The organism is Pseudomonas sp. B22129, assembly GCF_044218875.1.
Classification (GTDB): domain Bacteria; phylum Pseudomonadota; class Gammaproteobacteria; order Pseudomonadales; family Pseudomonadaceae; genus Aquipseudomonas.
Map to the genome: position 1 here is coordinate 5,152,875 of NZ_CP162592.1, position 115,343 is coordinate 5,268,217.

The 115,343-nt window shown below is 60.5% G+C and carries 91 protein-coding genes, 1 pseudogene and 2 riboswitches (2 of these 94 cut by a window edge); of the genes and pseudogenes, 49 read left to right on the forward strand and 43 right to left on the reverse strand.

Features of this window, described 5'->3' with window-relative positions:
• Nucleotides 1-1,105, reverse strand: partial view of an ATP-binding protein gene (locus tag AB4P94_RS23635; protein ID WP_395607728.1) — the 5' portion only. Its footprint begins 197 nt before the window's first position; only the first 1,105 of its 1,302 coding nucleotides appear in the window; it begins with the start codon at nt 1,103-1,105; the stop codon falls past the left edge of the window.
• A gap of 3 nt (nt 1,106-1,108) precedes the next feature.
• Nucleotides 1,109-1,810, reverse strand: coding sequence for a response regulator (locus tag AB4P94_RS23640; protein WP_395607729.1), 702 nt, complete (start codon nt 1,808-1,810; stop codon nt 1,109-1,111).
• 320 nt (nt 1,811-2,130) lie between these two features.
• Between AB4P94_RS23640 and AB4P94_RS23645 the strand changes: the two genes are divergently transcribed.
• The 3 genes from AB4P94_RS23645 to AB4P94_RS23655 all read left to right on the forward strand — a co-directional run bounded on the left by AB4P94_RS23645 (nt 2,131) and on the right by AB4P94_RS23655 (nt 7,126).
• The gene (locus AB4P94_RS23645; protein WP_395607730.1) at nt 2,131-3,285 is read left to right on the forward strand and encodes an efflux RND transporter periplasmic adaptor subunit; all 1,155 of its coding nucleotides are present in this window, start codon (nt 2,131-2,133) and stop codon (nt 3,283-3,285) included.
• 6 nt (nt 3,286-3,291) lie between these two features.
• Nucleotides 3,292-6,381 carry a multidrug efflux RND transporter permease subunit gene (locus tag AB4P94_RS23650; RefSeq protein ID WP_395607731.1) on the forward strand — a complete coding sequence of 1,030 codons (3,090 nt, stop codon included), beginning with the start codon at nt 3,292-3,294 and terminating at the stop codon, nt 6,379-6,381.
• Between the two features lie 103 nt (nt 6,382-6,484).
• Nucleotides 6,485-7,126 (forward strand): DUF1345 domain-containing protein, encoded by a 642-nt coding sequence (locus AB4P94_RS23655; RefSeq protein WP_395607732.1) that lies wholly within the window; start codon nt 6,485-6,487, stop codon nt 7,124-7,126.
• 51 nt (nt 7,127-7,177) lie between these two features.
• Here AB4P94_RS23655 and AB4P94_RS23660 read toward each other — a convergent pair whose 3' ends face one another.
• From AB4P94_RS23660 to AB4P94_RS23670, 3 genes are all read right to left on the reverse strand, one after another.
• Nucleotides 7,178-9,379 carry an autotransporter outer membrane beta-barrel domain-containing protein gene (locus AB4P94_RS23660; protein WP_395607733.1) on the reverse strand — a complete coding sequence of 734 codons (2,202 nt, stop codon included), beginning with the start codon at nt 9,377-9,379 and terminating at the stop codon, nt 7,178-7,180.
• A 296-nt stretch (nt 9,380-9,675) separates the two neighbouring features.
• A complete protein-coding gene (locus tag AB4P94_RS23665; RefSeq protein ID WP_395607734.1) occupies nt 9,676-11,709 on the reverse strand; it encodes a hypothetical protein in 2,034 nt (677 codons plus the stop codon).
• Between the two features lie 145 nt (nt 11,710-11,854).
• Nucleotides 11,855-12,703: a hypothetical protein gene (locus tag AB4P94_RS23670; protein ID WP_395607735.1), complete on the reverse strand. Its 849-nt coding sequence runs from the start codon at nt 12,701-12,703 to the stop codon at nt 11,855-11,857.
• A gap of 648 nt (nt 12,704-13,351) precedes the next feature.
• Here AB4P94_RS23670 and AB4P94_RS23675 point away from each other — a divergent pair.
• From AB4P94_RS23675 to AB4P94_RS23695, 5 genes are read left to right on the forward strand one after another with little or no spacing between them, the layout of a single operon-like run.
• On the forward strand, nt 13,352-14,377 hold the full coding sequence (locus AB4P94_RS23675; protein WP_395607736.1) for a LacI family DNA-binding transcriptional regulator: 1,026 nt from the start codon (nt 13,352-13,354) through the stop codon (nt 14,375-14,377).
• A 47-nt stretch (nt 14,378-14,424) separates the two neighbouring features.
• Nucleotides 14,425-15,207 carry a sugar phosphate isomerase/epimerase family protein gene (locus AB4P94_RS23680; RefSeq protein WP_395607737.1) on the forward strand — a complete coding sequence of 261 codons (783 nt, stop codon included), beginning with the start codon at nt 14,425-14,427 and terminating at the stop codon, nt 15,205-15,207.
• On the forward strand, nt 15,200-16,141 hold the full coding sequence (locus tag AB4P94_RS23685; protein WP_395607738.1) for a sugar kinase: 942 nt from the start codon (nt 15,200-15,202) through the stop codon (nt 16,139-16,141). The genes AB4P94_RS23680 and AB4P94_RS23685 overlap by 8 nt, the downstream gene beginning before the upstream one ends.
• Nucleotides 16,142-16,189: 48 nt before the next feature.
• Nucleotides 16,190-17,482, forward strand: coding sequence for an MFS transporter (locus AB4P94_RS23690; protein ID WP_395607739.1), 1,293 nt, complete (start codon nt 16,190-16,192; stop codon nt 17,480-17,482).
• A complete protein-coding gene (locus tag AB4P94_RS23695) occupies nt 17,479-18,456 on the forward strand; it encodes an NAD(P)-dependent oxidoreductase (RefSeq protein ID WP_395607740.1) in 978 nt (325 codons plus the stop codon). The genes AB4P94_RS23690 and AB4P94_RS23695 overlap by 4 nt, the downstream gene beginning before the upstream one ends.
• Nucleotides 18,457-18,589: 133 nt before the next feature.
• Here AB4P94_RS23695 and AB4P94_RS23700 read toward each other — a convergent pair whose 3' ends face one another.
• Nucleotides 18,590-20,215: a methyl-accepting chemotaxis protein gene (locus AB4P94_RS23700; protein WP_395607741.1), complete on the reverse strand. Its 1,626-nt coding sequence runs from the start codon at nt 20,213-20,215 to the stop codon at nt 18,590-18,592.
• A 235-nt stretch (nt 20,216-20,450) separates the two neighbouring features.
• Between AB4P94_RS23700 and AB4P94_RS23705 the strand changes: the two are divergent.
• The 3 genes and pseudogenes from AB4P94_RS23705 (at nt 20,451) to AB4P94_RS23715 (ending at nt 22,907) form a co-directional block, all read left to right on the forward strand.
• Nucleotides 20,451-21,876: pseudogene (locus tag AB4P94_RS23705) on the forward strand (nucleobase:cation symporter-2 family protein).
• A 12-nt stretch (nt 21,877-21,888) separates the two neighbouring features.
• Nucleotides 21,889-22,350 carry an LEA type 2 family protein gene (locus AB4P94_RS23710; RefSeq protein ID WP_395607742.1) on the forward strand — a complete coding sequence of 154 codons (462 nt, stop codon included), beginning with the start codon at nt 21,889-21,891 and terminating at the stop codon, nt 22,348-22,350.
• Between the two features lie 5 nt (nt 22,351-22,355).
• A complete protein-coding gene (locus AB4P94_RS23715) occupies nt 22,356-22,907 on the forward strand; it encodes a GNAT family N-acetyltransferase (protein ID WP_395607743.1) in 552 nt (183 codons plus the stop codon).
• A 109-nt stretch (nt 22,908-23,016) separates the two neighbouring features.
• On the opposite strand, the gene AB4P94_RS23720 is transcribed toward AB4P94_RS23715, so the two are convergent.
• Complete coding sequence (locus tag AB4P94_RS23720; RefSeq protein WP_395607744.1) at nt 23,017-23,943, reverse strand: carbon-nitrogen hydrolase family protein; 927 nt, start codon at nt 23,941-23,943, stop codon at nt 23,017-23,019.
• Between the two features lie 163 nt (nt 23,944-24,106).
• Entirely contained in the window at nt 24,107-24,361 is a 255-nt protein-coding gene (locus AB4P94_RS23725) for a hypothetical protein (RefSeq protein ID WP_016970832.1), read from the reverse strand.
• Nucleotides 24,362-24,513: 152 nt separating this feature from the next.
• Between AB4P94_RS23725 and AB4P94_RS23730 the strand changes: the two genes are divergently transcribed.
• Nucleotides 24,514-24,834, forward strand: coding sequence for a YqjD family protein (locus AB4P94_RS23730; protein ID WP_395607745.1), 321 nt, complete (start codon nt 24,514-24,516; stop codon nt 24,832-24,834).
• A gap of 37 nt (nt 24,835-24,871) precedes the next feature.
• Here AB4P94_RS23730 and AB4P94_RS23735 read toward each other — a convergent pair whose 3' ends face one another.
• Nucleotides 24,872-25,909, reverse strand: coding sequence for an Ldh family oxidoreductase (locus tag AB4P94_RS23735; RefSeq protein ID WP_395607746.1), 1,038 nt, complete (start codon nt 25,907-25,909; stop codon nt 24,872-24,874).
• A 196-nt stretch (nt 25,910-26,105) separates the two neighbouring features.
• Here AB4P94_RS23735 and AB4P94_RS23740 point away from each other — a divergent pair, with 196 nt between their 5' ends.
• Nucleotides 26,106-31,253, forward strand: a complete 5,148-nt coding sequence (locus tag AB4P94_RS23740) for a dermonecrotic toxin domain-containing protein (protein WP_395607747.1) — start codon at nt 26,106-26,108, stop codon at nt 31,251-31,253.
• A gap of 21 nt (nt 31,254-31,274) precedes the next feature.
• On the opposite strand, the gene AB4P94_RS23745 is transcribed toward AB4P94_RS23740, so the two are convergent.
• Nucleotides 31,275-31,544 (reverse strand): PepSY domain-containing protein, encoded by a 270-nt coding sequence (locus tag AB4P94_RS23745; RefSeq protein WP_395607748.1) that lies wholly within the window; start codon nt 31,542-31,544, stop codon nt 31,275-31,277.
• 153 nt (nt 31,545-31,697) lie between these two features.
• Between AB4P94_RS23745 and AB4P94_RS23750 the strand changes: the two genes are divergently transcribed.
• From AB4P94_RS23750 to AB4P94_RS23780, 7 genes are all read left to right on the forward strand, one after another.
• Complete coding sequence (locus tag AB4P94_RS23750; RefSeq protein WP_395607749.1) at nt 31,698-32,693, forward strand: FecR family protein; 996 nt, start codon at nt 31,698-31,700, stop codon at nt 32,691-32,693.
• Nucleotides 32,694-33,022: 329 nt separating this feature from the next.
• On the forward strand, nt 33,023-33,487 hold the full coding sequence (locus AB4P94_RS23755) for a hypothetical protein (RefSeq protein WP_395607750.1): 465 nt from the start codon (nt 33,023-33,025) through the stop codon (nt 33,485-33,487).
• Entirely contained in the window at nt 33,484-34,047 is a 564-nt protein-coding gene (locus AB4P94_RS23760) for an adhesin (protein WP_395607751.1), read from the forward strand. Before AB4P94_RS23755 ends, AB4P94_RS23760 begins: the two co-directional genes overlap by 4 nt.
• 67 nt (nt 34,048-34,114) lie before the next feature.
• Nucleotides 34,115-34,807, forward strand: coding sequence for a heme utilization protein (locus AB4P94_RS23765; protein WP_395607752.1), 693 nt, complete (start codon nt 34,115-34,117; stop codon nt 34,805-34,807).
• Nucleotides 34,808-34,893: 86 nt separating this feature from the next.
• Nucleotides 34,894-35,547, forward strand: coding sequence for a C39 family peptidase (locus tag AB4P94_RS23770; protein ID WP_395611381.1), 654 nt, complete (start codon nt 34,894-34,896; stop codon nt 35,545-35,547).
• 37 nt (nt 35,548-35,584) lie between these two features.
• Nucleotides 35,585-36,334: a hypothetical protein gene (locus AB4P94_RS23775; protein ID WP_395607753.1), complete on the forward strand. Its 750-nt coding sequence runs from the start codon at nt 35,585-35,587 to the stop codon at nt 36,332-36,334.
• 49 nt (nt 36,335-36,383) lie between these two features.
• The gene (locus AB4P94_RS23780) at nt 36,384-37,694 is read left to right on the forward strand and encodes a hypothetical protein (RefSeq protein ID WP_395607754.1); all 1,311 of its coding nucleotides are present in this window, start codon (nt 36,384-36,386) and stop codon (nt 37,692-37,694) included.
• Nucleotides 37,695-37,799: 105 nt separating this feature from the next.
• Here the strand turns inward: AB4P94_RS23780 and AB4P94_RS23785 are convergent, their stop codons facing one another.
• Nucleotides 37,800-39,125: a sigma 54-interacting transcriptional regulator gene (locus AB4P94_RS23785; RefSeq protein WP_395607755.1), complete on the reverse strand. Its 1,326-nt coding sequence runs from the start codon at nt 39,123-39,125 to the stop codon at nt 37,800-37,802.
• A gap of 343 nt (nt 39,126-39,468) precedes the next feature.
• On the opposite strand from AB4P94_RS23785, the gene AB4P94_RS23790 reads away from it, so the two are divergent.
• The gene (locus AB4P94_RS23790) at nt 39,469-39,729 is read left to right on the forward strand and encodes a hypothetical protein (RefSeq protein ID WP_395607756.1); all 261 of its coding nucleotides are present in this window, start codon (nt 39,469-39,471) and stop codon (nt 39,727-39,729) included.
• A gap of 62 nt (nt 39,730-39,791) precedes the next feature.
• Here the strand turns inward: AB4P94_RS23790 and AB4P94_RS23795 are convergent, their stop codons facing one another.
• From AB4P94_RS23795 to gnd, 3 genes are read right to left on the reverse strand one after another with little or no spacing between them, the layout of a single operon-like run.
• On the reverse strand, nt 39,792-40,625 hold the full coding sequence (locus tag AB4P94_RS23795; protein WP_395607757.1) for a Cof-type HAD-IIB family hydrolase: 834 nt from the start codon (nt 40,623-40,625) through the stop codon (nt 39,792-39,794).
• Nucleotides 40,622-42,145: a glucose-6-phosphate dehydrogenase gene (zwf, locus tag AB4P94_RS23800; RefSeq protein WP_395607758.1), complete on the reverse strand. Its 1,524-nt coding sequence runs from the start codon at nt 42,143-42,145 to the stop codon at nt 40,622-40,624. Before zwf ends, AB4P94_RS23795 begins: the two co-directional genes overlap by 4 nt.
• Complete coding sequence (gnd, locus tag AB4P94_RS23805; RefSeq protein ID WP_395607759.1) at nt 42,142-43,125, reverse strand: phosphogluconate dehydrogenase (NAD(+)-dependent, decarboxylating); 984 nt, start codon at nt 43,123-43,125, stop codon at nt 42,142-42,144. Before gnd ends, zwf begins: the two co-directional genes overlap by 4 nt.
• Before the next feature lie 268 nt (nt 43,126-43,393).
• Between gnd and AB4P94_RS23810 the strand changes: the two genes are divergently transcribed.
• From AB4P94_RS23810 to AB4P94_RS23825, 4 genes are all read left to right on the forward strand, one after another.
• Nucleotides 43,394-43,570, forward strand: coding sequence for a DUF6026 family protein (locus AB4P94_RS23810; RefSeq protein ID WP_395607760.1), 177 nt, complete (start codon nt 43,394-43,396; stop codon nt 43,568-43,570).
• Nucleotides 43,571-43,723: 153 nt separating this feature from the next.
• Nucleotides 43,724-45,466 (forward strand): phosphoethanolamine transferase CptA, encoded by a 1,743-nt coding sequence (locus AB4P94_RS23815; RefSeq protein WP_395607761.1) that lies wholly within the window; start codon nt 43,724-43,726, stop codon nt 45,464-45,466.
• Nucleotides 45,467-45,596: 130 nt separating this feature from the next.
• Nucleotides 45,597-47,834: a TonB-dependent siderophore receptor gene (locus AB4P94_RS23820; RefSeq protein WP_395607762.1), complete on the forward strand. Its 2,238-nt coding sequence runs from the start codon at nt 45,597-45,599 to the stop codon at nt 47,832-47,834.
• Between the two features lie 152 nt (nt 47,835-47,986).
• Complete coding sequence (locus tag AB4P94_RS23825; RefSeq protein WP_395607763.1) at nt 47,987-48,208, forward strand: hypothetical protein; 222 nt, start codon at nt 47,987-47,989, stop codon at nt 48,206-48,208.
• Between the two features lie 112 nt (nt 48,209-48,320).
• Here AB4P94_RS23825 and AB4P94_RS23830 read toward each other — a convergent pair whose 3' ends face one another.
• The 4 genes from AB4P94_RS23830 to AB4P94_RS23845 all read right to left on the reverse strand — a co-directional run bounded on the left by AB4P94_RS23830 (nt 48,321) and on the right by AB4P94_RS23845 (nt 51,170).
• Complete coding sequence (locus AB4P94_RS23830; RefSeq protein WP_395607764.1) at nt 48,321-48,812, reverse strand: GNAT family N-acetyltransferase; 492 nt, start codon at nt 48,810-48,812, stop codon at nt 48,321-48,323.
• A gap of 130 nt (nt 48,813-48,942) precedes the next feature.
• Nucleotides 48,943-50,049 (reverse strand): cell division protein ZapE, encoded by a 1,107-nt coding sequence (gene zapE, locus AB4P94_RS23835; protein WP_395607765.1) that lies wholly within the window; start codon nt 50,047-50,049, stop codon nt 48,943-48,945.
• Nucleotides 50,050-50,064: 15 nt separating this feature from the next.
• On the reverse strand, nt 50,065-50,400 hold the full coding sequence (locus AB4P94_RS23840; protein WP_395607766.1) for a nuclear transport factor 2 family protein: 336 nt from the start codon (nt 50,398-50,400) through the stop codon (nt 50,065-50,067).
• Nucleotides 50,401-50,453: 53 nt separating this feature from the next.
• Nucleotides 50,454-51,170, reverse strand: coding sequence for a helix-turn-helix transcriptional regulator (locus tag AB4P94_RS23845; protein WP_395607767.1), 717 nt, complete (start codon nt 51,168-51,170; stop codon nt 50,454-50,456).
• A 158-nt stretch (nt 51,171-51,328) separates the two neighbouring features.
• Between AB4P94_RS23845 and AB4P94_RS23850 the strand changes: the two genes are divergently transcribed.
• Nucleotides 51,329-52,375: an aldo/keto reductase gene (locus AB4P94_RS23850; protein WP_395607768.1), complete on the forward strand. Its 1,047-nt coding sequence runs from the start codon at nt 51,329-51,331 to the stop codon at nt 52,373-52,375.
• A gap of 46 nt (nt 52,376-52,421) precedes the next feature.
• On the opposite strand, the gene pepN is transcribed toward AB4P94_RS23850, so the two are convergent.
• From pepN to AB4P94_RS23880, 6 genes are read right to left on the reverse strand one after another with little or no spacing between them, the layout of a single operon-like run.
• Nucleotides 52,422-55,079, reverse strand: coding sequence for an aminopeptidase N (gene pepN, locus AB4P94_RS23855; RefSeq protein ID WP_395607769.1), 2,658 nt, complete (start codon nt 55,077-55,079; stop codon nt 52,422-52,424).
• A gap of 12 nt (nt 55,080-55,091) precedes the next feature.
• Nucleotides 55,092-55,922 (reverse strand): DUF2797 domain-containing protein, encoded by an 831-nt coding sequence (locus tag AB4P94_RS23860; protein ID WP_395607770.1) that lies wholly within the window; start codon nt 55,920-55,922, stop codon nt 55,092-55,094.
• On the reverse strand, nt 55,919-56,179 hold the full coding sequence (locus tag AB4P94_RS23865; RefSeq protein ID WP_016972751.1) for a YeaC family protein: 261 nt from the start codon (nt 56,177-56,179) through the stop codon (nt 55,919-55,921). The genes AB4P94_RS23860 and AB4P94_RS23865 overlap by 4 nt, the downstream gene beginning before the upstream one ends.
• A 15-nt stretch (nt 56,180-56,194) precedes the next feature.
• On the reverse strand, nt 56,195-57,064 hold the full coding sequence (locus AB4P94_RS23870) for a rhomboid family intramembrane serine protease (protein ID WP_395607771.1): 870 nt from the start codon (nt 57,062-57,064) through the stop codon (nt 56,195-56,197).
• Nucleotides 57,061-58,035 carry a metallophosphoesterase gene (locus tag AB4P94_RS23875; RefSeq protein ID WP_395611382.1) on the reverse strand — a complete coding sequence of 325 codons (975 nt, stop codon included), beginning with the start codon at nt 58,033-58,035 and terminating at the stop codon, nt 57,061-57,063. The genes AB4P94_RS23870 and AB4P94_RS23875 overlap by 4 nt, the downstream gene beginning before the upstream one ends.
• The gene (locus AB4P94_RS23880) at nt 58,032-58,922 is read right to left on the reverse strand and encodes an NAD(+) kinase (RefSeq protein ID WP_003217892.1); all 891 of its coding nucleotides are present in this window, start codon (nt 58,920-58,922) and stop codon (nt 58,032-58,034) included. The genes AB4P94_RS23875 and AB4P94_RS23880 overlap by 4 nt, the downstream gene beginning before the upstream one ends.
• Here AB4P94_RS23880 and AB4P94_RS23885 point away from each other — a divergent pair.
• Nucleotides 58,914-60,014 carry a DUF1853 family protein gene (locus AB4P94_RS23885; RefSeq protein ID WP_395607772.1) on the forward strand — a complete coding sequence of 367 codons (1,101 nt, stop codon included), beginning with the start codon at nt 58,914-58,916 and terminating at the stop codon, nt 60,012-60,014. The genes AB4P94_RS23880 and AB4P94_RS23885 overlap by 9 nt on opposite strands.
• Before the next feature lie 107 nt (nt 60,015-60,121).
• On the opposite strand, the gene AB4P94_RS23890 is transcribed toward AB4P94_RS23885, so the two are convergent.
• The 4 genes from AB4P94_RS23890 to cobW are packed head-to-tail and all read right to left on the reverse strand — an operon-like array spanning nt 60,122 to nt 66,602.
• Complete coding sequence (locus tag AB4P94_RS23890) at nt 60,122-60,724, reverse strand: VWA domain-containing protein (protein WP_395607773.1); 603 nt, start codon at nt 60,722-60,724, stop codon at nt 60,122-60,124.
• Nucleotides 60,725-60,777: 53 nt separating this feature from the next.
• The gene (locus tag AB4P94_RS23895) at nt 60,778-61,776 is read right to left on the reverse strand and encodes an ATP-binding protein (RefSeq protein WP_395607774.1); all 999 of its coding nucleotides are present in this window, start codon (nt 61,774-61,776) and stop codon (nt 60,778-60,780) included.
• Nucleotides 61,776-65,537 (reverse strand): cobaltochelatase subunit CobN, encoded by a 3,762-nt coding sequence (gene cobN, locus AB4P94_RS23900; RefSeq protein ID WP_395607775.1) that lies wholly within the window; start codon nt 65,535-65,537, stop codon nt 61,776-61,778. The genes AB4P94_RS23895 and cobN overlap by 1 nt, the downstream gene beginning before the upstream one ends.
• Nucleotides 65,538-65,540: 3 nt before the next feature.
• Complete coding sequence (gene cobW, locus AB4P94_RS23905; RefSeq protein ID WP_395607776.1) at nt 65,541-66,602, reverse strand: cobalamin biosynthesis protein CobW; 1,062 nt, start codon at nt 66,600-66,602, stop codon at nt 65,541-65,543.
• A gap of 92 nt (nt 66,603-66,694) precedes the next feature.
• A riboswitch (cobalamin riboswitch) is annotated at nt 66,695-66,895 on the reverse strand.
• 107 nt (nt 66,896-67,002) lie between these two features.
• Nucleotides 67,003-67,212, forward strand: a riboswitch (cobalamin riboswitch).
• Between the two features lie 94 nt (nt 67,213-67,306).
• Between cobW and AB4P94_RS23910 the strand changes: the two genes are divergently transcribed.
• The 4 genes from AB4P94_RS23910 (at nt 67,307) to cobM (ending at nt 69,416) form a co-directional block, all read left to right on the forward strand.
• Nucleotides 67,307-67,495, forward strand: coding sequence for a CbtB-domain containing protein (locus tag AB4P94_RS23910; protein ID WP_024075128.1), 189 nt, complete (start codon nt 67,307-67,309; stop codon nt 67,493-67,495).
• Between the two features lie 11 nt (nt 67,496-67,506).
• On the forward strand, nt 67,507-68,211 hold the full coding sequence (locus tag AB4P94_RS23915) for a CbtA family protein (RefSeq protein WP_395607777.1): 705 nt from the start codon (nt 67,507-67,509) through the stop codon (nt 68,209-68,211).
• Nucleotides 68,208-68,600 (forward strand): cobalamin biosynthesis protein, encoded by a 393-nt coding sequence (locus AB4P94_RS23920; protein WP_395607778.1) that lies wholly within the window; start codon nt 68,208-68,210, stop codon nt 68,598-68,600. The genes AB4P94_RS23915 and AB4P94_RS23920 overlap by 4 nt, the downstream gene beginning before the upstream one ends.
• A 69-nt stretch (nt 68,601-68,669) precedes the next feature.
• The gene (gene cobM, locus AB4P94_RS23925) at nt 68,670-69,416 is read left to right on the forward strand and encodes a precorrin-4 C(11)-methyltransferase (RefSeq protein ID WP_395607779.1); all 747 of its coding nucleotides are present in this window, start codon (nt 68,670-68,672) and stop codon (nt 69,414-69,416) included.
• Between the two features lie 212 nt (nt 69,417-69,628).
• Here the strand turns inward: cobM and nfuA are convergent, their stop codons facing one another.
• Nucleotides 69,629-70,213: a Fe-S biogenesis protein NfuA gene (gene nfuA / locus AB4P94_RS23930; RefSeq protein ID WP_017136914.1), complete on the reverse strand. Its 585-nt coding sequence runs from the start codon at nt 70,211-70,213 to the stop codon at nt 69,629-69,631.
• Between the two features lie 180 nt (nt 70,214-70,393).
• Here nfuA and AB4P94_RS23935 point away from each other — a divergent pair, with 180 nt between their 5' ends.
• Nucleotides 70,394-74,497 carry a dermonecrotic toxin domain-containing protein gene (locus AB4P94_RS23935; RefSeq protein WP_395607780.1) on the forward strand — a complete coding sequence of 1,368 codons (4,104 nt, stop codon included), beginning with the start codon at nt 70,394-70,396 and terminating at the stop codon, nt 74,495-74,497.
• A 14-nt stretch (nt 74,498-74,511) separates the two neighbouring features.
• Here the strand turns inward: AB4P94_RS23935 and AB4P94_RS23940 are convergent, their stop codons facing one another.
• Nucleotides 74,512-76,803: a fatty acid cis/trans isomerase gene (locus AB4P94_RS23940; RefSeq protein ID WP_395607781.1), complete on the reverse strand. Its 2,292-nt coding sequence runs from the start codon at nt 76,801-76,803 to the stop codon at nt 74,512-74,514.
• Nucleotides 76,804-76,969: 166 nt separating this feature from the next.
• On the opposite strand from AB4P94_RS23940, the gene metH reads away from it, so the two are divergent.
• Complete coding sequence (metH, locus tag AB4P94_RS23945) at nt 76,970-80,680, forward strand: methionine synthase (RefSeq protein WP_395607782.1); 3,711 nt, start codon at nt 76,970-76,972, stop codon at nt 80,678-80,680.
• A gap of 4 nt (nt 80,681-80,684) precedes the next feature.
• On the opposite strand, the gene AB4P94_RS23950 is transcribed toward metH, so the two are convergent.
• The gene (locus tag AB4P94_RS23950) at nt 80,685-87,632 is read right to left on the reverse strand and encodes an NEL-type E3 ubiquitin ligase domain-containing protein (protein WP_395607783.1); all 6,948 of its coding nucleotides are present in this window, start codon (nt 87,630-87,632) and stop codon (nt 80,685-80,687) included.
• A gap of 306 nt (nt 87,633-87,938) precedes the next feature.
• Here AB4P94_RS23950 and AB4P94_RS23955 point away from each other — a divergent pair, with 306 nt between their 5' ends.
• On the forward strand, nt 87,939-88,157 hold the full coding sequence (locus AB4P94_RS23955) for a DUF2970 domain-containing protein (RefSeq protein ID WP_395607784.1): 219 nt from the start codon (nt 87,939-87,941) through the stop codon (nt 88,155-88,157).
• Here the strand turns inward: AB4P94_RS23955 and AB4P94_RS23960 are convergent.
• Entirely contained in the window at nt 88,154-89,221 is a 1,068-nt protein-coding gene (locus AB4P94_RS23960; protein ID WP_395607785.1) for an ABC transporter substrate-binding protein, read from the reverse strand. The two genes, AB4P94_RS23955 and AB4P94_RS23960, sit on opposite strands and share 4 nt — an antisense overlap.
• A gap of 423 nt (nt 89,222-89,644) precedes the next feature.
• Here AB4P94_RS23960 and AB4P94_RS23965 point away from each other — a divergent pair, with 423 nt between their 5' ends.
• Together AB4P94_RS23965 and AB4P94_RS23970 are read left to right on the forward strand one after the other, a co-directional pair.
• Complete coding sequence (locus tag AB4P94_RS23965; RefSeq protein WP_395607786.1) at nt 89,645-91,303, forward strand: nitrite/sulfite reductase; 1,659 nt, start codon at nt 89,645-89,647, stop codon at nt 91,301-91,303.
• Nucleotides 91,287-91,781 (forward strand): DUF934 domain-containing protein, encoded by a 495-nt coding sequence (locus AB4P94_RS23970; protein ID WP_033902261.1) that lies wholly within the window; start codon nt 91,287-91,289, stop codon nt 91,779-91,781. Before AB4P94_RS23965 ends, AB4P94_RS23970 begins: the two co-directional genes overlap by 17 nt.
• A gap of 38 nt (nt 91,782-91,819) precedes the next feature.
• On the opposite strand, the gene AB4P94_RS23975 is transcribed toward AB4P94_RS23970, so the two are convergent.
• Nucleotides 91,820-92,224, reverse strand: coding sequence for a MerR family transcriptional regulator (locus tag AB4P94_RS23975; RefSeq protein WP_395607787.1), 405 nt, complete (start codon nt 92,222-92,224; stop codon nt 91,820-91,822).
• A gap of 73 nt (nt 92,225-92,297) precedes the next feature.
• Here AB4P94_RS23975 and AB4P94_RS23980 point away from each other — a divergent pair, with 73 nt between their 5' ends.
• On the forward strand, nt 92,298-93,530 hold the full coding sequence (locus AB4P94_RS23980; RefSeq protein ID WP_395607788.1) for an NADH:flavin oxidoreductase/NADH oxidase family protein: 1,233 nt from the start codon (nt 92,298-92,300) through the stop codon (nt 93,528-93,530).
• 77 nt (nt 93,531-93,607) lie between these two features.
• Entirely contained in the window at nt 93,608-95,332 is a 1,725-nt protein-coding gene (poxB, locus tag AB4P94_RS23985; RefSeq protein ID WP_395607789.1) for a ubiquinone-dependent pyruvate dehydrogenase, read from the forward strand.
• 3 nt (nt 95,333-95,335) lie between these two features.
• Here the strand turns inward: poxB and AB4P94_RS23990 are convergent, their stop codons facing one another.
• The gene (locus AB4P94_RS23990) at nt 95,336-96,190 is read right to left on the reverse strand and encodes a LysR family transcriptional regulator (protein ID WP_395607790.1); all 855 of its coding nucleotides are present in this window, start codon (nt 96,188-96,190) and stop codon (nt 95,336-95,338) included.
• A gap of 95 nt (nt 96,191-96,285) precedes the next feature.
• On the opposite strand from AB4P94_RS23990, the gene AB4P94_RS23995 reads away from it, so the two are divergent.
• Nucleotides 96,286-96,915, forward strand: coding sequence for an FMN-dependent NADH-azoreductase (locus AB4P94_RS23995; RefSeq protein ID WP_395607791.1), 630 nt, complete (start codon nt 96,286-96,288; stop codon nt 96,913-96,915).
• A 43-nt stretch (nt 96,916-96,958) separates the two neighbouring features.
• Here the strand turns inward: AB4P94_RS23995 and AB4P94_RS24000 are convergent, their stop codons facing one another.
• Entirely contained in the window at nt 96,959-97,516 is a 558-nt protein-coding gene (locus AB4P94_RS24000) for an NADPH-dependent FMN reductase (protein ID WP_395607792.1), read from the reverse strand.
• A gap of 228 nt (nt 97,517-97,744) precedes the next feature.
• Between AB4P94_RS24000 and AB4P94_RS24005 the strand changes: the two genes are divergently transcribed.
• Nucleotides 97,745-97,981 (forward strand): hypothetical protein, encoded by a 237-nt coding sequence (locus tag AB4P94_RS24005; RefSeq protein WP_017136925.1) that lies wholly within the window; start codon nt 97,745-97,747, stop codon nt 97,979-97,981.
• An 80-nt stretch (nt 97,982-98,061) separates the two neighbouring features.
• On the opposite strand, the gene AB4P94_RS24010 is transcribed toward AB4P94_RS24005, so the two are convergent.
• The 3 genes from AB4P94_RS24010 to gspG all read right to left on the reverse strand — a co-directional run bounded on the left by AB4P94_RS24010 (nt 98,062) and on the right by gspG (nt 99,333).
• Entirely contained in the window at nt 98,062-98,412 is a 351-nt protein-coding gene (locus AB4P94_RS24010; RefSeq protein WP_395607793.1) for a hypothetical protein, read from the reverse strand.
• A gap of 23 nt (nt 98,413-98,435) precedes the next feature.
• Complete coding sequence (locus AB4P94_RS24015; protein ID WP_395607794.1) at nt 98,436-98,780, reverse strand: hypothetical protein; 345 nt, start codon at nt 98,778-98,780, stop codon at nt 98,436-98,438.
• 103 nt (nt 98,781-98,883) lie between these two features.
• Nucleotides 98,884-99,333: a type II secretion system major pseudopilin GspG gene (gene gspG, locus AB4P94_RS24020; RefSeq protein ID WP_395607795.1), complete on the reverse strand. Its 450-nt coding sequence runs from the start codon at nt 99,331-99,333 to the stop codon at nt 98,884-98,886.
• 157 nt (nt 99,334-99,490) lie between these two features.
• Between gspG and AB4P94_RS24025 the strand changes: the two genes are divergently transcribed.
• Entirely contained in the window at nt 99,491-100,384 is an 894-nt protein-coding gene (locus AB4P94_RS24025; protein ID WP_395607796.1) for a LysR substrate-binding domain-containing protein, read from the forward strand.
• Here the strand turns inward: AB4P94_RS24025 and AB4P94_RS24030 are convergent.
• The 3 genes from AB4P94_RS24030 to dnaQ all read right to left on the reverse strand — a co-directional run bounded on the left by AB4P94_RS24030 (nt 100,381) and on the right by dnaQ (nt 104,090).
• A complete protein-coding gene (locus AB4P94_RS24030) occupies nt 100,381-100,962 on the reverse strand; it encodes a GNAT family N-acetyltransferase (RefSeq protein WP_395607797.1) in 582 nt (193 codons plus the stop codon). The two genes, AB4P94_RS24025 and AB4P94_RS24030, sit on opposite strands and share 4 nt — an antisense overlap.
• 8 nt (nt 100,963-100,970) lie before the next feature.
• Nucleotides 100,971-103,226, reverse strand: coding sequence for an Orn/Lys/Arg decarboxylase N-terminal domain-containing protein (locus AB4P94_RS24035; protein WP_395607798.1), 2,256 nt, complete (start codon nt 103,224-103,226; stop codon nt 100,971-100,973).
• Nucleotides 103,227-103,349: 123 nt separating this feature from the next.
• Nucleotides 103,350-104,090 (reverse strand): DNA polymerase III subunit epsilon, encoded by a 741-nt coding sequence (dnaQ, locus tag AB4P94_RS24040; protein WP_165448243.1) that lies wholly within the window; start codon nt 104,088-104,090, stop codon nt 103,350-103,352.
• Nucleotides 104,091-104,289: 199 nt separating this feature from the next.
• On the opposite strand from dnaQ, the gene AB4P94_RS24045 reads away from it, so the two are divergent.
• Nucleotides 104,290-104,598: a DUF2388 domain-containing protein gene (locus tag AB4P94_RS24045; protein WP_395607799.1), complete on the forward strand. Its 309-nt coding sequence runs from the start codon at nt 104,290-104,292 to the stop codon at nt 104,596-104,598.
• 3 nt (nt 104,599-104,601) lie between these two features.
• Here AB4P94_RS24045 and rnhA read toward each other — a convergent pair whose 3' ends face one another.
• Together rnhA and AB4P94_RS24055 are read right to left on the reverse strand one after the other, a co-directional pair.
• Nucleotides 104,602-105,054 carry a ribonuclease HI gene (gene rnhA / locus AB4P94_RS24050; RefSeq protein ID WP_016972779.1) on the reverse strand — a complete coding sequence of 151 codons (453 nt, stop codon included), beginning with the start codon at nt 105,052-105,054 and terminating at the stop codon, nt 104,602-104,604.
• Nucleotides 105,055-105,102: 48 nt separating this feature from the next.
• Nucleotides 105,103-105,861: a methyltransferase domain-containing protein gene (locus AB4P94_RS24055; protein WP_395607800.1), complete on the reverse strand. Its 759-nt coding sequence runs from the start codon at nt 105,859-105,861 to the stop codon at nt 105,103-105,105.
• 65 nt (nt 105,862-105,926) lie between these two features.
• Here AB4P94_RS24055 and gloB point away from each other — a divergent pair, with 65 nt between their 5' ends.
• The 7 genes from gloB to AB4P94_RS24090 all read left to right on the forward strand — a co-directional run.
• Nucleotides 105,927-106,694 (forward strand): hydroxyacylglutathione hydrolase, encoded by a 768-nt coding sequence (gene gloB, locus AB4P94_RS24060; RefSeq protein WP_395607801.1) that lies wholly within the window; start codon nt 105,927-105,929, stop codon nt 106,692-106,694.
• Between the two features lie 98 nt (nt 106,695-106,792).
• Nucleotides 106,793-108,205, forward strand: a complete 1,413-nt coding sequence (locus AB4P94_RS24065) for a transglycosylase SLT domain-containing protein (protein ID WP_395607802.1) — start codon at nt 106,793-106,795, stop codon at nt 108,203-108,205.
• 218 nt (nt 108,206-108,423) lie between these two features.
• A complete protein-coding gene (locus AB4P94_RS24070) occupies nt 108,424-110,253 on the forward strand; it encodes an extracellular solute-binding protein (protein ID WP_395607803.1) in 1,830 nt (609 codons plus the stop codon).
• Nucleotides 110,250-112,088 carry an extracellular solute-binding protein gene (locus AB4P94_RS24075; RefSeq protein ID WP_395607804.1) on the forward strand — a complete coding sequence of 613 codons (1,839 nt, stop codon included), beginning with the start codon at nt 110,250-110,252 and terminating at the stop codon, nt 112,086-112,088. Before AB4P94_RS24070 ends, AB4P94_RS24075 begins: the two co-directional genes overlap by 4 nt.
• Entirely contained in the window at nt 112,089-113,162 is a 1,074-nt protein-coding gene (locus AB4P94_RS24080; protein WP_395607805.1) for a microcin C ABC transporter permease YejB, read from the forward strand.
• Nucleotide 113,163: 1 nt separating this feature from the next.
• A complete protein-coding gene (locus AB4P94_RS24085; protein WP_016972786.1) occupies nt 113,164-114,183 on the forward strand; it encodes an ABC transporter permease in 1,020 nt (339 codons plus the stop codon).
• Nucleotide 114,184: 1 nt separating this feature from the next.
• Nucleotides 114,185-115,343, forward strand: the 5' portion of a protein-coding gene (locus AB4P94_RS24090) for an ABC transporter ATP-binding protein (protein ID WP_395607806.1). It continues 455 nt past the right edge of the window; only the first 1,159 of its 1,614 coding nucleotides appear in the window; it begins with the start codon at nt 114,185-114,187; its stop codon lies off the right edge, out of view.

A 115,343-nucleotide genomic window follows, 5' to 3' on the forward strand; every position in this document is an offset into this window, starting at 1 on the left:
TGCCGATGCCATCGTCGTCCACCCGGATCTCGCAGCCTTCGGCGCACACCTTGACCCCCACCTGAATGCGCTTGTCGCAATAACGCGTGGCGTTGCGCAACAGGTTTTGCAAGGCGCGCGCGGTCAGGCGCGGGTCGAGGCTGAAGCGCTCCACGGCGCAGTCGAGCGCCACATCAATCACGATGTCGGGGTTTTCCAGTTCATCGTCCACACTGCCCAGCACGCTGTCGATGAACTCATCGAGCACCACTTCCACCCGCTCCGGTAATTGCGCCGGGTTTTGCAGGCGGCTGTAGGACAGCAATTCCAGCACCAGTTCATCCAGCTCGCGGATATGCGCCACCAGGCTTTGCAGGCGCTCACGGCCAGCCGGCGGCAGGTCTTCGGACAAGGCCAGCGCCAGGCCGAAATCCAGACGGGTCAGCGGTGTACGCAGTTCGTGGGACACCGCGTTGAGCAGGTCGCGCTGCTGGTTGAGCAGGCTTTCGATATCACCGGCCATGGTGTCGAACACCGATGCCAGGCTGCCGATGTTGGAGCTGGGCGGAATGCGCGTGCGTTCGCTCAAGTTGCCCTTGCCCAGTTGCGCGGCGGTGCTTTTCAAGCGTTCCAGGTCACGCCAGTGCGGGCGCAGCCAGATCAACAGGCACGCGAGCAGCGCTGCCACGATCAGCACGTTGATCGCCCAATACAGCACGTTCATGTCCATCGGGTCGGGCGGCAGTGTCAGCTTGACCACAAACTGCTCGTTGATCGGCGAACTGATTTCCTCCATCCAGCCCCATTCGCCAAGGCGCACCACGGACTTGCCCTGTTCCAGCCGTTGTTCTTCGGCGGGCGTGTAGCTGGCGTCCTGGCGCAGCAGCAGTTGTACCTTCAGCGGTGCAAAGTCGCGGCCCAGCTGCTCGGTGACCTGCGACCAGCGCTCCACTGGCGCGCGCTGGTACTGCTTGACGATCAGCTTTTGCTGGCCGCGCGTTTGCTCGATGTTGTAGTCCATGTAGCGGTGTTCAAAGACCAGAATCACCAGCTTGGGAATCAGGTAAATCGCCGCGCTGTAGGTGACGATGGTGATCAGATAAAGGCGTAGCAGTACACGAAACATGGATCAGCATTCCCACTCGGAACGGCTGAACAGGTAGCCTTTGCCCCACACGGTCTTGATCTTGCGCGCCTCGCCCGCGTGGTCGTCGAACTTGCGGCGCAGCTTGGAGATGGCCACGTCCACCGAACGGTCGGTGCCGTTGAATTCGATGCCGCGCAGGCGTTGCAGGATCTGGTCGCGGCTGAGCACTTCACCGGCATGCCGGGCCAGCACCACCAGCAGGTTGTATTCACCACTGGACAGCTCCACCGCCTGTTCGCGCCAGGTCACGGTGCGTTCGGACAGGTCGATGCACAGGTTGCCCATCACGATCTGGTCGTTGGCCACCTGGGGTTCGGACAGGCTGCTGCGGCGCAGCAAGGTACGCACCCGGGCCAGCAGCACGCGCGGCTCGCAGGGCTTGGTGACATAGTCGTCGGCGCCCATCTCCAGGCCCAGCACCTGGTCGTGGCTGTCGTCGCGGGCGGTGAGCATCAGGATCGGCAGGCCCGCCGAGTCGGCGCGCAACAGGCGGCACACTTGCAGGCCGTCGAGGCCGGGCAGCATCAGGTCAAGGATCACCAGGTCCGGCGGGTTGAGCCGTGCGCGTTCGCGCACATGGTCGCCACGGCTGAGCACGCTGACATGGTAGCCATTGCGTTCCAGGTAGCTGGCAATCAGCTCGGAGAGTGCGGCGTCGTCTTCCACCAGGAGGATGTTGGGCATGGTGTTTCCAGATAATACGGTTTATCGGTTTTACGCAGACCCTTGTGGGAGCGGGCTTTGATGTGGGAGCTGGCTTGCCTGCGATGCAGACACCTCGGTCATCCATTAAGAACGAGTCGATGCTATCGCAGGCAAGCCAGCTCCCACATAAAAGCCCACAGCCACATTTGATCTTTGTTGTTTGCAGGATTGTGCAAGGATATACGCCCTCGGCGGACTATGCGCCGCACCTTACATTTCTTCACAGACGAGCTACACAGCTTCACAGCACCACGGCGCAGGTGTCTTTAGGATGCGCCAGTCAATATTGGGATATGAGCATGTCGAAGAATCTGTTTGCGCCGTTTTGCCTGCTGGCCCTGACGCTGGCCCTGAGCGCGTGCGGCAAGTCGGCCGAGCAAGCGCCGGAAATGCCACTGGCCAAGGTCCGCATCGAGACCCTGCAGGCCAAGCCCCTGTCCATCACCAGCGAACTGAGCGGGCGTATCGCCGCGCCGCGTATTGCCGAAGTGCGTGCGCGGGTGGCCGGCGTGGTGATGCAGCGGGTGTTCAGGGAAGGCCACGACGTCAAACAAGGCGACGTGCTGTTTCGCATCGACCCGGCCCCGTTCAAGGCCGACCTCGACAGCGCCCTGGCCAACCTGAGCAAGGCCGAAGCCAACGCGTTCCAGGCGCGCCTGCAAGAGCAGCGCTATAGCCAACTGGTAGAAGGCAACGCCATCAGCGGCCAGGAATACGACAACGCCCGCGCGAACCTGCGCCAGACCAACGCCGAAGTCGCCGCCAACAAGGCCGCCGTGGAGCGCGCCAGACTGAACCTGGGTTACGCCACCGTGACCGCGCCGATTTCCGGGCGCATTGGCCGCGCGTTGGTCACCGAAGGCGCGCTGGTGGGCCAGAACGAAGCCACGCCGCTGGCAATCATCCAGCAACTGGACCCGATCCACGCCGACCTGACCCAGTCCACCCGTGAACTCAATGACCTGCGCCGTGCCTTCCGTGCCGGCAGCTTGAAGCAGGTCGGCCAGGACCAGGCCAAGGCCACGCTGATCCAGGACGACGGCAGCCTGTACCCGCTGCCGGGCAAGTTGCTGTTCGCCGAAATCAGCGTCGACCCGGGCACCGGGCAAATCATTCTGCGCAGCGAGTTCCCCAACCCGGACCTCGACCTGCTGCCCGGCAGCTTTGTGCGGGTGCGCCTGGAGCAGGCCGTCGACAAACAAGGCCTGAGCGTGCCGCAACGCGCCATCACCCGTGACAGCGCCGGTATTCCAATGGTGTTGCTGCTGGACGCCGAGCAAGTCGTCAGTCAGCAACCGGTCGAGCTGGGTGCGGTGGTCGACGACCGCTGGGTTGTCAGCAGCGGCCTCAAGCCTGGCGACCGCATCGTGGTCGAAGGCCTGCAACACGCGCGCCCCGGTGAAAAAGTCCAGGTGGACGACAGCCCAGCCTCGGGCCAGCCAGTCAAGGAATAACCCGCCATGCCGCAGTTCTTTATTGACCGCCCGATTTTCGCCTGGGTGGTCGCCCTGTTTATTCTGCTGGCCGGCGCACTGGCCATCCCGCAGTTGCCGGTGGCGCAGTACCCCAACGTCGCGCCGCCGAAGGTGGAAATCTACGCGGTGTACCCGGGCGCTTCGGCCCAGACCCTGGATGAAAGCGTGGTCAGCCTGATCGAGCAGGAGCTCAACGGCGCCGACCACTTGTTGTATTTCGAATCCCAGAGCAGTTTGGGTTCGGCCACCATCACCGCCACGTTCCAGCCGGGCACCGACCCGGAAATGGCTCAGGTTGACGTGCAAAACCGCCTCAAAGCGGTCGAGCCGCGCCTGCCGCAGGCGGTGACCCAGCAAGGCTTGCAGGTTGAAAAAGTCTCCGCCGGTTTTCTGTTGCTGGTGACCCTGACGTCCAGCGACGGCAAGCTCGACGACGTGGCGCTCAGCGATTACCTGGCGCGCAACGTGATGAACGAACTCAAACGCCTGGACGGCGTGGGCAAGGCGCAGCTGTATGGCGCCGAGCGCGCCATGCGCATCTGGATCGACCCGCAGAAGCTGATTGGTTTCAACCTCACACCGGCCGACGTGAATGCCGCGATCAGCGCGCAGAACGCCCAGGTGTCGGCAGGCAGCATTGGCGATTTGCCGGGCACCAAGACCCAGGAAATCACCGCCGCGATTCTGGTCAAAGGCCAGCTCTCGACCCCGGCGGAGTTTGCCGACATCGTGCTCAAAGCCAACCCGGACGGTTCTACCGTGCGCGTCGGCGACGTGGCGCGCGTTGAAATTGGCAGCCAGGAATACCAGTTCTCCACGCGCCTGAACGGCAAACCGTCCACCGCCGTCAGCGTGCAGCTGTCGCCCGGCGCCAACGCGCTGAGCACCGCGACGCTGGTGCGGGCGAAGATGGATGAGCTGTCGCGCTACTTCCCGGCCAATGTGGAATACAAGATCCCGTACGACACGTCGCCGTTCGTCAAAGTCTCGATCACCAAGGTGGTGTACACCTTGCTGGAGGCCATGGCGCTGGTGTTTGCGGTGATGTTCCTGTTCCTGCAGAACGTGCGCTATACGCTGATCCCGACGCTAGTGGTGCCGGTGGCGCTGATGGGCACCTTCGCGACCATGTTGCTGCTGGGTTTTTCGATCAACGTGCTGACCATGTTCGGCATGGTGCTGGCCATCGGTATTCTGGTGGACGACGCGATTGTGGTGGTGGAGAACGTCGAGCGCATCATGGCCACCGAGGGCCTGTCGCCCAAAGACGCCACGCGCAAGGCGATGGGCCAGATCACCGGAGCCATCGTCGGTATCACGCTGGTGCTGGTGGCGGTGTTCCTGCCGATGGCGTTCATGCCGGGTTCAGTGGGGGTGATCTACCAGCAGTTCTCGCTGTCGATGGCCACCTCGATCCTGTTCTCGGCCTTCCTCGCCCTGACCTTGACCCCGGCCCTGTGCGCCACGCTGCTCAAGCCGATCGCCAAGGGCGAACACCATGCCAAGGGCGGTTTCTTTGGCTGGTTCAACAAACGCTTTGATCAGTTCACCCACCGCTACGAAGGCTGGGTGGCTTACGCGCTCAAGCGCAGTGGCCGCTACCTGTTGATCTATCTGGTGTTGCTGGTGGGCCTGGGCTGGATGTTCAGCCGCCTGCCCTCCTCGTTCCTGCCGGTGGAAGACCAGGGTTACACCATCACCGACATCCAGCTGCCGCCGGGCGCGAGCAAGAACCGCACGGTGCAGGTGGCCGAGCAGATCGAGGCGCACAACGCCGGTGAACCGGGAGTGGGCGACACCACCATGATCATGGGCTTCAGTTTCTCGGGTTCGGGGCAGAACGCGGCGCTGGCGTTTACCACGCTCAAGGACTGGTCCGAACGCAGCAGCAAGGATTCGGCCTCGGCGATTGCCGACCGGGCGAACGCGGCTTTCAGCGAACTTAAAGACGCGATTGCCTACGCGATCCTGCCGCCACCGGTGGACGGCCTCGGCACCTCCAGCGGTTTCGAATTCCGCTTGCAGGACCGTGGCGGCGTCGGCCATGCGGCCTTGATGGCGGCGCGTACCGAGCTGCTGGCAAACGCCGAGAAGAGCCCGATCCTGGCCAACGTGCGCGAAAGCGCCCTGGCCGAAGCGCCGCAAGTGCAGTTGGAAGTGGACCGCAAGCAAGCCAACGCACTGGGCGTTTCGTTTGCCGACGTCGGCAATGTGCTGTCTTCGGCGATTGGCTCGGCGTACGTCAACGACTTCCCCAACCAGGGCCGCATGCAGCGCGTAGTGGTGCAGGCCGAAGGCGACAGGCGCAGCCAGGTCGCGGATTTGCTGAAGATCAACGTGCGCAACAATGCCGGGAACATGGTGCCGTTGTCGGCGTTCGTCGAAGCCAAGTGGACCCAGGGCCCGGCGCAGTTGACGCGTTACAACGGCTACCCCGCCATCGCCATCAGCGGTGAAGCGGCACCGGGGCACAGCACGGGCGAGGCGATGGAGGAAATCCAGCGCCTGGTCAGCCAGTTGCCGGCAGGCCTGGGCCAGGAATGGACCGGTCTGTCGTTGCAGGAACGTTTGTCCGGCTCCCAGGCGCCGTTGCTGCTGGGCCTGTCGCTGCTGATCGTGTTCCTGTGCCTGGCGGCGTTGTATGAAAGCTGGTCGATCCCGACCTCGGTGCTCTTGGTGGTGCCGCTGGGTGTGCTTGGCGCCGTATTGGCGGTGGCCTTGCGCGGCATGCCCAACGACGTGTTCTTCAAGGTCGGCCTGATCACTATCATCGGTTTGTCGGCGAAGAACGCGATCCTGATCATCGAGTTCGCCAAGGACCTGTATGAGCAAGGTGAAGACCTGATCGACGCCACCCTGAAAGCCGCACGGCTGCGCTTGCGGCCGATCATCATGACCTCGCTGGCGTTCATTCTCGGCGTGGTGCCGCTGGCGATTGCCACCGGCGCCAGCTCGGCGAGCCAGCAAGCGATCGGTACCGGGGTGATTGGCGGCATGATCACCGCCACGCTGGCGGTGGTGTTTGTGCCGGTGTTCTTTGTGGTGGTGATGAAGCTGGTGCGCAAAAAACGCTGAGACCTGAGCTGAGCGGGCTGTTGTGGTGAGCGGGCTTGCCAGAGGAAGCTCATCCGCCACGAATGCGCTATGGTGCTCACAACCTCCCTTGTTGTGAGCACCCATGGCCTTCCTCGCCCGCACCCACCCTCGCCTGTCCGCTGCCGCCGTTCTGGGCCTTGGCGTGGGCATCCTGGCACCGGCAGACACACTCCTGAGCAAAATCCTCATTGGCTGGAATGCCGGGGTCTGGACGTATTTGCTGCTGATGCTGTGGCTGACCAGCCGCTCCCGCGCCGACGACGTTAAACGCATCGCCGAAATCGAAGATGAGAACGCCGGGCTGGTGCTGTTCATGGTGTGTATCGCGGCCATCGCAAGCCTGGCGACCATCACCCTGAACCTGGTGGGCACCAAGGACCTGGACAGCACGGCGCGCCTGCTGCATTACGGCTTCACCGGGTTGACCGTGGTCGGCTCCTGGTTGCTGATCGGGGTGATTTTCAGCGTGCACTACGCCCGCCTGTTTTACACCTGGGACGGCGACGAACCCGCCTTGCGCTTTGCCGAGGAACTGCGAACCCCCAATTACTGGGACTTCTTGTACTTCTCGTTCACCATCGGTGTAGCCGTGCAAACAGCGGATGTGGGCGTTGCCACCCGGGCAATGCGCAAGGTGGTGCTGGGGCAATCGCTGATTGGCTTTTTATTCAACACGGCAATCCTGGGGTTCTCGATCAATATTGCCGCCGGCCTGTTCGGTTAGGCACAAAAAAGGGGAAGCCGAAGCTTCCCCTTGTTCAAGTGCGTGAATACCTTAGAAGGCCCACTGCACACCGACAGTGCCACTGTACGGTGTGTCATACGCCTTGCCTTTGCCATGGCTGAGTTCGGCATGCATGCTGAAGGTTGAGGACAGCGCAACCGCCATACCCACCGTACCTTCGATGCTGGCGCCCGACAGGTTGTTTTTGAACTTCTGGTCGTTGATATAAACGTTGTTGTCCGGGCTGAAATCACGGGCCGCCGCAACACGCACGAACGGTTGGATTTTGGCGCCGCTGTCGAGCTGGATATCGTTACCCAGCGTCACGCCCACCTTGCCGATAGCCGAGAACGCGCGGTCGGTCTTGGCCTTCAGGCCGTTGTCCATGGTGTAGTTGGAGCCGCCAATCACCGCAGTGTCCAGCTTGGCGAACGGTTCGATGTAAGCGCCTTCATCGTTGAGCGCCATTTTGCGGCCCACATCAACCCAACCACTGACCGCGTCCTGCGTGTATTTGCCTTTGGCGCGTTGGCCATCGCTCATATTGACCTGGCTTTGGCCGTTCAAGCGGTTGTACTTGGTACCCACGTCGACATACACACCGCTGTCGTCCTGCCAGATACCATAAACACCGGCGTAGTAACTGTTGACCATCCCGCTGCTGCCACGGCTCAGGCCCAACTTGGAGTTGCTGTAACCACCCAGCACGCCAACCGTCCATTCCTCAGTTACTGCATTGTCGAAACCCAGCGCGAAACCGTTCTGGTTCTGCGAGTAACCGACGCCATTGCTGTTGGCCGCCACGTCAATCTTGTTAGCGTGGCCAAGCATCCAGAAGCCTTGGCTCTTGCCTTCGCCAAAACGCACTTCGCCCTGGCGCGTGCGCAGTATCCGCGATTCACCGATCAACACCGGCGCAGCGGCGTTGGCCAATGCCAGTACTGCCTTGGCGCTGGTACTGGTGCCTTGTTTCTCGGTATCCAGGTACCAGTCAGTGCCTTCCTGCTTGAGACCATACTCGAACGCGCCGACATCGACGGTATCACCCACCAGGCCGAATTTGGCACCGCCACTTTCAGTGTGCACCACCTTGATCGCGTCACCGGTGGCCAACTCCGAGCCACTGGCGCCGATCAGCAGTTGGTGGTTGCCTTCGGCGTTGCCATTGACGTTCAACAGGTCGGTCTCACCGGTGTTGAAGTTGGTGTGCATTTTAAAGGTGCCGCTGCCGGCCAGACTGTTGGTGTTCAGTTGCAGATACTGGTTCGGGGCACCAAAAGCCACCGAGCCGCCGGCCATGCGCAACGCACCGACCTGGCTGTCGCCGATCAGCCGCCACTCGCCGCCGGTGTTGGCATCCAGTTGTTTAACATTGAGCAGTTGGCCGGTCAGCACGGCATTGTTGTTGAGTTGCACCGTGCCCGTACTGCCAGCGTCAATGCTCACGTTACCGACCAAGGTGCTGTTGTCGACATTCATGTTGGCCGTGGAATTGTTGGCGACCTGAAGCAAAACACCATTGCCGCTGAGCAGTTGCGAGCCGTTGAGCACCTGGATGTCGGCATGGGTGGTACTGGCAAGCGGCGGGTTCACCAGAATGGCGGCCCCGGTTCTGCCCTGCACCACTGAGTTATCCAGAATCAAGGAATTGGTACGCGTCAGGTTGGCGTCCGTACGCATGTTTACGCCGTTGACACCACCGATGATCCGGCTGTTGTTTCTCGCCGCCGCATCGGCGTTGAGCAATACCAAGCCCATACCCGTAGCACTGGTGGCCTCGACACGGGCATTGTCCAGCGTCACGGTGCCGTAGCCGCCAGCATTGATGCCACGGGTTGAACCCACCACACTGCTGTCTTTAACCGTGACGGATGAACCATCGGTACCGCTCGAAGTGCGCGAGACCGCCACACCAAAGCCGTTGGCATTGGTCACGGTACTGTTATTGGTGATTAATACACTGCTGGCGCCTGTGGCAAAAATGGCTTGCGCTATAGCCGGGCGAGCCGTCACCCGTGAGCGATCAACCACGACAGTCGATTGCCGGCGGGCACTGATGTCCTGCGCGACACTGTTTGCCTGAAGCGTCAGGCCGGAGTTATCCATTTGAATCTGTTTGGTGGCGGCACCCGTAGCAGTCAGGCTCGCCCCCGCAAATATCGCGTAGTCATCCAGTACGGTCGAGGAGGAGATTGCCGTGTTGGGCACCGTCACCTGAGTGATTGCCTGGGCATTGGGTGAAATCAGAAACAATAACGAGACTGCTTGAGCCGTTAATGCAATGCTCAAAGGTGTTGGTTTGAAATCGAATACTGCCGACATATTAATGAACCTCTAGTGCCTTCACGAAACGATCAGGAAGGGTTCTAAATCTCGTGACCCCCCACCAATCAAGCGGCGCCATCATCAGTTAGCGCACACCACAAATCTGTAGGACTTATCCCAAGTATCGATACGTAAATTCAGCCAACCGTGAAATTTTTAACGGATACATCCGATGAAGCCAAAGAGGGTCCTACCCCTCTTTGGCAACACACTGACACTCTTGTTTATGCAGGTATTTCCGGGCCGTTACAGAAGTACGACCTGCCATTACCCGGCCGGTGACCTCTGACACGAATAGTTTCGTTAAGCGAGCTTACCGTCTGGCCCTGGAACTGCACGCTGGTCGACACTGTTGCAGAACCCGCACTCAGAAAGGCACGAGTGGCGTTGACCGGGTTATACAGTTCCAGCGCCGTACCCAAGTCCACCATAAATCCGAGAGTGCTCGCATTTCCAGGCGGCACCTTCAAATTAACCGTTAAGGCGATGACACTCGGTGCTGTAGTGGTATTGTTCTGGAACCCGGTATACAGCACGGTGAAATCCCCACCTGGCACCAAATAAATGGAGCCAGGAATAAACACCTGCAGTGTGCCGGTATTAACAGGTCTCATGCTATCGCAGTTGGCGATTTTATTTGGCTCCGTCGTATTCTGTACAACCGGCCGGTCCATCCGCATGATCGCAGACTCGACCGTGACCAAGTGGGTAGGTGTAGTCGCCGTGTTAGGGTTGTTTGGGCGGCTGACGGTGTAACTGACCGGCACAGTTGGACCGCCGATTGCCAGGATGTCAGCAAACGGAAGAGGAATGATGACCTCCCCGTTGGCGGGAATGCTCGTCACATCCGTCGAATACAAGCGGCCGCCGTAGTCCACCGTCAATCTGAACGGGAGTTGATTTGCAGGCAATACGGCCGTTGTCCACAGCGGGATTCTAAACCGTCCATCTCTGTTGATGTCATCCACTTCCAGATGGTCGGCAGGCCCGAAGGTATTGCCAGGGCGAACCGCCTCGACCACCACGGGACGCAGGTCTGTGATCAGGTCCGGCCCTACACGGGTGAGGTTCAGATTGAATGGCGTGCTCAGTGGTGGCGTCGGGTAATTGGTGCCCCCGCTATTCACCGTGTAAGTCGCCGTTACCGGAACGTTGCCGGGGCCCCCACCATAGAGTGTCAACATGTTGGCTGAGGTGAACTGAAAGTCAGGAAACCCGGTAGCGCCTACCGGCACGGTCAGCGGTATTGAAGCGTGGATCGAATTCAGGGTGACCGTAATCGAATCTGACGGACGTACAGGGTTTGTGTAAGGGGGCAGCCTCACGCGCAAACCGTTGTTAGTATCCACGTCGGCTTGATGGATCATGCCGTCAGCCTCAGCCAACAAGACCACCAATGGCTGAAAGCCGGTTGGCACTGGCGCCGCCCCGGTATACGGCAGCGGTAACCGGTATGACTGCAGAGAGGGGTTTCCAACCACGTCATACGCGATATAGCTGATGTCATAGTTCCCATTCGTTATAGCCGTGAGTGCGCTCAACGGTACTTGAATTTGGGTTGGCTGGGCGGGGTCGAGCGGCAGTTTTGTCACTCCGCCTGGAAAGACGACAGGGTTGCCGGAAGTCCCGACAAAAACCGAAAAGGAATCGCCAGGGCTGAGCCCGTCCGCTGCGGTATACGCAACATCAAGATTCAATGTCTGATTTGGCAGGGACTGGATATAGGCAAGACTAAGCGGTGGCGTTCCCGCAGGCAGTGTCGGTGCGGGTGGTGGAAGCCCGCTATCGTCAAAGGGGGGTTTCTCGTCAATGAGCACCATCGCCGCGATTGAGCGGTTTTCGGCGCCCGAGTCTGCGACAAACACCTTGCACCTGTACAACCACAAACCATTGGGAAGGTAGGCTTCCGGAATGCGCATCTCAAAAGAAGTGGTAACATTGGAGGCAGGCACTGAATAACTTCTGCCACTGGTTTCGAAGAACAGATCCTCTTCAGCGGCATCCTTGAAAGAGCTAACTGGGCGATATTCGCGCAACTGGAACGTCACAGTATCTGGCTCAGCCGAATTAGTACTGGCATTATCCCAGACAGGAAAACGAAACGTTACTTCTTGACTCTTTGCAGCAGGCCGCGCCAACAACCCGGGATAGCCGGAAACTTCACCGTCAAACTTGCCGGATAGAAGCCGTTCAGGCGTATAATCCGTGGTTTGCTTCGACACGAAACTATCAATAATATCTCTGTTGGTTCTGTCCATTATCTTGCTCCGACTAGTTACACAATAAGAATAACTACCTGCTTCGCTGACCGAACACGCTCACGCCAGCCACGAACTTTTACACGCCTGACAGAAGAACTGCGACGCTCGACCTGGAGCACCAAAAGTTCTTCAAAAATATTAATCACTCACAAATTATTCCGAGCGGTGTGCAATAACACTTACTGGAATAATTCAAATCAACCCGCACACGCCCGGGCAATGAATCGGCAACTTTCACACCCCCTCGCCACACTTCATAAGTGAAGGTGGCCGAGGCAAAATTGCGCAAAGGAAACAACGTTTGATTAAAGGAATCGACATTCACCACTGCGCCAGTTGTTATATTCGCCTGCCCCCAGGTCAACGTTTGTCTGAATACAACGTTCGCGTTAGGCTCCGCCCAGTTATTCTTGTCAAACCCTTGCCAGACACACCTGACTTGATCATTCACGCGTATGTCGCTATGGGCCGCTATTAACCAGCGAACGCCCGTCATTACCGTGGGTGTTGAACTGCAGGTCAGGTAGCCATTTCTTAAACTGTGCTGCACCACAGGTGCCGGCAGCGTAGCCACGGGAGTCGGTATCGTCGCACCCAGACTTACTGTAAACGGCAGGCCGACACTCCATGTCGCCATGAAGTTACCGGTCTCGTCAAAAAGCCTGAAGAAAATGTACGCAGTGCCATCGTTCAGCGTGCGAAAGGCGGCAGCATCCAGCGACACTGTTCTGGGCGTGGTACTGAAATCCACCAACGAACGTCCAGACGCCGGGCCAGGTGGTGTGTTGGGCGAGTTGGAAACAAAGAGCTCGCACTCGTCAAAGGGTGCCTCAATGTTATAGACCGGGAGGTAGAGCTTCACCTGTGGGTTGTCCAACAGGTACTGCGCATTGACCGCAGGTACCGGCGGTACGACAAACCTCAGAACATCCGTTGGCCGCAGCAGCCTGGGGGGGTCGAAATCAAGCAGAAGCGGGATGCTCGGTTGCATGCTGTTCGAACCGCCCTCTGTCTCGACGGTGTACCACACCTGCGCGATGCGCGTTGCACTGCGCAAGTCAGGCAGTTCGATTCTGACCTCGTAGAAAGCCTCAGGCGCTGGCGGGGGGGCCGTTACTGTTCGTGTGGCGAGCAACCTTTGGCCATCGTGGCTAAGCCAAAAAACCCTGAGCGTATGCGCGGGTTCACCTGCCCTCGGTAAATCCCATGCGGGAACCCGAAGCACCAGCGGAGCCAGTAATAAGGGTTGGCGAACCACACCCCTGCCGTCGGTGGTATTGACACCGACAATCGTAAAGGGGGCTAGCGCTGGAATGTCAGCTAAAACGCCGACACCGGCTGCAGCAGGAGTGGTTGGTGTTATGCCAGTCATATTCCGGCCTCAGAATAAGTGTTACCGCGCCGAGCCAGGATGGAACTGCGTCACCGGCTCGCTGTTAGAAAAATTAAACGCCTAAAGCCCCGCGCCGGATACTGTCATTACTAACAGGTCGAGTTGACCATTCGTCGTTTTCTGCGCTATCCAGCCGCCGCCGTTTTCTAAATTTTCCTTGACGCAAACAGGGCAACTGGCATTTCATGAAACCGGTTTCAGCTGCATGCCCAAAACCATTAAATCCAATAAGAAAGGCCCGCCACCGTGACTTCATTTTCCGCCGCCCAGCGCAGCCGCGTGACCATGCTCGATGTGGCCGAGCGCGCCGGCGTGTCCAAGGCCAGCGTGTCGCGCTTTATCGGCGATGACCGCGCCCTGCTCTCCGACGCCATTGCGCTGCGCATCGAGCAGGCCATCAACGATCTCGGCTATCGCCCCAACCAGATGGCCCGCGGCTTGAAGCGTGGCCGTACGCGCCTGATCGGCATGCTGGTGGCCGATATCCGCAACCCCTATTCCATTGCCGTGATGCACGGCGTCGAAACCGCCTGCCGCCAGCACGGCTACAGCCTGGTGGTGTGCAACACCGACCGCGATGACGAGCAGGAGCGCCAGCATCTGGCAGCGCTGCGTGCGTACAACATCGAAGGGCTGATCGTGAATACCCTCGGCCATCACCTTGACGAGCTGCTGGAATTGCAGCGGGAAATGCCGCTGGTGCTGGTGGACCGCAAAATCGAGCCGTTGCACAGCGACCTGGTGGGGCTGGACAACCCCGCTGCCGTGCGCGTTGCCGTGGAGCACCTGCAACAACAGGGCTACCGCGAGGTGCTGATGGTGAGTGAAGCCAACGATGGCACCAGTTCACGCCTGGAACGCCAGCAGAGTTTCAAGGCCGAAATGGCCAGCCGCACGCAAATGACCGGTGCCGTGCTGGAGCTGGGCGACGGGCTGGAAGATAACCTCAAGGTCTTTGTTGCCAAGTCGGGTCCCAAGGCGTTGTTCTGCGCCAATGGCATTGCCGCACTGGCCTGTACGCGAGCCCTGAAAAATCTGGGTTGCAACCTGTTCGAAGACATCGGTCTGATCGCGCTTGACGACCTCGATTGGTACCCCTTGGTCGGCAGCGGCATCACCGCCCTCGCCCAACCCACCGAAGCCATTGGCGCCAGCGCCTTCGACTGCCTGCTCAAACGCTTGCGCGGTGACGACGCGCCGACGCGCACCCTGGATTTCCTGCCGCAACTGATTGTTCGCGGCTCAACCTGTGGGAGCCAGCTCCCACTTTAATGATTCTTTGCGTGAAAAAATGAAACCGGTTTCAGAGGTACACAACAATGCATAAATACCCCGTCTCCATCAGCCTTTCCAGCTACGGCGCCGACCTGGTTCGAAAGCAGGGTCAACTGAGTTTTGTCGAGTTGCTCAGCGCTGCCGGCGCGCAACGCATCGAATGGCGTGAGGAGCTGCTGACCACCGAGCAACCCACCCTCCTGGCGCGTGCCGCCGACAAACATGGCCTTGAGTCGGTGTTCTCCTCGCCACTGGAGCTGTGGGTGGCCGGGCGCGCACAACCCAACGCCGAGTTGGGTGCCACACTGGATCGCGCACGCGCATTCGGTTCACGCTGGCTGAAAGTGTCCCTCGGCTACTTCACCGATACGAATGACCTGCAAAGCCTGCACGCCCTGCTCAGCCGCCACCCGGTCAAATTGCTGGTGGAAAACGACCAGACCCTGCACGGCGGGCGCATCGAGCCGATGCAGCGGTTTTTCAGTGAAGTCGAGCGCCTGGGCCTGCCGGTGAAGATGACGTTCGACATCGGCAACTGGCAGTGGCAAGACCAGTCCGCCCTCACCGCCGCACGCCTGTTGGGGCGCCATGTGGATTACCTGCATTGCAAGGCCGTGGCGCGCCGGGCGGACGGCAAGCTGGTGGCGCTGCCGCCGGGCGCCACCGACCTGCATCTGTGGGAACAACTGCTCAAACATATGACTCAAGGTATTACCCGGGCCGTGGAGTTTCCGTTGCAGGGCGATGACCTGCTCGCGGTCACCGCGCAACAGGTCGCCGCCCTCGCCCTTCTTGGCCAGCCCCGTGTGGAGAATGCCCATGTCTGAGATCGATATTCTGTCGTTTGGTGAAACCATGGCGATGTTTGTCGCCGAGCAGACCGGTGACCTGGCCCAGGTGGCGCAGTTTCACAAGCGTATTGCCGGGGCCGACAGCAATGTCGCCATCGGCTTGTCGCGCCTGGGGTTCAAGGTGGCCTGGCTGAGCCGTGTAGGCAATGACTCACTGGGGCGGTTTGTGGTCGATACGCTGAAACGCGAAGGCCTCGATTGCCGCCATGTAGCGGTCGACCCGCTGCACCCCACCGGCTTTCAGTTCAAATCCCGCGAAGAGGCCGGCGCCGACCCTCAAGTGGAATATTTCCGCAAAGGCTCGGCCGCCAGTCACTTGTCGGTCGCAGCCATCAGCCCCGCACTGTTAGAGGCGCGGCACCTGCATGCCACCGGCATTCCGCCGGCGTTGTCCGAGGCCACCCGTGAACTGTCCATCGAGCTGATGACACACATGCGCAAGGCCGGGCGCAGCATTTCGTTCGACCCCAACCTGCGCCCCGCGCTGTGGGCCAGCGAAGCGCAGATGATCCGCGAAATCAACGCCCTCGCGGCATTGGCCGACTGGGTGTTGCCGGGCCTGGGCGAAGGTCGCCTGCTGACCGGCTTCGATGACCCGGCGGACATTGCCGCGTTTTACCTGGACCAGGGCGCCGAAGCCGTGGCCATCAAGCTCGGCGCAGACGGCGCCTATTACCGCACCCACATGGACCAGGGCTTCATCGCCGCGGTGTCGGTGGAAAAGGTAGTGGACACCGTGGGCGCCGGCGACGGCTTTGCCGTGGGCATGGTCAGCGCCTTGCTGGAAAACCTCAGCTTTCCCGAAGCGGTACAGCGCGGCAACTGGATCGGCAGCCGTGCCGTACAGAGCCGTGGCGACATGGAAGGCCTGCCCACCCGTGCACAGCTGCCCACCCGATCCGTTGCCTGACCCACCCCTACCTGTTGCCACAACTACAACAAGCTCAGGAGCCACCCCATGCAAACGCTGAAACTCGCCACCCGCCGTTGGTGGTACATCATGCCCATCGTGTTTATCACCTACAGCCTGGCCTACCTCGACCGCGCCAACTATGGTTTTGCCGCTGCCTCCGGCATGGCCGAAGACCTGATGATCACCCCCGGCATGTCGTCGCTGCTGGGTGCATTGTTTTTCCTCGGTTACTTTTTCTTCCAGGTGCCGGGGGCGATTTATGCGCAGAAGCGCAGTGTCAAAAAGCTGATTTTTGTCAGCCTGATCCTGTGGGGTGGCCTGGCCACCCTGACCGGCGTGGTGTCCAACGCCTACATGCTGATCGCTATCCGCTTCATGCTCGGCGTGGTCGAAGCCGCGGTGATGCCGGCGATGCTGGTGTACCTGTGCCACTGGTTCACCCGCGCCGAACGCTCGCGGGCCAATACTTTCCTGATCCTCGGCAACCCGGTGACCATGTTGTGGATGTCGGTGGTCTCGGGCTACCTGGTGCAGCACTTCAGCTGGCGCTGGATGTTTATCATCGAAGGCCTGCCGGCGGTGATCTGGGCGTTTATCTGGTGGAAGCTGGCGGATGAAAAACCGGCGAATGCCAAGTGGTTGAGTGACAGCGAAAAGCACGACCTGGAAAGCGCGCTGGCCGCCGAGCAAGTCGGGATCAAGGCGGTGAAGAACTACGCCGAGGCCTTCCGCTCACCCAAGGTGATCATCCTGGCGTTGCAGTTTTTCTGCTGGAGCATCGGTGTGTACGGCTTTGTGCTGTGGCTGCCGTCGATCCTCAAGGCCGGTTTACAGATGGACATGGTCGAAGCCGGCTGGCTCTCGGCCTTGCCGTACCTGGCGGCGGTGATCGGCATGCTGGCGGTGTCGTGGGGCTCGGACAAGCTGCAAAAGCGCAAACGCTTTGTGTGGCCGCCGCTGCTGATTGCCTCCATCGCCTTTTATGCGTCCTACGTGCTGGGCGCCGAACATTTCTGGTGGTCCTACAGCCTGCTGGTGATCGCCGGGGCCTGCATGTACGCGCCTTACGGGCCGTTTTTTGCCATCGTGCCGGAAATTTTGCCGGCCAACGTGGCCGGCGGCGCCATGGCGCTGATCAACAGCATGGGCGCCCTCGGCTCGTTCGGCGGCTCCTGGCTGGTGGGTTACCTCAATAGCAGCACCGGCTCGCCCGGCGCTTCGTACCTGCTGATGAGCGGCGCGCTGCTGCTGTCGGTGGTACTGACGATTTTCCTCAAGCCCGGCGCCAGTGATCGCGTGCGGGTGCCAACCCTGGAGTTGAAGGTAAAAACCTCATGAAGAAGTCTGTCGTACTTTACAAAAAGCTCTCCGCACCCTTGATGGCCCGCTTGCATGAACACGCCGACGTCAGCCTGATCGAAGCGCTGGATGACACCGGCCTGGCCAAACTGCGCGACGCGCTGCCCAGCGCCCACGGCCTGCTGGGCGCCAGCCTGCGCCTGGACGCCACACTGCTCGACCTGGCGCCCAAATTGGAAGCCGTGGCCAGCGTCTCGGTGGGGGTCGACAATTACGACATCGACTACCTGACCGCGCACGGCATTCTGCTCAGCAACACCCCGGACGTGCTCACCGAAACCACCGCCGACACCGGCTTCGCCCTGATCCTGGCCACCGCCCGGCGTGTGGTGGAACTCGCCGACATGGTGCGCGCCGGCCAGTGGAGCAAAAACATCGGCCCGGCGCACTTCGGCACCGACGTGCACGGCAAAACCCTGGGCATCATCGGCATGGGCCGCATCGGCGAAGCCCTGGCCCAGCGCGGGCATTTTGGTTTTGGCATGCCGGTGATCTACCACAGCCACTCGCCCAAGCCAGCGGTTGAAAAACGTTTTGGCGCGCAGTACCGCAGCCTGGAGCAATTGCTCAAGGAAGCCGATTTTATTTGCCTGACACTGCCGCTGACCGCGGAAACCGAGCAGTTGATTGGCGCTGAAGAGTTTGCGCTGATGGGCGCAGAGACGATCTTCATCAACATTTCGCGCGGCAAGGTGGTGGACGAAGCGGCGCTGGTCGAGGCCTTGCAGCAACGCACAATCAAGGCGGCGGGGCTGGATGTGTTTGAGCGCGAGCCGTTGAATCATGACTCGCCGTTATTGCGCCTGAACAATGTGGTGGCCACACCGCACATCGGCTCGGCGACTCACGAAACGCGCGAAGCAATGGCCCGGTGTGCGGTGGATAATCTGTTGCAGGCATTGGCCGGGGAAAAGCCGAAAAACCTGGTCAATTCGTCCGCCTGGAAGCCGTAGCTTCTGACACAACCCAAAACAAATGTGGGAGCGGGCTTGCTCGCGAATGCAGTGGTTCAGTCAAAACATCTGTCAACTGACACACCGCCTTCGCGAGCAAGCCCGCTCCCACATTTTTTAACCGCGTTTCAAATTAAATAACAAACCTGGCCACCATCCCATTCAAATCCACCGCCAGGCGCGACAGCTCATGGCTGGCCGCGCTGGTCTGGTTGGCGCCAGCAGCCGATTGGGTCGCCAGGTCGCGGATGTTCACCAAATTGCGGTCCACCTCACGGGACACCTGGGCCTGCTCTTCCGAGGCGCTGGCGATCACCAGGTTACGCTCGTTGATCAAGCTGATGGACTGGGTGATCTGCTCCAGCGCCACGCCGGCGGCACGTGCCATTTCCAGGGTGTTGTGCGTGCGCTGATTGCTTTGCTGCATCGACTGCACCGCTTCGCCGGTGCCGTTCTGGATGCCGGCCACCATTTTTTCGATTTCCTGGGTCGATTGCGCCGTGCGATGGGCCAGTGCCCGCACTTCATCCGCCACCACCGCAAAGCCACGCCCGGCTTCACCGGCCCGCGCCGCCTCAATCGCCGCGTTGAGCGCCAGCAGGTTGGTCTGCTCGGCAATGGCGCGGATCACATCCAGCACCTTGCCGATGTCGCGACCCTGGGAGGCCAGGCCCTCAATCAGCACGGCGGTGTTCTGTACATCCTGGGTCATGGTCTGGATCGCGCCGACGGTTTCCACCACCCGGTCGCGCCCTTCACGCGCGGCCTGGTTCGACTGGCTGGACGCCTCGGAGGTGGACACTGCATTGCGCGCCACTTCTTCCACCGCCGCTGTCATTTCATTGACCGCCGTGGCGGCCTGATCGATTTCGTTGTTCTGTTGCTGCAGGCCTTTGGAGGCTTCTTCGGTGACTGCGCTCAATTCCTCGGCGGCAGAGGCCAACTGCGTGGCCGAGCCGGCAATGTGCTGGATGGTCTGGCGCAGGTTGGCTTGCATCGCGGCCAGGGCACCGAGCAATCGCGCGGGTTCGTCCTTGCCGTCGTCCTCGATGGTTTTGCTGAGGTTGCCGCCGGCAATGGTTTCGGCCACTTCCACGGCTTTGCGCAGCGGCGCTACGATGCTGCGGGTCAGCAGCCAAGCGAGCAGCACGGTGAGCAAGGCGGCGGCGACGGCGAACACAATCACACCGGTAATCGCGCCCTGATAGCTGGCCCCGGCTTCGCTGTCGGCGTCCTTGGCGTCGGCCGCATTGATCGCGATCAACTTGTTCAGTTGCTCGCCCATCTGGTCGGTGCCGTCCTTGATGCGCGTATTGATCAGGGCACGCATCTCATCGATCTTGTTCTGTTTGGACAAGGCCAGCATCTCGGCCTGCGCCTTGAGGTAATTGTCCAGCGTGCTGACGAAGGTCTTGTACAGCGCTGCTTCCTCCGTGCCGGCAGGCAACGCCGCGTAACCGGTTTGGGCGGTTTTGACTTTTTCAGTCAGCACACCCATGCGGGTTTCAGCTTCTTGCAGGCCTGCCGGCTCGCGGTTGACCAACACGCGAAACGACAGAATGCGCAGGCGCAGAACGTTTTCCGTGATATTGCCCAAGTACGTGACGCTGGGTAGCTGCGTGGCGCTCATGTCCACCGACGACTGGCGGATCTGCGTCATGCGGTTGACCGCAAACACCCCCAGCAACACCACTAACAACGCGATGAACGCGAAACCGAGAAACGCTCGTGGGGCAATATTCAGCTGACGCAGGGACATAGGGGATGCTCTCAGAAATAGTGTTTGCGAGCGTCCCTGCCGCGAAACGATCAGTCGGCGTCAACGCGCCGCTCTGACCTTTGGCCACCACTTTTATGGTTGGAATGTGGGCCTATACGAGGTATCGGCAGCGCCGGAGGTTTTGCGCAGGGCGTCCATAAATATTTTTTTACACTTCTGACGACCGGCAGTTTCTGGCATCCTGCGCCTCCATTTTCTGACCCGGGCCCGCATTGTGTCTGACGCTCAAGCTCCTCGCCCCCGCTATAAATCCGACCTGATCTACGGCCTGGAAGACCGCCCGCACTTCACGGCGGCGATCTTTGCCGCGCTGCAGCATGTGCTGGCGAGTTTTGTCGGCATCATCACGCCCACCCTGATCGTCGGCGGCGTGCTGGGCCTGGAAAGCGAAGTGCCGTATCTGGTGAGCATGGCGCTGTTCGTGTCGGGCCTGGGCACCTTTGTGCAGGCGCGCAAGTTCGGGCCGATCGGCTCCGGCCTGCTGTGCCTGCAGGGCACCAGCTTTTCGTTTATCAGCGTGATTCTCAGCGCCGGGTTCATGGTCAAGGCCCGGGGTGGCGGCACCGATGAAATCCTCTCGACGATCTTTGGCATCTGCTTTTTCGCGGCCTTCATCGAAGTGGTGCTCAGCCAGTTCATCGGCAAATTGCGCAAGCTGATTACCCCGGTGGTCACCGGCACCATCATTACCTTGATGGGTTTGTCGCTGATCAAGGTGGCGGTCACCGACATGGCGGGCGGCTTTGGCGCGAAAGATTTGGGCGCCGCGAGCAATCTGGGCCTGGCGGCGCTGGTGTTGCTGACGATTGTGGTGCTCAACCGCTTCAGTAACCCGTTCCTGCGCCTGGGCTCGATTGTGATCGGCCTGACCCTGGGCTTTGTCGTGGTGGTTCATGGGCCGCGTAGACCTGGCCGCCCTGCCCCAGGTGCCGTTGATCAGCGTGCCGGTGCCGTTCAAATACGGTTTCTCGTTCGACTGGGTGGCGTTTATCCCGGTGGCGGTGATCTTCCTGATTTCGCCCCTGGAAGCGGCCGGTGACCTGACCGCCAACTCGATGATTTCCCAGCAGCCGGTCAAAGGCCCGCTGTACATCAAACGCATCAAATCAGGCTTGCTGGCCGACGGCCTCAACTCGGCCATGGCCGCGACCTTCAACAGTTTGCCGATGGTGACCTTCGCCCAGAACAACGGCGTGATCCAATTGACCGGCGTGGCCAGCCGCTACGTGGCGTACTTCATCGCCGGCCTGCTGGTGCTGCTGGGGCTGTTCCCCATGATCGGCGCGGTGCTGCAACTGATGCCCAAGCCGGTATTGGGCGGCGCCACCCTGATCATGTTCGGCACCGTGGCCGTGGCGGGTATCAAGATTCTGGCCGAAGCCGGGCTGCACCGCCGTAACGTGCTGATCGTGGCCATCTCCTTAGGCATGGGCCTGGGCGTCGCCGCCGTGCCGGAAGTGCTGCGCGAGCTGCCCAAAGCGTTGCACAACATCTTTGAATCGCCGATCACTGTGGGCGCGTTCTGTGCAATCCTGCTGAACATTTTCCTGCCGGAAGAGTTCATAGAGCTGGAAGAAGATGAATTTGATCCAGAGTCCTCTACCCTCAAAGTGATGCAGGACCCGGACGTCACGAAATAGGAGCAACTTTCAATGCGCAAGCTCATGGTTCTATCGCTACTGCTGCTGACCTTGAGCGCCTGCGCGCTGTTCCCCAACCGTGACCCGGTCAACATCAACGTGGTCGGTATCGAACCGCTGCAGAGCCAGGACCTGGAAGTGCGTTTTGCCGTGAAGCTGCGGGTGCAAAACCCCAATGAAACGGCGATCGACTACAGTGGTGTAGCCCTGGACCTGGAGGTCAATGGCCGGCCGCTGGCGTCCGGGGTGAGTGACCAGGCCGGTTCCATCCCGCGTTTTTCCGAGACCGTGCTGACCGTGCCGGTCAGCGTTTCGGCGTTTTCCGTGTTGCGCCAAACCCTCGGCCTGAGCCAGACCCAAAGCCTGAACAACCTGCCCTACACCCTGCGCGGCAAGCTGGCGGGTGGGCTGTTCGGCACGATGCGCTTTGTGGACCGGGGTACGCTGGACCTGCCAAATACGGCGACCTGGTGAACACCATGCAACCGACCTTATTCACTGAACGATTGATTCTGCGCCCGCTGACCCTGGACGACGCCGAGGGAACCCAGCAGCAATTCGCGCACTGGGACGTGGTGCGCTACCTCAACGCCGAGGTGCCCTGGCCCTACCCGGCGGACGGCGCTCGCACTTATCTGGAACAGGTCGCCTTGCCGGCCATGGCGCGCGGCGAGCATTGGCACTGGTCGATCCGCCTCAAAAGCGCACCGGAACAATTGATCGGCAGTATCTGCCTGATGGACGAGCAGGACGATAACCGTAGCTTCTGGCTGGGCCCGCAATGGCAAGGCCAGGGTTTGATGGGCGAAGCCAGCGCGGCGGTGACCGATTACTGGTTTGAGGTGCTCAAGCGTCCTGTGCTGCGTGCGCCCAAGGCGGCGCCCAACCAGGGCTCGCGGCGGATCTCCGAGCGCACGGGGATGCGCTTGATCAGGACGCAAGAAGGTCACTTTGTGGGAGGCGACTTCCCACGGGATATCTGGGAAATTACCCGGGAAGAGTGGTTGGAATCCAAATCTCACAAACCATGAGATCAACTGTGGGAGCTGGCTTGCCTGCGATAGCGGTGTGTCAGTCAAGGATGGCCAAGCTGACACACCGCTATCGCAGGCAAGCCAGCTCCCACAGTTTGATTGTGTTTTAGTCAGTGATGTAGCGCACACCCGGTTTAGCCCGTTCATCCACCGTCAACTCAAACACATCCGGCCGCGCGTAATGCCCCACCACGTCGTAGTCATACCGCGCACGCACCAGTTCGTCGGTATCAATCTGCGCCGTCAGCAACCCGGCTTCACCCAGCAATGGCCCGGCGAGGATGTCGCCCATGGGGCCGATGATCAGGCTGCCACCGGCAATCAAGGGGCGTTCGGCTGGCCAGTTGGCAACCTCCACACCCAACGCCTCGGGAGACGCCTGCACCTGGCACGCGCTGACCACAAAGCAACGGCCTTCGTGAGCCACATGGCGCATGCTGACCTGCCAAATCTCGCGCTCATCCACCGTGGGCGCGCACCATACCTCAACGCCCTTGGCGTACATCGCGGTGCGCAGCAACGGCATCATGTTTTCCCAGCACACCGCGCCGCCGATGCGCCCCACCGCCGTGTCGATCACCGGCAAGGTCGAGCCATCGCCCTTGCCCCAGATCAGCCGTTCGGTGCCGGTGGGCATCAGTTTGCGGTGCTTGGCCACCAGGCCGCCCGCCGGTTCGAAGTACAGCACGGTGCAATACAAGGTGCTGCCACTGCGCTCGATCACGCCCAGCACCAGGCTGGCGCCGGTGCGAGAGGACAACCCGGCCAGCGCCTGCGTTTCGGCACCGGGCACATCAATGGCATTGGCAAAATAGCGCGCAAAGGCTTCACGGCCTTCCGGCAGGCGATAGCCCAACTGCGTGCCGAATGCCTCGCCCTTGGGATAGCCGCCTAACAACGCCTCGGGCATCACCACCAATTGCGCACCACTGCGCAGGATTTGGTCTTCATAAGCCAGAATCTGCGCCAGGGTTTCAGCCTTGCCACCCGGCAGAGAGCCGATTTGCAACGCTGCTACTGTCGAAACCGCCATCACGCTTACTCCTGAAAATGAGGGTGCTCATTCTCCGGCCAGCCACACGCGTGAATAAAGATCGATTCAGTTCTAAATGATATAAGCCAAATGAATATCGCCCAGGTTGGCCTTGAACCTGCTCAAACGCTGCAAAAGGTGCGCGAGGCGATGGTGGCGAGTGTTACTTCGCCGCCGCCATGAGCTTGTTGACTTCGCTGCGCACCATGTTCGAGAACTCCGGCGGCGTCATGCCATCCAGCTCGGCGCGGACCCACTCGGCCCACTTGCCCTTGCGCTTGGCGCGCTCGCCGAACAGTCGCGCCGCCTCGCCCTTGGCCTTGCCCAGGTTGGTTTGCCACAGGTCGTAGAGGCGGGACTTTTCATCTTCCAGCTCGGCGCGTTCGGCGAGGGTCTTGTTGGCGAGATTGAAGCTCATGTTGAATTACCTGCTGCACAAATAGGTGACATCTTACACGCTAGGCCGCTGTTTCCTGATCCGGTTTTTGCCCCCGGCAAAAAAACTGCAACTTTTGGCGCTGCCCGATACTCCATTGTTCACTGTCACATTCACCTGCAAGGAGTCACACAATGGCCCGCAAATCTGCCGCCCAAGCCGTCGAAGAACAAATCAAGGATCAAGCCTTCAGTGAACTGACGGCGTTGATTGAAGAATCGGACAAACTGCTCAAAAGCAGCGCAGCACTGGTAGGCGAGGAAGGCGAAACCCTGCGTGAGCAAGTTGCGATCAAACTCAAGCAAGCGCTGGATTCGGTGTCCAGTGTGCGTGAACGCAGCAAGCCGGTGGTAGACGCCACCGAAACCTATATCGGTGGCCACCCGTGGCAGACCGTGGCGATTTCCGCAGGCTTCGGCCTGGTGGTCGGCCTGCTGCTGGGCCGTCGTAACTGATGCACGGGGGCTGCGCTGCTGGCGCAGCCCTTTCCAACTAGCCGTTGGCCAGTGCCTGAAGCTGCGCCCGATCCTGCGCACCGATCACAATCCCTTCCTGCTCCGACTTCGCCCGCGTGCGATGGCGACGATCCCCCGGCAAACGCCGCAACCCCGCCGCATGCATCTGCCGCACCAGTTCCTGGCTGCGCTCGGCAAAGCTTTGCCCGGCCGTTTTGCTGGGGTCTATCAGGATCAGCAACTGACCTGTCCAGGGCGTACGTGCGCCCGGGTGGTCCGCCCAATTGAACTCAAAGGAAAAGTTTCCGCCCGTCAACGCCGCAGCCAGCAGCTCGACCATCATTGACAGCGCCGACCCCTTGTGCCCGCCGAACGGCAGCAGCGCGCCACCTTCCAGAATGGCTTTGGGATCCTGGGTCGGTTGCCCCAGGCTGTCCACCCCCATGCCCGGCGGCAGGCGTTCGCCCTTGCGCGCGGCGATTTGCACGTCACCGTGGGCGATGGCGCTGGTCGCCAGGTCGAATACGATAGGCGAGCCGTCGGCGCGCGGGGCGGCAAAGGCGATGGGGTTGGTGCCGAACAGCGGCCGGTCGGCGCCATGGGGCACCACACAGGTCATGCTGTTGACCACACTCAGGGCCACCAGCCCCTCTTCAGCAAAGGGTTCGACGTCCGGCCACAAGGCGGCGAAATGATGGGAGTTATGGATTGCCAGCAAGGCAATACCGGCGCTGCGGGCTTTTTCCACCAGCAAGGCGCGCGCCGCCTCCAGGGCCGGTTGGGCAAAGCCGTTGCAGGCGTCGACCCGCACAAAGCCTGAGGCTACATCCGTCACCACCGGCACCGCTTTGCCATTCACCCAGCCGCTGGCCAGGGTGCTGATGTAACCGGGTATGCGGAAAATGCCATGGCTGTGGGCACCGTCGCGCTCGGCGCTGGCGCAATTGCGGGCAAGGATGGCGGCCACCTCGGGCGAGGTGCCATGGCGCACAAACACCTGGTGCAACAACGCCACCAGTTCACTCAAACTCACCGTGACACTGGAATCCTCAACGACCTCTGACGGCATAGACATCTGCAGCTCCGAATTATGATTGGAAGGGGCGACAAGACGGGTGACTCAAGCCTGTGATTAAACAACGCGCCCGGCGCCTGCTGTCAATCGTCGTTTGCGTGCCCGGTGTTTTTTTGCGGCAGCTATCTACCGCCCGAGCACCCTCGCCGCCACCTAACCTGCCACGCCTCACTCCAGCCCAGACAGAGAGCCGTGCATGGCAAGCGTAAATCCACCGTATTTTTTTGATGAGTACCTGCGGCCGATCACCCGCAAACACCCGACCGACCGGGAGCGCGCACTGGGGTTGACCCTCAAGGACGTGAACTGGCTGGGCACGGTTTACACCGCCAGCCATCGTGGCCGCCAAGACCGCGATGCGCCGATGCTCATCGAAACGTTGATCGTGCAAAGGTCAGGCAAGCCTGCGACGCCGCTGGCCGGTGCCTTCATGATGAGTTCAAGCCCGGAGGAAAAAAAAGCCGTGCTGTACACCCCTTACGGGGGCATTGAAGTCTTCGATCATCGCGGCGATTGCCTGGCGGCGCTCACACAACGTTTACAAGACCCCGCGCAGCACATGGATTTAGTGCGTTTTTTACCCCTGGCACAGCGCAATGAGTTCAATCACAAGAGCCCGTTCACCCTGGGCACCGCCACGGTTGAACACGGCGTGTTTGAGGAGCAAGAAAACACCATCAAGGCCCATCATGCCCAGGATGTACAGCACCTGCTGGCGCAACTGCGCACCACCCCTGCCTTGCCCGAGTTGCTGGACGCGGCGCTCGAAAGTCTCGGCGCGGTACTCCCCCACTTCCACAACCTCACGCTCAAGGACACGCGGGTCAACAGCTTCCTGGCGGCGACGGACGGCGACGCACTGCCGCACTGGGTGGCGTCGGCATCCCTGAACGAAACCCTGTTGGAGTACTACGTAAATCAGGCCTGGCCGGCGGACCGCACACGCACTTTCACTCACCCCCGGTATGACAGCCGCGGGCTTTCCGGGACCCGCCTTCAGCAACCTGCCGAACACTGGGAAAACCTCGTGCAGCAAGCTGCGGGGGTTCTGTCCAAATTACTCAAGGCCCTGCTGTTGACCTGGTGGCATGAACCCATCGGCCAGAGCCCATCACGCCCGGAATATTCGCGTATGGACCTGTTCACTCAGGTGATGAGCGACAAGTTTCGCGCTGACCTGTTGTTCAAGCGCCAGAGCGAAAGCGAGATTCTTTCATCAGAAGAAGCTCACAGCTTGCTCGCTGTTTTCCTGCCTGACCAGGCGTCACGCAGCGCGTGGCACCAGGCCTTGCGCATTGAAAAAGTCAACATTCACGCCCCTTATCAACATTATGTGGAGCTGGCCGCCACGTTGCTGATCAGTGACCGGCACGCTTACCTCTACACCCAATCGCGCGGCCTGCAGGTGCTCAAGGACGTTGAAGACCTGAACGACACCTTGTTGAGCATGCTCAAGGCCGCCGGGCACCAGGATGAGCTGTTGAACTTCCTGTCACTGGACGAGCGCAGGCTGTACCTCGCCATGCGCGGCGTTCAGGTCAGCGGGCAGTCGGTTGAAGGCAGTGTGTTCGGGGAGATGGTCAACGCCATTCAGGAAAAACAACTGAGCAACCTGGAGCACGCGCTCACGCTGTTTCGCCGCAGCGAGGGCGCCGTGAACCTCACTGCGCTGCTCGACTGCGCCCTGGACATACGCCACATGCTCGACAGCCGCCTGCTGGATCTGGACGCCGCCGGGCGCTGGAGCCTGCACCCGGTCAGCAGCGGCAATGGCCGCCCCTCTACCGTGCAGGCCGAGCGCGCCAAACTGCAACTGACCGCCCTGCAAGCCGACGAAGACATTCTGGTGGCGCAGCGGGCCGGGCACCCAACCCTGCGTAGCCTGGCCAGGAGCGCCCTGAACAGGGAGATGAAAAGCCGGCACCTGGGCCTGGATGCCCGCGACGTGTACATCAACACCTACCCCACCGAGGCACAGGACCGAGAGGAGCGCCCGCCCGAGTCATCGGTAAACATGCTGGAGCATTTTATCGCGCATTTGGCCAACGCCACCGCAGAGGTCGGCAGTACACCGAGAATTGGATTCTACGGCCCTCGCCATGACGGTGCGGCCCTGAGCTGGAACAGCCTCAACAGCCACCTGTTCAACGCCATTATCACCCAAGTCGCCACTCAATTCGTGGAACACGATGTGCGTACGCTGCCACGCCAGTTCCTCAACCTTCACGGGGAGCGCATGCTGGAAAGCTTGATGCACGGTTTGCGCAGCGAGGCGCAGCTGCGGCGGCTCAACAACACTCTGAGCCCGAATCATCACGCCATTCTGGACACGGTATTGCGCGCCGACAGCATGACCCGCGACAAGCGCCATGGCCTGCAAGGTTTCCTGCCGGATGCCTTTTCATTAACGCTGACCCAAGGCGACGACACCACGCGCCTACCCCTGGCCAACTGTTTCGTGCTGACCGAACGCGGCGGCCTCGACCCCACACTCTCGGGCAATGTGGTGCTGTGGACGCCCCAGCGTGGCCATGAGCCCTTCGCCTCGCTGACCACCTTGAATGCGGCCCTTGAACAGCGCCTCAGGCGATCAGTACGCCGCAATGCCCTGCTGCAAAACCTGCCCGTCAACCTGCGTACACCGCATCAGCGCTACCGCCTTGGGCCGCTGCAGCGTATCGACGGGCACTTTCTGGAAAACCGCCAATACAGCAACCTCGACCATCATCTGGCCGCCATTGATTATTGGCTCACCTTGCCACTGGGACCGACACAACTGCAGGACCACCTGGACGCAGAGATGCAACTACTGGCGCCCTCGAATATCGACAGGGCCAAGACCCTGGCGAACGCCATGATTGAACAGCAGGCGCTACCGGCATGGCTGGGCATGGCGTCAGCCAACGAGCAACTGCTGCACGCCGAACTGCTGGAGCAATACCGCCTGAACGCCTCGGATAACCAGGATTACCTGCATAGCCTGCCAACGTTGCGTGAACAGGTGGCTGGCACGCTGACCCGCCTGCTCAAGGCGCGTTTTCCGAACGATGCGCTGAACCCGGAGAACATCCTGATTCCTGCGCGGGTGGCCCTCAATGGGCATACCCAGAGCCTGACCGACTTCGCCTTGCGCCATTTGCCCCAACTGCTCCCCGACCAACTGACACCCAGCGCCCGCGACGGCACGCCCTTGCCCGCGTCACTGGACGGCAGCGCAGTGGTGCAGCTCGTACGTCAACTGGATATCGGCAACACTTACCGTGGCCTGCTTGAAACCCACCTGAAAGCCGACACCGACGATGCCCGCCAGCGGCGCGAGCTGTTTTGCCGCCAACTGCCCTGGCAACTGCTGCGCTACGCCCACGAAGAGAAACTCGAAGAGCGCCTGAGCGCCTCGGCCTGGGGTTTTATCCAACAGATTTTCGATATGCCGGACGCCGTGGCGCGGGACGCAATCGACGGCGCCACGGCCATGATCCGCCCGCTGGAACTGGTGGCCACCCCCGGCGCAACGCCGGCGAAGGTGCTTGGTGTTTACCTGATAGGCCCGCGTGCCGGAGCGGTGGGGCCACTGATTCTCTATGCCCCTTACGCGCCGCTGCCCGCGTTGAAGGAATACGGGACAGAGGAAAAACTGCTGGAAGACCTCCACACCACAGGCCTCTTGCAGGACTGGATCGTGCGTCAGCTGGAAGACCCTGCCCGCGCGATCTTTCGCAACCGCCTCCAACAGCCGCAACACCAGGAAGCCCCCGAGCACAAGGAAGACGCCGAAAAGGTCGGCCTGGCCTCAAACCCCATCCGCGCAAATGTGCTGCTGCGGATGTTTTATGACAACGCCGAACAGCTTATCAAGATGCTCGCCTGCCAATTCGACCCGGATGGCAAGGGCCTGTGGGAGGGCGTGACCAGCCTTTTGCGCAAAGGTGTCCCCGTGCTCCTGCAGTTTATCGCCGGCAAGCTTAAATACCCGTTGGTGGTGTGGCGCAGCTTCAAGCTGTTCGAAGCCTCCGCCGAGGACCTGCAGGAACAACGGTTCGGCGAAGGCCTGCGCACGTTTATCCAGGGGCTCGCCAGGCTGGCCTCGCTGCGTCAACAACTGGATGATTCGCTCGAACCGGATGACCTGGCCGCGCAATCAACACCGATGCCATCGGCCACCACGGTCACCACACTGGACATCACCGAACCGACGCGCACAAGAATGCGCCACTTCGAGGACGTGGCCGTAGCGCTGGCAGACTTGAGGGAGGACCCGGGCAGCCACGTTTACCAGCAAGCCGTGAGTGGCCGTGGTTATGTGCCGATGGCAGGCAAGGTGTATCGGGTTATACAAAAAGGCGAGCACTGGTGCTTGAGCGCTGCCGATGCCACAGGGCCTTGCGTCAAGCGCGATGCCCGGGGGCAGTGGGTGCTTGATCTGAGCCGACATGACGTGCGCTACGGGCCGGCTCTGTCGCGCTATCGGGCCGATACGCCAATACAACGTGAGGTCAACGCCATGATCAATATTGAAGCGAGCGGGCGGATCAACATTCGTAAGCTGTCGCGTTTTTTTGATGACTGCATCGAGTCTGCGTTGGGGGTCGCCATTTTTTACACCCATAACTGCCAGCGCAACCTCGTGCTGTTCAGGCAGGCGCCCTACCCCCGCGTTGCCAGTATCCTGGCCGACATGTTCGGCATTGCGCGTTTGAGCGGGCAACAACTGGCTAAAATTGACCGGTCGGTTAGCCAGGTACTCAGCGGGTTGCTTGAGCACAGCTTGCTGGACCGCGGGTCGGACCGGTTCGTCTACGGCCACGACCGCCAGACGCTCGTTGAGTCCATGGCGTTTGTGATACCTGTCGAGGTCAGGAGAAAAATCTACCTGGTCGACCGGTTCTTCCACCCGCGCCTGTACCCCGCCAATTTTCCTCTCAGGGTGCCGTTTGACATTGATGAACATGCCCGCGCCGCCACCTTGATTCATGAAATGAGCCACCTTGTGTCAGACACCGAAAACATCGCCTACCTTGACAGCGCGCGCCCGTTTCTCGACCTGTTTGACCCCAACACGCCTCAATATGCAGACCTGTACGAGGTGCAGAACACTACGCTCTCGCACCTGACGCCCCTGCGCGAGTTGTTCACGGTGGAAGATTGGTGGGGAGGCTTTCAAGACCTTAAAGACCCGGCCCGTGCGCGGGTGCTCAGCCTCACCGGTACGCAGACACTCACCGATGCCCGCAACGTGTTCATGGCCGATCCGGATCGGCGGCTTGACGTGATTCTCGCCAACGCCGATTCGGTGGCCTATCTGATCACCTACGTCGGGCGCAGGCTTGATCCGGGGGCTACCTGAGCAGCCCCGCGAAGGTTTCCATCAGTCTTTCTGGTCACGCAGAATGTTGCCGGAAGCGCCGTCGATGCGTGCTTCGTACACCACGCCGTCGGACTTGCGGCCTTTGACTTCCCAGTAACCGTCGTTGTCGGCCTCGGCGGCATACACCTCGACGTAACCGGCCTTGGTCTTGGCGGTTTCAATGGCCTTCTCGATTGGAATCCAGCCGGCGCCCGGCTTGTCGGCCAGGGCTGCGCCGGCGCTGAGCAAGGCGGTGGTTGCACACAGGGCGGCTAAGGTTTTCTTCAGCATGTTTGTACTCCATCCAGTGAATATCGGACTCATGTCCCGAATAATTCAGGCATTTCCAAACGAGAATAAGTTCCAATTGATGTGCAATCGCCATGACGGCTGTTCTCGCCATCGACCTGTGGGGGTTAGAATGTGCGAAATCAGGATGAGTAAATGACCGAAAAGTCTGTTTCAGAAGCCGAATATGACGCCATCACCGACGCCGCTGCGCATTGGTGCATGCGGCTGCACGCGGGCGATTGTACCTCCAAGGAACGGCAAGCCTTTGAACAGTGGCACAATGCGCATCCACTGCATGCATTCGAATACGCGGCCATGCTCGAAATCTGGGACGTGGCTGACCATTTGCCACGCCATGAACCCGCCTCGACTGTAGTGCCTGTCAAACACCGCAGCCGATTGCGCACCTATGCCGTGGCCGCCGCTGTATGCCTGGCAGCCCTTCCGCTGGCCGCGTTCACGGGTTGGGAAGCGGGTTGGCTGCCCAATGCCTACCAACATGTCGAAGCCACCAGCGGCTTGCGCCAGGTCACACTGAGCGACGGCAGCCAGGTGGAACTGAACCTGGGCACGGAACTGGTGTACAGCAACTACAAGGACCAGCGCCGGGTCACGCTGAAAAAGGGCGAGGCGTTTTTCAAGGTCAGCCATGACCGTGAGCACCCTTTCATCGTGTATGCCGGCGACGGCAGCGTCCGCGTAACCGGCACCCAGTTCAACGTCTGGAAGTACGAAGACCAGGTTCGGGTGATGCTGCTCGAAGGCTCGGTGCAGGTGGCCAGCGATAAATTGCACGCCAGTGTACCGCTGAGCCCCGGCATGCAGGCCAGCTACCATCTGGGCGACAGCAGCCCCGAGGTCCAGCCGTTCAACCCGAATGACACCGCGTTGGCGTGGCGAAGCGGCAAGCTGATCCTCGACAACCTGGCGCTGGCCGACGCATTGCCGCTGATCAACCGCTACCTGAACAAACCGGTGATGCTGGCAGACGCCACAACCGGGGCGATTCGTATCGGCGGGATCTACAACATCAATGAGGTCAATAACCTCGTCCCCTCCCTGCCCAAGGTTTTGCCGGTCTACCTGACCCAGAACCAGGACGGCAACCCCGTGCTCAACGCCATCCCGCGTAAAGCGCCGAAAGGCTGACCCTGCGTCCTGCCCCACAGGGCAGGTTCGCGCCCACAGTGTCCATTTTTGAAACACCCCCCTCCCTTGAACCGCCCGCGTGATGCGGATTCATCATTTTGTCATGGGCACTGTTACACCGCTGATACAGCCTGAAGGACTCGACGCGGCGTTGCCGCGCATGCCCGCCCGGGCAGGTGTTGTCTCAACGGTGAAACACAGCGAGTGTCACGTCGCTTGGTTTTATTGGCAAGGCATTGAATAACAACAATAAATAAAAACCGGCACGCGTTCTGCTCTGTCCCTTACAGCGCTGTTTAGGGTCAGCGCGAAGAATAAGGAACATTGCCGTGGACACACACAATCCGGGCTCACTGAGCCTCCTGCTGATCAGCTGTGCATTGAGTGCCAGCGTGAGCATTCCGGTGCTTGCGGCGGGTGATGGTGTGATTGTTCTGGAACGCCAGGTGCACCCTTATGTGATCGGCCGCTCACGCGGCATGGACCCCAACCCCACCACCGTCAATGCCAACCCCTCGACACAGATCAACCGCGCGGTCAGCAACGAGCTCAACGATAACGACATTGCCGGCATCGCCACTGGCGCAAGCATCAATCGCACCCTCATGCCCAACGGCACCCTCAACGGCCTGAACACGCTCGGCAACGCAAACGGCCTGGGCACGGGTGGTGCGGCCAGCCTGGGCGGCGGTGGCAGCGGCGGTGGTATCTCGGGCACGGTCAACGGTGCGGTATCACGCGGCCTCGCCCCGCTGAACAACCTCGGCGGCATGATCGGGGGGGCGATGAAATGAACCGTTCCCTGATCCTTCTGGCGACATTCATTTGCTCAGCCGCGATGGCCGACAGCAACAACAACTCGACCATTGATAACTCCGGCAAGCAATACAACGGCGTAGTCCTGATCAACCAGGGCGCCGGTGACCAGCAACAGCTGAGCAACAACGTCGCCCTCTCAGCGGGCCGCAACGCCCAGTCGAACATCAGCGTCACGCAAAAAATCAGCGGCGCACCTGCCGACCGCTCCCTGAACGCCAACGCGTCGATCCAGGGCAACTCTTTCAGTAACGGCAGCGGCGCACTGAGTGTCAACCAGTCCGCCGGGGCCCAGAACCAGATGATCAATGCCGTGCGTATCAGCGTGAATGCTGGCCCGCAAAGCATCGACGACAGCGTGATGTCGCAACAGAACGTTGCGCTTGCAACAGACTCGGGTTTGAACGCTACCACTGGCAGCCGCCAAGTCACTACCAGTGACCAGGCCTTCACCGGCAGCCGTGGAGTGGTACAGGTCAACCAGAGCGCCGGGGTGGGGAACCGAGTGGCTAACACCCTGAATCTACGACTCAACTGATGGAGCTGAGTCGACTGCTGGAAAGTACCAACACTTAACCAACTAAATAGAAGCAAGGAGATACACCATGAAAACTTCAATGGCTCTTAAACCACTGGCTTTCGCTCTCGCTGCGCTCATGGCTGTTGCTGCTCAGGCCAGTGGCCCTCACACGCCTACTTCGGCGACTGCGGCCGCTGCGGATGGTCAAAGCAACCATGGCAACGTGGTGCTCAATGACAAAACCAAAAACAACGCCTCGGCCAATGAGTCCTACAACCACATCAGCGGCGTGGCCAACGGCAACGTGCTGAGCGGTGACAACAACCAAGGCAAAAACGACGTGGTCGTGCAGTCTGCCGATGCCGATTTCGTGTTTGCCTCGGTGAACTCCGCCCAATCGAACACCGGCAACCTGGTGGTCAACAGCGGCACCAAAAACAACGCTTCGCTCAACGACAGCGGCAACAACGCCTCGGGCATCATCCAGTTGAACGCGGCGGCGGGTAACTCCAACCAAGGCAGCAACAGCACCGTTGTACAGTCCAACAAAGACGGCAGTGGCGGCGCTGCAACCGTCACCGGTGTGCAGGACGTGTCCGGCAACCTGGTCCTCAACCTGAGCAGCGGCCATGGCTGGAGCACCAAACCAGTCGTGAACAACGCCAGCGTGAACAACTCGATGAACTACAGCTCGGGTATCTCGAACTCCAACACTCTGTCGGGCAGCAACAACCAGGGCCAGAACAACGTAGTCGTGCAATCCACCACTCGCTTCTGATCCAGATCGGGCCTTGGAGACAAGGCCCTTTTTATTTCCAGTGTCCAACAGGTCATACGATCATGCGCCTCGTTGCCTTCCTCCTTATGTTCGTACTCACCGGCCAGGCCATGGCCGGGCAAGTGGCTATCGTCATGCCCGGCGGCGGGTTGATGTACAAAAAGGTCGAGAGCATCCGCGAGCGCAAATTCGCCAACCTGGTGGAACAGAAAACCGATTTCAGCTGCGGCGCCGCCGCACTGGCGACGATCTTGCGCCAGGCCTTCTGGATGGACGTGGATGAAGAGCACGTCATCAAGGGCATGCTGGTCAACGCCGACCAGGATCTGGTGCGCACCCAGGGTTTCTCCATGCTCGACATGAAGCGCTACCTGGAAAGCATCAACATGCGCGCCAAAGGCTACCGCATCACCCCTGAAGTGCTGGTGACCGTGAAAGTCCCGGTAGTGGTGCTGCTGGACATTCGCGGCTACAAGCATTTCGTCGTATTGCAGCGCACCGACAAGGACTGGGCGTATATCGGCGACCCCGTGCTGGGCAACAAACGCTATGCCAAGGACGATTTCGTCAAAGGCTGGAACGGCATCGTGTTCGCGGTGATCGGCGAGGGCTACGACAAGACCAACGCCCTGCTCACCCCGCGTGCTCCGCTGACGGCGAAAAACCAGTTGAACGAGTTCAGCCCGGTACGCGACAGCGAATTGATGGACTTCGGTTTTATCCAAAGCGACTTCTTCTAGAAGCGCAATAAGGGGCAGGACGCCCTCGGAGCAAACGATGAACACTCGAAGCTGGCTGACGGCCCTGTGCCTGGCAGCCTCTGTACCGGCTTATGCGTCATCGCCATTCAAGCCGATCGAACTCAAGGATTCGGAAATGGCCGAGCTGCGCGGGCGGTATGTGATGCCGGGGCGCATTGTCAGCTTTGGCCTTGTGATGAGTACCACCTGGACCAACGCCGCCGGCGCAACCGTCACCGGCACGGCCAATATGCAGGTCAGCTCCTCCACTGTCACGCCACAGTTTTATGTGCAGATCACCGGCCACGATGGCAACGGCGTGATCAAACAACCTGACGGCTCCGGCACCGTTGTGGGCGGCTCGGGCCTCGGCTCCGGCCAAGGCGTTGTGCAAAGCGTGCGTGCCGCCGGGGATGGCAACACCGCCACCAATGGCGTCGACATCAATGTGAGCAAAAACGGCCTGGCGCCTGCCAACTATGTGCAATCGGGCCAGGCGTTGATGGCGGGCCAGCCGATTACTGGCGGCACGGCGGCAGGCCAGGTGACGGTCTCGGCGCAAAACGGCGGGTTACAAATGGCGCTTCTGGCCAACAATAACCAAGGCAGTGTCTTGCAGCAGATCGGTGGCGGCGCAGTCAGCCAAGGCACCATTATCAAAGGCGACTTCAACGCGATTTCAAACATGACCCAGCTCAATGTCGTGCTGGGCAACAACGGGCTGAACAACATCACCCAGAGCCTGAACCTGGAACAACTCAAAGGCCTACGCACTTCCGGTTATTGAACTACGCTGAGCCACGACACTTACGCATTAGAAAGGGACGGCTTATTTCATGCATCGATCGTTATCGCTACGTGCCGTGGTTTGTTTGAGTACGCTTCTTCCTGCGTCCATGCTGTATGCCGCGCCAGATGCCGACATCGAAACGCTGAAGCAGGAACTGCTGGAACTCAAACAACGTTATGAAGTGCAGCAAAAAGCACTGGCCGTACTGGAGCAACGTGTACGACAAGTAGAAGATCAACCGGCAACTCCCGCGCCCAAACGCCTGGCCAAGTCACCCGCCGACTTCCAGAAAGGCGGCACCAATGTGGCCTCTCACACTACGGGCGTCGGAACCGCCGCGGCTTCCGGTGGCGCAGCAGGCGGCAGCTCCTATGGGCAAAGCCTCAAGGACGACTCGGCACCGGCGCAAAGCGTGAGTAACCTCTACAACGAGGCCAGTGGCTTTTTCGGCAATGGCAAGTTCAGCTTTGAAACCGGCATCACTTACGCGCGCTATGACGCGCGGCAGTTGTCCCTCAACGGGTTTCTGGCGCTGGACTCGATCTTCCTGGGCAACCTCAACCTGGACCGGATCAAGTCCGATAGCTGGACCCTGGACCTGACCGGCCGATACAACCTCGACAATCGCTGGCAGTTCGACTTGAACGTGCCGGTGGTGTATCGCGAGTCGACCTACCAGTCCGGTGGCGCCGGCGGCGACTCCAACGCCACGTCGGAAGGGTCCGTCACACGAGACCCGACCATCGGCGACGTCAACTTCGGCATTGCCTACAAATTCCTCGACGAAAGCGCCAGCCTGCCGGACGCGGTGGTGTCTGTTCGGGTCAAGGCCCCGACTGGCCAGGAGCCCTACGGCATCAAGCTGATTGAGCAGGCCAATAACAACAACCTCGCCGTGCCGGAAAGCCTGCCGACGGGTAACGGTGTGTGGTCGGTGACGCCGGGTATTTCCCTGGTCAAAACCTTCGACCCGGCTGTGTTGTTTGGCTCGCTGTCGTACACCCACAACTTCGAGGAATCGTTTGGCGATATCAGCCCCAATGTCGGCCAGAAAATTCCGGGCAAGATCAGCCTCGGCGACAGTTTTCAACTCGGCGTGGGGGTAGCTTTTGCGCTCAACGAGAAAATGAGTATGTCGTTCTCGGTGTCCGACCTCGTGCAACGCAAAAGCAAGATCAAACAGAGCGGCCAGGACTGGCAGTCGGTGGTCTCCAGCGACGCCAATGCGGGTTATTTCAACGTGGGTATGACCATTGCTGCGTCGGAGAACCTGACGATCGTGCCGAACCTGTCGATTGGTATGACGGATGATGCGCCGGACTTTACGTTCAGCCTGAAATTCCCGTATTACTTTTGATTGAAGGGGGCTGCTGCGCAGCCCAACGCGGGGCGAGCCCGCTCACCACAAAGGAAAAGCCCCGCAACGATAAGGGTCGTTGCGGGGCTTTTCGGTTTACCCGCCCTAGCGGATCTGGTGTTTGTGCAGCAACCGGTAGAATGTTGGCCGGGAAACCCCGAGCACACGGGCGGCGACGCTTAAATTGTCGCTGTGCCGGTTGAGCACATCACACAGCGCCTGGCGTTCGGCGCGGTGCTTGTAGTCTTCCAGTGTAGCCATCGGTAGTGTAATTGCCTGTTCGCCCTGCAATCCCAGATCAACGGCTTCGATCTGACGTCCTTCGGCGAGCACCAGGCCACGGCGTACGCGGTTGGCCAGTTCGCGCACGTTGCCGGGCCACGGGTGTTGGCCCATGGCGACGAGGGCGTCTTCGCTGAAGCTGCGCGGGCGGCGGCCGGTTTCCTGGCTGTAGAAACGCGAGAAATGGTTGGCCAGCATGGCCACGTCACCATGGCGTTCACGCAAGGGGGCGGTGATCACTTGCAGCACGTTGAGGCGGTAATACAAGTCTTCCCGAAAGGTGCCCTTCTCGACCGCCGCTTCCAGGTCGACGTGAGTGGCCGCCAGCACGCGCACATCCACCGGGATGGGCTGGCTGCCACCGACACGCTCAATCTGTTTTTCCTGCAGGAAACGCAGCAGGTTGGCTTGCAGTTCCATCGGCAAATCACCGATTTCATCCAGGAACAAGGTACCGCCATGGGCCGCCTCAATGCGCCCGACCTTGCGCTGGTGGGCGCCGGTAAACGCGCCTTTCTCATGGCCGAACAACTCGGACTGGATCAAGTGCTCGGGAATCGCACCGCAGTTGATCGCCACAAACGGCTTGGCATGGCGCTGGGATTGACGGTGCAAAGTTTTCGCCACCAGTTCTTTACCGGTGCCGCTGTCACCCCGGATCAATACCGGGGACTCGGTGGGGGCCAGCTTGGCGAGCAACTTGCGCAGTTCGCGGATGGGCCGGCTGTCGCCGAGCAACTCATGGGCGGGCTCATCGACCAGCATCTGGCCTTTACCGCGCAGACGCGCCATGCCGAAGGCACGCCCCAGGGTGACTTGCACGCGGGAGACGTCAAACGGCAAGGTGTGGAAGTCGAAAAACCATTCGCAGACAAAATCGCCAACATTTTGCAGGCGCAACACATCCTGGCTGAGCACGGCGATCCATTCGGTACCGCTACGGCTGATCAACTCCTTGACCGCTTCCGGGCGCTCCAGATGGTCGGGCTGCAGGCGCAATAGCCCCACATCACAGGAACGGTCGCCTACGGCACCCAGGGCACAGCTGTCCACTTCCCACCCGGCAGCACGCAAACCTGGCAACAGCCGATGGCAGTCATCGCAGGGATCAACCACGAGCAAGCGACGCTGGACAGGTGTAACAACCATGACTATTCCTTGGCGCCAAAATTGTTAAATTTATTTAGAAACAACGGTTTGTGAGGCCTGCCGCTAACACTAGCAAGGTATTGACGCGCTCTTTGTATCGTTTCGCTATAAGTGCTGGAAAAAAGCCGTTTATCCTGAATTCAATGCAAACAGCCAATACGCTTGAACAGTTCATTGCGCTTTCAAAACAGCCGCTTACATGACCCCCATCACGGAAAGTTGAAATTTCTTGTCCTGATATGTGACCCGTACCCCGCCATCGTGCATCAGTACAAGTAACCCGCCGCACGGTCAGCCCAACCGCCGGCACTTCACTTGAATGGGCATTGAGAGAGAAGACCCCATGAACGCCCCGCTCCGCATCAACGAAGCTCTTTTGATCGCAGACCGTGCTTTCCAGCCCTTTCAGTGCGTGGCCTGGCACGATGGCCATGGCGCCCTGAGCCTGAGCGTCATCGACCGGACCAATACCCGTATCGGCAGCAAACAGCTGTCGTCGAGCACTTATACCGACCCGGCACAATTGGAAGACTTGTTGTTGCAAGCGCGCGCAGAGCTCGACAAAGATGGGTATCAGTTGCAGTCATGGGTAATGCCGAAGTAAAGCGCTGCCGCAACTTCCGATCATTGCCTGCCTGCAAAAACAATGATCGGAAGTTAAACGTCTTACAGCGCTTGCTTGGAACTAAGAATAAACCGCTCAATGGCCTCGGCAGCGCCATCTTCGAGGTTGCTGCCCGTCACGACGGTTGCTTGACGCTTGACCGCCTCTTCAGCCTGGCCCATGGCAATCGATAACCCGGCCACCTCAAACATCGCCGGGTCGTTGCCACCGTCACCTATCGCCACGGTTTGTTCCAGCGGCACGCCAAGGTGCTCTGCGAGGGTTTTCAAGGCGTCGCCTTTGTTGGCCAGCATCGCGGTCACGTCCAGATAAATCGGCTGTGAACGCGACACATGGGCCAACCCCTCCACCTTGGGTTGCAACTGCGCTTCCAGCGTTACCAGCAACGGCGCATTGTGGCTGGCCGCGACGATCTTGTTGACCCGATCCAGGTACGGCTCAAAACTTTCCACAACCCGCGGCCCGTAGCCCAGGCCCGCCGCTTCAACGGCGACCATCGGCCCCGGCGGATCACGGCGCAGCCACTCTCCCTCGGCAAACACCCAAACTTCCACGTCCGGCTCTACCGAAAACAGCGCCAGCGCTACCAGCGCCGCTTCTGCCGGCAGGTGGTGTGCGAGCAGAACGCTTCCGTCGGGGTTGACGAGCGTCCCACCATTAAAGCCGGCAATCGGCACGTCAACGCCAAACGCCTCGGCCATCTGCATCATGGCCCTCGGCGGTCGCCCGCTGGCCAGGCTGAAGAACACCCCGGCATCACGCAGCGCGCGCACTGCATCAATGGTGCGCTGGCTGGGCGTATGGTCGGGGCGCAGCAGCGTCCCGTCCATGTCACTCAATACAAAACGGATGGGGTGAATCGCTGCGTCACTCATCCGAGGCTATGCCAGGTTCGGCCATCACGGGCCAACAAGGCGTCAGCCGCCGCCGGGCCATCTTCACCAGCCTTGTAGGCCTGGATTCCGTCATCTTCCTTCCACGCATCCAGGAAAGGCTGCACGGCGCGCCAACCGTTTTCAATGTTGTCGGCCCGCTGGAACAAGGTCTGGTCGCCGGTCATGCAGTCGTAAATCAGGGTTTCGTACCCCGTCGACGGCTGCATCTCGAAGAAGTCCTTGTAGTCGAAACCCAACTCGATATTGGCCATCTCCAGGGTTGGCCCAGGCTTTTTGGCCAACAGGTCGAACCACATGCCTTCGTTCGGCTGGATCTGGATTTTCAAGTACGTGGGCTTGAGTTCGTCTACGTCGGTATCACGGAACTGCGCATAGGGCGCGTGCTTGAAGCAAATTACGATTTCAGTATCGCGAATGCTCATGCGTTTGCCGGTACGCAGGTAGAACGGCACACCAACCCAACGCCAGTTGTCGATCATCACCTTGAGGGCGACAAACGTCTCGGTGCTGCTGTCGGGCGCGACGTTGGCTTCTTCGCGGTAGCCGGGAAGCGACTTGCCACCGATCTCACCGGCCGTGTACTGGCCGCGTACCGAGTTGGCCCGCGCATCTTCCAGGGACCAGGGACGGATGGCACCGACCACCTTGGCCTTCTCGCCACGCACCGCGTCGGCACCAAACGCCGCCGGCGGCTCCATGGCGACCATCGCCAGCAACTGGAACAGATGGTTGGGCACCATGTCGCGCAAGGTGCCGGTTTTCTCGAAGAAGTTACCCCGGGTTTCCACGCCGACGGTTTCCGCCGCCGTGATCTGCACGTGGTCGATGTAATGGTTGTTCCAGAAGGCTTCGAACAGCACGTTGGAGAAACGGCTGATCAGAATGTTCTGCACCGTCTCTTTGCCCAGGTAATGGTCGATGCGATAGATCTGCTTCTCGCTCATCACTTTGAGCAGGCACGCGTTTAATGCTTCGGCGGTGGCCAGGTCGGAACCAAAAGGCTTCTCGATGACCACGCGACGGAAACCCTCATCGGTTTCATTGAGCAACCCGGCGCTGCCAAGGCGTTGCACCACGTCACTGAAAAAGCGCGGCGCGGTGGCCAGGTAGAACACCGCATTGCCGGTACCGCTGGCGGCGATCTTCTTGCCGATGTCGGCATAGGTGCTGTCGTCGAGGAAATCGCCCTCGACGTAGCTGATGCCTTTGGCCAGCTTGGCCCACAACTCCGGGTCCAGGGCATCGTCGCCTTTGCCCCGGACCTTGCTCGCCGCTTCGGTGCGGATGAAATCTTCGAGCTTCTTGGCAAAGTCGGCGTCACTGATGGCGTTGTGATCAACGCCGACAATGCGCAGGCCGTCGCCCAGCAGCCCGTCGCGACTGAGGTTGTACAGCGCCGGCATCAGCAGGCGCTTGACCAGGTCGCCATGGGCGCCAAACAGAAACAGTGTGGTGGGCGGAGCGGGTTCGGCCTGGGATTTCTTGCCGTTGGCGGTCATTTTCTGGAAGTCTCCACATGGCCGCCAAAGCCGAAGCGCATGGCAGAGAGCATTTTGTCACCGTAGGTGCTTTGCTGACGCGAACGGAAGCGCGCGAACAGGGACGTTGACAGCACCGGCACCGGCACCGCTTGTTCCATGGCGGCTTCGATAGTCCAGCGGCCTTCACCGCTGTCGGCCACGGAGCCTGAGTAACCGTCGAGTTTCGGGTCGGTGGCCAGGGCGTCGGCGGTGAGGTCCAGCAACCAGGACGACACCACGCTGCCACGGCGCCAGACTTCAGCGATGTCGGCCACATTCAGGTCGAAGCGCTCGTGTTCCGGCAGGTTTTCCGAGTTTTTGGTCTTGAGGATGTCAAACCCTTCGGCGAAGGCCTGCATCATTCCGTATTCGATGCCGTTGTGGATCATCTTCACGAAGTGCCCCGAACCGGCCGGGCCTGCGTGGATGTAGCCTTGCTCGGCGCGAGGGTCGGCCGACGCGGAACGGTCCTTGGTGCGCGGGATGCTGCCCAGGCCAGGGGCCAGGCTCTTGAAGATCGGGTCGAGACGCTGCACGGCTTCGACGTCACCGCCGATCATCATGCAATAGCCACGCTCCAGCCCCCAGACACCGCCGGAAGTGCCGACGTCCACATAGTGCAAGCCTTTTTCCGACAGGGCTTTGGCACGACGGATGTCATCCTTGTACATGGAGTTGCCGCCGTCGATGATCACGTCATCAGCTTCCAGCAGCTCGCTCAGTGTAGTGATGGTGTCTTCGGTAGGTGCGCCTGCCGGCAGCATGACCCAGACGGCGCGAGGCTTTTGCAGCCCGGCGACCAAGGCCTTCAAATCGGCGACGCCCGTGGCGCCCTCTTCGCTGAGGCCTTTGACGAAGGCTTCGTTACGGTCGTATACAACGGTGGTATGCCCATTGAGCATCAGGCGCCGCGCAATGTTACCGCCCATGCGGCCTAGTCCGATAATCCCCAGTTGCATGTGCTGATGCTCCTAACTGCTAAAAAATGTGTGACATAGTTTATAGCGCAATGAGGCTAATGAGGGTTAGTCCAGAGCGGATCCGTGGAGTTTCATGACAAAAAATGGCCATCCTTTCACCATCACCCCCCTAAAAGTCACAGCGACCATCAAAAATAAAAAAGTTCCATTGACTCAAAAAAGAATTCAGAATTGCTTCGACTGTTGCCAAGCGCCCCGATTCAAGCGTTCCGGCAACGCGATTGACCGGCTATTTGCGAGGTAAGCAATGAGCACAGCACAGATGACCCGCCCGCCACAGACCCTCTATGTCACCGTCCGTCGCGATGAGTTGCGTCAGTTGAAAGACGAACGCGACCAACTGCAGCAGGAAGTCCAGCGCCTGCGCTCACACTTGCAAGCACAAATCAATCAGGCATCCGGCACCCAACCCGCCCTTTGCTGAACGTAAGCTGAACGAACCATTCAGAAATAACTCACGAAGTTTTCACATCCTCCTCCCGATACTCCCGCCGAGATAGGGCCGCACGTACGCGGCGGCCCACTGTTGCGCGCATTCCTGCGGGGCGACTGAGTAATTTTCGGGTTGGAGTTCTGGATGGCGATGTTCAAACGCAGCACCAAGTCTGCGAAAGGCTTTGATTGGGCCGGCCTGGGTTGGCTTTTTCTGTTCTTCTGGTATTTCTCGGGTATTACCCAACTCCTGATTCAGCTGACCGGCACCTCCGGTTTCAGCGGCTTTCGCCAAGCCTTCTTCCTGAGTGCGTTGTGGCTGGCGCCGATGTTGCTGTTCCCGCGCCGCACACGCTTGCTCGCCGCCCTTATCGGCGTAGTGTTGTGGGCCTGCTCCATGGCCAGCCTGGGTTATTTCTTCATCTATCAGCAGGAATTTTCCCAAAGCGTCATCTTCATCATGTTCGAGTCGAACATCTCTGAAGCCGGTGAGTACGCCACCCAGTACTTTGCCTGGTGGATCGTGCTGGCGTTTATTGCCCACACCGCCATGGCGGTTTTCCTGTGGACCCGCCTGCGCCCGGTTTACCTGCCGAGAGGCCAGTCCATCCTGGCCGCAACCGCCATTGTTCTGGCAGTGGTCGGCTATCCGCTGGTGAAACAGATTGCGACCAACCCGACGATGGAACTGGCCATTGACGGCTTCGAGTCCCGCGTTGAGCCTGCGGTGCCATGGCAGATGATCGTGGCCTACCGTCGCTACACCGAGCAACTGGAAAACATGCAGGGCATGCTGACCAGCGCCAGCCAGATTCCTCCCCTGAAAAACCTCAAGGACACCATGGCCGGCCAGCCGTCCACCCTGGTGCTGGTGATCGGCGAATCCACCAATCGCCAGCGCATGAGCCTCTATGGCTACCCGCGCAACACCACGCCGGAACTGGACAAGTTGCGCGACCAACTGGCGGTGTTCAATAACGTCATCACCCCGCGCCCCTACACCATTGAAGCGCTGCAACAGGTACTGACCTTCGCCGACGAAGAGAACCCGGACCTGTACCTCAAGACGCCGTCGATTGTCAGCGTGATGAAGCAAGCCGGCTACAAGACCTACTGGATCACCAACCAGCAGACCATGACCAAGCGCAACACCATGCTGACAACCTTTTCCGAACAGGCCGACGAGCAGGTGTACCTGAACAACAACCGCAACCAGAACGCTCGCCAATACGACGGCGACGTACTGGCGCCGTTCGCCAAGGCGCTGGCCGACCCCGCCGAACGCAAATTCATCGTGGTGCATTTGCTCGGTACGCACATGAGCTACCAGTACCGCTACCCGCCGACCTTCGACAAATTCACCGATCGCCAAGGCGTTCCAGCGGGCGTGAGCGACGAGCAGTTGCCCACTTACAACAGCTACGACAACGCCGTGCTGTATAACGACTTCGTGGTGTCCAGCCTGATCAAGGACTACGCCAAGACTGACCCCAACGGTTTCCTGCTGTACCTGTCGGATCACGGCGAAGACGTGTTCGACTCGGCAGGCCACAGCACCCTCGGGCGCAACGAAGGCAAGCCGACGGCGCCGATGTACACCATCCCGTTCATGGCGTACGCCTCGCCAAAGTGGCGCGAAACCCATGACTGGAGCTTTGCCAGCGACCTGCAGCGGCCTTACAGCAGCTCGCAACTGATTCACACCTGGGCCGATCTGGCTGGCTTGAGTTTCGATGAATGGGACCGCACCAAGAGCCTGGTCAGCGACAGCTTCAAGCCGCGCCCCTTGATCATTGGCGACCCTTATATCGCCCAGAAAAAAGGCTTGATCGACTTCAGCCTGATCAAGCCGAAAAAGGCCGACCCTGCCGAAGTGGTGGCCAAGTAGTTTCAATGCTCTGCAACAGAAAGATAACAATCATTCTCGTTTGAGCCTAAAGTTCCGCGCCTCCTTTCGTCTTTGAGCCAACGCCTTTTCTTTCCGAGAAGGCGAAAAAGACGACAAGGAGTCCGTCGCGATGCTCGCGCCCTTTACCCGTTCCATGACCTTTACCCTCGGCCTGTTCAGCGTAGCCTTGAGCCCTGACCTGCTGGCCGAGACCGACCCCGAACACCTTCCCGCCAAAGCCCTTGAGCTGGGGGCTACCAGCATCACCGCCGAAGGCCTGGGCACCACAACCGAGCACACCGGTTCCTACACCACAGGCGCCATGAGCACCGCGACGCGCCTGAACCTGTCGCTCAAGGAAACCCCGCAATCCATCTCGGTGATCACCCGCCAGCAGATGGACGACTTCAACCTCAACACCCTCACCGACGTCCTGCGCCAGACGACCGGTGTGACCGTGCAGCACCTCGACTCGGACCGGGTCGGTTACTCATCGCGTGGTTACTCGATCAATAACTACCAGATTGACGGCATGCTCAGCACTTACGGGCGCATGAAGCCCGATGCCGACACCATCATTTATGACCGCATCGAGGTCGTGCGTGGCGCTACCGGCCTGACCACCGGCGCCGGCGACCCCTCCGCCACCGTCAACATGATCCGCAAGCGCCCCACCGCCCAATGGCAGGCCCAGGCCGGCGCCAGCGGCGCCAGCCATGATAATTACTACAGCTACGTGGATGTGGGCGGCCCCCTGGCATTTGATGGGCGCCTGCGCGGGCGCACGGTGCTGGCTTACCGTGACAGCCAATCCTTTCGCGACAATTACGCGCTGCAGCGGGAAGTAGGCTACGGCATTCTCGAAGGCGACCTGACGGACGATACGCTGGTCACTGTGGGTTTTGACTACCAGAACAAACATGTACAAGGCAGCTCCTGGGGCACCCTGCCCTATTGGAACAGTGATGGCAGCCAAGCCAAGCTGCATCGCTCCGCCAACCTGGCCGCGCACTGGAGCTCCTGGCCGCTCAAAGACAAGACCACCTTTGCCTCCATCGACCACAAGCTGTCTGCCGACTGGCGCCTGAAAGCGGCCTACACCCACCGCCAAAGCGATTCCGACGGCAAGGTGTACTACGGCGGCGCGGGCGCGCCCAACCCGGACGGCAGTGGCATGACGGCCTGGACCAGCCAGATGACCGGCACCTCGAAAATGGACGTGGTGGATTTCAACCTGGCAGGCTCGTACTCGCTGCTGGGGCGCGAGCATGAGCTCATGGTTGGCTATGGCGAATCCGAGCAGCGCGATTCCTCGCCGTTCCAGCGCTATGACGAAACGAGGGACTACGTCACCATCAAGGATTGGCAACACATGGGCGGCATCCCCAAGTTTGCCGACCGCACCACCGGACTTAAGGGCGAACATGCCAGCAAAAAACAGAAGGCGGGCTACCTCGCCACACGCCTGAGCCTGACCGAGCGTTTTCACGCCGTGCTCGGCAGCCGATACGGCAGCTGGGAAATTGAAAGTGTCGAACCCGACTACAACACCAACAACCAGCTGATCAGTTCCGCAAAAAACCGCCAGGCCCACAACGACATGTGGACGCCGTATGCCGGCCTGCTTTACGACATCACCCCTGAATACACCGTATATGCCAGCTACACCGACATCTTCAACCCACAGGATGAACGCAACGCCAGCAAGAAATACCTGGAACCGGTGGTGGGCAGCAACTATGAAGTCGGCCTCAAGGGCAGCCTGCTCAACGAGCGCCTGAATCTGGCGACTGCCTTCTTCTGGAGCACCCAGGACAATGTCGCCGAACTCGACAACTCGGCTGCGCCAGATCCGAAAACCGGCGAGCAGTTCTACAAATCCGGCGGCAAAGGCAACAAAGTGCAAGGCTTTGAGATGGAGGTGTCGGGTGAGGTCATGCAGGATTGGAACCTCACGGCAGGCTACACCTACACCCACTCAGTGAACGGCGACAAGCAGCGGAACAACACCGGCCAGCCGTTGAACCTGCTGAAGGTGTCGACAGCTTACCGCTTGCCAGGGGAATGGCGCCGGTTGACGGTCGGCGGCGCAGTGAATTGGCAGAGCGACTTCCATGACTTTGCCAGGCGGCCGACCGGCGCCAGGGATGCACAGGGCAACCTGATTACCGAGCGCACCCGGATCACACAACAGGCTTACACCGTGGTCAACCTGATGTCGCGCTACCAGTTCGACGAACATGTTTCAGCGTCGATTAACGTCAACAATCTATTTGATAAAAAATATTACGAACGCGTTGGTTTTTATAATGGTGTTTATTGGGGAGACCCGCGCTCTATCACGCTCGCATTGGATTGGAAGCTATAACCCCGCCCCTGCATCGCCTCCAAACTTAACGCATTTGTTAAGTTTGGAGGTTCATCAGTTAAGCTTCGCTTAATCAACCCCTCACATAATCGGCCCCACGAGTCTGATCCGAGAGAACAGACACCGATCACACTTTTATGGGAACACCGACGATGAAACTTTCGACTCTGATGATTGCCGGCCTTATGACACTGACTTCCGCAGCTGCCTTCGCCGAAGGCGGTTCAGAGCGTTCCAAGCAGTTCTACAAGGACTTCACCTTCGTGCAACAACAAACTCACGGCAACAAACAACAGACTGCAATGGCTGACGGCAAGAGCCTCAAGAGCAATACTGTTGAACAAAAAAATGCAGAGCAACAACCCAACAGCTGATTTAATTTTCAGTTAATGTTTAGTTAATCCGCAAGACCCTGTGCCATCCCGCTCCGTTGGCAAAGGCTAACTTGGCGCCATTTAATGGCGCCTTTTTTTTTGCTTTTTTTTATTAAAACGACTTGTTCCAGAACAGCATACGCCCATGCTTTGGATCAAATACCGAATCGTCAAAGCCAAACTTTCTGTACGCCGACTGCGCCACGTCATTGCCTTCGAGCACTTCAAGCGTGATCTTGCAGCAGCCACGCTGACGGGCGATTTCTTCGACCTTCTGCAGCATTTTCTGGCTCAACCCCAGCCCTCGAAACTGATTCATGACCACTACGTCGTGGATGTTGACCAGCGGGCGACAAGCAAAGGTCGAGAACCCTTCGAAACAATTGACCAATCCCGCCGGTTCACCGCCGACGAACGCCAACACACTGAATGCGTGAGGGCGCTTGGCCAGTTCAGCAGGCAGTTGCTGCAACAGGTCCGCCGGCAACGTGTGGCCGCCGCCCATAGGGTCTTCAGCGTAATGATTGAGCACCAGGCGGATGGCCTCGGCGTGCACAGCGTTGGAGTAGCTGGCCTGCAGCACCAGGATGTCAGGGGTGTCCATTGCCTTCCTCAATAACGACCACAAGGGAGTCAGTTCCCTTTGAAGTGGGCGATTGTAAGCGGGGAACACCCGAGAGATGAAGGAGATTAACGACAAATGCCCGTCAGAAAAGACAGAAAGTGCGGGGTTCTCAAGCCCCAAAACGTTGCAGCTGCATCTCTTGCAAACGACTCAACGTGCGGCGGAACGCGAACGCCAGGTAGCCCTCGGTGTAGAGGCTTTGCAACGGCACCCGAGCGTCGATGAACAGCGGTACTTTGCGGTCGTAGCATTCATCCACCAACGCGATGAAGCGCCGTACGCTGTCATCGTGCACCGACAACTCCGGGAGCTCGCGATCACCCGCCAGCACGCGCTCCACGGCATCTTCGGTGCCACGCGCAATCCGCGCCGGACGTTTTTGCGCACTGAGGTCAGGCACATCACCCAGCAGGATCGCTTTGAAGCGATCGCACAGCAGCATGAAATCCATGGCTGCCAAGGGTTGTTCGCACAGGTCGGCGTAGCGGCACCACAGCAGGGTGTCGGTGCAATGCACAGCCTCAATGGAACGGTAGCCGACACTGACCGGCCCGCTGCTCACCGCCTGCCCCTCACTCAACTGCCGGAATACAGCAGCCAGTGCCTCCGGTTGGTTGACCCAATAGCGCTGCACGCCTGCCCCCGGGTGCAAACGGTGATCTTCTTCGCCGTCCACCGCGACCACCTGCATGTTTCGTTCGATAGCCTCGATACCTGGCAGGAAGCGCTCGCGGTTGAAGCCGCCAGCGTACAGCTGGTCGGGCGGCTGATTGGAGGTACAGACCATCACCACACCTTGCTCGAACATCACCTGGAACAAGCGGCCAAGAATGATTGCATCGCCAATGTCGTTGACGAACAACTCGTCGAAACACAACACCCGCACATCTGCGCTCAACTCACGGGCCAGGGCCCGCAACGGGTCCTGGGTGCCCGTGAGCTGAAACGAACGCTGATGCACCCAGCCCATGAAGTGATGAAAGTGCTGGCGCCGCGCGGGCACTTGCAGAGTTTGATAAAACTGGTCCATCAGCCAGGTCTTGCCACGGCCTACCGGGCCCCACAAGTACACACCCTTGATCGGCGCACGCCCCTTGTGCAAAGCCTCGTGGCAAGCTTGCAGGGCGTCAACTGCCCGGCGCTGGGCATCGTCGGGCACGAAGCCCTGCTGGGCGATGGCATGTCTGTAGGCCGCGAGGGGCGAGTCGAAATTCATGCAGAGCAGTATGACTTACAGGGAAATATCCAGCCGTGAAATCTTGCCCTGCTCGTTCAAGCGAAAGGTGTAGCGCAGCTCCAACGGGCTGCCGGGAAAGTTGCCGGAAACAATGTTGCTGACCAGCACCTTACCGGTGCGATGCTGCACGTTCAGCACTTCAACCCGTGGCTGATAGCGCCGACCGGTATCCTCCATCCAGCGTGCGATGGCGGCAGGACCGACCTGATGCTCGCCCTCATCGAACACATTGGCATCGTCGGCAAAGCACTGGGCAACCGCAGAGGTGTCGCGGGCATTGGCAGCCGCGATATAGGCCTGGATGGCCGGGGCCAGTTCTGAAACGGACATGGCACAGCTCCTTGTTTTGATGATTTGTGTTGCCATGCTAAGCCAGGGACGTGTCAGTTTTTGTCAGGAGTGAACGGCCCGCTTTCATTCTGCTCCATCAGCTTGCGCCAGCCTCGCAGCAGGTCACTGCGTCGCCCGGGATAGCGCTCCCCCCTGGCGTCGGCAGCCGCTACCCGGTCGGTACGAAAGGTGCGATAGGCACCGCGCAATTCGCACCAGGCCACAATCACCCGCACCTCATTGAGAAAGCCCAGGGCCAGCGGCCAGATCAGGCGCTGGCTCTGGGTTTGGCTGGCATCCGCATAATCGATATGCAGCTTGGCCTGATGCCGGATGGCATCACGAAACACGTTCAGCGGCACGCGGTTTTCCGGGTAACCAAAACCCGGCGGCCCCGGCAGCAATGTCGGGTTACGCAGCGCTTCCTGAGCTGCGGGGTCGAGGACATCGGCAATCTTGGCCAAGGCATTGGCGGCAGCACGGCTCAGCACGTCGTCACCCCGCTGATCCACATAGCGCAACCCCAGCACGATGGCTTCGGTCTCCTCGGCGTTGAGCATCAAAGGCGGCAAAAACAAACCGCTGCGCAGCACATACCCTACGCCCGCTTCGCCAAAAATCGGTGCACCGAGGGCGGTCAATTCGGCGATATCGCGGTACAGCGTGCGTTCGGACACTTCCAGCTGCGCGGCCAATACGGCCGCAGTCACCGGGCGTTTTTTGCCGCGCAGGGCCTGCAACAAAGTCAGTAGACGAGTGGTTCGCGACACGTTGATCCCGCCGAAAAGGAAAAAGTCCCGCAGCTTAGCAGAGCGCCCTGTCAGAAATTGTCAGCAGAAAAAAAGCGTCTTGACGAAATAAATTACCAAGATCATATTAATTACATGTCACCAAACATTTAAATAATCTGAAGTGTCAGGAGTCTTGCATGCGCAATAAAGTCTTTGGCCGCCGCAGCGGCTTGCAGGTATCGGAACTGGCGCTGGGCACGGGCAATTTCGGCACAGGTTGGGGCCATGGCGCTGCGCGTGATGAGGCCAAACGGATTTTCGATGGCTACCTTGAGGCCGGCGGCAACTTCCTCGACACCGCCAACGGCTATCAATTTGGCCAGGCCGAAGTGCTGCTCGGTGAGTTCATCGCTTCGGAGCGTGACAACCTAGTGGTTGCCACCAAATACACCCTGCGCACCCAGCCCTCGGATGCTGACACGATCAAGATCGGCAACAACCGCAAGAACATGGTGCGTGCCGTCGAAGAAAGCCTCAAGCGTTTGAACACAGACCACATCGACCTGCTCTGGGCCCATATGAGCGACAACGTCACGCCGATGGAAGAGATCCTGCGCGGTTTCGACGACCTGGTGCGCGCCGGCAAGATCCACTACGCAGGCCTTTCCAACTTCCCCGCCTGGCGCATCTCCCGTGCCGACTTGCTGGCCGAAGTGCGCAGCTTCGCACCCATCGTCGGCGTCCAGCTGGAATACAGCCTGGCCGAACGTTCAGCTGACCGTGAACTGCTGCCGATGGCCGAAGCCCTGGGCCTGGCCGCCACCTTGTGGTCGCCATTGGGCGGCGGCTTCCTCACTGGCAAATACCGTGACAGTCAGGGTGACAACCGCGCCAACAAACTCGGTATGTTGATCCACGCTGAAACAAGCACGCGGGAAACCGCGGTGCTCGACGCGCTGCTAGCGGTCGCCGCCGAATTGGGCGTCTCACCCACCCACGTTGCCATCGCCTGGCTGCGCGAAAAAGCCCGGCGCTCGACCACCGCGCTGATCCCCATCCTCGGCTCGCGCACCCGCGAGCAATTGGATGCCACCCTTGGCGCGTTGAATGTGCAACTGTCAGCGGAACAGGTCACTCACCTCGACTCAGCCAGCGCCATACCACTGGGCGTGCCCCATGGCATCATCTCGGAGCGATTCCCTCTCGAACAGGGCGATAACACGCCCCGCCCACCGGTTATTTGAGACGAAAAAAAACGGCCCGCAAGGGCCGTTTTTTTATGCATGACGATCAGGCAAGGCTCTTGCTGACCACCTCAAACACATCACTCGACAGCTCACCGGATGCACGAATGCGCTCCAGTTCGGCCTTCATCAACGCCTGCCGCGCGCCATCATATTTACGCCAGCGGGTCAGCGGCGCCAGTTGACGGGAGGCGATCTGCGGGTTGAAACCATTCAACTGGATCACCAGGTCCGCCAGGAAGCGATAGCCCGAGCCATCCGCCGCATGGAAGTTGATCAGGTTCTGCCCGGCAAACGCGCCGATCAATGCACGCACCTTGTTTGGGTTCTTGATCGTGAACGCCGAGTGCTCCATCAACGCCTTGACCCGTTCCAGCCCGCCCGGCAAGGTGCTGCCGGCCTGCACGCTGAACCACTGGTCCATGACCAGCGGGTTGTCCTTGAAGTTCTCGGCAAACACCGCCAAAGCCTGGGCTTTCTCTGCCTCGAACGGCGAATTTACCAGCACGGCCAGTGCAGTGAGGCGCTCGGTCATGTTGTCGCTGGTGTCGAACTGTTCCAGGGTGGCAGCCAGCACTTCAGGCTTGGCGCTGAGCATCAGGTACGACAGCGCAATGTTCTGCAACGCACGCCGGGCAAAGTGCTCGGCGGCCGCCACATAAGGCGTACGCTTGGACAAATCACGGTTGGCGGTGTAACGCAGCCACAGTGCTTCGTGCAGGTTGTCAGCCAGTTGCTTGCGCGCGAACTCGCGGGCGGCGTGGATGGCATCGACGTCAGCCACTTCGCTGATCTCGGTCAGGTAAGCCTCACCCGGCAGCGACAGCATTTCAGCCACCATCGCCTGATCCAGGCGCTCGTCACTCAACACGCTGCGCAAGGCCGTGATCAAGCGCTGGTCCAGCTTCAGCGGCTGGCCCGCCTGATGTTGGCCAACCAACTCCTGCAACACCTGCACCGCCAGTTGCTGGCCGGCATCCCAACGGTTGAAGCCGTCGCTGTCGTGTTGCATCAGGAACATCAGCTGGTCGCGGTTGTACGGGAAGCTCAGTTTCACCGGCGCCGAGAAACCACGCAGCAACGAAGGCAACGGCTGTTCGTTGACATCGACAAAGGTGAACGTCTGTTCGGCTTCGGTGACCGAAATCACACGGGACGTGCCACCGGCGGTGGCTTCACCGGCCAGGCGCAAGGCGATACCGGCGCCCTTCCCGTCCAGCAAGCCCAACTCCACCGGGATCACGAACGGCAGTTTTTCCACCTTGTCCGGGGTTTGCGGGCAGCTCTGGCGGAAGGTCAGGCTGTAGGTTTTTGCCACGGCGTCGTAGGACTCGCTGACCGCCAAACGTGGCGTCCCGGCCTGGCTGTACCAGCGTTTGAACTGGCTCAGATCGGCACCGTTGGCATCTTCCATGGCCTTGATGAAATCGTCGCACGTCACGGCTTGGCCGTCATGACGCTCAAAGTACAGGTCGCTGCCTTTGCGAAAGCCCTCGGCACCGAGCAAGGTATGGATCATGCCGACCACTTCCGAGCCCTTTTCGTACACGGTCAGGGTGTAGAAGTTGGAGATCTCGATAAAGCTGTCCGGGCGCACCGCGTGGGCCATCGGGCCGGCGTCTTCGGCAAACTGGTGGGTGCGCAGGTAGGCCACGTCCTGGATACGCTTGACCGTGGCCGAGTTCATATCGGCAGAAAAGCCCGAATCACGGAACACGGTGAAGCCTTCTTTGAGCGACAGCTGGAACCAGTCGCGGCAGGTCACGCGGTTGCCCGACCAGTTGTGGAAATACTCGTGCGCCACAATCGCCTCGACCCGCTGGTGCGCGGCGTCGGTGGCGGTTTCGGCGCGCGCCAGCACGGCGCTGGAGTTGAAGATATTCAGCCCCTTGTTTTCCATGGCGCCCATGTTGAAGTCGTTCACGGCCACGATCATGAAGATGTCGAGGTCGTACTCGCGGCCGTAGGTTTCCTCGTCCCAGCGCATGGATTTTTTCAGGCTGGTCATGGCGTGCTGGCACTTGTCGATATTTTCCGGCTCGACATAGATGCGCAGCGCCACTTCACGCTGGGTCATGGTGGTGAACGTGTCTTCGACGCACCACAAATCACCGGCCACCAGCGCAAACAAGTACGCGGGCTTTTTGAACGGATCTTCCCAGGTCGCCCAATGGCGGCCGTCTTCACCGGGGCCGCTGGCGATCGGGTTGCCATTGCTCAGCAGTATCGGGTAGCGGTGCTGCTCGGCGATCACCGTGGTGGTGAAGGTGCTCATCACGTCCGGGCGGTCGAGGTAGTAAGTGATTTTGCGAAAGCCCTCGGCCTCGCACTGGGTACAGAACATGCTGCCGGATTTGTACAGGCCTTCCAGCGCGGTGTTGGTTTCCGGGTGGATCTTCACCGTGGTGTCGAGGGTGAAGGTCTCACTTTTCGGCTGCACCGTAAGGTGGTTTTCGGTCAGCTGATAGTCAGCGGCCGTCAGCTCCTGGTCGGCCAGGTTGACGCTCAGCAGCTCCAGTTGCTGGCCATCCAGCACCAGTGGCGGCAAGCCGGCGCCGCGCTCGGGGTTGCGGCGCATCACCAGCTGCGCGTGGACCAGGCTGTGGTCCTCGAACAACTCGAAGGTCAGGTGCGTCTCTTCGATCAGGTAGTCCGGCGCCTGATAGTCCTTCAGGTAAATCATCTTCGGCTGTTCGGTGCGCATGGCTTCGTCCTTTTACTGATGCACGGCGAGCTGGTAGGCCGTGTATTTACGAATATTGATAACGCCGGTGTCGAAGATCAGGTATTGGCCCTTGATCCCCAGCAGCGTGCCTTCGGCAATCGGGTTCTTGTCCAGGTTGAAGCTGACAATCTTCGTGGGATATTGCTCTACCGGGTAGCGAATTTCGATCGGTTCAATGTCGGTTACCGGTTGGATGGCCTGCAGGCCAAAGCGTTCCTGCAAACCGAGCAAGCCTTCGGCACAGGACGCGAACAGCTCGTCGCGCACTTGCATGAGGTCGACGGCCTCGGCATCGCCCTTGAGCAACGCACGCCAGTTGGTCTTGTCCGCCACCTGGCTGCGAAACAGGTCTTCGACGAAACCCGATTGCTGGCGCGTGGCCACGCGCATGATCGGCAACGCCTGGCTCGCGCCCTGGTCGAGCCAGCGGGTCGGCAGTTGAGTCGCCCGGGTAATCCCGACCTTGATGCCCGACGAGTTGGCCAGGTACACCACGTGGTCGGTCATGCAGAATTTTTCGCCCCAGCCCGGATCACGGCACGTACCGGCGTCGTAATGGCAACGTTCGGGGCTCATGATGCACAGGTCGCACTGGGCCAGTTTGGTCATGCACGGGTAGCAATAACCCTGGCTGAAGCTGGTTTTGGTTTTGCGGCCACAGTGGCTGCAATGGATGGCACCGAGATACTCCAGGCGCACATGCGTGCCGATCAAGGGGTTGACCGGCACTTCAGTATCGCCCAGGCGAAACGCGTATTGAACCGTCGGCTCACCGAGCTGCGCCGACATTTTGTTGACTGCACCGCGACCGATTTCAATCAATGGATCGCATCCGACTTGAACAGGATGTTCGGCACCGGTGCCGATTTCGACGCGCATTCCTGCGGGCCCATGTAGCCGGTGCGCTGGTCTTCCGGCAGGTTCTGGATTTCCCAGGCGATCACCGCTTGCAGCGACAGTTCGCGCTGCTCGGCAGTGAGCTTGCGGCCATCGGACCATTTACCGATTTCCACCGCGAGCTTGAGGCTCTCGTAGATATCCGGGGTGATGTTTTCAATCATTTCAGCAAAAGAGGACATAAGGCTCTTCCTATCTCAAAGTGAGGCTTTGCGGCGGTTGTACAACCCGCCCAGCAAACCCGTCAGGCAACCGATGACCAAGCCGCTCACGTGAGCCGCGTTGGCGATTTCGCCGAAACCGATCATCGAGATCAGCCCCGACATGCAGAGCACCAGCCAGATCAGCATCATCGCCAGCACGCCACGGGGCAGGCGATACGCCGGGTTGGGCGACAATAACTGGAAAATCCAGCAGTGCCCGAGCAGACCGTACAACACGCCGGACAAGCCGCCAAACAGGCTCGGGCCGCCATAAGCGTATTGCGAATAGTTGGAAACCAGGCTGAACAACAGCGTCAGGCCGAGCAGGTTGACGCTGCCCTGGCGCACTTCAATGCGCCGCCCCAGCTCCCAGTACCACATGCCGTTCATGGCCAGGTGCAGGATGCCGAAGTGAATCAACATGGGCGTGACCAGCCGCCACCACTGCCCCGACGCCAGGCTGTCCGCCAGCGGCGTGAACTGGAGGTACTCACCCGCCACGTGGAATGGCAAAAAGGTTAGCCAGGCCATGGTTTGCAGGTTTTCACCGAGCAAGGTCAGCGCGCCGACGATGATGCTCGCCAGCAGCACCAACGCTGTCACCGGGCTGTGGCGCACTTGCTGGGCAAAGCCGGGCCGCGTAACCGGTGCCTGTTCAGGAATATCCAACTGCTGGTCCGGGTCGCCCGCAGGAAAACGCTGGTACAACACCCGCACGTCATCGCTGATGGTTTCAGGCACCCACAAGACTTGCTCGCCGGCTTCTTCACTGACGCGATGGGGCACCTGCATGCGTTGCAACAGTTTGACGAAACCCGCCAGGTCGACGCTCAAAGGCAAGCGTAATACAGCCACGGTAGTCATTTAATAACCTCAGGCCGCTCAACGTCGACCCATACAAATTTACGCGGATCGAGGCGGGTTTCCTGATCCAGGCGGTACGCCACCAGCTTGCCGTACAGCACCGCGCTGTAGTCCAGGCAGGCCAGGTTGTCGCGGATCGGCGCCGGTTTGCCGCTGCGCCAGTAATGGCCGACGAACAGCAATGGCTCGTCGACGCCGTAGCGCAGCAGGGAATTCTTTTGGGTGGATGACAGCGGCGTACGCGCCACCGGCTCCGGCAAGGCGTCGGGCTGGAACACAATATCGCCGTAGGTTTTCGGGTCATCTTCCCAGAATTTGGTGCGGAAGAACGAACGCGTCAGACCGTCACCGCCGGTCAGCGTCAGGCCATCCGGCAGGCGCATGTCGGTGCCACGCAGCAAGCGGTCGAAAGCATTGCAGGCAAAACTGCCCGGCACAGCGGCGGCTTGCAGGAAGTGCGGGTCGATACACCCGTCCGGGAAAGTGGTGCGTAGCGGCTCGATAAAGCCATCGTCCCAGCAGGCATGCACCACACGGAAACGCCCCGCGTCGACAAACAGCGGCATGTCATAGAACCAGCCGAGGAAGTCGTGCCAGTCGGCCGGGTGCTGCTCGAATTGCGTCAGGGTTTCCTGAATCAAGCGCGCATGCCGAGGGTTGTGCTCGCGCACGAACTGCTTGCCACTGCCCGGCGGCGCGGGCGTGGTCCAGCCCAGTGCATTGAACTCATGGTTACCCATGATGCACAGCGCCTGACCCGCCACAACCATGTCATGGACGATATGCAGCGCCTCGCGGATGCGTGGCCCACGGTCGATGATATCGCCCAGGAACACCGCCATGCGCGTCGGATGCCGCCAGGTGCCGCCCCTCTTGTGGTAACCCAACTGTTCGAGCAAGTGCTCAAGGGTATGAGCGCAACCGTGCACGTCACCAATCAGGTCGTAGCTACGCGCGGGATCGAGCATCAGTCGCCTCCACCCCCCAAGCGGCTGCCCCAGCCCAGCTTGGTGCGGCACACTTCATAGTAGTTGTGGTCCAGCGGGTGGATAAGCCGCAGCTTCTGCGCCTTTTTGCTCACGGTGATGGTGTCACCGGGGGCGCAGGTGAAATGGTTCTGCCCGTCGCAGGAGACTTGCGGGTAAATCTGCATGTCTTTGGACACCACGATTTTCAGCTCACTGTTGCCATCGACCACAATCGGCCGGCTGGACAACATATGGGGGTACATCGGCACGATCACAATGGCATCCAGCTTGGGATGCATGATCGGACCACCCGCCGACAGCGCGTAGGCCGTGGAACCGGTCGGCGTGGCGACGATCAGACCGTCGGCCTTCTGGCTGCACACGAACTGGCCGTCGATATACAATTCGAACTCGATCATCCGCGTGGACTTGCCGGGGTGCAGCACCACGTCGTTCAACGCGTCGCCCTGGCCGATGGCTTCGCCGTGGCGGCGCACTTCGGCTTGCAGCAGGAAGCGGTTTTCCACCAGGTAATGGCCGTCGAGCACCTTGGCCACTTCGACTTCCAGTTCATCCGGGCGGATATCCGTCAGAAAACCCAGGCTGCCGCGGTTGATCCCCAGCACCGGCACGTTATGCCGCGCCAGCGCACGGGCTGCACCCAGCAGGCTGCCGTCGCCACCGACCACAATCACCATGTCACACACTTCGCCGAGCATCTTGCGCGACGAGGTCTGCAAGCCATGGCCCGGCAGGATTTCGGCAATGGTGTCTTCGAGGATCACGTGCAAGTGGCGTTCCAGCAGGAATTTTTTCAGCCGGCGGACGGTGTCCAGCACCTGGGTACTGCCCAGGCGACCGATAATGCCGATATTGCGAAATTGCTCCATGGGGCTCCTGCGGGATTTGGGGTGTGGCAAAAAGAACGATTATGGGCGAAAGGCCGCGCCAGGCAAAACCCTTTGTCGTCGCCAAGCCCCGATGACAATGGTTCTCAGGCACCCGCAGGGCACTTAAAAGGCTATGCTCGGACCATGACTGTGTTCCCCGATTTGCATCACCTGCCCCGCCAACTGCGCCACCCCGAGGTGCGCGACCTGGCGTGGGTGATCCTCGCCCCGCCGATGCTCCTGCAAACGCCTTGGCCGCAGCGCCATCCTTTGGCCGGCAGCAATTGGGTGCAGGCGCCGCATCTTCTCGAACATTGGTTACGCACCCTCGATCACGACAGCAGCCCGTTGCAGCAGTGGCTGAGCCTGGCGCGCACCCGCCGCCTGGGCCTGTATTACGAGCGCCTGTGGCAGTTCGCGGTGCAACACGCGCCCGGTGTGGAAATGCTCGCCGCCAACCTGCCGATCCGTCGTGCCGGGCATACCCTGGGTGAATTGGACATGCTGCTGCGTGACCGAGACGGCGTGCACCACCTGGAACTGGCGATCAAACTCTACCTCGGGCCGCAGCACGCAAATGGCCGCGACAGCGCGCAGTGGCTGGGCCCGGGTTGCCATGACCGGCTGGACCGCAAGCTGGCCCATCTGGCCCAGCACCAACTGCCGATTTCGGCACGCCCGGAAAGCCGCGAAGTGCTGGCGGCGCTGGACATCCAGCAATTCGATGCGCATTTGTGGCTGGGCGGGTATTTGCTCTACCCGTGGCCGGGCCAGGCCGAAGCGCCCGACGGCGCCCACCCGCAGCACTTGCGCGGGCGCTGGCTGCATCAGCGCGACTGGCGGGACTTTGTCAGCCTCAGCCCGCCCGGGCGCTGGCAACCCCTGCCCCGGCACGCGTGGCTGGCGCCGGCGCATTACCCGGCCGATGCAGTGTGGAGCGAAGCACAGATGCAGGGTTGGCTGGCGGAGCTGGACCCGATGGCACCGGCGCAACTGTTGGTGCGGCTGGTTCAGGCGGGTGAAGATTGGGAAGAAGCCGAACGGCTGTTTCTGGTGGCGGATCTTTGGCCGAATGTGCCGGGGGCTGGCTGACCGGCTTGTGGTGTCCTTTATGGCCTCTTCGCGAGCAAGCCCGCTCCCACATTGGAATGCATTTTCCTGTGGGAGCGGGCTTGCTCGCGAAGACGGCAGACTAGCCGCTACAACTTATCGATATGCCGATAATCCAGCTGCAACCCAACCGCCAGCGCTTCGGCCCGGCCCAGCCTGATCGGCCCGCGCTCGATATCCACCAGCAACCCCGGGCACTCCAGCGGCCGCAACCCGGCAATATCCTTCAGTCGCCCGTCAGTAATCACCAGCAACCGCTGCTGCTCACTCGGATAACGCTTGCGCCGCACGCCCAGCCAATGCCCTGCCTCGGTCAGCGCTGCCAGCAACGGCGTACCACCGCCCGCCCCCAATTGCGCCAACCAGCCTGCCAGCCCTTTGGCAGCTTTCAGGCCCTGAACCTGCCATTTCGGCGACTGCCCGCTCGCCATCAACAACGCCAGGCGCGCCCGTTGGCGGTACGCGTCATCAAACAGCTGGGCCAGTAACCCCTTGGCGTCAGTCAATGCGCGATGGCGCCGCGTCGAGGCCGATGCGTCGACAATCACCAGCCACAGCTCATGGGCCGTGCGGCTGCGCAGTTGATAACGCAGGTCTGCACGCGTTTTCGGACGGCCAGCCAGCAAGGTACCCGGCCAATTGATCACGCCCTGTTTCGCACTGCGCGCCTTGCCGTTGCGCCCGCCATCCATTCGCCCCGCCTTGGGCCGGGCATCCGCCCCCGCGTCAGGTCGAGGGCGGATGCCTAGGGCTTTTTTGGCCAGGCAGGTACATCCCGGCGGGTGCCTGTGGGCAAGGCGGGTGCAGGCCTGTCGCCCCACTGGCCTTGGGCCGGTGAAGTATCGGAAGACTTGGGCGACTGCCCGTCGTTCGGCGGGCTGCCTGGCGGCGATTGCTGCTGCCGACGGTGACGCAACGCAAATTCAGCCACGGCTTCGATATCGTGCTCAGCAATCGCATGGGCACCGCGCCATGCCGCATGGGCGCGTGCGCCGCGCAGCCAGACCAGGTCTGCGCGCAGGCCATCGACCCCGGCAGCAAAACAACGCTCGGTGATCTGTGCCAACGCCTGGTCATCCAGCTCAATGCTGTCGAGCCGTGCCCGCGCCTGGGTGCAGCGCTCGCGCAAGGCGGCCTGTTGCTCGGTCCATTGCATGCAGAACGCCGCAGGATCACTGTCGAAATCCAGGCGACGACGGATGATCTGGCCGCGTTCGGTCGGCAAGGTTTGGCCACTCAAGGCCACATTGAAGCCGAAACGGTCGAGTAGCTGAGGGCGCAACTCACCCTCCTCCGGGTTCATGGTGCCGATCAAGACAAAGCGCGCGGAGTGCCGATGGGAAATGCCATCGCGCTCGATCAGGTTGGTGCCACTGGCCGCGACGTCCAGCAGCAGGTCGACCAAGTGATCGGGCAACAAATTGACTTCATCGACGTACAGCACGCCCCCGTCCGCCTTGGCCAGTACGCCGGGAGAAAACTGCGCTCGGCCTTCGCCCAGCGCCGCATCCAGATCCAGCGTGCCAACCAGCCGCTCTTCGGTAGCCCCCAAAGGCAAGGTGATAAATTGACCGCTGGCCAGCAGGTCTGCCAGCCCCCGCGCCAACGTGGACTTGGCCATGCCACGCGGGCCTTCGATCAGCACGCCGCCGATCTTCGGGTCGATGGCCGTCAGGCACAGCGCCAGTTTCAAATCGTCGGCGCCGACCACGGCGGACAGCGGGAAATGGGGAATATCAGTCATCAGCCGTCTTCTTCTATATCCAGCAACAGGTTTTCCAACGCGTCCTTATAGGGCCCCGGTTCCTGCCACATGCCGCGCTGCTGGGCTTCGAGCATGCGTTCGGTCATGTCGCGCAAGGCGTCGGGGTTGTGCTGCTGCACGAAAGCCCGGGTGTCGGGGTCCAGCAGGTAGGCGTCGGCGAGCAAGGCGTATTGGTGATCATCAATCAGCGCGGTGGTGGCGTCGAAAGCAAACAGGTTGTCCACGGTCGCCGCCATTTCGAATGCGCCTTTGTAGCCATGACGTTTCACGCCCTCAATCCACTTGGGGTTGGCCGCCCGGGAACGGATTACCCGGTTCAGCTCTTCCTTCAAGGTGCGAATTTTCGGCAAGTCCGGCTGGCTATGGTCGCCATGATAGCTGGCGGCCTTGTCGCCGCTCAGAGTTTCCACGGCGGCGAGCATGCCGCCCTGGAATTGGTAGTAGTCGTTGGAATCGAGCACGTCGTGCTCGCGGTTGTCCTGGTTTTGCAGCACCGCCTGAACCTGGCTCAGGCGCTGGGCGAACTGTTCGCGGGCGGCGGTGCCTTCGTCGCTACCGCCATAGGCATAGCCGCCCCAGTTCAAATAAACCTCGGCCAAGTCTTCGCGGCTCTGCCACAGGCGGCCGTCGATCGCACCCTGCACGCCTGCGCCATAGGCGCCCGGTTTGGCGCCGAAAATACGCCAGCCCGCCTGCTTCGCTGCCGCCTCTGCGTCCAGGCCGGACTTGACCAGAGCCTCACGCTCGCTGCGCACCTTGGCTGCCAGCGGGTTCATATCGTCTGGTTCATCCAGCGCCGCCACGGCCTGCACTGCCGCATCAAACAGGCGGATCAGGTTGGCAAACGCATCGCGGAAGAACCCTGATACACGCAAGGTCACGTCGACACGCGGCCGGTCCAGCAAGCTGATCGGCAGAATCTCGAAGTCATCCACCCGCTGGCTACCCGTGGCCCATACCGGGCGCACGCCCATCAGCGCCATGGCCTGGGCGATGTCGTCACCGCCGGTGCGCATGGTGGCGGTGCCCCACACCGACAGGCCCAGCTGGCGCAGATGGTCGCCGTGGTCTTGCAAATGCCGCTCAAGTATCAGGTTGGCCGACTGGAAACCAATCCGCCACGCCGTGGTGGTGGGCAGGTTGCGCACATCCACCGTAAAAAAATTGCGCCCGGTGGGCAGCACGTCCAGGCGCCCGCGACTCGGTGCGCCGCTCGGCCCGGCCGGCACAAAGCGCCCGTTCAGGGCATCCAGCAGACCGCGCATTTCCGCCGGGCCGCAGGCGTCCAGGCGCGGCGCCACGACGATGCGCAGGCTTTCGATCACCGCCTTCACGTCTTCCCAGCCGGGCTCTTCCAACTGCTCAAGCGGCCCTTCCAGTGCTTGCTCGATCAAACGCGCGGCATACAGTTCAAGGCGCTCGCGGGTATCACCGGCGGTGCGCCACAGTTGCGCATCAATTTTCTGCAAAACCTCGGGGCGGCGCCCGGTCCAGGGTTCGGCGAGGGCGCAGTCCAGTGGGTCAAAGCCCAGTTCGAAGGCCTTGGCGATCACACGCAGCAAACTCGATTGCGGGCCACGCCCATCGCCACGCGGAATGCGCAGCAAGGCCAGCAGCGTATCGATGCGCAAACGGCCCTCGGGCGACTCGCCGAAAATGTGCAGGCCGTCGCGAATCTGCGATTCCTTCAGGTCACACAAATAGGTGTCCAGACGCGGCAGCCAGATCGCGGCGTCGGCCTCGCTGTCCATCTCAAGCTCTTGATCGATGCGGGTTTCGCGCACCAGTTTAAGAATGTCTTTTTGCAGCTCAAGGGCACGTCTTGGGTCGAGCAATTGCGCTTCGTAATATTCGTCCGCCAACAGCTCCAGGTTACGCAGCGGGCCGTAGGTTTCTGCGCGGGTCAGCGGCGGCATCAAATGATCGATGATCACCGCCTGGGTACGGCGCTTGGCCTGCGCGCCCTCGCCCGGGTCATTGACGATAAACGGGTAAATGTTCGGCAGCGGCCCGAGCAGCGCGTCCGGCCAGCAGTTTTGCGACAGACCGACGCCCTTGCCCGGCAGCCATTCCAGGTTGCCATGCTTGCCGACGTGGATCACACCGTGGGCGCCGTAGGTGTGGCGCAGCCAGAAATAGAACGCCAGATAGCCATGGGGCGGCACCAGGTCGGGGTCGTGATACACCGCGCTGGCGTCCACCTGATAACCCCGCGCCGGCTGGATGCCGACAAAGGTCAGGCCCAGGCGCAAGCCGGCGACCATCATGCGGCCATCGCGGTACATCGGGTCGCTCTGCGGTGTGCCCCAACGCGCCAGCACGGCCTGACGGTTGGGTTCGGGCAAGCGATTGAACATCGCCTCGTAGTCGTCCAGGGCCAGGCTTTGGTGGCACGGGCGCTGGTCGAGGCTGTCCAGGTCATTGGTCACGCCACCGAGCAAATCGTGGATCAGCGCAGTACCGCTGGCCGGCAATTCACTCGGCACCGGATAACCTTCGGCCTGCAGGGCACGCAGGATATTCAGCGCCGCCGCCGGCGTATCCAGGCCCACGCCGTTGCCGATACGGCCGTCACGGGTCGGGTAATTGGCGAGGATGAGCGCAATTCGCTTGTCGGCATTCGGCACCCGTGCCAACTCGACCCAACGCCGCGCCAGTTCGGCGACAAAATCCATGCGCTCGGGCGCGGCGCGGTAGCAGACCACGTCTGACTGGCTGCGCTCGCTGCGCCAGGCCAAGTCCTTGAAACTGATCGGGCGGCTGATGATGCGCCCGTCCAGCTCCGGCAGCGCGATATGCATGGCGAGGTCGCGCGGGCCAAGGCCTTGTTCGCTGGCCTGCCAGCCGGGCTCGTTGTCTTGGGCACAAATCGCCTGGATCACCGCAATATTGCGACGAAACGGCCGCAGGTGCGGCGCTTCAGGGCTCGATTGGGCGAAGCCGGTGGTATTCAGAATCACCGCGGCCTGCACGTCATCCAGCCAATCCTCGACCACCGCCAGGCAACCGGGCTCCTTCAAACTGGCCACCGCAATCGGCAGCGGGTTAAGGCCTGCTGCCTGCAAGCGCTGGCAGAACACGTCGATAAAACCCGTATTGGCCGCCTGCAAATGCGACCGGTAGAACAGCACCGCCGCGACAGGAAGCCCCGGGGTCCAGTCCGCCTGCCAATCATTCAGGCGAGCATTGCCGTTGTGCGGGTGATAAATCGCCGTGCGCGGCAGGGTTTGCGGCTCAGCCCAGGCGTAATCGCGGCCTAAAAAACCGCTGGCCAGGCAGCGATAGAACGCCAGGGCATTGCCCATCCCGCCCTGACGCAAGAAATGCCACAGACGGTCGCGCACCTCCACGCCCACGGTGCTCAGGCTGCTGAGTTCCGGGTCCGGGCGATCATCCCCCGGCACCAGAATCAACTGCACGCCGCGTTCCGCCAACTCCACCAAACGCTCGATGCCGTAACGCCAATAACCAATGCCGCCATGCAGCGAAATCAGAATGACCTTGGCGTGGCGCAACACCTCATCGACATACAGGTCGACCGAGGCATGGTTCTGCACCTGCATCGGGTTGGCCAAACGAAAGCTGGGGTAGTCGTCGGGCAACTGCCGGGCGGCTTCGGCCAGCAGTGCCAGGCTGGAATCACCGCTGCACAGGATCACCAACTCGGCAGGGGTTTGGCCAAGGTCGGCAATATTATCGTCCGAGACGAAACCACCGGGCTGAGTCCTGAGCAGGTGCATGGGTTAAACGCTGAGGGCAGCGCGCAGTTGCGCTTCGAGGCCTGCTGCGTCCAGCGCCTGGCCGATCAGCACCAGGCGCGTGATGCGCGCTTCGTCAGCGCCCCAGGCACGGTCGAAGTGCTTGTCGAAACGCGTGCCCACGCCCTGGATCAGCAAGCGCATCGGCTTGTTCGGGATCGCCGCGAAGCCTTTGACCCGCAGGATGCCGTGCTGCACCACCAACTGAGTCAGGGCGTCGAGCAACAGGGCTTCATCCGCTTGCGGCAAGTCGATGGAAATCGAATCAAAAGCATCGTGATCGTGATCATCCTCACCCTCGTGGTGATGATCGTGATGGCTATGGCGGCCGTCGATGTGTTCTTCGGAACCGGCGCCCAGGCCGATCAGCACGTCCAGCGGCAGGCGACCGCTGCTGGCTTCGATGACTTTCACCGCTGGCGGCAGCTCTTCGGCGACTTCCAGGCGCACGCGGGCCAGGTCTTCGGGGCTGATCAGATCGGATTTATTGAGGATGACCAGGTCGGCGCTGGCCAGTTGGTCGGCAAACAGCTCGTGCAGCGGCGATTCATGGTCCAGGTTCGGGTCGAGTTTGCGCTGGGCGTCAACCTGGTCCGGGAATGCGGCAAAGGTGCCGGCAGCCACAGCGGGGCTGTCGACCACGGTGATCACCGCATCGACCGTGCAGGCGCTGCGGATTTCCGGCCACTGAAAGGCTTGTACCAACGGTTTTGGCAGGGCCAGGCCCGAGGTTTCGATCAGGATATGGTCGAGGTCACCGCGACGGGCCACCAGTTCGCGCATCACCGGGAAGAACTCTTCCTGCACGGTGCAGCACAGGCAGCCGTTGGCCAACTCGTACACGCGGCCATTGGCTTCTTCTTCGGTGCAGCCGATGGAGCACTGCTTGAGGATTTCGCCATCAATGCCCAACTCGCCGAACTCGTTGACGATCACCGCAATGCGACGGCCCTGGGCGTTGTCGAGCATATGGCGCAGCAAGGTGGTTTTGCCCGAACCGAGAAAGCCGGTAACGATGGTGACGGGGAGTTTGGCCAGTGTTTTCATCGGATGCCCTTTGGGGCGGGCATACGGGACGACAAGCCCTGCAGCGGTGCGCAGAGGCTGATTTCGTCACCGGATCACCCCGCCCGGTTGAAGTGGAAAATCGGTTGCGAGGCAGGTCTCCTGGCTTGGGGCTTGCAGGTCTTGCGACCGGCGCTGATTGCGCCTTCCCGCCGATTTGGCAGTGGCGTGGCAGTCAGATGAACCCTTTACAGTTGCGGGGGCAGCCGCGGCTTGGACCGCGTTCCCTTCTTAGCTTCGGCCTGGGCCGAAGAACCTCGAGGGCACAAGGCTACGCAGTGCTTGGGGGATGGTCAATGATGGGGTTGGTGTGTATATCCGTTATCTGGGTAACGGATATGTACCCAGATCCGAATTGACTCCCCTCCCACCCCCATGCTCTCCTACACACCTTGTTTCGGGTGCCCTGCAAAGGGTGAAACGGGAAACCGGTGCGTTATAGCGATATGACCAGTCCGGTGCTGCCCCCGCAACGGTAAGCGAGCGAAGTATCACAGCCACTGTGCGAATGCATGGGAAGGCGATGCTTTCAGGACTCTTTCCAAGAGCCCCCTCGCAAGCCCGGAGACCGGCCCGAAAAATCAGATAACAAACCCGCGGTGGGCGGGCGCTGTTCGAACCCTGCGTGCCCGGCTCGCGGGGTTTTCATGCGCCTGCGCCACCCTGAAACCCCGAAGGGACGCGCCATGTCGATCATCAGCAGCACCTCGCACACCGCCAGCAGCACCGCCACCCTGAGCCAACGCCTGACCGCCGCCATCGGTGCGTCGATCCTCGGCGCGTGCCTGGTGTATTTCGCCGGTTTCTCGCACATCGAAGCGGTGCACAACGCCGCCCACGATACCCGCCACAGCGCCGCGTTCCCGTGCCACTGAGACCTGCCGACATGATCAAGCGTATCGCCCAAACCGCAGGGTTCACCGGCCTGTTGGCCGCCCTGCTGCTGACCCTGCTGCAGAGCTTCTGGGTTGCCCCGCTGATTTTGCAGGCGGAAACCTTTGAAAACGCCTCGCCCGCTGTCGAAGTCGCTCATGAACACGCCGAAGGTGCGGCTGCGCACACTCACGATGCCGAAGCCTGGGAGCCGGAAGATGGCTGGCAGCGCGTGCTGTCCACCACCGGCGGTAATTTGGTGGTGGCCGTGGGGTTTGCGCTGATGTTGGCCGGCCTCTACACGCTGCGCGCGCCGACCCGCACCGCTCAGGGCTTGCTGTGGGGCCTGGCCGGTTACGCAACGTTCGTACTCGCGCCAACCCTGGGCCTGCCGCCGGAGTTGCCGGGCACCGCCGCCGCTGACTTGGCGCAACGTCAGATCTGGTGGATCGGCACCGCCGCATCGACTGCAGCCGGCATCGCGCTGCTGGTATTCGGTCGCAACTGGCTGCTGAAAATGTTGGGCGTGGCGATTCTGGTCGTGCCCCATGTGATCGGCGCGCCGCAGCCGGACGTGCATTCGATGCTGGCGCCGGAGGCTCTGGAAGCGCAGTTCAAAATCGCCTCGCAACTGACCAACGTGGCGTTCTGGCTGGCCCTGGGCCTGATCAGCGCCTGGCTGTTTCGCCGTAACCGCGATGGCCAATACTCGGCATGATCTTGGTCGTCGGCCTGGGTTGCCAACAGGGCTGTGACGTTCACACCCTGCTGGCGCTGTTTGACGCCGCCCTCGCCGAGGGCGGCGTCAAATGTAAAGACATCACCGCCCTGGCCAGTATTGATCGCAAAAAGGATGAGCCGGGGCTACTTGCCCTGGCCCAACGGCTGAACCTGCCCTTTGAATGTTTCAGCGCCGAGCAACTCGCTCCCTACGAAGCTCGCCTGAGCCATAAATCCGACGTAGCTTTCGCCCACACCGGCTGCTACGGCATCGCCGAAAGCGCTGCACTGGCCCTGGCCGAACACCTCTGCAACGGCCCTTCCCGCCTGCTGATCACCCGCAAAAAAACCGCCCAGGCCACCTTTGCATTGGCGTGCGCCGGCTAAACCCCGATAATCAGCGCGCTCGATCATGAGCCACTTTCATGCTCGCCCGTTTTTTCGACAGGAATTCCCATGACCGTCTACTTCATCGGCGCCGGCCCCGGCGACCCGGAATTGATCACCGTCAAAGGCCAGCGGCTGATCCGTAGTTGCCCGGTGATCATCTATGCCGGCTCGCTGGTACCGGCAGCGGTATTGGAAGGCCATCAGGCGCAACACGTGGTCAACAGCGCCGAACTGCACTTGGAGCAGATCATCGACCTGATCAAGGCCGCCCACGCCAAGGGCCAGGATGTGGCGCGCGTGCATTCGGGTGACCCGAGCCTGTATGGGGCGATTGGCGAGCAAATCCGCCATCTGCGCGAGCTGGGCATTCCCTTCCAGATCATCCCCGGCGTCACGGCAGTAGCGGCCTGCGCCGCACTGTTGGAAACCGAACTGACCCTGCCGGATATCGCCCAAAGTGTGATCCTGACCCGTTATGCGGATAAAACCAGCATGCCGCCCGGCGAGGATTTCGACAGCCTGGCGCGCCACGGCACCACCATGGCAATTCATTTGGGGGTCAACCATTTGGAGAAGATTGTTACCGAGTTGCTGCCGCACTATGGCGCGGATTGCCCGATTGCCGTGGTGCACCGGGCGACCTGGCCGGATCAGGATTTTGCGACTGGCACGCTGACGGATATCGCAGAAAAGGTGACGGCCAAGGGGTTTCGGCGCACGGCGTTGATCATAGTGGGCCGGGTGTTGGCGGATGACAGCTTCAGTGAGTCTTCGCTGTATCGGGCAGGTCATGCGCACCTCTACCGGCCGTGAATACACACCGGACAAAAATGTGGGAGCGGGCTTGCTCGCGAATACGGTCTTTCAACCAGCACATCCGAGACTGATCCACCGCATTCGCGAGCAAGCCCGCTCCCACATTTAAACCTCTTTGCCAATTAAATATCGCAAGACACTGAATTTATTGAATAAAAAAAACGGCGCTCACGGGGCGCCGTTTTTTTTGTTCGCAGTGAACACCTTACTCAGTAGTAGGCGTTTTCTTTCTGCGTATGGTCAGTCACGTCACGTACGCCCTTGAGCTCCGGGATACGCTCGAGCAAGGTGCGCTCGATACCTTCGCGCAAGGTGACGTCCGCCTGGCCGCAGCCCTGGCAGCCGCCGCCGAACTTCAATACAGCAATACCGTCTTCCACTACGTCGATCAGGCTGACCTGGCCGCCATGGCTGGCCAGACCCGGGTTGATCTCGGTTTGCAGGTAGTAATTGATGCGCTCGTTGACCGGGCTGTCGGCGTTGACGTTCGGCACCTTGGCGTTTGGCGCCTTGATGGTCAACTGGCCGCCCATGCGATCAGTGGCGTAGTCGACCACTGCATCGTCGAGGAAGGCTTCACTGAAGTTATCGATGTACGCGGTGAAGCTTTTCAGCCCCAGGGCGGTGTCTTCAGGCTTTTCTTCGCCGGGCTTGCAATAGGCAATGCACGTCTCGGCGTACTGGGTGCCGGGCTGGGTGATAAAGACGCGGATGCCGATACCCGGGGTGTTCTGCTTGGAGAGCAGGTCAGCCAGGTAATCGTGGGCGGCGTCGGTAATGGTTATGGCAGTCATGGAAACTCCTCACAGGCTTGCCGGCAGTTTACGCCAAAATATTACGCAGGTACAAAGTCCTAGTGTTTTTGTCGGGAAATAGCGCCCCCTGCGGCCGGGTGACGCTTAGCGTTATATACCGCCGTTGTGCCGCAACCACTGGCTAGCATCGCCTCCAAGGCAATTTTCTCAGGAGGCAGCATGCCACACGACGCCACGCATACACCGTCGATCGAGACGCACCAACGGGTTTATCTGGCACAACTGCTTGAGTGCCAGAAGGCTCTTGAGGCGCTTCTCAGCGCACTGCCCGAAGCTGGTAAAACCCTCGTGAGCCTGCTTCACCTGAAGGTCCAGGCGTCTTTTCCTGGTCACCCGCTGCCAATTGCTCTGGATCAAGTACGTTGTGAGGAACATATCGAACTGTCCCACGCATCGGGCTCCACGCAGGTTCATGTAGAGCGCACGCCAGCCAGGACACTCAGCGCGTTGTTCAATGACAAGCCCTGGGGTGGGCCGGACTTTGAGGCGCCCAACCGCCGCTACCGCTACTGTGCGAAAACCACCTACCGCGTTAAAAGCAGCGACACCGAGCGCCCAATGCGCACTGTCCATCACACCACTTACAGCACACGGGCATTTGAAGCCTTCATCGACACACTTATTCGCAAGCCGTACAGCGCGTATCAGCAACAGCTGGATGAATTCTGGCGAGAGCCCGTTGAGCCTGGCAACCCGACCCGCCGCAGCCAACAACTGGCGCACCTGTTACGCAGGGTGCTGCAAAGTGAGGCCGCCCTGCGGGTTGAGGACCAGACGCTTGAGCAGCCCCACAAGACGCTGATCGACCAGATAAGCCGCCACCCCACCCGCCGCTCTCGCGCCCACCTGCCCGCAGAGCAAAGACCTTCGGCCTTGGCGATGTGCCTGGAAGGCCAGGACCAGGCGGCGGATATCCGGTTTGCCGGTGTATTCATCGCCACCGGGAAAACACTGCCCGCAGACATCACCCCCTACAGCGATGTGGGCGCTGTGGCACTGTTCATCCCCGGCGAAGGTATCCACGCGTTTGACTCCTTGCAGGCGCTGGATCAAGCACTGCGCAGCCGTTTCGGCGAAACAACGCCCAGTGACAGCCTGCTGGCGACGGTCCGCTGGCAAGATCAGGCCCGGGCGCACCACTACTTTAAAGCCGCCCCTCGCCTGTGCTACAGGCCCATTCCTGGAAATATCTTCGAGTACTGCGCACTCGCTTTATTGACGCTGCAAAAACATGACATCCGGTACGGCTGGTACCAAATGCCCCTGCATGAAACGGATACAGGACAGGTCAATGCGTTGTTTAACCGGCTGGCGCATATCGGCTCACTGCTGGATGTGCGGGGAATACTGCTGGAACGCGCCAAACGCTATGTATACGCGAGCCTGCCAGCCTGGTACCTCAACGCAAGTGCTGTGCACAAGCAAGCGCTGGATCGCCTTACACACGCCGAATGGACCGCCAACCAGGCCTTGGCAGCGCACGTCCGAGGCGTCAGCATCCCCGCTCTGTCGGTGTTTGCCCACGACGAGCTGGTCAAACAACTTGCCATCGACCATCCAGGCAAACGCGTTGACCCGAACACTATCACCGTCACCCTGACCCGCAGTCTCAACCCGGCCAGCCTTGGCGGGGGAGTCGGAGCCGATCAGGTCCCCAACTTCGAACCTGGGCAAACCCAGCCCCGTCAAACCATCACCCTGTCGCTGACCGAACTGGCATTACGCAACCTGCCCCCTTGGGATTTCAGCCTGTTCAACGTATTTACCGGGGAAGTCACCGCAATGTCCGCCTCCGGCAAGACCGCCGATGGCGATGCTGTCTCCTTCGATCAACCTTACCTGAAGTCGCTTGTACAAAAACTGGATGTCAGCAAAGCCTATGACCAACTGCTGCAAAGCCAGCTGATAGACCAGGGGGCGACCTTGCGGCGTGCATGGGCCGACGCCCATCGTGCCAGCATGGCCTGCGCTGCGCTGGCCGCACGGCTGGACACAGGAAGCCTGCTGGAGGATCGGGAACAACGTGGCTACCAATGGATCGACGCGCTCATTGAAGGCAGCAGCCCCACCAACCGCCGTACAGTGGAAGGGCATGCTGTCGTGGCCAGCTCATTGATGATCGGCAACTCGCCGAACACTCGAAACGGCTTTGAACTCAATGGCGTGGTGATCATCAGTGTGCAAAACCACAAGTCCGTGCCCAATGTCATTTTGTACACCCCCGGCGCGCCCACTGCACAGGCGTTCAAGGAGTTCAGTGACAGGGCCGCAATGCAAGCCTTCCTCAAACAACAATGGGCCACGTCCCCGGCGTGGCAGCACTATGTCATGCAGCAATTGTCGGCCCCCGGGCAGGCCGCACTGACCGAAAGCCCGCTGAGCGGCACCGTCCTGCTTGAGGATCTGGTGCGCAACGCCCGAAGCAGGATCGCCAACCCGTTCGAAACCGTCCATGTCACGGTGATAGACCGCCCTCTGCACGAGGCCTTGTATGAGCAGAAAGTCTTTACCTTAAGGCGCAACGCCGACCATGGCTCCACCAGCAATGCCGAAGTGCAAGAGCAGGCGTTCTGGAACAAGCTCATGTTGGGTGTGGAGTTGGCATTTGAGCTGATAGAACTTTTGCCCTTAATGGTGTTCTTCAGGACCCTGAATAACATCAGGCATGTGTTCCTGCTGCTCAAACAAACGGGTGCCAGCGCATCCAGAGCCAAGGCGCTCTGGTCCATTACCGGCGCAAGGGGGTTGGTGCGCGCCAACCCCACCTTGGGCGCATTCCCGGCCATACAGCCCGCTGTCAACCTCTCGGGCCTGGAGGTGGAGGTCGGCACCCAGGCGATGATGCCTATCGAGGGCAACCTGCTTCAAAGCACGTCCAGCGCCCAGCAGTATGTAGCGATCGGCGGCAAACACTATCTCAGCGATGTCGCCCAGGGGCAGCGCTTCATCTATCCGCCCAGCGTGGGCGGCAAAACCTTGCGCTACCCGCTGACACTGGATTCGACGCTGGGGCACTGGATAGCCGAGCCCATGCCGCGGCTGCGAGGCGGCATGGACCCGATTGAAAAAGGCCCGTACCACACCACCTATCGGGACTACGCATTGCCTCCCGCAGACCACGCCGAGTTGCCCACCACACTCAACCTGCAACCCGTCCGAGCGCTGGTATTGAGCCCATCGATCCTGACGCAAAACCAGGCAACCATGACGAGCATGTTGCACCTCTTCGCCATTCAGACCCGATTACGCCGACACGCCCGATATTTCATGAACCGTTTCACGCGCCCCGACCGGCTGATTGTGCTCCCCCCGCCAGACCTGTCACCCGGTTTACTCTTTAATCAGCTCTACAACCAGAGGCCTGGCGTCATAATCGGCGAGTCTCACCTATCGGGTATCGAGCGCAGAGTCCTGTTCGAAAACATTCCTGTGCTGCGAGAACTGGGTGTCCGGAAGTTTTTCTTCGAGATGTTCATCACCGATATTCATCAGTCGCACCTGGACCTCTTTAATGCCTCAGCCTCGGCTGCACTGCCGAGTATTCTGAGCGAGCGGATCGAGTTGGTGGACACTATTAATTCTGCACCTGGCGTGCATACCTACAGGCAACTGGTGGATGAAATACATGCGAACGGCTTGCAGGTCATGGCACTCGACATCAGTGCCAGTGCTCTGTACGTGCCGGGCGCCCTTGACGCGCCCGGCACCGCATCAGGTTTGCCCGCTCAATTGGACCGGCTCACGATGTTCAATTTTTTCGCCTACAAAAAAATCAATGCCGATGTCCCTTCCCTGCCCCAAGAGCGATGGCTGGCACTGATAGGCAGTGGGCACTGCAACTCACTTCAGGGCATCCCGGGAGTGGCTGAACTGACCGGTGCCATCAGCCTGCGTGTAACCAGCCGCGTCCCTGCCTTGCCCGTGCGTGTCTGGGCGGACCCCGGCGCAATGGTCCCCTCCATACCCCCACTCATGCTGAAAAGTGATCTATTGCTGAGAGTGACTGGCCCGGACGCACAGCGGCCTTTTACTCTTCGCATCCACGCCCCCCACCAGTTCCTGTTCACAAACCCCGCGCCTGAGCGCTTTTTTGTGCACTTCATGGATGAGGACCGTCGGATCATCGATGTTCCGGTCGTGATGGAAGGCACTCAAGTGCATGTAACCCATGACAGGTTCAACAGCCTGAGCAACCGACGCTTTATCAGCCTTTCGGCGCTCGCCGACGCGCTGACCGATGAGCTACACATGATTGAGGTGTGAAGCCACAGACTGCGCTAGAGGTTCTCATAGCGGTTCATGTCCAGCACGCCCTCTTCCACCGGCGTGGTTTCGTGGATGTACTGTGACAAATCATGGAAATACTGCCAGAACAGCGGGTGGCTGCGACGAATCCCCCAGCGGTCGACAATCTTCTCGAAACGCTTGGCGTCCTTGGCATTTTCCATTGCGGTGACGAACTCCGGCACTTCCTGAGCCGGAATATTGAACATGAAGTTCGGATAACTGCTCAGCACGCCCGGATAGATGGTCACCGTGTCCAGGCCAGGCTGATAGCGATAAGCCTCGCCCAGCAAGAACGCCACGTTGCTGTGTGCCCGGTTGCGCAACATGCTGTAAACCACGCGCTTGCCGCTGGTGGTTTCGATGCGCAACATCGTGGCTTCAGGCAACTGGTCAATCACCTTGAGCCCCGCCGCCGGGCGCGACGTCAGGCGGCTCAACGCCTGCTCGGCATCCTGCAACGCCGGGTCAATGCCGTCACGCGAGCAATAGGCGCCGGTGCAGCGGTTGATCGGGTCCGGGCTGGCGTTCAAGTCGCCGTAACGGGTCAGGAGCTGGTTGGCGAAGTCGCGTTTCGGATCTTTTTCGTCCAGGTGCAAACCCGTTGGTTTGTCGTCATCAATCGCTTCGTAGTCCAGCCACAGCTTGAGTTTGCCGCTGTTCTGGTACCAGTCGTCCATAAAACTGTCGCGGCTGTCAGCCGGCATCAGGCGCAGGAAGTTCTGCTCGGCGCCATTACGGATCAGGTCAAAATACAGGCGGGTCTGGGCCTGGTGCGACACGTTGCCGAATACGTCGAAATTCACTGCCAACTGATAATAGGTGCGTTCCAGCAGCGGGTAGTCGAACAGCCACATGGTTTGCGGCACTTCGCCGATCAGGCCCTTGGTCACCGAGGCGCTGTCGAAGTGGCGGAAGATGCTCAGCAACGCGTTGTCATTGCCGGCCCACAGGGTTGACCAGCTGGGTGGCGGTAAATCGGCGTAATTGTCGCGGCGCAGGGCTTCATATTGGTTGCGCTTGTCTCGATACGCCAGCCACAGGCTCAGCACGCTGCCGACATCGTCGTTCTGCCCGGGCATCGCCAGCAATGGCGTGGCCTGGCCACGGTAACGGGCATCGGTGATGTACAGGTCGTGATCGGGGTCCTGGAACAGGGTCCAGAAGTTGTCACGAATCACGTCCGTGGCAATCTGCCCACGGCACACCGGCCCGCGAATAAAGGTGCGCACGAAGTATTCGGCGTTATCCAGCATGAACTGGTAACGCGCCTTGGCCGGGATGGCTTCAAAGGTGGCGAACGGGTTGGCGCGGCTGCCCGGCCCATAGCCCGGCAAGGCGTTGACCTGCCAATTGTCGGCGTAGAACAGCTCCTTGACGCGTGCCATTTTCGCTGCGCTGAACGGATAGGTGATGTGGGTTTTATGCACAATCACCCCCTGCACCGGCCACAGGCGGTAATACACCTGGGTGCCAGGGTCGTCATTCGGGCGACGGGTGGCGATCAGGTCGATCGGCTGACCGCTTGGCGTGCGCGAGCGCACCCACTGGAAGTAATGCCCCGGCTCGCCGTTCTCGAAATAGATGTGGGCCAGGAACAAGTGCTCGAACAACCAGCGCGCCACCAGGCTTTCGCGAGCGCCGGGCCGGTTGAACAGATTTTCCCATTGCTGCACCTGCAACGCCTCTTTCGCGCTGGGCGCCAGGCCTTGCTCGTCGATAGGCGCGCCGGACGCCAGCCAGCGCTGCAGCGTCTGATATTGCTGGTCAGTCAGGCCGGTCACGGCCAGCGGCATGCCTTCCTTGGGATGGCTACCGGCGTAAGCATTGAATTCGCCCGGCATGGCGCACATATTTTCGCGGTTCAGGCCCAGCACGATGTCATCGGGCAACTTGGCATTGGGCTGCAGCGGCGCGTTGTGGCCCAGCTCCAACATGCGCGCCATCAAGGCGGCCTGGCTGCCCTGGGCGTCCAGCACCGAGTAGAAGCCTTTCTGCTGCCAGGCTTGTTTGCCGAAGGCGTCATAGAACAAGCGCGTGGTAGGCGTGGCCTGGCTGCGTTCGCCATCGTAGACCGGCACTTTGCTCGCGCCCCGGGCCGCGCCTTCGGCACTGCCCAGGTTCAGTTGGCAGGCGGAGTCGTAGCAGGCATGGCAGGCCACGCACTTCTCGGTAAAAATCGGCTGGATGTCGCGGGTATAGGAAAGCGCGGGAGCCGGGCTTTGCGCCTGAGTGCTACTGGCAATCAGCAGCAGCACCGCGCTGACGATAAGACGAAATGACATGTACCCGGTCCCGATTCAAGGCGTGCGCTGAAAAATTGCCGGTGATTCTACCGGGCCACGGCCCGTAACAACATGAGCGATATTCATGCAAAATTTGCGCATACTCTAAATCGGCGCAGGTTTGCTATGATTGCCGCCCTCCGAAATGCCTGACCAGAGTAGTCCCATGTCCGATCGTAGCGTTCGTCTGCAAGCCCTTCATCAAGCCCTCAAGGAACGCATCCTGATCCTCGACGGCGGTATGGGCACGATGATCCAGAGCTACAAGCTTGAGGAAAATGACTACCGTGGCAAACGCTTTGCCGACTGGCCGAGCGATGTGAAGGGCAACAACGACCTGCTGGTGATCACTCGCCCTGACGTGATCGGCGGCATCGAAAAAGCCTACCTGGATGCTGGCGCCGACATCCTTGAAACCAACACCTTCAACGCCACGCGCATTTCCATGGCCGACTACGGCATGGAAGAGCTGGCCTATGAACTGAACGTGGAAGGCGCACGCCTGGCGCGCAAAGTCGCCGATGCCAAGACCGCGGAAAACCCGGCCAAGCCGCGTTTCGTCGCCGGCGTCCTCGGCCCGACCAGCCGCACCTGCTCGCTGTCCCCGGACGTGAACAACCCCGGCTACCGCAACGTGACCTTCGATGAGCTGGTGGAAAACTACACCGAAGCCACCAAAGGCCTGATCGAGGGCGGCGCCGACCTGATCCTGATCGAGACCATCTTCGACACCCTCAACGCCAAGGCGGCGATCTTTGCCGTACAGGGCGTGTTCGAAGAGCTGAATATCGAACTGCCGATCATGATCTCCGGCACCATCACCGATGCCTCCGGCCGCACCCTGTCGGGCCAGACCACCGAAGCGTTCTGGAACTCGGTAGCCCACGCCAAACCGATTTCGGTCGGCCTGAACTGCGCCCTGGGTGCCAGCGAGCTGCGCCCGTACCTGGAAGAGTTGTCGAACAAGGCCAACACCCACGTTTCCGCGCACCCTAACGCCGGCCTGCCCAACGAATTCGGCGAGTACGACGAGCTGCCGTCGCAAACCGCCAAGGTTATCGAAGAGTTCGCCCAGAGCGGTTTCCTCAACATCGTCGGCGGCTGCTGCGGCACCACGCCGGGCCACATCGAAGCCATCGCCAAGGCCGTGGCCGGCTATGCGCCGCGCGTGATCCCGGACATTCCGAAGGCCTGCCGCCTGTCGGGCCTGGAGCCGTTCACCATTGATCGCAGCTCGCTGTTCGTCAACGTCGGCGAGCGTACCAACATCACCGGTTCCGCCAAGTTCGCCCGGCTGATCCGTGAAGACAACTACACCGAAGCCCTCGAAGTCGCCCTGCAGCAGGTGGAAGCCGGCGCTCAGGTGATCGACATCAACATGGACGAAGGGATGCTCGATTCGAAGAAGGCCATGGTGACCTTCCTCAATCTGATTGCCGGCGAGCCGGACATCTCCCGCGTGCCGATCATGATCGACTCCTCCAAATGGGAAGTGATCGAAGCCGGCCTCAAGTGCATCCAGGGCAAGGGCATCGTCAACTCGATCAGCATGAAAGAAGGCGTCGAGCAGTTCATCCATCATGCCAAACTGTGCAAACGCTATGGCGCCGCCGTGGTGGTGATGGCGTTCGACGAGGCCGGCCAGGCCGACACCGAAGCGCGCAAGAAAGAAATCTGCAAACGCTCTTACGACATCCTGGTGAACGAAGTCGGCTTCCCGCCGGAAGACATCATCTTCGACCCGAATATCTTTGCGGTCGCCACCGGTATCGAAGAACACAACAACTACGCCGTCGACTTTATCAACGCCTGCGCCTACATCCGTGACGAGCTGCCGTACGCGCTGAGCTCCGGTGGCGTGTCCAACGTGTCGTTCTCGTTCCGTGGCAACAACCCGGTACGCGAGGCGATCCACTCGGTGTTCCTGCTGTATGCAATCCGCAACGGCCTGACCATGGGCATCGTCAACGCCGGCCAGCTGGAGATCTACGACCAGATCCCCGCCGAGCTGCGTGACGCCGTGGAAGATGTGGTGCTCAACCGCACGCCGGAAGGCACCGACGCCCTGCTCGCCATCGCCGACAAGTACAAGGGCGACGGCAGCGTCAAAGAGGCCGAGACCGAGGAATGGCGCGGCTGGCCCGTGAACAAGCGCCTGGAACATGCACTGGTCAAGGGCATCACCACGCACATTGTTGAAGACACCGAGGAATCGCGGTTGTCGTTCGCGCGCCCGATTGAAGTGATTGAAGGCCCGCTGATGTCCGGCATGAACATCGTCGGCGACCTGTTCGGCGCGGGCAAAATGTTCCTGCCCCAGGTGGTGAAATCCGCCCGCGTGATGAAGCAGGCCGTGGCCCACTTGATTCCGTTCATTGAGCTGGAAAAGGGCGACAAGCCGGAGGCCAAGGGCAAGATTCTGATGGCCACCGTAAAGGGCGACGTGCACGACATCGGCAAGAACATTGTCGGCGTGGTACTGGGTTGCAACGGCTATGACATCGTCGACCTGGGCGTGATGGTGCCAGCGGAGAAGATCCTGCAGGTGGCCAAGGAGCAGAAGTGCGACATCATCGGGCTGTCCGGCCTGATCACGCCGTCGCTGGACGAAATGGTGCACGTGGCCCGCGAGATGCAGCGCCAGAACTTCCACCTGCCGCTGATGATCGGTGGCGCCACCACCTCCAAGGCGCACACGGCGGTGAAGATCGAGCCCAAATACAGCAACGATGCGGTGGTGTACGTTACCGACGCCTCGCGCGCGGTGGGCGTGGCGACACAGCTGCTGTCCAAGGAATTGAAAGCCGGTTTTGTCGAGCGTACCCGCGAGGAATACGTGGAAGTGCGCGAGCGCACCGCCAACCGCAGCGCCCGTACCGAGCGCCTGAGCTACCCGGCCGCCATCGCCAAGAAGCCGCAGTTCGACTGGACCACCTACACCCCGGTGGTGCCGACCTTTACCGGCGCCAAAGTGCTGGACAATATCGACCTCAAGGTGCTGGCCGAATACATCGACTGGACGCCGTTCTTTATTTCCTGGGACCTGGCCGGCAAATTCCCACGCATCCTCGACGACGAAGTGGTGGGTGAAGCAGCGCGTGCGCTGTATGCCGACGCTCAGGAAATGCTCGCCAAGCTGATCGACGAAAAACTCATCAGCGCCCGCGCAGTGTTCGGCTTCTGGCCGGCCAACCAGGTCAAGGACGATGACCTGGAAGTTTACGGCGATGACGGCAAGCCCCTGGCAACCCTGCATCACTTGCGCCAGCAGATTATCAAGACCGACGGCAAGCCGAACTTCTCCCTGGCCGACTTCGTGGCGCCCAAAGACAGCGGCGTGACCGACTACGTGGGTGGTTTCATCACCACCGCCGGCATCGGCGCCGAAGAAGTGGCCAAGGCCTATCAGGACGCGGGCGACGACTACAACTCGATCATGGTCAAGGCCCTGGCCGACCGCCTGGCCGAAGCCTGCGCCGAGTGGCTGCACCAGCAGGTGCGTAAAGACTACTGGGGCTATGCCAAGGACGAGCAACTGGACAATGAAGCGCTGATCAAGGAGCAGTACAGCGGCATCCGCCCTGCCCCCGGCTACCCGGCGTGCCCGGATCACACCGAGAAAGGCACCTTGTTCCAGCTGCTCGACCCGCAAGCGCGCGAAATGGAAGCCGGCCGCAGCGGCGTATTCCTCACCGAACACTACGCAATGTTCCCGGCGGCGGCAGTCAGCGGCTGGTATTTCGCCCACCCGCAGGCGCAGTACTTTGCCGTGGGCAAGATCGACAAGGACCAGGTGACGAGCTACACCGCACGTAAAGGCCAGGACCTGAGCGTGACCGAGCGTTGGCTGGCGCCGAACCTGGGCTACGACAACTGATCGGCTAGTTGCCCAGCGCGGCGATTTCCCGCGCTGACAACTGCATCATCAACGTTTGCCGTTCAACTTCGTTGGCCTTTTGCAGGGCGTCCATCTTCTGGAGGTACTCCGAGTTGATATCGGGGTACTCATCCTCCAGCGCCAGGAATTTGGCTTGAAGGGCTTCTTGCTGCCCGGCGAAGTCGTCGGGGTATTTCTCCAGCAAATACTCTTTCCAGTAGGTGCGCGCGATCAGTTGCTCGTTGAATGCCGGTGTCTGTTCCTGCTCAAGGACCTTCTGATAAGCCGCTTCCAAGTCTGCTGGTCTCACGCCTGAAAGGCCTTCAAACAGCATGTTTTTGGGCTGCCTCGGCAGCCCCAGGCGCTCAGCCAGGCCGACCCGATAGGCCAGACGAATTTCCGCAGGGTCAATGTGCGGGTTGATTTGAATACGCTCGCCGGCGATCGCTTCCAATTGGGCCAGGCGGAATAACCCCCGGGACAGTTTCAGCAGTGCCCGGCCTTTGTCAGTGGGGTCAACCTCGCGCAAGGCATTGAACTCATACACCTCGACCTCCAATGCATTGAACAGCAAAATTCGGCCATCGCCGCAGGTCACGCGATGCCTCGAAGCCCGAGCGATGCCCATGAGCCGCTCACGCAGTGCCGTATCGACATACGCGCCTTCCACAACGTCCCAGACCCGTCCGGCAAGACCGGCGCGGTCCTGGATGAAGTCGAGTGTGTGGCGCAGTTGCGCCAGGATGTTGGCAAAATCCCCGGTGCTGTCTGCGCCCATCACCGTATCCCACATCTCGTGTTTCTCGGAGTCTGCCGCGACACCTTCAAACCAGCGGTCTTTCTGGGTTTGCGCGGATTCAAGCTCAGGGTGGACGTCAGCGCCCTCGTCATCAAACACACCCGCGCCGCCTCCCTCCAGCTCGCGGTCAATGTCCCCAGCGGTATAACCCAAGCCTTGTCCGGTTTCGTTGAAGTATTCACGTAGCCGGATGAACTCTTGCGCCATCAACGGGTTATCGGACAAGTCAGTACCCGCCATCAGGGCTGCATGTTGCTGTTCAAGTGCGCCGGGGGGAAGTTCTTCAAACGCGTTACTCCTCAGGTTCAGGTGGTTCAGCACGGGTGCTTCCAAGGCTCCCGTCGGCCAGTCGGATAACAGGTTTTGGCTCAGATCAAGGCTTTGCAAGTGATCAAGACCGGTCATGTCAAACGTCTCCAATCGGTTTTGCCACAAGTCCAGTACTCGCAAACGCGGCAAAGCGCGCAGTACGTGTTGCAACGGCCCGCTCGTCAGCAGCGCGTTATTACCGACGCCCAAATGGGTAAGGTCTGCCAGATGGCTGACGGATTCGGGCAATGCACCCAGCGAGTTGTCATTGAGCAGCAGATGGTTCAACCGGGGAAAAGCGCGTACAAATGCGTCCGGAATACGCGTCAGCCGTGCACCACTGACGTTCAGTGATCCCACATGGCTGAAGGTGGCCTTCAGCTCCGGCAAGTCCCCCAGGTTCAGCCCGCTCAAGTCAACGCTATAGTCAGCCCCAGATTCTGCGGTACGCACATCGCTCAGCGTTTCTCGCCAGCAGGTCAGCAGGCGGTCTGCAGCCCGTCGGCGGTCGGTGGCGTTCGCCCATCCGTCACGGCTGCGGGTTGCAGGGCGATCGATCCAGGTATTGAAGTCCTGGACCATTGTTTCGTATTGCACCTGCCACTGGCGCAATGCGGCTTCAATGTCCAGGGCACTGACCTCTTGTGCAAGCCATGTATTGATTCGCTGGATAGCTTGAGCTGCATCCAGCTGAGGATCAAGCCGTTGCAGGCGCTCGGCGGATGTCAACGGCAGATCAGGCACTGCACCCGGTAAAGGCAGCAGCAGGTCCGGTTGCTGCGCCACCTCCACCGGGAAGAACTCCGGATCACCCCCGGTCCTGCCGGCGGCCAGCAAGCCTCGTTCTATCCCGAACGGATTGACGAACAGGGTCGACAGCGGTGTACCGGGGCCGGTACTGATTGCAAATGCCTGCGCCCTGGCCAGTGCCGGCGGGCTTAAGCGGCAGCCGCGCAAACTGGTGCCTGACAGCAGCACTTCGTGCCCTGTCCATGCAGCATCGGGAATGGTCTGGACAGCGCTGTAACTCAGGTCCAGGAAACCCAGCTGCGGTAAGCTGAGCACACCTTCAGGCCATGCCGTGATGTGGGTCCGCGCCAGGTTCAGTGACCTCAGTTCAGTCAACGAAGTGACCGTCAGGTTGCCGACGCGATTTCGCGACAAGTTCAGCCGCTGCACACTGCTCAAGCGGTTCAATCGCGCCTGGGTCGACGCCGTGATCGTCAGTTCATTGCCGGACAGGTTCAGGTCAGTCAGTTGCGGCAACGCTTCAAGGGCCTGGGGCAGCTCGGTCAAGCGGTTATCATGCAGGTCGAGTTCACGCAGGTGAGGAAACCCGCTCAGGAACTCATTGAGCTGTGTGGCCGTCAGCTTGGCGCCCCCCAGTCTCAGGCAACGGACTTGCTCAAAGACAACTTCATTCAAGGCCGGCAAGTCGCCCGGAGCACCGAACTCCCACAAGCTCAACGTTTCTGCTGCATCGGGCTCTGAGCGACCACGGGACGGCCCTGCCACAGGCTCGCTAGGCGCATACCTGGCCCTTTGCGCATCGCGCCAACAGTCCCGCAACTTGTCCGCCAATCGTGAGCGGTCAGCGCCACTCATTTGTTCGCCATCCACCCGTGGAGCCGGGACACCTTCCCACTGCACCAGAGAGGCATTCAAGTCGTGGTATTGCTGACGCAACGCCTCGATCTTCGCCAGCAACGCCCGGTTCGACAACCCCTCTTGCTTCAGGGCGGCGAAGGCATTGGACGCGAACGTTTGATCACGGGGTACCAAATCTTCAAGTTGCCCCTTGCAGAAGTCCCCCACCATCTTCGACTCATCCACCAGATGAGCCGGATTTTCATGCAGGTACTCAAAAGCCCTCATGAACGCCTGTTGTTCCAACGCCTTCCAGTTCAACTGCAAGCCACGCCACAACCGTTCATGCCCACTGAAGAGCGCATCAGGCAGCGATGCAATTTTTGTCGACGACAGGTCCACTGATTCAAGGCTGTCGAGCGTCAGAAGACCCGTTGGCCATTCACGCAGGTTTCCACTGAGCGTGACCTTACGCAATGCCGTAAAGGTGCTGTAGTCCAGTACCGGAAGGCTCCCGCGCAAGTACAACTCTTGCAACTGAGTCATGCCCTGCAGCGCTTGGGTCAATGCCGGTGAATAGGTCGTGAACCCTTCCTGCAGCTCAAGGCTCAGTTCGGTAATGCGGTTGAGTGCGGGCAATTGGTCGGCCAGGCTCGCCACACCTTCCATGCCGCCGAGAATTTCAAGCTTCTTTAATGCGCTGAAACGCGGCACAAGCGTGCCATCCGCCAGCTGGGAGCTGTATACCTGCACGGCGCTGACATGGGAAAAATCAGCATCCCACGCCGGCAGTTCGTCTGCCCCCAGCAGCGAAAGCCTGTACGCGGGTGTCATCCCGCGATAAAGCCCGCCTCGCCAGCAGGCAATGATCCGATTGGCGATGTCACGTCGACCCTGCCCGAACCGGGCTGCCCAAGGCTGCGATGCAGCACTTTCAACCCAGCCATCAAGTACCGTATTGAGCCCCTCAAACTCCCTGCGGCGGTTTTCCAACAGGTGGAACACTTGCTGATCGCTATCCCCCGCAAGCTGGCGGCTCCTGATAAATTGCAACGCTTGATCGTCAGTGATATTGGGATAGATATCCCGCACTCTCGCGATCAATGGCGCATCGGCGAAGCCCGCGACCTCACCACTGGCGGCATAGCCAATCCGGCCTGGCCCTCGACGCAAGCGTCCTGTACCGCCCCCGCGCTTGAGGATTTGCGACATGGCGTCACGATGGCTGCACGCATAATCAGCCACCTGCTCGCGCAAGGCTTCACTCGGGTTTTCCCCCAGGGAACGCCGCCATGCATCCGGTAGCACTTCCAGCAGCGACTCGAACAGATTCCGGCCATCCGTGGCGGCGCTATTGAGCGCCCTGCCCTCAGTGTCCATGGCCAGAAAACCATCCCCGTTTTTGATCAGGTAATACCGCACCGACGCCTGCTCACTGCCGATGCTGTCTACCAACGGTCCCTCAATACCAAGAGAGCGCACTTCTACCCGAATATCCGTCGACCAGCCGGGCATTTGCTCCAGGCTGTGCAACGCCAGCCGGTCACTGGCCGTGGATGCCAGGTTTTCCAGGTACAAGCCGGCAAGTGCCTGGCTCAAACGGCCCTGATGCAGGGGCACACGAATGGCCTTGGCCAGCGCCAAGGGGATGCGCCCGGTGCTGCGCAACTGGCTCAACTCGTCGGCGCTGGCACTGCTCAGTACCTGCTGCGCGGCCTCTGGCGACAATGACGGGAAAGCGCGCTGCAGAGCCTTCGTATCGGCATCTGGCGCGGCTTGACCGCTCAGCAAGCTGTCGAACAACGACTTTTTTCGGCTTTGTGCGTAATCGGCCAAGCGTTCTCTGAAGAGCTGCATGCGATCCGCGTTCGTCTGGGTGCTTTCAGGGCCCAGCAAACGAGTGGTCTGCGTTTCGTCCAGGCCTGCGAGGATTTTTTCCGGCAACTTCCCGGCGGCGACCTCAGAGCGGGTGATTTTGATCGGCCGTTTTGCAGTGCCCGCGCCATAGCGCTTTGAAGTCGCCCAGGATTCCGGGCTGCTTAGCACTTCAATCTCAACCTCAACCGGCCATCCGGGCATTTCCACGGCCAGCGGAACGACGAATTGACCAGGCTCCTCCATGGGGGTTCCTGCGCGGACTTGCCCGATCACTTCGTCCACCTGCCGGTCAACCTCGAACAGCCGCGCCGCTTGCGCAAACTCCGGGGGCGCAGCTTCATTATCAACGTGCAGTGCACGCAGGGCCTCATCGCTGAACCCGCTGACCTGCGCGATCCGCTCCACTTGTGCGTCGGTGAAGCGCTCCATATGCGGCCCGACGCGTCGTAGCAATGCCAAACGCTGCCATTGCAGCGGTCGTTCCAGGCGATGATGCCAGGCGCCGGAGCCGTTATGCTGCAAAACTGGCTCAAAAGCGTCTCTGTCGTACGGGTGCTTGATCCGCCATTGTTTGAGCGCCGGGTCGAAAGTCGTTTCGTAAGTATCGCCATCCAGCGTGATACAGGTCTTGCCGGCGGTTTCATACTGTCCCAGGGCATTGGGTTTGAGGCCTTTGAGCGAAATATTGCTTTTGTACGTCGCAAGGTCCGGATGCCATAAACGCAGCTTGCCAAAAGGTAATCGCACCCGGGTCATCCCGTTGACGAACGCCGACGGCACTATCGGCGGCGCCTTGCTTGCCGCAGCCCCCAGTACCGCCATGAACGCGACGTTCTGCATGACCGAGGTCAAATGCGCCCAGGCTTCTTCACTGTCGCCGGCGCTCCACGCTTCAACGCCTTGATACACCTCATAGCCCAGTTGTATGGCAGTGACAGCCATCATCACCTCGCCCACGCCGGGCACAAAAAACGCCGCGACATTGAGCACATTCAACCCCCATTCGGCCCAGTGCATGAGCCGATTGACCCAGGCATCGTGATCAACCTGCTCGGTGGGCACCGCCAGCAGCTTTGCGTTGGACTTGACGCGTACCAGGTGCTTTTCATAGAGATGGCCGAACACTTCGGTGTCTATAAATGACTCTTTGGCGTGCAGTTTGACGTCGTCGTTCCAAACGGACTCGTAAATGCCATTGGCAAAAACCTTGGGGTTGTAGTTCGGACCCGGGCGCACAGGGTGCGGGTTCCAACGCAAGACTTTCAACTGGCTTTTGAGCCGTCGCCAAAATGTCGGAGCTTGATCCTGGGGTAAAAGGCCAGCAACAAAACGCTGATAGCTGGGTGAGCGCAGCTTGATCACCCACTGCTTGAAAAACGCCTCGATCGAGCGGTACTCCTTGAGCGGCTCCAACGGGTCGCCCGGGATCCATACGATGATGCGGCTGGAGACGAGCAACGACCCGTATTGCCTGACTCTGGGAGGGACGAAATCAGTGACTACAGCCCGCCTGCGCAAGGTAGAGCTGATAATCACCACGTCGCTCACGTCAGCCCCCAGCAGATTCAATTGGCTGTACGCCAGCGGCCAACCATAAAACGATGGCGTGGGCGAGCCATCAAGGAGCGCGAGCATCGTTGTGCAGGCAGATTCGCTGATTGCCGCGCGTATTCGGGCGATATGGACCTGGACCCGCAACGTATCCTTGTTGGCCTCGATCATCTGCTGGCGCACCTGTGCAGCAGTCGCGGGTGTTTCAAACACCCTGCTCAGGTGCTCCTGGTACTGCTTGCCCACATCCAGCTCGCGGCACAGGCTGGCGAACTCCGCAGGTTTGATCGCCAGCCTGTCGCGCAGGTGGTAGCGCACTTTCGCAAACGGATACTTATCTTGTTTATCGTAAAGGATCTGCTGCAGTGAGCCCGCCGGCGCCAGCCCGCTGGTTTCCTGCAACGCGATCTCATCAAACGGCTCATCGGCCTGGAAGTTGCGCAGCGCCGCTTGCAACAACGATTGCTGAGTCATATGGTTCGGCGCGCGCATATGGTAAATCAGGGTCTTGTTGACGTCGGGAGCCAGGCCGAACTGTTTGCGCAGGGCTTCGAGCAGCAACGGCTCGGCAAACTCGGTAATACCTTTGAAATCTTTCAGCACAGTAGCCAGAGCCTGGCTTGACGCTTGGCGCCGTACACCGCTGTCTATCAAGGCCTGGCGCAGTTGCGGGCTGGCGGCAGCGAACGTGTCGGGAAAGGCCTGCTTGAATTGCTGCACCGGGTCGCGGGCACGTTGCAACGCCGGGATATCCGATACCGCCAGATGTTTGATCCAGCCAGGCAGCTTGGCCTTGATGAATGAAGTATGAAATGAAGGGGTGGGCATGTTGCGGATTCCTGATGCGTCATGAAGAAGCATCAGAAAATCACGTCACAGGCACCTTAAAGCGGTGCACTGTTGTGGCCTTCAGCACGCGCGCTAGCGCACTCAAGCGCCCCAGGCCCTATCATCAAAAATGCCGCTGTGGCGGTTTTTGACTTCCGCAACGGGCATGACGACATGCGGTCCCCTGCGCAAACCCAATAGCGGTTTTCGCAAAAAGATCAGAGAAGGAAAGCGCAGTGACGACAACCTCCAGGCTCGAGAAGGATTGTCTATGCTGTCTTTCACACATCTTGTGTCGAGGGATGTATGGACGATCCGGTCAACAACAAGCCGCCTACCTTCTGGCAGATGCTGCACAGCGTCATGGCTGCTGCTTTTGGCGTGCAGAGCGGCAAAAACCGCGCGCGTGATTTCACCCACGGCAAGCCCAGCCACTTTGTGATCCTGGGCATCCTGTTTACGGTGGTATTTGCCTTGACCCTGTTCGGCATCGTTAAGCTGGTGCTGCTGATGGCCGGCGTTTAGCGCAGCAGCCACTGCAGGCTGAACGGGTAGCGGTAGGATGAAGGCTTGCCCACGGCCGACATCCCACGAAAATCCACGGACGGCAAAGGCCCCAGCAAACGCTGCGCCTGCCGGGCATCAATCAGTTGGAACAGCGCTTCCTGACGGTCACGCCCGCCGTAGGCGCTGATGTCCACGCCCCTGGCATCGTCATTGATCAGCACCATCGCCCAGCCGCCCAGGGTGAAGTGCCCCGCGACCAGAGTGGTGAGCCGTCCCTCCAAACGCGCTTTCAAGGCAGCCGGCGAGCTGTTAGCGGCACTGAACAATACATCTTTGCCCGGCGTGCGCCCGCTGCCTTGCAGGGCCTGCATGGCGCCCAGCGCCATCTCATCATTGGCCGACCACACCAGCGCCGTCTGCGGGTAGCGCTTGAACAGTTGCGTGGCCTGCTCGAAAGCCCGCTGGCGGCTCCATTCGCCGTAGACCAGCTGGCGCAAGCGCACTTGCGGGTGTTCCGCCAGAGCGCGGCGCAGGCCCTGCTCGCGCAGTTGTGAGACGGGGGTATTTTTCGCGCCGGAAAACGCCAGCAAATCGATGGTCACACCCGGCGCAACCGGGCCGTGCTGGCGCAGCAGGTCGGAAAGCATCAGATAACCGGCCTGCTCGTCATCGGCCACCAGGCTGCCGATCCAGTTGGTGTCGCGGTGGGCATCGAGCAGTTGCACCTGGTCGGCCGTCAGGCTGTTGTTCACCATCAGCAGCTTGACCCCACTGCCCCGGGCCATGCGCAGGATCTGCGGCGCCACGTACTCTTCGTTCACCAGCACCAGGTAGTCCGGCCGCTCGTTGCCTTGCAGCACTTGCCGCGCCTGATTCACCGTGTTTTGGCCATCACGCTCGGAATAACGCACACGCAAATCCAGGCCGAGGTCCTTGGCCGCGGCCTGCATGAATTGCGTGTAGCTGACCCAGAAGGTTTCAGTCGACATGCCAGGGTTGAGAAACACCACCGACGTCGCATGGGCCATCGCCCCGTACGCCGATCCCAGCAACCACGCACACGTAATCAGAACCTTCAACATAGTTGTTCAAGCCTTGAACGTTGAGCGCCATGATAATGGCAATGCGACACTCAATGAAGGCTCAATCAACGCTCTTTTACTGGTGGCTGACCCAGAAGACTGCGGTTCCCACCACCAGGATGATCAGGAACAAAATTGCCCAGGCATCAACGGTACTGTCGGGTTTACGGGCTTTTGTAGAATTGCTCATCGCATCGCCTCTTGTCGGTTTTATAGGTGATTGCACTAAGACTCGACGACAGTAAAGACCACACTTGCCCCCATGACAAATGTGGGCATTGCGAGAATCAGTCTCATTAGTCATTTTGGTTATTTACATATACTCAAACATCACTTTTGCGCATAAACGCAAACTGGTATCGTGCGCCGGCTCCGTTGGGAGTGCGCGGCCGTGCGCGCAGATTTGCCGAGAACAGGACCTATATGTACGTATACGACGAATACGATCAGCGCATCATCGAGGACCGCGTCAAGCAGTTCCGTGATCAGACCCGACGCTATCTGGCAGGTGAACTGAGCGAAGAAGAGTTCCGCCCTCTGCGCCTGCAAAATGGCCTTTATGTTCAGCGCTTTGCGCCGATGCTGCGGGTGGCCGTGCCTTATGGCCAACTGACGTCGCGCCAGACGCGCATGATGGCCAAGATTGCCCGTGACTTCGACAAAGGCTACGCCCACATCAGTACCCGCCAGAACGTACAGTTCAACTGGCCGGCGCTGGAGGACGTGCCCGACATCCTGGCTGAATTGGCCACCGTGCAGATGCACGCCATTCAGACCAGCGGTAACTGCCTGCGCAACGTGACCACCGACCAATTTGCCGGCGTTGCCGCCGACGAGTTGATCGACCCACGCCCCTGGTGCGAAATCGTCCGTCAATGGACCACCTTCCACCCTGAGTTCGCCTTCCTGCCCCGCAAGTTCAAGATCGCCATCAATGGCTCGACCTCGGACCGTGCGGCCATTGAAGTGCACGATATCGGCCTGGAGCCGGTGCACAACGCAGCCGGCGAGCTGGGCTTTCGCGTATTGGTCGGTGGCGGCCTTGGCCGTACGCCGGTGGTCGGCGCCTTCATCAACGAATTCCTGCCGTGGCAAGACCTGTTGAGCTACCTCGACGCCATCCTGCGGGTCTACAACCGCTACGGCCGTCGTGACAACAAGTACAAGGCCCGGATCAAGATCCTGGTCAAGGCGCTGACCCCTGAGGTGTTTGCCCAGAAAGTCGACGCTGAAATGGAACACCTGCGCGGCGGCCAGACCACCCTGACCGACGCCGAAGTCCACCGCGTTGCCAAGCATTTTGTCGATCCGGACTACAAGGCCCTGAGAGATCAGACCGCCGAGTTGGCCGAACTCGACCAGCAGCACCCGGGTTTCGCCCGCTGGCGCAGCCGCAACACCCTGGCGCACAAGAAGCCGGGCTATGTGGCCGTGACCCTGTCGCTCAAACCCACCGGTGTTGCACCGGGCGATATCACCGACAAGCAACTGGACGCCGTCGCCGACCTGGCTGACCGCTACAGCTATGGCCAACTGCGCACCTCCCACGAGCAGAACATCATTCTCGCGGACGTGGAGCAGAGCCAACTGTTCACCCTGTGGGGCGAGCTGCGCGAAGGCGGTTTCGCCACGCCGAACATCGGCCTGTTGACCGACATCATCTGCTGCCCGGGCGGCGACTTCTGCTCCCTGGCCAACGCCAAGTCGATCCCGATCGCCGAGTCGATCCAGCGCCGTTTCGACGACCTGGACTACCTGTTCGACATTGGCGAGCTGGACCTGAACATCTCCGGTTGCATGAACGCCTGTGGTCACCACCACGTCGGCCACATCGGCATTCTGGGTGTGGACAAGAAAGGCGAAGAATTCTACCAAGTGTCCCTGGGCGGCAGCGCCAGCCGCGATGCGAGCCTGGGCAAGATCCTGGGCCCGTCCTTCGCCCAGGAAGCCATGCCTGAAGTGATCGGCAAACTGATCGACGTGTACGTCGAGCAGCGCACCGAAGATGAGCGTTTCATCGATACCTATCAGCGCATCGGCATCGACCTGTTCAAGGAGCGCGTCTATGCAGCGAATCATTAAGAACAACGAAGTCCTCGACGAAACCTGGCACCTGCTGCCAAAAGACGCGAGCTTCGATGGCATCTCCAACTGCGACGACCTGATCGTGCCGCTGGCGCTGTGGCGCGAACACGCCCACGCCCTCAAGGCCCGCGACGGCGGCCTGGGTGTGTGGCTGGACGCCGAAGAAGAAGCCGAAGAAATCGGTGACGACGTGGAACACTTCCAGGTCATCGCCCTGAACTTCCCGGCCTTCACCGACGGGCGCAACTACTCCAACGCCCGCCTGCTGCGTGACCGTTACGGTTACAAGGGCGAGCTGCGCGCGATTGGCGATGTGCTGCGCGACCAGTTGTTCTACCTGCGCCGCTGCGGGTTCGATGCCTTCGCCTTGCGCGCCGACAAAGACCCGTACGAAGCCCTGGAAAGCCTCAAGGACTTCTCGGTGACGTACCAGGCTGCAACGGATGAGCCGTTGCCACTGTTCCGTCGTCGCTAAGCGAGAGCGCAAAAAAGCCCCGGCATGCCGGGGCTTTTTTATGGCTGCGGTTTAATCGACGCCAACACCTGCTGCTGCCCCATGGAACACGGCACGCCTTCAGGCTGGGCGCGCACCGCCTCGATCACGCCGAGCAACTGCGCCTTGCTGTGGGCCAGTTGCGCTTGCATCACTTCGATCTGCGCCACCTTGCGTTCCAGCCCTTCAATCAACTCCTCACGCTTGTGCTCGCCCGGGGCCGGCATCAGCGCCTTGAGTTCCTGCAAGGTGAACCCGGCCTGTTGCGCGCTCTGAATCAATTGCAGGGTTTGCAGCGCCTCTTCTGAATAACGCCGGTAGCCATTGGCCTGGCGCCCCACCTGGCTGATCAAGCCTTCGGCCTCATAAAAGCGAATACGCGACGCGGCCAGCCCGCTCTGTTTTGCCAACTCACCGATATTCATCGCCAAACCCTGCTTGACATTAAAGTTAACTTTAAGCTTAGCCTGAGGCCTCCCCCGCTCAGGAGTCAACCCAATGTCACCCTTTGAAGCCTTGCAACTGCCCAATGGCCAAGTCCTCTCCAACCGTATCGCCAAGGCGGCGATGGAGGAGAACATGGCAGACGTGCACCAGGCCCCGTCGCGCGAACTAAAGCAGTTGTACAAGACTTGGGCCGAAGGTGAACCGGGCCTGCTGATTACCGGCAACGTGATGATCGACCGCCGCGCCATGACCGGCCCCGGCGGCGTGGCCCTGGAGGACGAGCAGCACCTGGCCAGCTTCCGTGAATGGGCCGACGTCGCGCGGGCCAAAGGCGTGCACTTCTGGGTGCAGCTCAGCCATCCGGGGCGCCAGACCCCAGGCAATCTGCGCCAGCCTTCCGTGGCACCTTCGGCCGTTGCGCTGGACCTGGGCGGTTTCTCAAAGATGTTCGCGATGCCCAAGGCCATGACCGAGGATGACATTCAGGACGTGATCAAACGCTTCGCCACCAGCGCGCGCCTGGCCGAGAAAGCCGGGTTTACCGGGGTGCAAATCCACGCCGCCCACGGTTACTTGCTCAGCCAGTTCCTGTCGCCCCTGAGCAACAAACGCACCGACCGCTGGGGCGGCTCGCTGGAGAACCGTGCACGCCTGCTGCTGGAGGTGATCGCCGCCATTCGTGCCAGCGTCAGCCCGTCGTTTTGCGTGGCAGTGAAACTCAACTCGGCCGATTTCCAGCGCGGCGGTTTCGACGCTGCCGATGCGCGCGCCGTGGTGCAACTGCTCAACCCGTTGCCCATCGACCTGCTGGAGCTGTCCGGCGGCAGCTACGAAGCACCGGCCATGCAAGGCGAAGCGCGTGATGGCCGCACCCTGGCGCGCGAAGCGTACTTTCTGGAGTTCGCCAGGGAACTGGCCGCCATCGCCACCCTGCCGTTGATGGTCACCGGGGGCATTCGCCGCTTGCCGGTCGTGCAGCAGGTGCTGGACAGTGGCATCGCCATGGCCGGCATCGCCACCGCCCTGACCCTGGAACCGCAACTGATCAGGCACTGGCGCGAAGGCCGCGACCTCAACCCGCAACTCAAGCCGATCAATTGGCAGCGCAAGCCTTTGGCCGCCCTCGCCACCCTGGCCGTGGTGCGCTACCAGATGCGCCGCCTGAGCCGTGGCCATGCGCCCAAGGCCGACGTCAAACCGTGCATGGCGCTGGTGCGTGACCAATGGTTTCTGGCGCGACGCACCCGCCAATACCGCGCCGCCATGACTCAACTTTCACATTAAAGGGTGAGCATTCGCCGTGATCGAACTGTCCTCTACTGATCAGCAGCTTTTAACCTCACTGACGATTGGAGTTCTTCATGGCGAAAATCAACCTGGCCCAGCAGTTGGCGACCACCCTTGAACAGGCGGGCATCAAGCGCATTTGGGGCCTGACCGGCGACAGCCTCAACGGCCTCACCGACGCCCTGCGCACCATGGACAGCATCGAGTGGATGCACGTGCGTCACGAGGAAGTGGCCGCCTTCGCCGCTGGCGCCGAAGCTGCCGCCACCGGTGAGCTGACCGTGTGCGCAGGCAGTTGCGGGCCGGGCAACCTGCACTTGATCAACGGCCTGTTCGACTGCCATCGCAACCACGTGCCGGTGCTGGCGATTGCGGCTCAAATCCCCTCCTCGGAGATCGGCCTGAATTACTTTCAGGAAACCCATCCCCAGGAACTGTTCAAGGAGTGCAGCCACTTTATCGAGCTGGTGACCAACCCCGCGCAAATGCCCCACGTGCTGCACCGCGCCATGCGCTCGGCAATCCTCAACCGTGGCGTGGCCGTGGTGGTAATCCCCGGCGACGTATCACTGCTGGAAGTCGAAGACACGCTCAAGCCCTGGCCTGCACTGCATGCCCCGCGCACATTACCGGCCGAGCAAGACCTGCAACAGCTCACCGAGATTCTGCAAAGCAGCGAGAAAGTCACCCTGCTCTGCGGCAGCGGCTGTGCCGGTGCCCACGACCAGGTGGTGGCGCTGGCCGATGCGCTGGGCGCGCCGGTGGTGCATGCCCTGCGCGGCAAAGAACATGTGGAATGGGACAACCCGTTTGACGTGGGCATGACCGGCCTGATCGGCTTCAGCTCGGGCTACCACGCCATGCTCGACTGTGACACGCTGATCATGCTCGGCACGGACTTCCCCTACCGCCAGTTCTACCCCACCGACGCAAAAATCATTCAGGTGGACCGCAACCCGCAGGCGCTGGGCCGGCGTGCCACACTGGACCTGGGGATTGCCGCTGACGTCAGCGAGACCCTCGCGGCGCTGCTGCCCCGCCTGACGCGCAAAACCGATCGCAGCTTCCTCGAAACCTCATTGAAGCATTACGAGAAGGCCCGCCAAGGCCTGGATGACCTGGCGCAGCCGTCCAAGGCCGACCGCCCGATCCATCCGCAATATGTGGCGCGGCTGCTCAGTGAGTTGGCCGATGACGATGCAATCTTTACCGCTGATGTCGGCTCGCCGACGGTGTGGGCCGCGCGTTATTTGAAAATGAACGGCAAACGCCGGCTGATCGGCTCGTTCAACCACGGCTCGATGGCCAACGCCATGCCCCAGGCCATCGGTGCGCAGGCCGCCTTCCCCGGGCGGCAGGTGATTTCGATGTCCGGCGACGGCGGGTTCGCCATGTTGATGGGGGATTTCATTTCCCTGGCGCAGTTGAAATTGCCGGTAAAAGTCATCGTGTTCGATAACTCGTCACTGGGTTTTGTCGCGATGGAAATGAAAGCCGCCGGCTATCTGGACACCGGCACCGAGCTGAAAAACCCGGACTTCGCGGCCATGTCCAATGCCATGGGCATCCTGGGTATTCGTGTGGAGCAATCCGAAGACCTGGAACCGGCATTGCGCCGTGCCCTGGCCCATGACGGCCCGGTGCTGGTGGACGTGGTCACGGCGACCCAGGAATTGGTCATGCCGCCGACCATCAAGCTGGAACAGGCCAAGGGCTTCAGCCTGTACATGCTCAAAGCGGTGATGAGCGGGCGCGGTGATGAAGTGATCGAGCTCGCGCGCACCAACTGGCTGCGCTGACCGTCAATAACGCCGGGCTGCGCCGTAGCGGACCACCACTTGGGTGATGACTTCGACCATTCGAGGGTCCGCATCCGGCGCGCTGAACAGCCGAAACTCGGCGTCGGGCAATGCGGGTAAACCGTGCTCGGCGCCGAGTACCGTCAGCCCCGGCCCCACCTGGCTACGCGCCATGGGGGCGATGGCAAAACCGGCGGATGCGGCAGCCTGCAGTGCAGCATAACTGCTGCATTGCATCGCAGTACGTTGAGCAATACCCGCCTGGGCCAACCGTGACAGCGCCGCTTCCCGGTAAGGGCAAGGTTCGGGAAACAACGCCAGGGGCAAAGGGGATGGCAGCGTCACCACCGGCTGCGCCGACCAGGCCCACACCAATGGCTCGCGCCACAGCGCCAGGCCTGGCTCGCTGGACTCACACAACGAACCCACCACCACATCCAGTTCGCCCTGCTTCATACGGGTCAACAATGTACCGGGAATGCCAACTTGCACGCTGATGTGCAGGCCGGGGTATTCGGCGGCGGCTTCCTGTAACTCGCGCAACAACCGTGCATCGGCGAACTCTTCCGACACACCTACCCGCAGGTTTCCTTCAAACGCCGAGCGCGTCAGCTCAGCCCAGGCATTGCGGTTCAACGCCAGAATGCCACGCGCGTAAGCCATCAGGCGCTCACCGTCCGGCGTCAGTTGCCGGGAACGCGTGGTGCGCGTCAGCAGCGGCTTGCCGACCTGTTCTTCAAGGCGTCGCAAATGGCCACTGACCGCCGATTGCGTCAGGTGCAGCCGTTCGCCTGCACGGCTGAAACCACCCTCATCCACGACGGCAACGAAGGTCTTGAGTAACAGGGGGTCGAACATATTCCGCAACCTGATCAATTACGCGTTAAAACACGATTTATATTTCACAACTCGCTATGTTGCAATGCCCGGGTCAACTTTCCCCGAGGCTCGCCATGACCACCCTACTGCACATCGAATGCTCGCCACGCAAACAACGCTCCGCATCATTGGAGATCGCCCGTCACTTTATCAGCCGCTATCAGCAAAACGCGCCGGTCACAGAGGTGGTGACGTTGGACCTGTGGTCACTCGACTTGCCCGAATTCGATGGCCCGGTGATGGACGCCAAGTACGCCGGCTTGAGCGGCACGGCACTGACAGAAGAACAGGCGTTTGCGTGGAAGGCATTGAAAGCCCTGGCCGCCCACCTGCATCAGGCTGACGTGCTGGTGTTCTCGGTGCCACTGTGGAATTTCGCGGTGCCCTACAAGCTCAAGCACTTTATCGACGTGGTGTCGCAGAAGGACGTGCTGTTCGAGTTCAGCCCGGAACACGGCTTGCGCGGCCTGCTGCACGATAAAACGGCGATTAATGTGTATGCCCGCGGCATGGACTTTTCGACGCCGGATGCCCAGGCAATGGATTTCCAGAAACCTTACATGGACGCGTGGCTCGGGTTCATCGGGGTAACCGACGTGCATTCGTTGTACGTCGAGAAGACCATCCTGGGGCCCCAAGTCGATCAGGCCTCACGCCAGTACTCCACCGAACAGGCTTTTGCGCTGGCTGATCGCCTCGCCTGAGCGCCCGCAGAAAAAGACCCGGCCTTGCGCCGGGTCTCGATGATCAGCCGTGCTGCTTCGCCACCCACTTGCCGTAGGCATCGATAAACGCTTGCAAGAAAGGCTTGGTCTTCTCCGACAACGCACCCGCCTCGTCAAACACAGCTCCCGCGCCGCCCAGATAGGCTTCCGGTTGCTGCATGCACGGTACGTCGAGGAACACCAGGGACTGGCGCAAATGGTGGTTCGCACCAAAACCGCCGATGGCTCCCGGTGACACGCTGATGATCGCCCCCGGCTTGCCGCTCCACGCGCTTTGCCCATACGGGCGGGAGCCCACGTCGATAGCATTCTTCAACGGGGCAGGCACGGAACGGTTGTATTCCGGCGTCACAAACAACACCGCGTCGGATGAGCTCACGTGTTTGCGGAAAGTGCTGTAGGCTTCCGGCGGCGTACCTTGGTCGATATCCTCGTTGTAGAGCGGCAAATCGCCAATTTCAACAATATTCAACTTGAGGTTGGCAGGGGCCAGTTCAGCCAATGCCAAAGCAACTTTGCGGTTGATCGACGCTTTTCTCAAGCTGCCCACCAGGACGGCAATCGTGTAGACCTTGCTCATTGAGGTTTTCCCGACGTCTGACTAAAGGAGCTTGTAGTTATAGAGTCTTCAAGGCGTGTTCACCAGCAGCTTGTGAAGTTCCCGTCGTGGCTTTCCGCGCTGCCGTTTGCGTAGGAAGCGTCTGAATGCTTCAACGAATAGTATTTTTTTTCCATAGGTAAACTACCCCGCTCGATGACGGTCTACAGAACCGCAAATCGAGTGTTTATCTCCAGAGGTTCTAAACAGATGGCTGCAGTACTTGTCGGACAGTTCCATGCCAGAGACGCGGAAGGACGCGTGTATTCAGTGCATGAGTTCCAGGAATCCAACCCGGCGCAGGACAGCCAGGCTGGCTCGACGCCTACCACCACCTACAAGCTGGCCATTGGCGACCGTGTAGAAAAGTTGGAAGGTGATGAGTTCAAACTGATTCAGTCGGGCACGATCATTGTGCGCGAATCGCAAACGACCCTCGCTTCATAAGATCCCGCCTGACCCGGAACCTACCTGCTCAGTCTTGCCCATTTTTCGGCACTGGCTGGGCTGGGCGGCCCGCATCCTGCTTAACGAAGTTGCACACTTGTAATCTCGGCGTGCGGGCTTTTATTCATTTTCCTGACCTCGACCCATGCCCGCCCACGGTCTCCCTCAACGCTATACAGATAGAGTTCGTAACCCGGGGTATCGCCAGCCGGGCCACCGAAGCCGGGATAGCTGTGCACACGCTTGATCACGCTGACGGAAGAAATGACGCCCACCTGCTCTTCCACGCTCGACTGAGAGCGAATAAACGCCTGAAACTCGACATTGTACGGATCGTGGATTTCGTAGTACTTGGCGACCACACCGGCCACGCACACTGCGATGACTGCGACCAGCCACCACTTCCAGCGTTTTCGTTCAAAAGCACTCACGGGTACCTCCCTGGCACCACCTGTCAAGGTTGACGAATCTGCGTCACTTCAACGGCCTGCTCGCCATCCAGTTGTTTAAGCGTCACCACCAATCGCCCCTTCTCGCCTTCGACGTCATACATCAAACGCTTATAGCCCGGCGCGCCGTACGCGGGATACGCCACCACCTGGCGCACCAGCGTAATACCCAGCACCGTGCCCACCTGCTCGCCGACCTGTTCCTGGGAACGGATAAACGCCTCAAGCGCGAGGTTTTCCGGGGTGTGTTCATCGCTGGCATTGAAGAGATAAGCAGCCGCGCACCCCACGGTCACCAGGACCAGAAGTTGCTTGGCCGTTACCCCGAAGAAGATCGCGGGTAGAGGCATGTGAGACCAGACCTGTTTTTGTTGTAATTGCCGGGTAAACGGCATGGGTCGTTGATGATCAGAACCGCCATTCTAATCAGGTCGGTGGGCAATACCAGAGGTATCAGTGGTCGCCGTAGGTAATATCCTTGTTCTCCCCGACACCCCCGAGGGTGCGGTCTTTGCCGAACGAGAACAGATCAAAGGGGGTTTGCGCCTGGCTGGGCGGATAGTGGTACTGATAGGACACACCCCAAGGGTCGGTCAGCAGTTCGTCTTTGACGTAGGGGCCTTTCCAACGGGTTTCACCTTCCGGCTGCGCGGTCAGCGCATCGAGGCCTTCGTCGTCCCTTGGGTAACGGCCGGTGTCTTGATGGAACTGCTCGACAGCCTTGCCCAATTCGACGACCTGGCTTTTGGCCGTGGCGATTTCCGCGAGCGTCACATCACCAAACAACCGCGGCCCGACGGCCAGCGCCAGCAAGCCGATGATGACCAACGCTACCAGCACGGCCCATCGGGTAAAACCGCGCTGAGTGTGCAAGCTGTCACTGGCTGCTGTTTTGCCGGGCATTGTAGGGTTCCCTCTGAATGCTTTGGTTGATACACGCTTTGTGTGAACCGCCGGTTGCAGTACCGCACAGACTTAACGGTAGACGCCCCGGGCGCAGGCTCGCGCTCTTTTTTACCCAGCCATTGAAACCCCGCCGCGTGCACCCTAGACTCCGGCCATGCGTTTACGTCATATCGAAGTGATTCAGGCCATCTTGCAGACCGGACATCCAGGCTTGGCGGCCGAATGGTTGCAACTTCCCGTGGGCGATGTTGACGCAGCGCTCAAGGAGGCCGAACAGCAATTGGGCTTCATGCTATTTGCCAGCGTGCGCGGGCGTTTGCAAGCGACGCGCGAAACATTGGAGCTGCAAGCTGAAATTGCGCGCGTGTATGAAGCGCTGGAGCCCGTGCAACGGTTGGCCAGCCGTTTGAAACATCACCATGCCCCGCCCTTGCGCGCCTTGTGCACCCCGCCACTGGCCAATCAACTGCTACCGCAAAGCATCGCTGTGCTGCGCCGCCGCTTTCAGGACACTCCGTGCAACCTGTCCAGCCAACCGACCCGGGACATTGTGCGCAGCCTGTTGCTGCATGAGGCCGAAGTGGGCCTGAGCCTGCACGACCCGGAACATCCGCAAATCCAGAGCACCGTGCTGGCCCAGGGCAAGCTGCAATTGCTCGCGCCCCATGGCTGGCTCAAGCCCAAACAGAAATACATCGCGCTGCAGGACCTGGCCGGGCAGTCGATGATCGGCCTGGAAGGCCACGACCCTTTAAGCCGCCTGCTCGACGCCAAACTGCAAGCCCTGCGGCCACTGCCCGTGGTGCAAACGCGCGTGCAGACCTACCAGATGATGCGCAGCATGGTCGAAGCCGGTGAAGGTCTGGCGATTGTCGACCCCTTCACCGCCTTCGGCGCGCGGGAGGCAGGGCTGGATGCGTGCCCGGTGTCGCCGCCGATTCTGGTGAGCCTTTTTGCATTGACCCTCAAGGAAGGCGTGACCACGCCGGCACTGAATGCACTGCTGGACATTGTCACGCAGAAGGCTGAAAGCCTGTTGGCGGGTTAAATCTGTTCAACTTCTTGCTTGAACAGGCGGTACCAGAAAATCGCCACCTCGCGAGTGTTTGGGTCAATGCCGCGATAGCGCAGTTGATCAATCCCGCCCATCACATACCCGCAACGCTCATACAGGCGGCAGGCGCCGAGGTTGTTGTTCTGGGTCTCGAGCATCATGCCCGGCAGGTTCTTCTTGCGGCTCCAGAACTGCGCCACATCCAGTAACGCCTTGGCCACCCCATGCCGCCGCGCGGGCAACGCCACGGCCAGCTCATCGACATGGGCAAAACCGTTCCAGTTGGTGCTGACCACAATGTGCCCTACAGCACGGTCATCCAGGTAGGCCATGAAGATCGCGCTGTCCGGCGCATCACGAAAACTGGCGAACTCTTGCGGGTCGATGCCATAGCATTTGCGGTACGGCATGATGCGCTCCACAGCCCACTGATCGACGCGCTGACCCATCTGCGGCACGCCATAGGCGCCAACCTCAAAGCTGAAATCGTTGCCCCACACGTAGGCGTCAAAGCCCTCGTCGGCAACACGCACACTGAGCCCCGGGTACTTCGGGTTCATTACAGCTTGCATAAACATTCTTAACCCTTGATGCAATCGACGGTGTAACAACGACCACTGCCGTCGTCTTCGTGTTGCAACCCATGAACATCGGCGACAAAACCGGGAAAGCTGCTATCGAACGTCCGGGCAAACGCCAGGTAGTCGATGATCGAACGCGTTGACTCGGTAAAGCGCTCGCCGGGCATGATCAACGGAATGCCCGGCGGATAAGGCACCAGCATCACGGCTGCGATGCGCCCTGGCAAGGCGTCGATGGAAACCGCCTCGACTTCACCTCTGACCAATTGGTCGTAGGCGTCGGCCGGCTTCATCGCGATTTCCGGCAAAACGGTGTACATGCGTTTGAGGTGCTTGGCCGTGGCGTTGCTGCGGTAGCAACTGTGCAACTGATCACACAGGTCGCGCAAGCCCAGGCCTTGATAGCGCACCGGGCCCTGTGCGTAGACCGATGGCAAACAGCTTGCGAGGCTGGCATTGGCGTCGTAATTGCGTTTGAACTCCAGCAACTCGGTAAGCAAGGTACTCCATTTACCTTTGGTGATGCCCATGGAAAACAGCACGAGGAAAGAATAAAGCCCGGTTTTTTCCACCACCAGGCCGCGCTCCCAAAGGAACTTGCTCACCACCGCCGCCGGAATGCCGCGCTCGCTCAAGGCACCACCGGCGTTCAGGCCGGGCATCACCAGCGTGACTTTGATCGGATCGAGCAACACGTAATCTTCGGCCACATCACCAAAGCCGTGCCAGTCATCCTGCGGGTGCAGCAGCCAGTCCGCCGTGGCGACGCGGTCAATGCCGGCCACGGAAGGTGGCTGCCAGATGGAGAACCACCAGTCTTCAGCCGCGATGTGCTGGCGCAGATTGGCCAGGGCGCGGCGGAAACTCAAGGCCTCGTCGAACATCTCTTGCAATAGCGAGCGCCCCGCCGGGCCTTCCATCATTGCCGAGGCCACGTCCAGCGAGGCGATGATGCTGTATTGCGGCGAGGTGGAGATATGCATCATGAACGCTTCATTGAATCGATCACGGTCCAGTTGGCGTGCACCGCCGTCCTGCACATGGATCATCGAGGCCTGGCTGAAGGCGGCCAGCAGTTTGTGAGTGGAGTGCGTGGTGAACACCAACGGGCTGTCCGGGGTGCGCGAAGTGCCCATGCCGTAACGACCGGCGAAGAACTCGTGAAAGGCGGCGTAGGCATACCAGGCTTCGTCGAAGTGCAACACCTCGACACTGTTGCCCAACTGCTGCTTGATCAGCTCAGCGTTGTAGCACAGGCCGTCATAGGTGGAATTGGTGACCACGGCCATCTTCACTTTCGGCGGGCGGCCACGGGTCAGCGGGCTGGCTTCGATCTTGGCACGGATGGCATCGGGGCTGAATTCGCTTAAGGGAATCGGGCCGATGATGCCCAGCTCGTTGCGCTCCGGGCACAAGTACAACGGAATTGCGCCGGTCATGATGATCGAATGCAACACCGATTTGTGGCAATTGCGGTCCACCAGCACCAGATCGTCACGGCCGACCATGGAGTGCCACACGATCTTGTTTGCGGTGGACGTGCCGTTGATTACAAAGAACGTGTGGTCGGCACCGAAGTTGCGCGCCGCACGCGCTTCGGCCTCCGCCAGGGGGCCGGTGTGGTCAAGCAGCGAGCCCAGTTCCGGCACCGAAACAGACAAATCCGAACGCAGGGTGTTTTCCCCAAAGAACTGATGAAACGCCTGCCCCACCGGGCTTTTGCGATAGGCAACTCCACCGCCATGGCCGGGGGTGTGCCAGGAATAGTTGGAGTCGGCCGTGTGCTGCACCAGCGCCTTGAAAAAGGGCGGCAGCAGGCCATCAAGGTAAGTGCGCGCAGCCCGCGCGACTTGCCGGGCCAGAAACGGCACGGTGTCTTCGAACAGATAGAGAATGCCGCGCAGTTGGTTGAGTTCACTCATGGCATCGGCCGGGGCGTTTTCCAGGGTGACCTGCTCGCCCAAGGCAAAGATCGGCAAATGGGGCGCCCTCACCCGCGCCAGGCGGATCAGCTCGACCATGTTTTGCAGCAAGTGGGTATTTTCGCCAGCGCCTTCAGCGGCGATCAGCATGCAGGCGAGGCCGTGATGAGTGGAAGCCACCAGACGTCCTTCGGCGTAGTCCACGGCGGAAAAGATGCTGAAGCCCTCCTGTTCCAACTCTCTGGCGATGCCTCGGACCCGGTCACCGGCAACGGTGTCGGCCTTGATGTCGCGGTGCACGATCAGGATGGGGAACTTCAGGTCTTTGTACATGAGTGCGTTCAGTCCTGAGGGCTATGCACTCAAGGGTAGAAGCTGCGACGGGATGACGCGAATGAAGATTTTGAAAGCAATGCCAATCAACTGTGGGAGCTGGCTTGCCTGCTCCCACATCAATCAGTGCTGGGTCAGCGTGGACCACAGCGCCGGCGCGCCCGCCGACTTGGCAATCGCTTCCAGCCGCGCCGCGTGCTCGGCCATGTCCTGCTCACTGGCGCGAATGATCACGCTCGGCTTGCGATCGGCCGGCAGGCGGCGGATTTCCGAAGGGCGGTTGCCCGAACCTTCAGCCGAGCCACTGCCATCGGAGGCGTTGCCGGCCAGGGACAGGCTGGTCTGCCCGCCCGTCATGGTCAGGTAGACGTCGGCCAGAATCTCGGAGTCGAGCAACGCGCCGTGAAGCTCACGACCGGAGTTGTCGACGCCATAGCGTTTGCACAAGGCATCCAGGCTGTTGCGCTGCCCGGGGTGACGCTCGCGGGCCATCATCAAGGTGTCGAGGATCGAACAGTGCTGCGAAATATCTGCACGGTCCGTCTGCCCCATCAGGGCGAACTCGTTATTGATGAAGCCGACGTCGAACGCCGCGTTATGGATGATCAGTTGCGCGCCATTGATGAACTCAAAGAACTCATCGGCAACTTCGGCAAAGCGCGGTTTGCCCTTGAGGAATTCGTCGGTGATACCGTGGACGCCGATCGCGCCCTCGTCACTGTCGCGGTCCGGTTGCAGGTAGACGTGGAAATGACGCCCGGTCAGGCGGCGCCCCATCAGTTCGACACAGCCGATTTCGATGATCCGGTGGCCATCGGTCACCGGCATGCCGGTGGTTTCGGTATCGAGTACAACAGATCGGATGGCCATCAGGGTTCAGCTCTCAACGGGTGGTGTATTTCAAGGAGCGGGATATTAGCACGTCATGCTCCCGGCAGCCCAAGGCTCGCCCAAGGGCTTGACGCCTCTACAGTTTCTTACACTCTTTAGCAAAGCTGCAGCAGTTTGGCCAAGGCGCGCTTGTTAGCCTGCGAGCCCAACCCGATGCGGACTTTGCAGAACCATGAACCTGTCAAAAACACTGTGCGCGCTGTTGCTGAGCAGCAGCGCTTGCACGGCACACGCCACCAGCTTCGTGATGACCACTGACTTTCTGGTCAGCCTGTCCATGAGTGCAACCAAAGGCACCAGCTCTTCATTCAAGGATGACAAGATCGTTCAGGCGGCCCGGGATGACGCCGAAGCCTATGTCGCCAGTGACGGCCGGATCCATGGCGTGCGCCTGGAGTCGGCGCTGGTGCATATCCGTGAACGCCTGCCTGGCCAAACCTTCACCGACATGCAACTGGCCCAGGCCATCGCTGCACTTTAACGCTCAACTCTGTTTGTAGCCCCGCACATCGTCCACGCCACGGTTGGCCAGTTGGTCAGCGCGTTCGTTGCCAGGGTGGCCGATGTGCCCGCGCACCCATTTCCAGGTGATGTTATGGCGATTGCATTGCTCATCGAGCAATTGCCACAGGTCAGCGTTCTTGACCGGTTCTTTTGCAGCGGTTTTCCAGCCGCGTTTCTTCCAGTTGACCATCCATTCGTTGATGCCCTTCATCACGTACTGCGAGTCAGTCACCAGCAGCACGTCACAGCGGCGCTTGAGTTCTTCCAGGCCGCGAATGGCGCCCATCAGCTCCATGCGGTTGTTGGTGGTGTTGGGTTCGCCGCCCCACAACTCCTTCTCGACGCCCTTGCACACCAGCAAGGCGCCCCAGCCGCCAGGGCCCGGGTTGCCCTTGCAGGCGCCATCGGTAAAGAGTTCTACGGTATCGGTCATCAGTTGCATCCATCAAAAACAGGCAGGGTCTGAAATCAGAAAAGAGGTTTACACATCGCTTTGCTTGCGGTTGACCTTGGCCATCGGCATCGGCACCAGCTTGCCCATGGGCTGGCGTAGTACCTGGCGCACCGGGCGCAGCCCGACCACGATCTTGCGCGCGACCAATAAATAGAAGCCGCCACCCGACAGTTGCCAGGCGCCCGCACGGCGTTCCCAGCCGGCCAGGCGGCCTTGCCACTTGATCGAGGCAAGCGGCGGACGATAGCACCCGAAGCGGCGTTTCTCCAGCGCAAAGCCCAGCAGGTTCAGCCAGTCAGCCACCCGTGAAGGCGAGATGCAACGGGCCTGGCGCAGGGCGTCATGGGCGAACACATGGCGCAGGCCCCAACTGCTCCAGGGGTTGATGCCGATAATCAGCAAATGGCCACCAGGGCGAACACTGCTCGCGGCTTCCCGCAGCAACCCGTGGGGCGACAGACAAAAATCCAGGCCATGCTGCAACACCACCACATCGGCGGCGTGTTCACTCAAGGGCCAGGCCTGCTCTTCACAGACAATCTCCACCCCCGGCAACGGCGCGCCCAACCGCACGTTGCGTTGCACCTGAGGCGCCGACGGCGGCGTCTGCGCCGACGGGCCGTAATGCACCAGGTAGCCGCCAAAGAACCGGCCCAGCTCGTCTTCAAGCATTTGCCGCTCTTCATCCAGCAAAAATTGCCCGATCGGCCCGGACAGCCAATCGCGGGCCGCGCTGATCAGGGCCAGCCACTCGGGATCGGCCTGGGCGAACGCTTTATCAGTCATTGCATTCTCCAACTCGCCTAGACGTTCTAAGATGCACCAATGTGTTCAGCTTGGCGAATCGAAGAATGATACAGATCAGTGCCCTGCCCGCCTTCACCGACAACTACATCTGGTTGTTACAAGACCCGCACACCCGACGCTGCGCCGTGGTCGACCCGGGCGATGCCGCGCCGGTACTCGCCTGGCTCAAGCACAACCCGCAGTGGACCTTGAGCGACATCCTGATCACCCACCATCACCCTGACCATGTCGGCGGTGTCGAGCAACTGAAAAGTGTAACGGGCGCCACGGTATACGGCCCGGCGAACGAGAAGATCCCGGCGCGGGACGTCGCCTTGCAGGATAACGATCGCATCACCGTACTGGGTTGGGACTTCGACGTTTATGCGGTGCCCGGCCACACCTTGGGCCATATCGCTTATTACCACCAGGGTGTGCTGTTCTGTGGCGACACCTTGTTTGCCGCCGGCTGCGGCCGGCTGTTCGAAGGCACACCGGAACAGATGCACGCCTCGCTGGAGCGCCTCGCAGCGTTGCCGGCCAGCACGCTCGTGTACTGCACCCATGAGTACACGCAAAGTAACCTTAAATTTGCCCAGGCAGTGGAGCCGGATAACGCAGACATCGCCGAACGGGTGGCCAGCGTCAATCAATTGCGAGCCTCTGGCGAAATGACGCTGCCCTCCAACCTGGCCCTTGAAAAACGTACTAACCCTTTTCTGCGTACCGCAGAAACATCCGTTAAACAAAAAGCGGACGAACGGAACGGCCGTGACAACCGCTCTGGGGCCGAGGTGTTTGCTAGCTTGAGGGCCTGGAAAGATAAGTTCTAAGCGGATGCAATTTGATACGGATTTTCTGAATGGTTGACCGGAACCAAAGCGCTTTCTAGAATCGCCCGACATTTTTGCCCGGAACTTACTTCCAGCCAATGTCGTCATCTATTCGTAAATCCATTTCTTCAGACGCATTGACCCGCCTGGCTCAAGCTGTGGCGGTGGCTGTGTCCGCGACTCTGGCGGGCTGCCAATCGACAAATTTCGCTGCACAATCCACCGTGCAACCCAAACCGAATCTTGCTGCCAAGATCAAGCAAAAACCTATCTGGCTTTCAGAGAAGCCCAGCCCCGAAGCTCCCCAGGATGTCTGGGAACGCATGCGACGAGGCTTTCAATTGCAGGACGGCCTGGGCGTCAACCCGCGCATCGAGCAACAGCGTTTGTGGTTCGCCAGCAACCCGTCCTTCCTGGAGAATGCCGGCGAACGCGGCAGCCTCTACATTCACTACATCGTCGAACGCCTTGAAGAACGCAACATGCCCCTGGAGCTGGCGCTGCTGCCAGTGATTGAAAGTGCCTATAACCCCATGGCCTATTCGCGCAGCGATGCAGTCGGTTTGTGGCAGTTCATCCCCTCCACCGGGCGCTACTTCAACCTGCGCCAGACCCGCGCCTACGATGGCCGCCGCGACATCACTGCCTCCACCACCGCCGCCCTGGACTATCTGACCCGTCTGCATGACATGTTCAACGGCGACTGGCTGCTGGCCCTGGCGGCCTACAATGCCGGGGAAGGCACGGTCAGCCGGGCCATCGAGCGCAACGAGAAGCTCGGCCTGCCGACCGACTACTGGAACCTGCCCCTGCCCCAGGAAACCAAGGACTACGTGCCCAAGTTCCTCGCACTGTCCCAGGTGGTGCTGGCCCCCGAGGCCTACGGCGTCAACCTGAGCCCGATTGCCAACACACCGTATTTCGAAGTGGTTGAAGTCAAGCAGAGCATGGACCTGTCACGGGTTGCCGCGCTGGCCGAAATCGACGAAGACGAACTGTTCCAGCTCAACCCGGCCCTGAAACAACGCACCACCCTCGACGGCCCGCAACACTTGCTCGTGCCAAGCTCCAAGGCACAACTGCTGACCAGCACCCTTTCGACGATGAAGCCGGAAGAATTGCTGGCCATGCGCCCGAAAAAGCAGGTGTTCGACGAAGTTGAGACCACCCGCGTGGCCGGGCGCACACGCAACTATAAAGTCAGGACCGGCGACAACCTCACGCTCATCGCCAAGGCCAACAAGGTCGATGTGCATGACCTGCAGCGCTGGAACAAACTCAACGGCCAGGCACTCAAGGTCGGCCAGACCCTGGTGATGCAGGACACGCGCAAGCTGGTAGCCAAGGCTGACAGCAAGAAGCCGGTGCAATACAAGGTCAAGAAAGGCGACTCGCTGTACATCGTCGCCAAGCGTTTCAACGTCGAGATGCAACATCTCAAGCGCTGGAACCCGCGCACTGGCCAGGCGCTGAAGCCGGGGCAGATGCTGGTGGTTTCCGGCCCGCGCTAACGTCTGTGGGAGCTGGCTTGCCTGCGATGGCCCCACCTCGGTGCTTCAGATGTACCGAGGCGAGGCCATCGCAGGCAAGCCAGCTCCCACATTTGTTTTGCACATGGCTCAACACTGAGCCAGCCTCAAGCTGGCGTTTTCAACAACCTTTTTCCAACCGGAACAAGCTGTTACTGTACCGATCATAAAGCCCAAGCCGCCTGGATCGGATCTCTGACTTGAAGCGTCCCCTCCTTCTACTAATAAGTCTGGCCTTGAGCTTTGCTGCGAACGCGACGATTACCGAGAGCCACGGTTATACGCAGTTCGGCAGGCTCAAGTACCCGGCCAAATTCACCCAGTACGATTGGGTAAACCCTGCAGCGCCGAAAGGCGGGACCTTGCGGGTCATGGCATTTGGCACTTTCGACACCCTTAACCCTTACACCTTCAAGGGCTCCAGCCCGGTTTCCACGCCCAACTTCCTGCAATACGGCGTCAATGAACTGAACGAGCCGTTGATGGTTGGCACGGGCCAGTACGCGCCCTCCGGCGACGAACCCGCGTCCAGCTATGGGCTGATCGCCCAATCCGTTGAATACAGCGAAGACCGCAGTTGGGTAGTGTTCAACCTGCGCCCCGAAGCCCGTTTCCACGACGGCAAGCCGATCACCGCCTATGACGTGGCGTTTTCCTACCGCACCCTGCTGACTGAAGGCCACCCGCAGTACCGCACCAACCTGCAAGAGGTAGCGCGGGTCGACATCCTCAACCGTCACCGCATCCGCTTCGTGTTCAAGCGCGCCGGCAACCCGTTGCTGATCCTGCGCCTGGGCGAGTTGCCGGTATTGCCCCAGCATTACTGGAAAAACCGCGACTTCAAGGCCACCACCTTCGAGCCGCCATTGGGCAGCGGGCCGTACCGCATTACCAAGGTCACACCCGGCCGCCAACTGGTGTTCGAGCGGGTCAAGGATTACTGGGGCAAAGACCTGCCGGTCAACAAAGGCTTCTACAACTACGACAAGGTCGACGTGGAGTTCTACCGCGACAGCGACGTGGCCTTCGAAGCCTTCAAGGCCGGCGAGTTCGATATCTATATCGAGCACCAAGCGAAGAACTGGGCGACCGGCTACAACTTCCCGGCCGTCAACCGGGGCGACGTGATCAAGGCACAGATCGCCCACCAGATCCCGACCCAAAGCCAGGGCCTGTTCATGAACACGCGGCGGCCGACGTTCAGCCAGACCAAAGTGCGCGAAGCCCTGGGGCTGATGTTCGACTTCGAATGGACCAACCGCACCCTGTTCAGCAGCGCCTATAAGCGCACCCTCAGCTATTACCCCAACAGTGAATTCTCGGCGACCGGCGTGCCAGTGGGCCACGAATGGCTGATGCTCTCGCCCTACCGCGACCAGTTACCCGCCAACCTGTTTACCCAACCCTTCAGCCTGCCGCAGACCGATGGCCGCGGAATTCCCCGCGAGACCCTGCGCCGCGCGCTCGCCCTGCTCGGTGAGGCCGGGTGGAAGCTATCCGGGCAACGTTTGCTGAACAGCGAAGGCCAGCCTTTGCGCTTCGAGATTCTGCTGGTCAACCCGAACCTGGAACGCATCCTGCAGCCGTATGTCGAGAACCTGATCAGCATCGGCATCGACGCACGCCTGCGCACCGTTGACCGCGCGCAATACAAGCAACGCCTGGATCAGTTCGACTACGACATGATCCTGATCACCCTCAACCAGACCTTGAGCCCCGGCCTTGAACAGTGGCAGTACTTCCACTCAAGCCAGGCGGCGATCAAGGGCAGCAAGAACTACGCAGGCATCGCCAACCCGGTGGTCGATCACCTGCTGGAGCAGTTGCTGGCGGCGAAGACCCGCGAAGAACAACTGGCCGCCGGCCGTGCCCTGGACCGCGTACTGCTGTGGCAGCACTACAGTATTCCCAACTGGTACCTCAACTATCATCGCTTGGCGTACCGCAACCGGTTCGCCTTTGTCACCACGCCGCCCTACAGCCTGGGCCTGAGCGCGTGGTGGCTGAAAGCTTCGGAGAAAGCCCAATGATGTCTTTGCGTACTGCCTTGCTGGGCAGCCTGTTGCTGTGCGGCGCGGTAAATGCCGCGCCGCAACATGCGCTGACGCTCTACAACGAGCCCCCCAAGTACCCCGCCGACTTCAAGCATTTCGACTATGTGAACCCGGACGCGCCCAAGGGCGGTACCTTCCGCGAGTCGAGCATGGGCGGCTTTGACAGCCTCAACCCCTACATCAGCAAGGGCGTACCGGCGGACAACCTGCCGCTGATCTACGACACCCTGGCCATGCAAAGCCTGGACGAGCCCATCACTGAATATGGCCTGGTCGCCGGCAAAATCGAAAAGGCCCCGGACAACAGCTGGGTGCGCTTCTATCTGCGCCCGGAGGCACGCTTTCATGATGGCCACCCCATGCGCGCCGAGGACGTGGTGTTCACCTTCCAGGCACTGATCAAGGATGGCTCACCGCTGTATCGCACCTACTACGCCGACGTCGACGAAGTGATCGCCGAAGACCCGCTGCGTGTGCTGTTCAAGTTCAAGCGCACCAATAACCGCGAACTGCCGCTGATCCTTGGTCAACTGCCGGTGCTGCCCAAACACTGGTGGGCAACCCGTGACTTCACCAAAGGCAACCTGGAAATTCCGTTGGGCAGCGGCCCGTACAAGGTTGCCGAAGTCAAACCGGGGCGCATGGTGCGTTACGAACGGGTCAAGGACTACTGGGCCAAGGACCTGCCGATCACCCAGGGCTTCTACAACTTCGATAACCGCATCACTGATTATTACCGCGACAGTACGGTAGCCCTTGAAGCCTTGAAAGCCGGGCAGTTCGATTATTGGCTGGAGTTCAGCGCCAAGAACTGGGCCAACGCCTACAACATTCCGGCCGTCACCCAGGGCCGGTTGATCAAGGAAGAAATCCCCAACGGCAACCCCACCGGTATGCAGGGCTTCGTCTTCAACATCCGCAAGCCGATGTTCCAGGATGTGCGGGTGCGCAAGGCCATCAGCCTGTTGCTGGATTTCGAATGGAGCAACAAACAGCTGTTCAACGGCGCCTACACCCGCAGCCGCAGTTATTTTGAGAACTCTGAAATGGCCGCTACCGGCCTGCCCGGCCCGGATGAACTGGCGATCCTCGAACCGCTGCGCGACAAGATCCCGGCCGAAGTTTTCACCCAAGCCTTCGAACCGGCCAAAACCGATGGCAGCGGCATGATCCGCACTCAGCAACGCGAGGCTTACCAACTGCTGCAAGAAGCGGGCTGGAAGATCGTCGACGACAAAATGGTCGACACCACCGGCAAACCGGTGACCATCGAGTTTCTGCTGGCCCAGACCGAGTTTGAACGGGTGCTGCTGCCCTTCAAGCGTAACCTGGCCGACCTTGGCATCGACCTGGTGATTCGCCGGGTCGACGTGTCCCAATACATCACCCGCGTGCGTTCGCGGGATTTCGACATGGTGGTGGGCAGCTTCCCGCAATCCACCTCGCCGGGTAACGAACAGCGCGAGTTCTGGAAGACCTCCAGCGCCGACAAACCGGGCAGCCGCAATTACATCGGCCTCAAGGACCCGGCCATCGACCAACTGGTGGAAGAACTGATCGACGCCGACTCACGCAAAAGCCTGGTGGCCCACGCCAAGGCGCTGGACCGCGTATTGCAGTTCGGCTATTACGTGATCCCCAACTGGCACATCAAGACGTTCCGCGTCGCGTACTGGGACCACCTGGGCCACCCCAAGGTCCCGCCGCGCTATGACGTCGGCACCGCCACCTGGTGGAGCAAGCCCGATGCCAAACCGGCGGTCACCCCTGACACAAGCACAAGCGCCGATCCGGCGAGCGGAGGCGATTAAATGCTGGCCTATATCTTTCGCCGCCTGTTGCTGATTATCCCCACGCTGTTCGGGATTCTGCTGATCAACTTCATCATCATCCAGGCCGCTCCCGGTGGCCCGGTGGAACAGATGATCGCCAAGCTCGAAGGCTTTGACGGCGCCACCAGCCGCATCGCCGGCGGCGGCGCCGAAGTCTCGGTCGCCGGTTCCAGTTACCGGGGCGCCCAGGGCCTGGACCCGGCGCTGGTCAAGGAAATCGAGAAAATGTACGGTTTCGACAAGTCGGCGCCGGAACGCCTGTGGATCATGATCAAGAACTACGCCCGGCTGGATTTTGGCGACAGCTTCTTCCGCGATGCCAAGGTCATCGACCTGATCAAGGAGAAGATGCCGGTGTCCATCTCCCTCGGGTTGTGGAGCACGCTGATCATGTACCTCGTGTCGATCCCCCTGGGCATCGCCAAGGCCACGCGACACGGCAGCCACTTCGACGTGTGGACCAGCTCGGCGATCATCGTCGGCTATGCGATCCCGGCGTTCCTGTTTGCGATTCTGCTGATCGTGGTGTTTGCCGGTGGCAGCTATCTGGACTGGTTCCCCTTGCGCGGGCTGACGTCCAACAACTTTGAAGAACTGAGCTGGGGCGGCAAGATCCTCGATTACTTCTGGCACCTGGCATTGCCCGTGACCGCGCTGGTAATCGGCAACTTCGCCACCATGACGCTGCTGACCAAAAACAGCTTTCTCGACGAGATCAACAAACAGTACGTGGTCACCGCCAAGGCCAAGGGCCTGACTAACCACCGCGTGCTTTACGGCCATGTGTTCCGCAACGCGATGCTGCTGGTAATCGCCGGCTTCCCTTCGGCCTTTATCGGGATTTTCTTCACCGGTTCCCTGCTGGTGGAAGTGATCTTCTCCCTCGACGGCCTGGGCCTGATGAGCTTTGAAGCGGCAATCAACCGCGACTACCCGGTGGTGTTCGGCACCCTCTTCATCTTCACCCTGCTGGGGCTGGTGGTGAAGTTGATCGGCGACCTCACCTACACCCTGGTCGATCCGCGTATCGACTTCGCCAGCCGGGAGCATTGAGATGAACCTGTCCCCCCTCAATCGCCGCCGGTTCGAGCGCTTCAAGGCCAACAAACGTGGCTGGTGGTCGCTGTGGCTGTTCCTGATTCTGTTCGTGCTGAGCCTCGGCGCCGAGCTGATTGCCAATGACAAACCACTGGCGGTGCACTTCGACGGCGGCTGGTATTTCCCGGCACTCAAGCGTTACCCGGAAACCACGTTCGGCGGCGAATTCCCGCTGGAAGCCAATTACAAGAGCCCGTACATCCAGGAACTGCTCAAGGCCAAGGACGCCTGGACCCTGTGGGCGCCGATCCCGTTCAGCTACCAGAGCATCAACTACGACCTGAAAGTCCCCGCACCGGCACCGCCGTCGAGCGTCAACCTGCTGGGCACCGATGACCAGGGCCGCGATGTGCTGGCGCGGGTTATCTATGGCTTCCGGGTCTCGGTGCTGTTCGCCCTGACACTGACCGTGCTCAGCTCGATCATCGGCGTGATCGCCGGAGCCTTGCAGGGGTTCTATGGCGGCTGGGTGGATCTGGCCGGGCAGCGCTTCCTGGAGATCTGGTCCGGCTTGCCGGTGCTCTACCTGCTGATCATCCTGGCCAGCTTTGTGCAGCCCAACTTCTGGTGGCTGCTGGGAATCATGCTGCTGTTTTCCTGGATGAGCCTGGTGGACGTGGTGCGCGCCGAGTTCCTGCGCGGGCGCAACCTGGAATACGTGCGCGCGGCACGGGCGCTGGGCATGCAGAACGGCGCGATCATGTTCCGCCACATCCTGCCCAACGCAATGGTCTCGACCATGACCTTCATGCCGTTCATTTTGACCGGCGCCATCGGCACCCTGACGGCGCTCGACTTCCTCGGCTTTGGCTTGCCGGCCGGCTCGCCGTCGCTGGGTGAACTGGTGGCCCAGGGCAAATCCAACCTGCAAGCGCCATGGCTGGGCATGAGTGCGTTTGCCGTGCTGGCGATCATGTTGAGTTTGCTGGTGTTTATCGGCGAGTCCGCTCGCGATGCCTTCGACCCGAGGAAATGAGATGAATCAGGACAATCTGATCGAAGTCCGCGACCTCAGTGTCGAGTTTGTCACGGGTGAGCATCACCACCGCGTGGTGAACAACGTCAGCTTCGACATCAAGCGCGGCGAGACCCTGGCCCTGGTCGGCGAAAGCGGCTCGGGCAAGTCGGTGACCGCGCATTCGATCCTGCGTTTGCTGCCCTACCCGTTGGCGCGGCATCCCTGCGGCACCATCAGCTATGCCGGGCAGGACTTGCTGACACTGAAAGAAAAAACCATCCGGCATATTCGCGGCAACCGCATTGCGATGATCTTTCAGGAGCCGATGACCTCGTTGAACCCGCTGCACTCCATCGAGAAGCAGATCAACGAAGTGCTGGGCCTGCACAAAGGGCTGCAAGGCAAGGTAGCCACCCAACGCACGCTGGAATTGCTGGAGCTGGTAGGCATCCCCGAGCCCCACAAACGCCTCAAGGCCCTGCCCCACGAACTGTCCGGCGGCCAACGCCAGCGGGTGATGATCGCCATGGCCCTGGCCAACGAGCCGGAGTTGCTGATCGCCGATGAGCCGACCACCGCCCTCGACGTGACGGTGCAGCTGAAGATCCTCGAACTGCTCAAAGAACTGCAGGCGCGCCTGGGCATGGCGCTGTTGCTGATCAGCCACGACCTGAACCTGGTACGGCGGATCGCCCACCGCGTGTGCGTGATGCAGAAAGGCTGCATCGTCGAGCAGGCGGATTGCGAGACGTTGTTCCAGGCGCCACAGCATCCTTATACCCAGGAACTGTTGGCGGCCGAGCCCAGTGGCGGGCCGGCCACCAATGACGTCGGCCCGCCGTTGCTGGAAGTCGATAACCTGAAGGTCTGGTTCCCGATCAAGAAAGGTTTTTTGCGCAACACCGTGGATTACGTCAAGGCGGTGGACGGCATCAATTTCAGCCTGCCCCAAGGGCAAACCCTGGGCATCGTCGGCGAAAGCGGCTCGGGCAAATCCACCCTGGGCCTGGCGATCTTGCGCTTGATCGGCAGCAAGGGTGGTATCCGCTTCGAAGGCCAGCAGCTGGATACACTCAGCCAGCAACAGGTGCGCCCGTTGCGTCGTGAAATGCAGGTGGTGTTTCAGGACCCCTTCGGCAGCCTGAGCCCGCGCATGTGCGTCAGCGAGATCGTCGGTG

Coding starts and splice junctions, on each gene's coding strand:
- AB4P94_RS23870 (WP_395607771.1), bottom strand. CDS start 57,064: ATGACTACCGTGGCTGTATTACGCTTGCCTTTGAGCGTCGACCTGGCG.
- AB4P94_RS23750 (WP_395607749.1), top strand. CDS start 31,698: ATGACCGAAAAGTCTGTTTCAGAAGCCGAATATGACGCCATCACCGAC.
- AB4P94_RS23880 (WP_003217892.1), bottom strand. CDS start 58,922: ATGGAGCAATTTCGCAATATCGGCATTATCGGTCGCCTGGGCAGTACC.
- AB4P94_RS23775 (WP_395607753.1), top strand. CDS start 35,585: ATGAACACTCGAAGCTGGCTGACGGCCCTGTGCCTGGCAGCCTCTGTA.
- AB4P94_RS23850 (WP_395607768.1), top strand. CDS start 51,329: ATGCGCAATAAAGTCTTTGGCCGCCGCAGCGGCTTGCAGGTATCGGAA.
- AB4P94_RS23960 (WP_395607785.1), bottom strand. CDS start 89,221: ATGTTGAAGGTTCTGATTACGTGTGCGTGGTTGCTGGGATCGGCGTAC.
- AB4P94_RS23895 (WP_395607774.1), bottom strand. CDS start 61,776: ATGACTGATATTCCCCATTTCCCGCTGTCCGCCGTGGTCGGCGCCGAC.
- AB4P94_RS23700 (WP_395607741.1), bottom strand. CDS start 20,215: ATGTCCCTGCGTCAGCTGAATATTGCCCCACGAGCGTTTCTCGGTTTC.
- AB4P94_RS23655 (WP_395607732.1), top strand. CDS start 6,485: ATGGCCTTCCTCGCCCGCACCCACCCTCGCCTGTCCGCTGCCGCCGTT.
- rnhA (WP_016972779.1), bottom strand. CDS start 105,054: ATGACCGATACCGTAGAACTCTTTACCGATGGCGCCTGCAAGGGCAAC.
- AB4P94_RS23710 (WP_395607742.1), top strand. CDS start 21,889: ATGCGCAAGCTCATGGTTCTATCGCTACTGCTGCTGACCTTGAGCGCC.
- AB4P94_RS24025 (WP_395607796.1), top strand. CDS start 99,491: ATGCGTTTACGTCATATCGAAGTGATTCAGGCCATCTTGCAGACCGGA.
- AB4P94_RS23645 (WP_395607730.1), top strand. CDS start 2,131: ATGTCGAAGAATCTGTTTGCGCCGTTTTGCCTGCTGGCCCTGACGCTG.
- AB4P94_RS23965 (WP_395607786.1), top strand. CDS start 89,645: ATGTACGTATACGACGAATACGATCAGCGCATCATCGAGGACCGCGTC.
- AB4P94_RS23865 (WP_016972751.1), bottom strand. CDS start 56,179: ATGTCCTCTTTTGCTGAAATGATTGAAAACATCACCCCGGATATCTAC.
- AB4P94_RS24030 (WP_395607797.1), bottom strand. CDS start 100,962: ATGCAAGCTGTAATGAACCCGAAGTACCCGGGGCTCAGTGTGCGTGTT.
- AB4P94_RS24015 (WP_395607794.1), bottom strand. CDS start 98,780: ATGCCTCTACCCGCGATCTTCTTCGGGGTAACGGCCAAGCAACTTCTG.
- AB4P94_RS24065 (WP_395607802.1), top strand. CDS start 106,793: ATGTCGTCATCTATTCGTAAATCCATTTCTTCAGACGCATTGACCCGC.
- AB4P94_RS23915 (WP_395607777.1), top strand. CDS start 67,507: ATGATCAAGCGTATCGCCCAAACCGCAGGGTTCACCGGCCTGTTGGCC.
- AB4P94_RS23665 (WP_395607734.1), bottom strand. CDS start 11,709: ATGGACAGAACCAACAGAGATATTATTGATAGTTTCGTGTCGAAGCAA.
- AB4P94_RS23735 (WP_395607746.1), bottom strand. CDS start 25,909: ATGTCTATGCCGTCAGAGGTCGTTGAGGATTCCAGTGTCACGGTGAGT.
- AB4P94_RS23650 (WP_395607731.1), top strand. CDS start 3,292: ATGCCGCAGTTCTTTATTGACCGCCCGATTTTCGCCTGGGTGGTCGCC.
- AB4P94_RS23765 (WP_395607752.1), top strand. CDS start 34,115: ATGAAAACTTCAATGGCTCTTAAACCACTGGCTTTCGCTCTCGCTGCG.
- AB4P94_RS23940 (WP_395607781.1), bottom strand. CDS start 76,803: ATGTCATTTCGTCTTATCGTCAGCGCGGTGCTGCTGCTGATTGCCAGT.
- AB4P94_RS23780 (WP_395607754.1), top strand. CDS start 36,384: ATGCATCGATCGTTATCGCTACGTGCCGTGGTTTGTTTGAGTACGCTT.
- AB4P94_RS23830 (WP_395607764.1), bottom strand. CDS start 48,812: ATGGACACCCCTGACATCCTGGTGCTGCAGGCCAGCTACTCCAACGCT.
- AB4P94_RS24075 (WP_395607804.1), top strand. CDS start 110,250: ATGATGTCTTTGCGTACTGCCTTGCTGGGCAGCCTGTTGCTGTGCGGC.
- AB4P94_RS23770 (WP_395611381.1), top strand. CDS start 34,894: ATGTTCGTACTCACCGGCCAGGCCATGGCCGGGCAAGTGGCTATCGTC.
- AB4P94_RS23670 (WP_395607735.1), bottom strand. CDS start 12,703: ATGCAACCGAGCATCCCGCTTCTGCTTGATTTCGACCCCCCCAGGCTG.
- AB4P94_RS23920 (WP_395607778.1), top strand. CDS start 68,208: ATGATCTTGGTCGTCGGCCTGGGTTGCCAACAGGGCTGTGACGTTCAC.
- gspG (WP_395607795.1), bottom strand. CDS start 99,333: ATGCCCGGCAAAACAGCAGCCAGTGACAGCTTGCACACTCAGCGCGGT.
- AB4P94_RS23795 (WP_395607757.1), bottom strand. CDS start 40,625: ATGAGTGACGCAGCGATTCACCCCATCCGTTTTGTATTGAGTGACATG.
- AB4P94_RS23975 (WP_395607787.1), bottom strand. CDS start 92,224: ATGAATATCGGTGAGTTGGCAAAACAGAGCGGGCTGGCCGCGTCGCGT.
- AB4P94_RS23980 (WP_395607788.1), top strand. CDS start 92,298: ATGTCACCCTTTGAAGCCTTGCAACTGCCCAATGGCCAAGTCCTCTCC.
- AB4P94_RS23950 (WP_395607783.1), bottom strand. CDS start 87,632: ATGCCCACCCCTTCATTTCATACTTCATTCATCAAGGCCAAGCTGCCT.
- gnd (WP_395607759.1), bottom strand. CDS start 43,125: ATGCAACTGGGGATTATCGGACTAGGCCGCATGGGCGGTAACATTGCG.
- cobM (WP_395607779.1), top strand. CDS start 68,670: ATGACCGTCTACTTCATCGGCGCCGGCCCCGGCGACCCGGAATTGATC.
- zapE (WP_395607765.1), bottom strand. CDS start 50,049: ATGAATTTCGACTCGCCCCTCGCGGCCTACAGACATGCCATCGCCCAG.
- AB4P94_RS23810 (WP_395607760.1), top strand. CDS start 43,394: ATGAGCACAGCACAGATGACCCGCCCGCCACAGACCCTCTATGTCACC.
- AB4P94_RS24085 (WP_016972786.1), top strand. CDS start 113,164: ATGAACCTGTCCCCCCTCAATCGCCGCCGGTTCGAGCGCTTCAAGGCC.
- AB4P94_RS23685 (WP_395607738.1), top strand. CDS start 15,200: ATGTCTGAGATCGATATTCTGTCGTTTGGTGAAACCATGGCGATGTTT.
- metH (WP_395607782.1), top strand. CDS start 76,970: ATGTCCGATCGTAGCGTTCGTCTGCAAGCCCTTCATCAAGCCCTCAAG.
- AB4P94_RS23695 (WP_395607740.1), top strand. CDS start 17,479: ATGAAGAAGTCTGTCGTACTTTACAAAAAGCTCTCCGCACCCTTGATG.
- AB4P94_RS23910 (WP_024075128.1), top strand. CDS start 67,307: ATGTCGATCATCAGCAGCACCTCGCACACCGCCAGCAGCACCGCCACC.
- AB4P94_RS23690 (WP_395607739.1), top strand. CDS start 16,190: ATGCAAACGCTGAAACTCGCCACCCGCCGTTGGTGGTACATCATGCCC.
- AB4P94_RS24035 (WP_395607798.1), bottom strand. CDS start 103,226: ATGTACAAAGACCTGAAGTTCCCCATCCTGATCGTGCACCGCGACATC.
- AB4P94_RS23680 (WP_395607737.1), top strand. CDS start 14,425: ATGCATAAATACCCCGTCTCCATCAGCCTTTCCAGCTACGGCGCCGAC.
- nfuA (WP_017136914.1), bottom strand. CDS start 70,213: ATGACTGCCATAACCATTACCGACGCCGCCCACGATTACCTGGCTGAC.
- zwf (WP_395607758.1), bottom strand. CDS start 42,145: ATGACCGCCAACGGCAAGAAATCCCAGGCCGAACCCGCTCCGCCCACC.
- gloB (WP_395607801.1), top strand. CDS start 105,927: ATGATACAGATCAGTGCCCTGCCCGCCTTCACCGACAACTACATCTGG.
- AB4P94_RS23970 (WP_033902261.1), top strand. CDS start 91,287: ATGCAGCGAATCATTAAGAACAACGAAGTCCTCGACGAAACCTGGCAC.
- AB4P94_RS23745 (WP_395607748.1), bottom strand. CDS start 31,544: ATGCTGAAGAAAACCTTAGCCGCCCTGTGTGCAACCACCGCCTTGCTC.
- AB4P94_RS23725 (WP_016970832.1), bottom strand. CDS start 24,361: ATGAGCTTCAATCTCGCCAACAAGACCCTCGCCGAACGCGCCGAGCTG.
- AB4P94_RS23825 (WP_395607763.1), top strand. CDS start 47,987: ATGAAACTTTCGACTCTGATGATTGCCGGCCTTATGACACTGACTTCC.
- pepN (WP_395607769.1), bottom strand. CDS start 55,079: ATGCGCACCGAACAGCCGAAGATGATTTACCTGAAGGACTATCAGGCG.
- cobW (WP_395607776.1), bottom strand. CDS start 66,602: ATGAAAACACTGGCCAAACTCCCCGTCACCATCGTTACCGGCTTTCTC.
- AB4P94_RS23990 (WP_395607790.1), bottom strand. CDS start 96,190: ATGTTCGACCCCCTGTTACTCAAGACCTTCGTTGCCGTCGTGGATGAG.
- AB4P94_RS23785 (WP_395607755.1), bottom strand. CDS start 39,125: ATGGTTGTTACACCTGTCCAGCGTCGCTTGCTCGTGGTTGATCCCTGC.
- AB4P94_RS23840 (WP_395607766.1), bottom strand. CDS start 50,400: ATGTCCGTTTCAGAACTGGCCCCGGCCATCCAGGCCTATATCGCGGCT.
- AB4P94_RS23790 (WP_395607756.1), top strand. CDS start 39,469: ATGAACGCCCCGCTCCGCATCAACGAAGCTCTTTTGATCGCAGACCGT.
- AB4P94_RS23740 (WP_395607747.1), top strand. CDS start 26,106: ATGGCAAGCGTAAATCCACCGTATTTTTTTGATGAGTACCTGCGGCCG.
- AB4P94_RS23640 (WP_395607729.1), bottom strand. CDS start 1,810: ATGCCCAACATCCTCCTGGTGGAAGACGACGCCGCACTCTCCGAGCTG.
- AB4P94_RS23995 (WP_395607791.1), top strand. CDS start 96,286: ATGACCACCCTACTGCACATCGAATGCTCGCCACGCAAACAACGCTCC.
- AB4P94_RS24005 (WP_017136925.1), top strand. CDS start 97,745: ATGGCTGCAGTACTTGTCGGACAGTTCCATGCCAGAGACGCGGAAGGA.
- AB4P94_RS24000 (WP_395607792.1), bottom strand. CDS start 97,516: ATGAGCAAGGTCTACACGATTGCCGTCCTGGTGGGCAGCTTGAGAAAA.
- AB4P94_RS23890 (WP_395607773.1), bottom strand. CDS start 60,724: ATGGATGGCGGGCGCAACGGCAAGGCGCGCAGTGCGAAACAGGGCGTG.
- AB4P94_RS23820 (WP_395607762.1), top strand. CDS start 45,597: ATGCTCGCGCCCTTTACCCGTTCCATGACCTTTACCCTCGGCCTGTTC.
- AB4P94_RS23760 (WP_395607751.1), top strand. CDS start 33,484: ATGAACCGTTCCCTGATCCTTCTGGCGACATTCATTTGCTCAGCCGCG.
- AB4P94_RS24045 (WP_395607799.1), top strand. CDS start 104,290: ATGAACCTGTCAAAAACACTGTGCGCGCTGTTGCTGAGCAGCAGCGCT.
- AB4P94_RS24055 (WP_395607800.1), bottom strand. CDS start 105,861: ATGACTGATAAAGCGTTCGCCCAGGCCGATCCCGAGTGGCTGGCCCTG.
- AB4P94_RS23815 (WP_395607761.1), top strand. CDS start 43,724: ATGGCGATGTTCAAACGCAGCACCAAGTCTGCGAAAGGCTTTGATTGG.
- cobN (WP_395607775.1), bottom strand. CDS start 65,537: ATGCACCTGCTCAGGACTCAGCCCGGTGGTTTCGTCTCGGACGATAAT.
- AB4P94_RS23730 (WP_395607745.1), top strand. CDS start 24,514: ATGGCCCGCAAATCTGCCGCCCAAGCCGTCGAAGAACAAATCAAGGAT.
- AB4P94_RS24080 (WP_395607805.1), top strand. CDS start 112,089: ATGCTGGCCTATATCTTTCGCCGCCTGTTGCTGATTATCCCCACGCTG.
- AB4P94_RS23720 (WP_395607744.1), bottom strand. CDS start 23,943: ATGGCGGTTTCGACAGTAGCAGCGTTGCAAATCGGCTCTCTGCCGGGT.
- AB4P94_RS23935 (WP_395607780.1), top strand. CDS start 70,394: ATGCCACACGACGCCACGCATACACCGTCGATCGAGACGCACCAACGG.
- AB4P94_RS23715 (WP_395607743.1), top strand. CDS start 22,356: ATGCAACCGACCTTATTCACTGAACGATTGATTCTGCGCCCGCTGACC.
- AB4P94_RS23955 (WP_395607784.1), top strand. CDS start 87,939: ATGGACGATCCGGTCAACAACAAGCCGCCTACCTTCTGGCAGATGCTG.
- poxB (WP_395607789.1), top strand. CDS start 93,608: ATGGCGAAAATCAACCTGGCCCAGCAGTTGGCGACCACCCTTGAACAG.